This is a genomic window from Amycolatopsis sp. NPDC039088 (genome assembly GCF_055598845.1).
In genome coordinates this window covers 1-115,343 of record NZ_JBVKAE010000016.1, presented here as the reverse complement: position 1 = coordinate 115,343, position 115,343 = coordinate 1, and the positions used below count along the sequence as shown (strand labels likewise).

General features: G+C 68.6%; 94 protein-coding genes (1 of these 94 running past the window's edge). 41 read left to right on the top strand and 53 right to left on the bottom strand.

Annotation, left to right across the window (positions count from 1 at the left end; all coding sequences use genetic code 11):
- A protein-coding gene (locus tag ACZ7KI_RS21630; protein WP_470274903.1) for an aldo/keto reductase crosses the window boundary here: on the top strand, positions 1-742 show its 3' portion. Its footprint begins 224 nt before the window's first position; the window shows 742 of its 966 coding nt (coding positions 225-966); the start codon falls outside the window, past its left edge; it ends in the stop codon at positions 740-742.
- Between the two features lie 331 nt (positions 743-1,073).
- Positions 1,074-2,108 carry a D-alanine--(R)-lactate ligase gene (gene vanA, locus ACZ7KI_RS21625; protein WP_470274902.1) on the top strand — a complete coding sequence of 345 codons (1,035 nt, stop codon included), beginning with the start codon at positions 1,074-1,076 and terminating at the stop codon, positions 2,106-2,108.
- 123 nt (positions 2,109-2,231) lie between these two features.
- On the opposite strand, the gene ACZ7KI_RS21620 is transcribed toward vanA, so the two are convergent.
- Positions 2,232-3,650 (bottom strand): FAD-dependent monooxygenase, encoded by a 1,419-nt coding sequence (locus ACZ7KI_RS21620; RefSeq protein WP_470274901.1) that lies wholly within the window; start codon positions 3,648-3,650, stop codon positions 2,232-2,234.
- Positions 3,651-3,731: 81 nt separating this feature from the next.
- Here ACZ7KI_RS21620 and ACZ7KI_RS21615 point away from each other — a divergent pair, with 81 nt between their 5' ends.
- Positions 3,732-4,397, top strand: a complete 666-nt coding sequence (locus ACZ7KI_RS21615) for a TetR/AcrR family transcriptional regulator C-terminal domain-containing protein (protein WP_470274900.1) — start codon at positions 3,732-3,734, stop codon at positions 4,395-4,397.
- On the opposite strand, the gene ACZ7KI_RS21610 is transcribed toward ACZ7KI_RS21615, so the two are convergent.
- Positions 4,360-4,926, bottom strand: a complete 567-nt coding sequence (locus tag ACZ7KI_RS21610; protein ID WP_470274962.1) for a TetR/AcrR family transcriptional regulator — start codon at positions 4,924-4,926, stop codon at positions 4,360-4,362. The genes ACZ7KI_RS21615 and ACZ7KI_RS21610 overlap by 38 nt on opposite strands.
- Positions 4,927-5,095: 169 nt before the next feature.
- Between ACZ7KI_RS21610 and ACZ7KI_RS21605 the strand changes: the two genes are divergently transcribed.
- Positions 5,096-6,295, top strand: a complete 1,200-nt coding sequence (locus ACZ7KI_RS21605; protein ID WP_470274899.1) for an oxygenase MpaB family protein — start codon at positions 5,096-5,098, stop codon at positions 6,293-6,295.
- Here ACZ7KI_RS21605 and ACZ7KI_RS21600 read toward each other — a convergent pair whose 3' ends face one another.
- Positions 6,296-9,136 carry a helix-turn-helix transcriptional regulator gene (locus tag ACZ7KI_RS21600; protein WP_470274898.1) on the bottom strand — a complete coding sequence of 947 codons (2,841 nt, stop codon included), beginning with the start codon at positions 9,134-9,136 and terminating at the stop codon, positions 6,296-6,298. It lies immediately after the preceding gene.
- A gap of 74 nt (positions 9,137-9,210) precedes the next feature.
- On the opposite strand from ACZ7KI_RS21600, the gene ACZ7KI_RS21595 reads away from it, so the two are divergent.
- Positions 9,211-10,377 (top strand): MFS transporter, encoded by a 1,167-nt coding sequence (locus ACZ7KI_RS21595; protein WP_470274897.1) that lies wholly within the window; start codon positions 9,211-9,213, stop codon positions 10,375-10,377.
- Positions 10,374-11,711: a M20/M25/M40 family metallo-hydrolase gene (locus ACZ7KI_RS21590; protein ID WP_470274896.1), complete on the top strand. Its 1,338-nt coding sequence runs from the start codon at positions 10,374-10,376 to the stop codon at positions 11,709-11,711. Before ACZ7KI_RS21595 ends, ACZ7KI_RS21590 begins: the two co-directional genes overlap by 4 nt.
- A gap of 245 nt (positions 11,712-11,956) precedes the next feature.
- On the opposite strand, the gene ACZ7KI_RS21585 is transcribed toward ACZ7KI_RS21590, so the two are convergent.
- Both ACZ7KI_RS21585 and ACZ7KI_RS21580 read right to left on the bottom strand, forming a co-directional pair.
- Positions 11,957-14,533, bottom strand: a complete 2,577-nt coding sequence (locus ACZ7KI_RS21585; protein ID WP_470274961.1) for a glycoside hydrolase family 3 protein — start codon at positions 14,531-14,533, stop codon at positions 11,957-11,959.
- Between the two features lie 167 nt (positions 14,534-14,700).
- Positions 14,701-14,916, bottom strand: coding sequence for a hypothetical protein (locus ACZ7KI_RS21580; RefSeq protein ID WP_470274895.1), 216 nt, complete (start codon positions 14,914-14,916; stop codon positions 14,701-14,703).
- Positions 14,917-15,058: 142 nt separating this feature from the next.
- Between ACZ7KI_RS21580 and ACZ7KI_RS21575 the strand changes: the two genes are divergently transcribed.
- A complete protein-coding gene (locus tag ACZ7KI_RS21575; protein WP_470274894.1) occupies positions 15,059-15,859 on the top strand; it encodes an NmrA family NAD(P)-binding protein in 801 nt (266 codons plus the stop codon).
- 2 nt (positions 15,860-15,861) lie between these two features.
- Here the strand turns inward: ACZ7KI_RS21575 and ACZ7KI_RS21570 are convergent, their stop codons facing one another.
- Positions 15,862-16,812 carry an Lrp/AsnC family transcriptional regulator gene (locus tag ACZ7KI_RS21570; RefSeq protein ID WP_470274893.1) on the bottom strand — a complete coding sequence of 317 codons (951 nt, stop codon included), beginning with the start codon at positions 16,810-16,812 and terminating at the stop codon, positions 15,862-15,864.
- Positions 16,813-16,879: 67 nt separating this feature from the next.
- Here ACZ7KI_RS21570 and ACZ7KI_RS21565 point away from each other — a divergent pair, with 67 nt between their 5' ends.
- Positions 16,880-18,190: an MFS transporter gene (locus tag ACZ7KI_RS21565; protein ID WP_470274892.1), complete on the top strand. Its 1,311-nt coding sequence runs from the start codon at positions 16,880-16,882 to the stop codon at positions 18,188-18,190.
- On the opposite strand, the gene ACZ7KI_RS21560 is transcribed toward ACZ7KI_RS21565, so the two are convergent.
- Positions 18,171-18,647: an RrF2 family transcriptional regulator gene (locus tag ACZ7KI_RS21560; RefSeq protein WP_470274960.1), complete on the bottom strand. Its 477-nt coding sequence runs from the start codon at positions 18,645-18,647 to the stop codon at positions 18,171-18,173. The genes ACZ7KI_RS21565 and ACZ7KI_RS21560 overlap by 20 nt on opposite strands.
- 114 nt (positions 18,648-18,761) lie before the next feature.
- On the opposite strand from ACZ7KI_RS21560, the gene ACZ7KI_RS21555 reads away from it, so the two are divergent.
- A complete protein-coding gene (locus ACZ7KI_RS21555; protein WP_470274891.1) occupies positions 18,762-19,493 on the top strand; it encodes an SDR family oxidoreductase in 732 nt (243 codons plus the stop codon).
- 94 nt (positions 19,494-19,587) lie between these two features.
- Here ACZ7KI_RS21555 and glpD read toward each other — a convergent pair whose 3' ends face one another.
- Genes glpD through ACZ7KI_RS21540 form a run of 3 tightly spaced genes read right to left on the bottom strand, consistent with a single transcriptional unit; the run spans position 19,588 to position 23,672 of the window.
- Entirely contained in the window at positions 19,588-21,303 is a 1,716-nt protein-coding gene (glpD, locus tag ACZ7KI_RS21550; protein WP_470274890.1) for a glycerol-3-phosphate dehydrogenase, read from the bottom strand.
- Between the two features lie 5 nt (positions 21,304-21,308).
- A complete protein-coding gene (gene glpK / locus ACZ7KI_RS21545; protein WP_470274889.1) occupies positions 21,309-22,826 on the bottom strand; it encodes a glycerol kinase GlpK in 1,518 nt (505 codons plus the stop codon).
- A gap of 24 nt (positions 22,827-22,850) precedes the next feature.
- The gene (locus ACZ7KI_RS21540) at positions 22,851-23,672 is read right to left on the bottom strand and encodes an MIP/aquaporin family protein (protein ID WP_470274888.1); all 822 of its coding nucleotides are present in this window, start codon (positions 23,670-23,672) and stop codon (positions 22,851-22,853) included.
- Between the two features lie 151 nt (positions 23,673-23,823).
- On the opposite strand from ACZ7KI_RS21540, the gene ACZ7KI_RS21535 reads away from it, so the two are divergent.
- The 4 genes from ACZ7KI_RS21535 (at position 23,824) to ACZ7KI_RS21520 (ending at position 29,116) form a co-directional block, all read left to right on the top strand.
- Positions 23,824-24,591, top strand: coding sequence for an IclR family transcriptional regulator (locus ACZ7KI_RS21535; RefSeq protein WP_470223310.1), 768 nt, complete (start codon positions 23,824-23,826; stop codon positions 24,589-24,591).
- Between the two features lie 13 nt (positions 24,592-24,604).
- Positions 24,605-26,554, top strand: coding sequence for a glycerol kinase GlpK (gene glpK / locus ACZ7KI_RS21530; RefSeq protein ID WP_470274887.1), 1,950 nt, complete (start codon positions 24,605-24,607; stop codon positions 26,552-26,554).
- Between the two features lie 181 nt (positions 26,555-26,735).
- The gene (locus ACZ7KI_RS21525) at positions 26,736-27,005 is read left to right on the top strand and encodes a hypothetical protein (RefSeq protein ID WP_470274886.1); all 270 of its coding nucleotides are present in this window, start codon (positions 26,736-26,738) and stop codon (positions 27,003-27,005) included.
- Positions 27,006-27,517: 512 nt separating this feature from the next.
- The gene (locus tag ACZ7KI_RS21520; RefSeq protein ID WP_470274885.1) at positions 27,518-29,116 is read left to right on the top strand and encodes a purple acid phosphatase family protein; all 1,599 of its coding nucleotides are present in this window, start codon (positions 27,518-27,520) and stop codon (positions 29,114-29,116) included.
- A gap of 25 nt (positions 29,117-29,141) precedes the next feature.
- Here ACZ7KI_RS21520 and ACZ7KI_RS21515 read toward each other — a convergent pair whose 3' ends face one another.
- The gene (locus ACZ7KI_RS21515) at positions 29,142-29,774 is read right to left on the bottom strand and encodes a MerR family transcriptional regulator (RefSeq protein WP_470274884.1); all 633 of its coding nucleotides are present in this window, start codon (positions 29,772-29,774) and stop codon (positions 29,142-29,144) included.
- A gap of 344 nt (positions 29,775-30,118) precedes the next feature.
- Here ACZ7KI_RS21515 and ACZ7KI_RS21510 point away from each other — a divergent pair, with 344 nt between their 5' ends.
- The 4 genes from ACZ7KI_RS21510 to ACZ7KI_RS21495 all read left to right on the top strand — a co-directional run bounded on the left by ACZ7KI_RS21510 (position 30,119) and on the right by ACZ7KI_RS21495 (position 34,685).
- The gene (locus tag ACZ7KI_RS21510) at positions 30,119-30,982 is read left to right on the top strand and encodes an alkaline phosphatase family protein (RefSeq protein ID WP_470274883.1); all 864 of its coding nucleotides are present in this window, start codon (positions 30,119-30,121) and stop codon (positions 30,980-30,982) included.
- 66 nt (positions 30,983-31,048) lie between these two features.
- Complete coding sequence (locus ACZ7KI_RS21505) at positions 31,049-32,308, top strand: MFS transporter (protein ID WP_470274882.1); 1,260 nt, start codon at positions 31,049-31,051, stop codon at positions 32,306-32,308.
- Positions 32,305-33,294, top strand: a complete 990-nt coding sequence (locus ACZ7KI_RS21500) for a hypothetical protein (protein WP_470274881.1) — start codon at positions 32,305-32,307, stop codon at positions 33,292-33,294. The genes ACZ7KI_RS21505 and ACZ7KI_RS21500 overlap by 4 nt, the downstream gene beginning before the upstream one ends.
- A gap of 878 nt (positions 33,295-34,172) precedes the next feature.
- On the top strand, positions 34,173-34,685 hold the full coding sequence (locus ACZ7KI_RS21495) for a VanZ family protein (RefSeq protein WP_470274880.1): 513 nt from the start codon (positions 34,173-34,175) through the stop codon (positions 34,683-34,685).
- Here the strand turns inward: ACZ7KI_RS21495 and ACZ7KI_RS21490 are convergent.
- The 3 genes from ACZ7KI_RS21490 to ACZ7KI_RS21480 all read right to left on the bottom strand — a co-directional run bounded on the left by ACZ7KI_RS21490 (position 34,649) and on the right by ACZ7KI_RS21480 (position 38,161).
- Positions 34,649-36,340: a flavin monoamine oxidase family protein gene (locus ACZ7KI_RS21490; RefSeq protein WP_470274879.1), complete on the bottom strand. Its 1,692-nt coding sequence runs from the start codon at positions 36,338-36,340 to the stop codon at positions 34,649-34,651. The genes ACZ7KI_RS21495 and ACZ7KI_RS21490 overlap by 37 nt on opposite strands.
- Entirely contained in the window at positions 36,337-37,092 is a 756-nt protein-coding gene (locus ACZ7KI_RS21485) for a carbon-nitrogen hydrolase family protein (RefSeq protein WP_470274878.1), read from the bottom strand. The genes ACZ7KI_RS21490 and ACZ7KI_RS21485 overlap by 4 nt, the downstream gene beginning before the upstream one ends.
- A gap of 505 nt (positions 37,093-37,597) precedes the next feature.
- Entirely contained in the window at positions 37,598-38,161 is a 564-nt protein-coding gene (locus tag ACZ7KI_RS21480) for a DinB family protein (RefSeq protein ID WP_470274877.1), read from the bottom strand.
- Positions 38,162-38,254: 93 nt separating this feature from the next.
- On the opposite strand from ACZ7KI_RS21480, the gene ACZ7KI_RS21475 reads away from it, so the two are divergent.
- Both ACZ7KI_RS21475 and ACZ7KI_RS21470 read left to right on the top strand, forming a co-directional pair.
- Positions 38,255-39,235, top strand: coding sequence for a helix-turn-helix transcriptional regulator (locus ACZ7KI_RS21475; protein WP_470274876.1), 981 nt, complete (start codon positions 38,255-38,257; stop codon positions 39,233-39,235).
- A gap of 66 nt (positions 39,236-39,301) precedes the next feature.
- Positions 39,302-40,552: a cation:proton antiporter gene (locus tag ACZ7KI_RS21470; protein WP_470274875.1), complete on the top strand. Its 1,251-nt coding sequence runs from the start codon at positions 39,302-39,304 to the stop codon at positions 40,550-40,552.
- Positions 40,553-40,556: 4 nt separating this feature from the next.
- Here ACZ7KI_RS21470 and ACZ7KI_RS21465 read toward each other — a convergent pair whose 3' ends face one another.
- From ACZ7KI_RS21465 to ACZ7KI_RS21450, 4 genes are all read right to left on the bottom strand, one after another.
- Positions 40,557-41,066, bottom strand: coding sequence for an SRPBCC family protein (locus ACZ7KI_RS21465; protein WP_470274874.1), 510 nt, complete (start codon positions 41,064-41,066; stop codon positions 40,557-40,559).
- 85 nt (positions 41,067-41,151) lie between these two features.
- On the bottom strand, positions 41,152-41,610 hold the full coding sequence (locus ACZ7KI_RS21460) for a hypothetical protein (RefSeq protein ID WP_470274873.1): 459 nt from the start codon (positions 41,608-41,610) through the stop codon (positions 41,152-41,154).
- 3 nt (positions 41,611-41,613) lie between these two features.
- On the bottom strand, positions 41,614-43,956 hold the full coding sequence (locus ACZ7KI_RS21455; protein ID WP_470274872.1) for a molybdopterin oxidoreductase family protein: 2,343 nt from the start codon (positions 43,954-43,956) through the stop codon (positions 41,614-41,616).
- A gap of 55 nt (positions 43,957-44,011) precedes the next feature.
- On the bottom strand, positions 44,012-44,647 hold the full coding sequence (locus ACZ7KI_RS21450) for a DUF4230 domain-containing protein (protein WP_470274959.1): 636 nt from the start codon (positions 44,645-44,647) through the stop codon (positions 44,012-44,014).
- Between the two features lie 110 nt (positions 44,648-44,757).
- Between ACZ7KI_RS21450 and mptB the strand changes: the two genes are divergently transcribed.
- The gene (mptB, locus tag ACZ7KI_RS21445) at positions 44,758-46,197 is read left to right on the top strand and encodes a polyprenol phosphomannose-dependent alpha 1,6 mannosyltransferase MptB (protein ID WP_470274871.1); all 1,440 of its coding nucleotides are present in this window, start codon (positions 44,758-44,760) and stop codon (positions 46,195-46,197) included.
- On the opposite strand, the gene ACZ7KI_RS21440 is transcribed toward mptB, so the two are convergent.
- Positions 46,101-46,646 (bottom strand): SRPBCC family protein, encoded by a 546-nt coding sequence (locus ACZ7KI_RS21440; protein ID WP_470274870.1) that lies wholly within the window; start codon positions 46,644-46,646, stop codon positions 46,101-46,103. The two genes, mptB and ACZ7KI_RS21440, sit on opposite strands and share 97 nt — an antisense overlap.
- A gap of 72 nt (positions 46,647-46,718) precedes the next feature.
- On the opposite strand from ACZ7KI_RS21440, the gene ACZ7KI_RS21435 reads away from it, so the two are divergent.
- A complete protein-coding gene (locus tag ACZ7KI_RS21435; RefSeq protein WP_470274869.1) occupies positions 46,719-47,300 on the top strand; it encodes a TetR/AcrR family transcriptional regulator in 582 nt (193 codons plus the stop codon).
- A 15-nt stretch (positions 47,301-47,315) separates the two neighbouring features.
- Here the strand turns inward: ACZ7KI_RS21435 and ACZ7KI_RS21430 are convergent, their stop codons facing one another.
- From ACZ7KI_RS21430 to ACZ7KI_RS21415, 4 genes are read right to left on the bottom strand one after another with little or no spacing between them, the layout of a single operon-like run.
- Positions 47,316-48,296 (bottom strand): hypothetical protein, encoded by a 981-nt coding sequence (locus tag ACZ7KI_RS21430; RefSeq protein WP_470274868.1) that lies wholly within the window; start codon positions 48,294-48,296, stop codon positions 47,316-47,318.
- 29 nt (positions 48,297-48,325) lie between these two features.
- Entirely contained in the window at positions 48,326-52,939 is a 4,614-nt protein-coding gene (locus ACZ7KI_RS21425; protein ID WP_470274867.1) for a hypothetical protein, read from the bottom strand.
- Positions 52,936-55,074, bottom strand: a complete 2,139-nt coding sequence (locus ACZ7KI_RS21420; RefSeq protein ID WP_470274866.1) for a CHAT domain-containing protein — start codon at positions 55,072-55,074, stop codon at positions 52,936-52,938. Before ACZ7KI_RS21420 ends, ACZ7KI_RS21425 begins: the two co-directional genes overlap by 4 nt.
- Entirely contained in the window at positions 55,061-56,416 is a 1,356-nt protein-coding gene (locus ACZ7KI_RS21415) for a hypothetical protein (protein ID WP_470274865.1), read from the bottom strand. Before ACZ7KI_RS21415 ends, ACZ7KI_RS21420 begins: the two co-directional genes overlap by 14 nt.
- Before the next feature lie 423 nt (positions 56,417-56,839).
- Between ACZ7KI_RS21415 and ACZ7KI_RS21410 the strand changes: the two genes are divergently transcribed.
- On the top strand, positions 56,840-57,040 hold the full coding sequence (locus ACZ7KI_RS21410) for a DMT family transporter (protein WP_470274864.1): 201 nt from the start codon (positions 56,840-56,842) through the stop codon (positions 57,038-57,040).
- An 89-nt stretch (positions 57,041-57,129) separates the two neighbouring features.
- On the opposite strand, the gene ACZ7KI_RS21405 is transcribed toward ACZ7KI_RS21410, so the two are convergent.
- Together ACZ7KI_RS21405 and ACZ7KI_RS21400 are read right to left on the bottom strand one after the other, a co-directional pair.
- Positions 57,130-58,473, bottom strand: coding sequence for a carbohydrate-binding protein (locus ACZ7KI_RS21405; protein WP_470274863.1), 1,344 nt, complete (start codon positions 58,471-58,473; stop codon positions 57,130-57,132).
- 133 nt (positions 58,474-58,606) lie between these two features.
- Entirely contained in the window at positions 58,607-59,590 is a 984-nt protein-coding gene (locus ACZ7KI_RS21400; RefSeq protein WP_470274862.1) for a LysR family transcriptional regulator, read from the bottom strand.
- Between the two features lie 273 nt (positions 59,591-59,863).
- On the opposite strand from ACZ7KI_RS21400, the gene ACZ7KI_RS21395 reads away from it, so the two are divergent.
- Together ACZ7KI_RS21395 and ACZ7KI_RS21390 are read left to right on the top strand one after the other, a co-directional pair.
- Positions 59,864-61,174, top strand: a complete 1,311-nt coding sequence (locus ACZ7KI_RS21395) for a hypothetical protein (protein WP_470274861.1) — start codon at positions 59,864-59,866, stop codon at positions 61,172-61,174.
- 19 nt (positions 61,175-61,193) lie between these two features.
- The gene (locus ACZ7KI_RS21390) at positions 61,194-61,508 is read left to right on the top strand and encodes a hypothetical protein (protein WP_470274860.1); all 315 of its coding nucleotides are present in this window, start codon (positions 61,194-61,196) and stop codon (positions 61,506-61,508) included.
- 36 nt (positions 61,509-61,544) lie between these two features.
- Here ACZ7KI_RS21390 and ACZ7KI_RS21385 read toward each other — a convergent pair whose 3' ends face one another.
- From ACZ7KI_RS21385 to ACZ7KI_RS21370, 4 genes are all read right to left on the bottom strand, one after another.
- Complete coding sequence (locus tag ACZ7KI_RS21385; RefSeq protein WP_470274859.1) at positions 61,545-62,732, bottom strand: cation:proton antiporter; 1,188 nt, start codon at positions 62,730-62,732, stop codon at positions 61,545-61,547.
- An 88-nt stretch (positions 62,733-62,820) separates the two neighbouring features.
- The gene (secD, locus tag ACZ7KI_RS21380) at positions 62,821-65,097 is read right to left on the bottom strand and encodes a protein translocase subunit SecD (RefSeq protein ID WP_470274858.1); all 2,277 of its coding nucleotides are present in this window, start codon (positions 65,095-65,097) and stop codon (positions 62,821-62,823) included.
- A gap of 85 nt (positions 65,098-65,182) precedes the next feature.
- Positions 65,183-65,575, bottom strand: a complete 393-nt coding sequence (locus tag ACZ7KI_RS21375) for a hypothetical protein (protein WP_470274857.1) — start codon at positions 65,573-65,575, stop codon at positions 65,183-65,185.
- Positions 65,576-65,607: 32 nt separating this feature from the next.
- Positions 65,608-66,183 (bottom strand): TetR/AcrR family transcriptional regulator, encoded by a 576-nt coding sequence (locus tag ACZ7KI_RS21370; protein ID WP_470274856.1) that lies wholly within the window; start codon positions 66,181-66,183, stop codon positions 65,608-65,610.
- An 81-nt stretch (positions 66,184-66,264) separates the two neighbouring features.
- Here ACZ7KI_RS21370 and ACZ7KI_RS21365 point away from each other — a divergent pair, with 81 nt between their 5' ends.
- Positions 66,265-66,591 (top strand): rhodanese-like domain-containing protein, encoded by a 327-nt coding sequence (locus ACZ7KI_RS21365; protein WP_470274855.1) that lies wholly within the window; start codon positions 66,265-66,267, stop codon positions 66,589-66,591.
- Positions 66,592-66,594: 3 nt separating this feature from the next.
- On the opposite strand, the gene ACZ7KI_RS21360 is transcribed toward ACZ7KI_RS21365, so the two are convergent.
- Together ACZ7KI_RS21360 and ACZ7KI_RS21355 are read right to left on the bottom strand one after the other, a co-directional pair.
- Positions 66,595-67,245 (bottom strand): maleylpyruvate isomerase family mycothiol-dependent enzyme, encoded by a 651-nt coding sequence (locus ACZ7KI_RS21360; protein WP_470274853.1) that lies wholly within the window; start codon positions 67,243-67,245, stop codon positions 66,595-66,597.
- A gap of 69 nt (positions 67,246-67,314) precedes the next feature.
- The gene (locus ACZ7KI_RS21355; RefSeq protein ID WP_470274852.1) at positions 67,315-73,686 is read right to left on the bottom strand and encodes a DUF7927 domain-containing protein; all 6,372 of its coding nucleotides are present in this window, start codon (positions 73,684-73,686) and stop codon (positions 67,315-67,317) included.
- A gap of 255 nt (positions 73,687-73,941) precedes the next feature.
- Here ACZ7KI_RS21355 and ACZ7KI_RS21350 point away from each other — a divergent pair, with 255 nt between their 5' ends.
- Positions 73,942-74,871 carry a hypothetical protein gene (locus ACZ7KI_RS21350; protein ID WP_470274851.1) on the top strand — a complete coding sequence of 310 codons (930 nt, stop codon included), beginning with the start codon at positions 73,942-73,944 and terminating at the stop codon, positions 74,869-74,871.
- A 428-nt stretch (positions 74,872-75,299) separates the two neighbouring features.
- On the opposite strand, the gene ACZ7KI_RS21345 is transcribed toward ACZ7KI_RS21350, so the two are convergent.
- Complete coding sequence (locus tag ACZ7KI_RS21345; protein WP_470274850.1) at positions 75,300-75,851, bottom strand: TetR/AcrR family transcriptional regulator; 552 nt, start codon at positions 75,849-75,851, stop codon at positions 75,300-75,302.
- Positions 75,852-75,949: 98 nt separating this feature from the next.
- Between ACZ7KI_RS21345 and ACZ7KI_RS21340 the strand changes: the two genes are divergently transcribed.
- Both ACZ7KI_RS21340 and ACZ7KI_RS21335 read left to right on the top strand, forming a co-directional pair.
- On the top strand, positions 75,950-76,462 hold the full coding sequence (locus tag ACZ7KI_RS21340; protein ID WP_470274849.1) for a carboxymuconolactone decarboxylase family protein: 513 nt from the start codon (positions 75,950-75,952) through the stop codon (positions 76,460-76,462).
- Positions 76,459-76,890 (top strand): HPP family protein, encoded by a 432-nt coding sequence (locus ACZ7KI_RS21335; protein WP_470274848.1) that lies wholly within the window; start codon positions 76,459-76,461, stop codon positions 76,888-76,890. The genes ACZ7KI_RS21340 and ACZ7KI_RS21335 overlap by 4 nt, the downstream gene beginning before the upstream one ends.
- A 75-nt stretch (positions 76,891-76,965) precedes the next feature.
- Here ACZ7KI_RS21335 and ACZ7KI_RS21330 read toward each other — a convergent pair whose 3' ends face one another.
- The 3 genes from ACZ7KI_RS21330 to ACZ7KI_RS21320 form a co-directional block, all read right to left on the bottom strand.
- Positions 76,966-78,504 carry a S8 family serine peptidase gene (locus ACZ7KI_RS21330; RefSeq protein WP_470274847.1) on the bottom strand — a complete coding sequence of 513 codons (1,539 nt, stop codon included), beginning with the start codon at positions 78,502-78,504 and terminating at the stop codon, positions 76,966-76,968.
- A 27-nt stretch (positions 78,505-78,531) separates the two neighbouring features.
- Complete coding sequence (locus ACZ7KI_RS21325; RefSeq protein WP_470274846.1) at positions 78,532-80,001, bottom strand: trypsin-like serine protease; 1,470 nt, start codon at positions 79,999-80,001, stop codon at positions 78,532-78,534.
- Between the two features lie 214 nt (positions 80,002-80,215).
- Positions 80,216-83,056, bottom strand: a complete 2,841-nt coding sequence (locus ACZ7KI_RS21320; protein WP_470274845.1) for a helix-turn-helix transcriptional regulator — start codon at positions 83,054-83,056, stop codon at positions 80,216-80,218.
- A 267-nt stretch (positions 83,057-83,323) separates the two neighbouring features.
- Here ACZ7KI_RS21320 and ACZ7KI_RS21315 point away from each other — a divergent pair, with 267 nt between their 5' ends.
- Complete coding sequence (locus ACZ7KI_RS21315; RefSeq protein WP_470274844.1) at positions 83,324-83,914, top strand: papain-like cysteine protease family protein; 591 nt, start codon at positions 83,324-83,326, stop codon at positions 83,912-83,914.
- 4 nt (positions 83,915-83,918) lie between these two features.
- Positions 83,919-84,671, top strand: a complete 753-nt coding sequence (locus ACZ7KI_RS21310) for a hypothetical protein (RefSeq protein WP_470274843.1) — start codon at positions 83,919-83,921, stop codon at positions 84,669-84,671.
- A gap of 51 nt (positions 84,672-84,722) precedes the next feature.
- Here the strand turns inward: ACZ7KI_RS21310 and ACZ7KI_RS21305 are convergent, their stop codons facing one another.
- The 3 genes from ACZ7KI_RS21305 to ACZ7KI_RS21295 are packed head-to-tail and all read right to left on the bottom strand — an operon-like array spanning position 84,723 to position 88,005.
- Positions 84,723-86,204, bottom strand: a complete 1,482-nt coding sequence (locus tag ACZ7KI_RS21305; RefSeq protein WP_470274842.1) for a flavin-containing monooxygenase — start codon at positions 86,202-86,204, stop codon at positions 84,723-84,725.
- A complete protein-coding gene (locus ACZ7KI_RS21300; RefSeq protein ID WP_470274841.1) occupies positions 86,201-87,049 on the bottom strand; it encodes an SDR family oxidoreductase in 849 nt (282 codons plus the stop codon). The genes ACZ7KI_RS21305 and ACZ7KI_RS21300 overlap by 4 nt, the downstream gene beginning before the upstream one ends.
- A complete protein-coding gene (locus ACZ7KI_RS21295) occupies positions 87,046-88,005 on the bottom strand; it encodes a patatin-like phospholipase family protein (protein WP_470274840.1) in 960 nt (319 codons plus the stop codon). Before ACZ7KI_RS21295 ends, ACZ7KI_RS21300 begins: the two co-directional genes overlap by 4 nt.
- A gap of 49 nt (positions 88,006-88,054) precedes the next feature.
- On the opposite strand from ACZ7KI_RS21295, the gene ACZ7KI_RS21290 reads away from it, so the two are divergent.
- Together ACZ7KI_RS21290 and ACZ7KI_RS21285 are read left to right on the top strand one after the other, a co-directional pair.
- On the top strand, positions 88,055-88,705 hold the full coding sequence (locus ACZ7KI_RS21290; protein ID WP_470274839.1) for a TetR/AcrR family transcriptional regulator: 651 nt from the start codon (positions 88,055-88,057) through the stop codon (positions 88,703-88,705).
- Positions 88,702-89,490, top strand: coding sequence for an alpha/beta fold hydrolase (locus ACZ7KI_RS21285; protein WP_470274838.1), 789 nt, complete (start codon positions 88,702-88,704; stop codon positions 89,488-89,490). Before ACZ7KI_RS21290 ends, ACZ7KI_RS21285 begins: the two co-directional genes overlap by 4 nt.
- A gap of 383 nt (positions 89,491-89,873) precedes the next feature.
- Here the strand turns inward: ACZ7KI_RS21285 and ACZ7KI_RS21280 are convergent, their stop codons facing one another.
- Positions 89,874-91,127, bottom strand: a complete 1,254-nt coding sequence (locus ACZ7KI_RS21280; protein WP_470274837.1) for an HNH endonuclease signature motif containing protein — start codon at positions 91,125-91,127, stop codon at positions 89,874-89,876.
- Between the two features lie 307 nt (positions 91,128-91,434).
- On the bottom strand, positions 91,435-92,532 hold the full coding sequence (locus ACZ7KI_RS21275) for an FAD-dependent oxidoreductase (RefSeq protein ID WP_470274836.1): 1,098 nt from the start codon (positions 92,530-92,532) through the stop codon (positions 91,435-91,437).
- An 81-nt stretch (positions 92,533-92,613) separates the two neighbouring features.
- On the opposite strand from ACZ7KI_RS21275, the gene ACZ7KI_RS21270 reads away from it, so the two are divergent.
- Positions 92,614-93,177, top strand: coding sequence for a TetR/AcrR family transcriptional regulator (locus ACZ7KI_RS21270; protein WP_470274835.1), 564 nt, complete (start codon positions 92,614-92,616; stop codon positions 93,175-93,177).
- On the opposite strand, the gene ACZ7KI_RS21265 is transcribed toward ACZ7KI_RS21270, so the two are convergent.
- Genes ACZ7KI_RS21265 through tdh form a run of 4 tightly spaced genes read right to left on the bottom strand, consistent with a single transcriptional unit; the run spans position 93,174 to position 97,333 of the window.
- Positions 93,174-94,169, bottom strand: coding sequence for a TerC/Alx family metal homeostasis membrane protein (locus ACZ7KI_RS21265; protein ID WP_465506097.1), 996 nt, complete (start codon positions 94,167-94,169; stop codon positions 93,174-93,176). The two genes, ACZ7KI_RS21270 and ACZ7KI_RS21265, sit on opposite strands and share 4 nt — an antisense overlap.
- Positions 94,170-94,209: 40 nt before the next feature.
- Positions 94,210-95,124, bottom strand: coding sequence for a LysR family transcriptional regulator (locus ACZ7KI_RS21260; RefSeq protein ID WP_465506096.1), 915 nt, complete (start codon positions 95,122-95,124; stop codon positions 94,210-94,212).
- Positions 95,121-96,302: a glycine C-acetyltransferase gene (locus ACZ7KI_RS21255; RefSeq protein WP_470274958.1), complete on the bottom strand. Its 1,182-nt coding sequence runs from the start codon at positions 96,300-96,302 to the stop codon at positions 95,121-95,123. The genes ACZ7KI_RS21260 and ACZ7KI_RS21255 overlap by 4 nt, the downstream gene beginning before the upstream one ends.
- Complete coding sequence (gene tdh, locus ACZ7KI_RS21250) at positions 96,302-97,333, bottom strand: L-threonine 3-dehydrogenase (RefSeq protein WP_470274834.1); 1,032 nt, start codon at positions 97,331-97,333, stop codon at positions 96,302-96,304. Before tdh ends, ACZ7KI_RS21255 begins: the two co-directional genes overlap by 1 nt.
- Before the next feature lie 198 nt (positions 97,334-97,531).
- Between tdh and ACZ7KI_RS21245 the strand changes: the two genes are divergently transcribed.
- Positions 97,532-98,425 carry a lysostaphin resistance A-like protein gene (locus ACZ7KI_RS21245; RefSeq protein ID WP_470274957.1) on the top strand — a complete coding sequence of 298 codons (894 nt, stop codon included), beginning with the start codon at positions 97,532-97,534 and terminating at the stop codon, positions 98,423-98,425.
- 50 nt (positions 98,426-98,475) lie between these two features.
- On the opposite strand, the gene ACZ7KI_RS21240 is transcribed toward ACZ7KI_RS21245, so the two are convergent.
- A complete protein-coding gene (locus ACZ7KI_RS21240; protein ID WP_470274833.1) occupies positions 98,476-99,525 on the bottom strand; it encodes an NAD(P)-dependent alcohol dehydrogenase in 1,050 nt (349 codons plus the stop codon).
- Between the two features lie 85 nt (positions 99,526-99,610).
- On the opposite strand from ACZ7KI_RS21240, the gene ACZ7KI_RS21235 reads away from it, so the two are divergent.
- Both ACZ7KI_RS21235 and ACZ7KI_RS21230 read left to right on the top strand, forming a co-directional pair.
- Positions 99,611-100,213: a TetR/AcrR family transcriptional regulator gene (locus tag ACZ7KI_RS21235; RefSeq protein ID WP_470274832.1), complete on the top strand. Its 603-nt coding sequence runs from the start codon at positions 99,611-99,613 to the stop codon at positions 100,211-100,213.
- A gap of 89 nt (positions 100,214-100,302) precedes the next feature.
- Complete coding sequence (locus ACZ7KI_RS21230; RefSeq protein ID WP_470274831.1) at positions 100,303-101,667, top strand: MFS transporter; 1,365 nt, start codon at positions 100,303-100,305, stop codon at positions 101,665-101,667.
- Between the two features lie 7 nt (positions 101,668-101,674).
- Here ACZ7KI_RS21230 and ACZ7KI_RS21225 read toward each other — a convergent pair whose 3' ends face one another.
- The 4 genes from ACZ7KI_RS21225 to ACZ7KI_RS21210 all read right to left on the bottom strand — a co-directional run bounded on the left by ACZ7KI_RS21225 (position 101,675) and on the right by ACZ7KI_RS21210 (position 104,320).
- Positions 101,675-102,136: an ATP-binding protein gene (locus ACZ7KI_RS21225; protein WP_470274830.1), complete on the bottom strand. Its 462-nt coding sequence runs from the start codon at positions 102,134-102,136 to the stop codon at positions 101,675-101,677.
- Between the two features lie 107 nt (positions 102,137-102,243).
- A complete protein-coding gene (locus tag ACZ7KI_RS21220; protein WP_470274829.1) occupies positions 102,244-102,855 on the bottom strand; it encodes a TetR/AcrR family transcriptional regulator in 612 nt (203 codons plus the stop codon).
- Positions 102,856-102,861: 6 nt separating this feature from the next.
- Positions 102,862-103,701, bottom strand: a complete 840-nt coding sequence (locus tag ACZ7KI_RS21215; RefSeq protein ID WP_470274828.1) for a class I SAM-dependent methyltransferase — start codon at positions 103,699-103,701, stop codon at positions 102,862-102,864.
- A gap of 112 nt (positions 103,702-103,813) precedes the next feature.
- Positions 103,814-104,320 carry a hypothetical protein gene (locus ACZ7KI_RS21210; protein WP_470274827.1) on the bottom strand — a complete coding sequence of 169 codons (507 nt, stop codon included), beginning with the start codon at positions 104,318-104,320 and terminating at the stop codon, positions 103,814-103,816.
- A 253-nt stretch (positions 104,321-104,573) separates the two neighbouring features.
- On the opposite strand from ACZ7KI_RS21210, the gene ACZ7KI_RS21205 reads away from it, so the two are divergent.
- Both ACZ7KI_RS21205 and ACZ7KI_RS21200 read left to right on the top strand, forming a co-directional pair.
- Positions 104,574-105,314 (top strand): carbonic anhydrase family protein, encoded by a 741-nt coding sequence (locus tag ACZ7KI_RS21205; protein ID WP_470274826.1) that lies wholly within the window; start codon positions 104,574-104,576, stop codon positions 105,312-105,314.
- Between the two features lie 111 nt (positions 105,315-105,425).
- Positions 105,426-105,866 (top strand): hypothetical protein, encoded by a 441-nt coding sequence (locus ACZ7KI_RS21200; protein WP_470274825.1) that lies wholly within the window; start codon positions 105,426-105,428, stop codon positions 105,864-105,866.
- Here the strand turns inward: ACZ7KI_RS21200 and ACZ7KI_RS21195 are convergent.
- From ACZ7KI_RS21195 to ACZ7KI_RS21180, 4 genes are all read right to left on the bottom strand, one after another.
- Positions 105,838-108,741 (bottom strand): AfsR/SARP family transcriptional regulator, encoded by a 2,904-nt coding sequence (locus ACZ7KI_RS21195; RefSeq protein WP_470274824.1) that lies wholly within the window; start codon positions 108,739-108,741, stop codon positions 105,838-105,840. The two genes, ACZ7KI_RS21200 and ACZ7KI_RS21195, sit on opposite strands and share 29 nt — an antisense overlap.
- Before the next feature lie 50 nt (positions 108,742-108,791).
- Positions 108,792-109,457 carry a response regulator gene (locus ACZ7KI_RS21190; protein ID WP_470274823.1) on the bottom strand — a complete coding sequence of 222 codons (666 nt, stop codon included), beginning with the start codon at positions 109,455-109,457 and terminating at the stop codon, positions 108,792-108,794.
- Positions 109,454-110,620 carry a sensor histidine kinase gene (locus tag ACZ7KI_RS21185; protein WP_470274822.1) on the bottom strand — a complete coding sequence of 389 codons (1,167 nt, stop codon included), beginning with the start codon at positions 110,618-110,620 and terminating at the stop codon, positions 109,454-109,456. The genes ACZ7KI_RS21190 and ACZ7KI_RS21185 overlap by 4 nt, the downstream gene beginning before the upstream one ends.
- A 120-nt stretch (positions 110,621-110,740) precedes the next feature.
- Positions 110,741-111,112, bottom strand: a complete 372-nt coding sequence (locus tag ACZ7KI_RS21180) for an MmcQ/YjbR family DNA-binding protein (protein WP_470274821.1) — start codon at positions 111,110-111,112, stop codon at positions 110,741-110,743.
- A 113-nt stretch (positions 111,113-111,225) separates the two neighbouring features.
- Between ACZ7KI_RS21180 and ACZ7KI_RS21175 the strand changes: the two genes are divergently transcribed.
- The 3 genes from ACZ7KI_RS21175 to ACZ7KI_RS21165 are packed head-to-tail and all read left to right on the top strand — an operon-like array spanning position 111,226 to position 115,204.
- Positions 111,226-112,470 carry an SGNH/GDSL hydrolase family protein gene (locus tag ACZ7KI_RS21175; protein WP_470274820.1) on the top strand — a complete coding sequence of 415 codons (1,245 nt, stop codon included), beginning with the start codon at positions 111,226-111,228 and terminating at the stop codon, positions 112,468-112,470.
- A gap of 58 nt (positions 112,471-112,528) precedes the next feature.
- Positions 112,529-113,914, top strand: coding sequence for an FAD-binding oxidoreductase (locus ACZ7KI_RS21170; protein ID WP_470274819.1), 1,386 nt, complete (start codon positions 112,529-112,531; stop codon positions 113,912-113,914).
- Between the two features lie 27 nt (positions 113,915-113,941).
- A complete protein-coding gene (locus ACZ7KI_RS21165; protein WP_470274818.1) occupies positions 113,942-115,204 on the top strand; it encodes a class I SAM-dependent methyltransferase in 1,263 nt (420 codons plus the stop codon).
- Positions 115,205-115,343: the final 139 nt, after the last annotated feature.

The following is a 115,343-nucleotide window of genomic DNA, read 5'->3' as shown; positions in this document are numbered from 1 at the left end:
GTTCTGGCCGGAGGGCCCTGGCGCGAACGACGCCGGCCTCAGCCGCAAACACCTCACCAGATCGCTGCACGGTTCGCTCCGGCGCCTGCGCACCGACTACATCGACGTCTACCAGTTGCTGCGGTTCGACTACCGCACCCCGCTGGAGGAGACGTTCCTCGCGCTGTCGGATCTGGTACGGCAGGGGAAGATCCTCTACGCGGGCACCGCGGAATGGACGGCCGAACAGTTGCTGGAGGCCAAGCCCATCGCCGACCGGCTCGGTGTCCCGCTCATCGCCAACCAGCCGCACTACTCGATGCTCTGGCGGGTCGCCGAGGCGCAGGTGATGCCGGTCTGCGAACGCGCGGGCATCGGCCAGTTCGCGTCGGTCCCGCTCGCACAGGGCGTGCTGACCGGCAAATACCGGCCCGGCGAGATCCCGCCGGACTCACGGGCCGCGAAGTCCCCCGAGGCCCGGCCGCTGCTTCTGCCGGACCTCATCGAACGCGTCGGCATGCTGCGCGGTGTCGCCGACGAGGCCGGGCTGACCATGGCGCAACTGGCGATCGCGTGGACGTTGCAGCACAACACCGTCGCCTCCGTGGTGACCGGGGCGAGCAGCGCCGCACAGGTGACCGAGAACGCGAAGGCGTCCGGGGTGGTACTGGAGCTGGACGTGCTGACGCAGATCGATCAGCTGCTGGGGAGCTTCGTGCAGACGGATCCGCGGCTGACCTGGTCACCACCCGCGACCAGGTAGGCCTGCCGGGTCGCGAGTGGCGGCCTGGCCGTGAAGGCCCCCTTCCCCAGTACATGATGGCCCCCTTCCTTGCGCCTAGCGCAAGGAAGGGGGCCATCATGTACTTCACCGCGAGCAAAGAGCACCGGAAGCGCCGGATGTCCTGCGGTCAAGGAATCGGGACGTTGAGTGTCCTGATTCCTTCACCGTCGTGGGGCTGCACGCACCGGTGACGGAGCTTGATCAACGGAGGATTGGGACACTCAACCCCAGCTGACCACCGATCACGCGCTGCAGGATATTGTGCAAAACAAGCTCCTTAACTGCCTGAATTTCGAAAATGGGAGGCATCATGGCTAGGTTGAAGCTCGGCATCTTGTTCGGCGGTTCGGGCGAGGAGCACCTCGTCTCCGTCAAGTCGGCGCGTGAGGTGGCCAAGAGCCTCGATACGGCCAAGTACGAACCGTTCTGGATCGGCATCACCCGCGACGGCGCGTGGAAGCTCTGCGACGGCCCGGATGGGGACTGGGAAAGCGGCGACTGCCGCCCGGTCGTGGTGTCGCCGGACCGGAGCACCCGCGGCTTGCTGGTGCTGGACGAGGGTAAGTACGACTCGATCGGCCTGGATGTCGTGCTGCCCGTGCTGCATGGCAAGTTCGGTGAAGACGGCGCGATGCAAGGCCTGCTGGAACTTTCTGGCATCCCCTATGTCGGCTGCGATATCCCGAGTTCCGCAGTGTGTATGGACAAATCGCTGACCTACACCGTGGTCAGCAACGCCGGAATCGCCACCCCGAAATTCTGGATCGTCAACTCCGACGCGGATGTCGACCCCGACCAGCTCAACTACCCCGTTTTTGTGAAGCCGGCCCGGTCCGGTTCCGCCTTCGGGGTCAGCAAGGTGTCCAGCAAGGAAGAACTGTCCGCAGCGCTGACCGCTGCCCGGGAATACGACGCGAAGGTGCTGATCGAGGAAGCGGTGGTCGGCAGCGAGGTCGGTAGCTCCATCCTGGGTAATGGTTCGGAGTTGCTGATCGGCGAGCTGGACCGAGTGGTGCTCACGCACGGATTCTTCAAGATTCACCAGGAAGCCTCGCCGGAAACCGGCTCCGAGAACTCCTCGTTCATTTGCCCCGCCGATATCTCCGACGAGTCGCGCGATCTGGTGAAGGAAACCGCGAAGGCCATTTACCGCGCGCTGGGCTGCCGCGGTCTGGCTCGGGTGGACCTGTTCGTTAAGGAAGACGGCAGTGTAGTGCTCAACGAGGTGAACACCCTGCCGGGGTTGACCTCCTACAGCCGTTACCCGCGGATGATGAAGGCCGCTGGCTTCTCGCTGACCGAGGTGATCGATCGGCTGGTGTCGTTGGCGCTGGCCGACAAGTGACCATGCACGAGAATTTCACCTTCGTTGACGAGCTGGTCACGGGAATTCGCTGGGACGCTCAGCTCAACGTCCCTGATCTTCCGTTGATCAAGACAAATCCTCCACACCCGACCGCTGCAGGCACTACCCCGCGACCAGCGTGAGCGCCTCCGACAGCCCAGCCACCTCACCATCCGACGCCGCCCAAGCGACGTACCCGTCCGGCCGCATCACAAAGGCGGGGCCGGAGTCCGCCTCGACGACCCGGACCCGATCGGCACGGCCGTTCACGACGTCGCGAATCCGAGCGGAGCCCACCAGAAGCGGACGGCCTTCCCGCTCCACCAGCGGCAGCGGGGCGAAGCGGCCGACGAGCGGATGGGCGGAGTCCGGCGCGTAGTCGATGTCGGTCCCGTTGCCCATCGCGATGAAATGCCGTTTGGCCGCCGGGATCTCCAAGGTCTCCGCCAGTACCTCGCGGAGCGCGGCCACCTGCGGGCCGGGACGCATCAGGGCGACCTGGGCCCGGGTATTGCGCAGCACGCGCTCACCGACGGGATGCCGTTCCGCGGTGTAAGTGTCCAATAAGGACTCCGGCGCCGCTCCTCGTACCACCAGACCCAGTTTCCAGCCGAGGTTCATCGCGTCCTGGAGGCCGAGGTTCAAGCCCTGACCGCCGATCGGCGAATGCACATGCGCGGCGTCGCCCGCCAGGAGCACTCGCCCCTGCCGGTAGGTGGCCGCCTGACGCGTGTTGTCACTGAAGCGGATTCCGCCGTCCAGCCTGGTGACGGTCACGTCGATTCCGGCGACGCGGCTGATGCTCGCCCGCATCTCCTCCACCGTCAGTGGCGCGTCACGGTCCCCCGGCCCGCCGTCGAACTCCATGGTGGAGATCTCACCCGGAATCAGCGACAGATTCACCATTCCACCGGGGCCGTGCATGGCCGACTTCACCGCGCCAGGATCGGCGAGTTCGGCCGAGGCGATCCGGCCGGTCATCGTCGCCTCCGTACCGGGGAACGCGATCCCGGACTGTTTACGCACGACGCTGCGGCCACCGTCGCAACCCACCAGGTACGCGGCCCGCTCGGAACGGCCATCGGCGAGCACGGCCCGGACCGCCGATTCTTCCTGGACGACGTCGACGACCTCACTGCCTGAACGGACACGGACCCCTAGCCCCGTCGCCCACTCGGCGAGGATCCGTTCCAGCACATGCTGTTTGAGAATGAACCCACCGGCCGCCCCCGGCGCGACCTCGTCCTCGGCGAGCGGCAGACCGGCGAAGTGCCCCCTGGCACGATTGCCCTTCATCTGGCGCGAAAGCCCGCGGACGGCATGGAACATCTCGGCCTGCGCCGCCGAGAACGCCTCGGTCAGGCCGCGCAGCCTCAAGGACTGCGACGTCCGGCCGTTGAGACCACGCAACCCGAAACTCCGGTTCCGGCGGACGGACCCGTCAGCCGCCTCCAGTACGAGCGGATCCGCTCCGGCCAGCCGAAGCTCACCGGCCAGCAGCAGGCCGACCGGTCCCCCGCCCACGATGATCACGTCGTTCACGACACCCCCGTATTTACAGCGTAAATGTACACTGTAAATATGATAGATACACCGTAAACCTGTCAAGTGAGAGGCGCCGAGATGACGCGAAGAGAACCGTTGAACCGGGAGAAGGTCCTGGACGCGGCGCTCGCCTTGGCCGCTGAAGAGGGCCTCAAGGGGCTCTCGATGCGCAAGCTCGCCAAGACACTCGGCGTCGAAGCGATGGCGCTGTACAACCACGTCCGGAACAAGACCGACATCCTCGACGGCATCGCGGAACGCGTCTACCGCGGGATCGAACGGGCCGACCCCGGTGCACCCTGGCCGGACCGGCTGCGGGTCACCGTGCTCAACCTTTACCGCGCGCTCGCCCGGCATCCGGTCGTGCCGATGGCACTGGTCACCGACGAGGCCACGCCGAACTCGCTGCGCGCCCTGCAGCCGATCGAGGACCTGGTCGGCGCGCTGTACGAAGCCGGTTTCGACGACGACGGGGTCCGCCAGGCCCTCGGCGCCCTGAACAGCCTCGTGTTCGGTTCCTTACTCCTGACGACCGCCGGCTTCGCCACGGAACGACGCGGCGAAGCCGAGCAGGAACAGATGGACCACTATCTCCGGCGGATCGATCCGGCGGTCCTGCCGAACTTCAGCCGCGCGCTGCCCGCGCTCGCGACCGTCGATCCGGAGCGCGACTTCGCCAGGACCCTGGACATTTTGATCGACGGCCTCACTTCGGCCGCAGCATCGGGACCAGGAACCGCCTAGCCACCTCGCGGACCTGTTCGTCGTCGTCGAGATCGATGACGTGACTCGGGGTGACCAGGAACGAGGCGGAGACCCGGGTCATCAGTTCGGCGACGAGTTCGACGTCGACGTCTTCCGAGACGTGGCCGGCGTGCTGCTCACGGCGGAGCTGGCCCGCGACGAACCGCTGCACCGCCGCCAGGGTGTGCCCGCCGTCGCTGACCATCGACGGGACGAGCACGTCGGGCTCGACGGTCATCAGCCCGCCGATCAGCGGGTTGTGCCGGATCGCCCGCAGCGCGCTGGCGAAACCGAGCACGACGCGGTCCGCGGCCGATTCGGCGTGCTGGATGTCGAGCAGGAACTGGTCGAAGTAGCGCCGGAACTCGCGGCGTACCACCTGCTCGACCAAAGCGTCCTTGGTGGCGAAGCGGCGGTAGGCGGTGATTCGCGAGACGCCGGCCCGGCGGGCGACGTCCTCCATGGTGGAGCGGCGGATCCCGATCCGGCAGAACTGTTCGTAGGCGGCGTCGAGGAGCCGGAGCGCGATCTCGTCGCCTTCTTCGGCGCGTTCGAGCGCGTCGGTGAGCGCACGCTCCAGCAGAGAATCCGGGTCTGGCGTCTTCGCGATGATTGTGCTCTCCTTGAGATACGCGGTTGCACTACTTGTATCACAGTATCAATCCGCAGGTCCGGGACTCAAGGAGGAGTACTGGCGCATGACCGAACTCAATCGACGCAAGATGCTGATCGTCAGTGGCGGAGCGACTCTGCTGGGGGCCATGGGGCTGGCCCAGCCCGCCTGGGCGTGGAGTCCGAGCGGTTCGGTGGCCGGAACGGGGGCGGGCACCGATCCGAAGTGGGTGTGGGACGCCGAAGCGGATCCCGTGGTCGCCGCGGTCCTCGACCGAGGCCAGGTGGCGCAGGTCAACCAGGCGCTGCGGACCTGGACCAGGAACGACCAGCCGACGCCGTCCGGGCTACCGCCGGAGCTGCGGGAGTTCGTCGAGCACGCGCGAGCGCTGCCACCGTGGGCCGATCAGTCCAAATTGGACAAGGCGGCGGATTTCATGAAGGTCAGCGGCCGGTTCGTCAACCTGCTGAACGGCCTCGGTGGCGGGATGCTGAGCACCGCCATCCCGAACGAGGCCAGGGCGGTCTACTACTCCAAAGGCGGCGCGGACATGAAGGACCGCGTCGCGAAGACGGCCAAGCTCGGCTACGACGTCGGTTCGCTCAACGCCTACCGGCCCGACGGCCAGTTGATCGTCTCCGCGGTGAAGACCCGGCTGGTGCACGCCGCCGTCCGGCATCTGCTGCCGCAATCGCCGCACTGGCAGCAGGGCATCCCGATCAGCCAGAACGACATGCTGGTCACCTGGCACACCTTGCCGACCTACACGATGCGCAAGCTGACCGAGTGGCGTGTGGCGGTCTCCCCCGCGCATTCCGCCGCCTACCTGCACATCTGGCAGGTGACCGGCCATCTGCTCGGGATCAGTGACGAGTACCTGCCCTCGACATGGGACGCGGCATACGCGCAATCCACGCAGGTGCTGGACCCGGCGATGGGACCGACCCGCGAGGGCGTCGAACTCACCGACATCCTCCTCGACATGCTCGCCGAGCAGACCAGTCCCGGCGGCGCCGACCGGCCGATGGTCAACGCGCTGGCGCGGTACGTCGTCGGCGACCGGGTCTCCGAGTGGAACGGCATCCCGCGCGAACCGGTCTGGGACCCGCTGATCGGCACCGCGTTCCCCGCGTTGGTGGCGTTCCACGAGAAGCTCATCCCGCTGCCGCTTGTACCGCCGGTCGCCTGGGTGCTGGACGAGGCGATCCGGCAGTACATCCGGTTGTGGCTCTCGGAAGGCAGGCCGGTGCACATCGAGATCCCCGACATGAACCGCCCTTCCTGATCAGCCGGTGGCAGGCAGCAGGTTGAGCCGGTGGGCGGCCGTCGCGGCCTGGACCCGACCGGAAACGTCCAATTTGGACAAGATGTTCGAGACGTGGGTGCTGACGGTCTTCGCGGAAATGTAGAGCTCGGCGGCGATCTGGCGGTTGGTCCGTCCTTCGGCGAGCAGTCGCAGCACCTCGATTTCCCGCCCGGTGAGGCCATGGCGGTCGAGCGCGGACTCTTCGGGTTCGGCCAAGGAGACACGAAGGGCCGTCGCCAACCGGGCGATCTCGGCGCTCAACGGGACGGCGCCGAGCCGGTCGGCGTGCGCGGCGGCGCGGCGGAGACGAGTGGCCGCGTCGTCGTGAGCACCGGTCTCGATGGCGGCTGTCGCCGCCGCCAGCAATCCCCGTGCCTCGGGGTAGGGCTCCCCCAGCTCCGCCCAGGCCGCGGCGGCCCGGTCCCAGGCGGCCTGTCCGGGATCGGTGAGCGCGAGGAAGGTGAGCCGGTGCGCCTGTTGCACCGGGCCGATCGTCGGGACCGTGTCGGCCAACGACCGCAACCGGGGACGGAATTCGGGCAGGTGGGCTCCGGCCACCAGCACCGGCCACAGATACCGTGGGCTCTCCTCGATGTCCGGCAAGGTCAACGTTTCGGTCACCAGCGCGGCGGCCTCGGCGTGCCGGTGCCCGGCCAGTTTCAGGTCGATGTTCAGCCGGGCGAGCGGCAGCAGGTCTTGCGTATCGGGATAACCGCGGGTGAACACCTCGCGCGCGTACGCGGACGCTGTCTCCGCTCCGGCGAGATCCCCTCTGGCCAGCCGGATCGTTCCGTGCAGGACCAGCAGATAGGCGTCGAGGCCGGGGATCGGCGGGTGACCGAGCGCGTTTTCGATCGTCTCGGCGGCTTCGTCCCAGTCGCCGACGGCGATCAACGCTTCGGCGAGGTTCGCCGCGTGGATCGGGCCCGCCGTCCGCACCAGACCGGCCGCCGTGCACACGGCGAGACCGGACCGGGCCACCGTCGCCGCCGCCGCGTGCCTCCCTTCGCCTTGCAGCACATCGGCTTCGCGGCGCAAGACGTGCAGGAGTGCGACGTCGTCGGCGTGGTTTCGCGCGGTCGTGCCCGCTTCTCGCAGCTTCGGCAATTGCGTGTCGAGATCGCCTGTTCTGGCGTGGGAGTAGGCCAGGTCGGCCGTCGCCATCACCTCGGCGCGGACATCGCCGAAGCGCCGGGCGGCGGTGATCGCCGCCTCGGCGACCAGCCGCCCCTCGGCCTCGCACGGCACTGTCAGCAGACGGCGGGAAAGGGTCGCCAGTGCCGTCGCCGCCGTCGGATCCGTTTCGGGGATCAGTGCGGCGGCGGCACGCAGGTCCTCGAGTCCGCCGGGCTGTCCGAGCGCGTGCCGCAGCTCTCCCCGGCACATCAGCAACCGGCCCGCCCTGTTCGGCTCGGCCGTGGCGTCGATCTCGGCGAGCAGGGGCTCGAGGAAGGCGAGGGCGCGGGTCACGTCGCCTGCCGAGGTGGCCGCGTCCACCGCCATGCCGAGCACGTCACGGCGTCCGGCACCGACCTGGTCTTCCGCGGTGGGCACGAGCCTCCACAGCCGCAGTACTTCGGTGAGCAAGTGCAGCTGCTCGGCATAGGCCAGTGACCGCCCGGCCGCCGCGGCGGCGCGCCAAGCCGCGGTCAGCGCTCTGGCGGGATGTTTGTCAGCGACCGCCGCCCAGTGGACGGCGAGCTGCGCGCCCGCCTTTCCCGGCAACGCGAGCGACGGATCACGTTCGAGGGCTTCGGCGTAACGCACATGCAGCCGGGCGCGCTCCGCGGGAAGCAGATCGTCCTGGACGACCTCGCGGACCAACGCGTGCCGGAACCGGTAGCCCTCGCCGCTCACCCCGATCAGGTTCGCCGCGACGGCGGGGCGCAGCGCGGCCGTCAGCGCCGCCTCGTCGAGCCCGGTGACCGTCGCGAGCAGCTCATGTCCGATGTGGACAGTGCAGACCGACGCCGCGCGCACGACCTCTTGACTCGGCGCGGGCAAGCGTGTCAGCGGGGCGATCAGCAGCTGAAGGATCGACTGCGGCACTACGGGACCACGCTGATCACGACAACTCAGCAAAGCCTCGACGAACAGCGGATTGCCCTCGCTCCGCGCGAAGACCTCGTCGCCGAGATCGACATCCGGCTCGTGACCGAGCAACTCACGCAGCTGCGCTGTCACCCCTCGCCTGGACAGCGGGTGGAGGTCGAGCCTTCGGACCCAGCCGATCCTGGCCAGCTCCGACGGCAACAGCCGCGCGGGGTGAGTGCGGTCGAGGTCGGTCCGGTAAGTGAGCAGGATGAGCACGGCAGGCACCGCCCGCTGGTTCCCGACGAGGAACAGGAGCAGTTCCCGGGTCGACCGGTCCGCCCAATGGACGTCCTCGACCAGCAGCACCGTGGGCCCCTCCTCGGCCAGGGACTGCACCAGGGACAGCAGCTGTTCGAACAGGCGTGCCTTGGCCAGCTCCGTGTCCCCGGCGGGTGGTGATCCCAGCACGGGCAGCAGCCGTCCGAGTTCGCCCGCCACGCCGCCGGGCAGCCGCTGGAGAACACCGGCGACACCGATCGCACCGACCAGGTCACGCAGCATCGAGGTGAACGGCGCGAAGGGGAGGCCGTTCTCTCCGAGGTCGAGGCAACCGCCGGACAGCACTCGCGCCGCGTCGCCGAGCGTCGCCGCGAACTCGCCGACCAGGCTCGACTTCCCCACTCCCGCGTCTGCGGCGATCAGTACGGTGGCCGGCGCGCCCGCGCCTGCCTGGTCGAAGGCGGCACGCAGCCCAGCCAGTTCCCGATCCCGTTCCACGAGCGCCATGGGCCGAAGTCTAAGGACCCGAATAGGGCACCTGCCCGATGCCGGACCGCGTCCGGGCACCGCAGGCTGGCGACATGATCGGCGACTCCCTCGACAGGACGACCTCACCACGGGTGAGCAGGCAGCTGGTGATGCTGCTGATAGCCGCCTTCGGCGCGCTCAGCGGGTTCTACCTGCTGGTGTCGGTGGTCCCGGTGTACACGGCGGAATCGGGCGGCGGCGGACTCGGCGCCGGGCTCGCCACCGGCGCGATGATGCTGTCCACGGTGCTGACCGAACTGGCCGTGCCGCGACTGCTGGCCCGGCTCGGCTACCGCGCCGTGTTCGCTCTCGGCCTGGTTCTGCTCGGCGTGCCCGCACTCGTGTTGATCGCGTCGCCCGCCACCGCGCTGGTGCTGGCGGTGAGCCTGGTGCGTGGCGCCGGACTCGGGATCGTGGTCGTCATCGGGAGCGCGCTCGCCGCGGAGCTGGCCCCGGCCCGGCGCCGCGCCGAAGGGCTCGCGCTCTACGGCGTCGTGGTCGGGGTGCCCGCGGTCGTGGGACTGCCCGCCGGGATCTGGCTCAGCGAACGGTTCGGGTTCACGGCGGTGTTCACCGCCGCCGCCGTGGTGGCGCTGGTGCCGCTGGCCGTCGTGTCGGCGCTGCCGTCGAAACCAGGCGACGCGACACCGGCGCATTCGATGCTGGGGGCCTTTCGAGTCCGCGGGCTCGCCCGGCCGACGGTGGCCTTCACCGCGATCACGTTCGGCGCGGGGGTGTTCGCGACTTTCCTCCCGCTGGCGGTGCCCGCCGAAGCACGCGGTACGGCGGCCATCGCGCTCCTCGTGCAGGCACTGACCATGTCGGCCGCCCGCTTCGCCGCCGGCCGGTTCGGGGACCGGCACGGCTCCGGGCGGCTGTTCGTTCCGTCCGTGCTCGTCTCGGCCGTCGGCGCGGCGTTGCTGCTGTCGACGGACAGTTCGCTCGCGATCGTCGCCGGGATGGCGTTGTTCGGTGCGGGATTCGGCGCGGCGCAGAACGTGACGCTGGCACTGATGATCGAGCGGGTCGACGCCGCCGAATACGGTCGCACGAGCGCGCTGTGGAACCTGGCCTACGACGCGGGATTCGGCATCGGCGCGGTCGCTTTCGGGCTGCTGACCGGACCGTTCGGCTACCTGACCGGGTTCGCGTTCACCGCCGCCGTGCTGCTCGCCGCGCTCGTCCCCGCGATACTCGACCGGAAGGAAGACAGGCCATGATCCATGTCGACAAGGCGCTGTCGACGGCGCGTGCCGCACTCGACGCACTGGTGCGGATCCCGTCGGTGAGCGCGGGATCCACCGACGACGTGCGACGCAGCGCCGAACTGACGGCCACACTGTTCCGCGACGCGGGTATGCCGGAAGTCGAAATCCTCGACGACATCCCGGGCGGCCTGCCCGCGGTACTGGCCAGATATCCGGCACCACCCGGACAGCCGACCGTCCTGCTGTACGCACACCACGACGTCCAGCCCGCCGGTGACCTCGCTGGGTGGAGCAGTCAGCCGTTCGAGCCGACCGAACGCGACGGCCGGCTGTTCGGCAGGGGCACGGCCGACGACAAGTCCGGTATCGCGGCCCACCTCGCCGCGGTGCTCGCGCACGAGGGCAAGCCCCCGGTCGGCGTCACCATGCTCGTCGAGGGAGAGGAGGAGATCTCTTCGCCGACACTCGGCGCCCTGCTCACCCGGTACCGCGACCGGCTCGCCGCCGACGTGATCGTGCTCGCCGACTCGGAGAACCTGGAGCGCGGCACACCGGCGTTCACCACTTCCCTGCGCGGCACGGCCGCGTGCGTCGTCGAACTGCGCACGCTGGAGACCGGTGTGCACTCGGGTGGCTTCGGTGGCCCGGCACCCGACGCGCTCAGCGCGTTGTGCAGGCTGCTCGCCACCTTGCACGACGAACACGGTGACGTCGCCGTGGCAGGCCTCAAGACCGGATCGGTTCCCGAGTACGGCTATCCGTCGCCGAGGTATCGCGCCGAGGCGGGTGTGCTCGATGGTGTCGAGCTACACGGCACGGGCTCCATCGCGGAGCGGCTGTGGGCCAAACCGGCGGTGGGTGTCCTCGCCATCGACGCGCCCCCTGTCGCGGACGCGTCGAACACCCTCATCCCGGTGGCCAAGGCCAAGGTCGGACTGCGGGTGGCCCCAGGCGACGACGCGGTCCGCGCCGCCGCGGCGCTCGCCGAGCACCTGACCACGCACACCCCGTGGGGCGCGCGGGTGACGGTTTCGGTCACGGAGATCGCACAACCCCACCACGTCGACACCTCCCACCCCGCCTACGCGGCGGCCGGACGCGCCTACCGCGCGGCCTACGGCGAGGACGCGATCCACATCGGCAGCGGGGGCAGCATCCCGTTCGTCGCGGAATTCGCCGCCGCGTTCCCCGCCGCCGCGATCCTGATCACCAGCGCGGGCGCGGACACGGACTCGAACCCGCACGGCGCCGACGAAAGCGTGCACCTCACGGAGTTCGGACGAGCTTGCCATGCGGAAGCCCTGCTGCTCACCGAACTCAGCCGCGCTCCTCGGGAGTGGCAATAACGTTTCTAGAGGTATGGCGACCGTGGGGTGTCCGTGGGGGCCGTGAATCTGGACTGGTCAGCGAAAGTCGATTCTGTTGAGGGGTCAGGCGAAGTTATCGTGGCCGACACCACTGCTGCGGCACAGCGGGAAGCCTGATGTCCTGAAGGCTCCCTTCGAGACCTTCAACGTCTCAAAGGGAGCCTTCAGGCCACACCACGTTTTTCCTTACCCCTCAAGAACCATCATCACCACTCACGAGACTTTCAGTTCAGACTCGAACAAGGCCTCGCGTCGGGATCTTGAGCACCCTTCGGCACCCACCGCACGTTCGCGAACGAAGCGGAGAACTGCCCGTCGGTGTACACCAGGAACGGCGTGTTGACGTTCTCCAGATCCAACCCGTTCGCGAAGCACGACACCGGGATCTTCACCGTCGACTTCGGCGCGCCCGCCAGGTCGGTGAACAGCTTGGTCGCGTTGACCTCGGAGAAGCACGGGTAGACACAGTGCATGCTGATCACCGTCCGGTTGGCCGGTGCCTGGTGCACGATGGTGTCGAACTCCAGCGCCGCGTCGGCGTTGAGGTAGCCGCGCAGATCGTTGGTACCGGCCGGGTTCTGGAAGTAGAGCTGGGCGGGGCCGGTGCCGGTCCAGGTCGACTTGAGGCCATCTTGCTGGACGTTCACATCGGACTGGACGACCGCGATCTCGGCGTGCGAAGCGGTGCCGTCCGGGCCGATCTCGGTGCCGCCCCAGTTCTGCGCGGAACCGATGAAACCCTTGTACGGTGCGACATCCGTCCGGTTGAACAGCTCGAGGTCCTCGGTCGCGGTCCCGCCGCCACCGGTCGAACCGCACGTCACCGGCCCGGCCGTCTCGTCGAGTTGCCCGATGGTGACCCGCTGCCCGGTCTTGAGGCCGTAGCCGAGTTTGAACAGCGGGTCGTACTCGGGCGAACCGGCGTTCAGCGGTGTCTGGCAGGCACTCTTCGGCCACGAGTACGGCAGGGTGCCCTTGAAGCCGCCCTTGACGAGGACATCGGCGACACCGCCGCCCTCGGTACCGGGCAGCCAGGCCGCTACGAACGCGTCCGAGCGGTTGATCTCCTTGTTCATGTACAGCGGGCGGCCGCCGACGTAGACCGTGACGACGGGAGCGCCCTTGCCGCGGACCTTGTCCAGCACGGCCAGGTCCTCGGGGTAGAGCTTCGCGGCTTCGAGCGTCTTGCGGGTCAAGTCGCCGACGCCTTCCGCGTACGGGGTCTCACCGATGACGGCGATGACGGCGTCGTAGCCCTTCGGGTCGGTGTCGCCCTTCTCGTCGAAGGTGACGTTGACGTCGCCCAATTGCTGCTTGAGCCCGGCGAGGATCGAGGTGGCATTCGGGAAGTCGGCGTTGGTGTTGCCGGTCCCCTGCCAGCTCAGTGTCCAGCCGCCGGTCTGGTTCTGGATGCTGTCCGCGCTCTTGCCGACCACCAGCACCTTCGACTTCGGCTTCAGCGGCAGCACGTCGCCGTTGTTCTTCAACAGCGTCTGCGACGAGCGGACCGCGTCGCGTGCCAGCCAAGTCTCCTTCAGCGCTTCGTCGGAGTTGGCGTAGGAACGTTCGGACGGCTTCTGCGACTCGTACAGCCCGGAGCGCAGCTTGACGCGCAGGATGCGGGTCACCGCGTCGTCGATCCGCGAGAGCGGGATCTGACCGCCGTTCACCTGCGCGACGGTGTTGGCGATGAACGCCTTCCAGTCGTGCGGGACCATCACGATGTCGATACCGGCGTTGATCGCCTGCGGGCACGACGCGTTGGTGCAGCCGGGGACCTGGCCGATGCCGTTCCAGTCGGACACGACGAGGCCGTCGAAGCTCATCTTGCCCTTCAGGATCTGGTTCAGCGCCTTGTCGCTGCCGTGCAGCTTGCCCTCGTTGATCCCGAGTTCGGCGTTGGTCCAGCTGTTGAACGACACCATCACGGTCTGCGTGCCCGCCGCGAGCGCGCCGTAGTAGCCCTGTCCGTGGACATTGATCATCTCGGCTTCGGAAGACGGGTTGACCCCCTGGTCCTGCCCCTTGAGGGTGCCGCCGTCACCGATGAAGTGCTTGGCGGTGCCGATCACGCCGTTGTAGCCGATGCGCTTGGACGATCCGTCCTGGAGACCGTTGATCGCCTCGTAGCCGTACGCCCGGGTGATCCGCGGGTCCTCGGAGAACCCTTCGTAGGTCCGGCCCCAGCGGTCGTCCTTGACGACGGCCAGCGTCGGCGCGAACGCCCAGTCCTGGCCGGTGGCGCGGATCTGCCGGGCCGTCGCCGCGGAGATGTCGCGCACCAGGCACGGGTCGTGCGCCGCGCCGAGACCGATGTTGTGCGGGAAGACGGTGGCGCCGTAGACGTTGTTGTTGCCGTGCACGGCGTCGATGCCCCAGATCACCGGGGTCCGGGTCCGGCTGCTCTTGGCGGCGTCCCAGTAGGCGTCGGCGAGCTTCAGCCAGTCCTGCTGGGACGCGTGCTTGTCCTGGTTCGGCCACGAACCGCCGCCGTTGAGGACCGAGCCGATGGAGTACTGGCGGACCTCGTCGGGGGTGATGGCGGCGATCTCGGGCTGGGTCATCTGCCCGACCTTCTCCTCGAGGGTCATCCCCTTGAGGAGCTGGGTGATCCGCTGCTCGTCACCGGCCTTGCCCTTGAACCGGCTCTCGACCTTCGGCCAGTCGGCCAGCGTCGGGAGGCTCTTCTCGATCCGGGCGCAGCCGTCCCGGTCGAGCGCGGGCTTCCCGATCACGGGCTGGTCGGCCGCCCCCGCCGACGGCGCGGCCGCCACGGCCCCGCCGAGCAGGGCGAGGCTCATCAAGGCGACGAGCGGACTTCGGCGCGCACGAGAACGTCTTGCCATGGTCTGGTCCATTCTGCGGGAGGCGGGGACCGGCCGATCTTCACCGGACCAGACGGGCGCGTCAAGGGTTTCGGACCCGTACGACGGCTGTTAATTTTTGCCATAAAATAAGACTTGCCCGGTCACCCGGCCACGCGTCGCCGGTCCCGCCGCTTGACGGCGTACGGCAGGAAGAACAGGTACAGACCGCTGAACATCAGCAGGAAGAGCGGCGGCAGCGGGGTGTAGAGCACCCACTCGGCCGGATCGCCCATCGCCACGACGACGAAGCAGACGATGACGGTCGCGACGAAAACGAGGGACGTCCAGCGGTGGAACGTCCGGATCCGCTTGTTCACGGGAACCTCCTGAGGTCGGTTTTGCCTGTGGCGAAGACGCTAGGGATCCGGCGGGTGCCTGCGCTTCTCGATTCCTGATCGGTCCGCTTGACCTCCACATTGCTGGAGCTTTTACCTTCGCGGAAGACGAAGGGAATCGACCATGACCGTCTTGGTGACAGGAGCCACCGGGAGCACGGGCCGCCACGTGGTGGCCGAACTGCTCCGGCGCGGGGAACGCGTCCGGGCACTCACCAGGAATCCCTCCGGAGCCTGGCTTCCGGCAGGCGTCGAAGTGGTGGAAGGCACGCACACCGCGCCGGAAACGCTGACCGAAGCCTTCGACGGCGTCACGCGGTTGCACATCACCGCGACGGCCGGGCTCGCCGAGGTCGGCGCCGACCTGGTGAAGCGCGCCGTGGACGCGGGCGTGCGCCGGATGACCATGGTGTGGGGCGGCTACGTCGGTCCGACGGAACAGGCGATGGCCGAGTCCGACGTGGAATGGACGCGTCTGGAGCCTCAGGAGTTCATGTCCAACACGCTGACCTGGATCGACGCGATCCGCGCCGACGGCGTGGTCCGCGAGCCGTACGATTTCCCCAGCGCGCTCGTGCACGAGGCCGACATCGCCGCCGTCGCGGTCACCGCGCTACTGGAAGACGGCCATTCGGGTCAGGCCTACAACCTGACCGGCCCGGAAGTGCTGACCCCGCGTCAGCGGGTCGCGGTCCTCGCGAAGACCCTCGGCAGGGACATCACGTTCGCCGAGTTGCCCCACGAGGCGGCCATCGACCGGCTGATGGCCACCGGCGTCTCCCGCGAAGACGCCGAGTACGTCATCGGCTGGTACGCCGACCCGCCCGCGGAGGCGAGCACCGTGGACGACACCGTCGAGAAGGTGACCGGCCGACCGGCCCGCACCTTCGCCCAATGGGTCACGGAACACGCCGACCGGTTCTGAACTCACGCCGGAAGCGGTCCGACCGCCTTCACGATCTCCAGCACCGGCGCGGTGTGCACCGTGTGGATCGCGCGCAACGCGCCGAGCCGCCGCGTGAGATAGCGGTGCAGCGAGGCGGGATCCGGACAGAGCGCCTGCGCGATCAGATTGGTGGGCCCGGTCGTGGCGGCGACCACCGCCAGCTCCTCGTGCGTGGCCAGGGTCGTCGCGACCTCGTCCAGATCCGCCGGTGCGATCGCCATCCAGAGGAACGCCTGCGTGGTCACGCCATACAGGGCCGCGTTGATCTCGACGTCGAAGAAGAGCGCGCCGCTCGCGCGAAGGTCGACCAGGCGGCGGGTCACGGTCGCCGGTGACAGGCCGGTCGCGACGGCGAGCTGCGTGACGCTCATCCGGCCGTCGTGGCGGAGCATGTCGATCAGGGCGTGGTCCGCCGGGGTCAGCGGACCGTGATCGACGGCGGTTTCCTTGGGCCGTAACGCTTCTCGCTGCTCCTCGGTCAGCGCGGCCAACCGTCCGCGCCAAGCCGTCGGGCCACCGAGATAGGTGTGCAGCATGAGATGGGCGGACACCGCCGTGACGGTCGCGGTACGCGGTATGTCGTGCAGCAGCATCGCACTCGGCGAGTCTCTCGGCGTCTGCGCGATCGCGACGATCTCCGTGCCGCCCGAGGTCAGCTTGACCCAGGACGTGTCCGGCCGTTTGGCCAGTGAACGGGCGAGTGTCCGCGCCGTGGCGGGCTGCGCGGTGAGCCGCACGATCCACTGCGTCAGGCCTGCCCGGCCGGGGTCGGGCAGGCCCACCACCCGTAACCCCGCTTCGGAGCGAAGCCGTTGGTAGCGGCGCGCGACGGTCTGCGTGGACACGTCCAGCACGACGCCGATACGGCTGAACGGCGCCCGGCCGTCGAGGTGCAGCGCGTGGATCAAACCGCGATCGATCTCGTCAAGCATGGAAGATTTCGTCCATTCGGCGCCGGTTTCGTGGAACGAAACCCATCGTCGCCCGACCATCGCGATCATGCAAGAGACGAAAACCAGCCCGGCTCCGCTCGCCATCCTGCTCGCGGCCGAGGCGATGAACGTGCTGGACGCGACGATCACCCAGGTCGCCGGTCCGGCGATCCACGCCGACCTCGGCGGTCCCGCGTCCACCATCCAGTGGTTCGGAGCCGCGTACACCCTCCCGTTCGCGGTACTCCTGATCGCCGGCGGCAGACTCGGCGACATCTTCGGCCGCCGCCGGATCTTCCTGTCCGGCGTCGCCGCGTTCGCCTTCGCGTCGCTCTGCTGCGCGCTCGCGCCGGACACCACCGTGCTGATCGGCGCGCGGGCGGTACAGGGCGCGGCGGCGGCCTTGGTGATCCCGCAGACCATCGGGTTGATCAAAACGCTCTACACCGGCCCGGCGCTGGCCGCGGCACTCGGCTGGAACGGGCCGGTGGTCGGCCTTTCGGCGGTGAGCGGGCCGCTGCTCGGCGCCGCGCTGACGGAGCTGTCGACCTGGCGGACGGCGTTCCTGGTGAACGTGCCGATCTCGATCGCGGTGCTCGCGGCGGGCAGGCTGTTGCCGGAAGACCGCGCCGCGCGCGGGATCCGCTTGGACCTGCAGGGCACGGCCCTCGCCTCGCTCGGCACCGGGCTGATGGTCTATCCGCTGATCGACCGATGGAACTGGGCGCTGTTCACCGGCGGCGTCGCCGTCCTGGTGGTCTTCGGGTTCCATCAGCGGGCACGGCGGCATCCGCTGGTCGAGCCGAGCCTGTTCGGCCACCGCGGCTTCCCGGCGGCACTGGTGACGTCGACGTTGTTCTTCGCGGTGATGAACGGGCTGATGCTCGTGGTCGTCCTGCATCAGCAACTCGACGAAGGCCGGAGCGTGCTGGCGTCCGGCCTGACCTTGCTGCCATGGTCGGGCGGGCTGGCACTGTCGTCGTGGGCGGCGGGCCGATGGCTCGTCCCCCGGTACGGGGCGCGCGTCGCGTTCGCCGGTCTGACGTCGCTGCTCGCCGGAATCCTGCTGGCGATGACGGGTCCGCTGCTTCTCGCACTCGGTGTCGGCGGCCTCGGACTGGGGCTGTTCACGGTGCCGTTCTTCACGACGGCGCTGTCCAGGGTCCGTCCACATGAGACCGGTTCGGCGGCGGGGCTGCTGAACGCGGTGCAGCAACTGGGCGCGACGCTCGGCGTCGCCGTCCTCGGCACCGTCTTCCTGCAGGGACACTCACTGACGCGGGCGTTTTCGCTGGCGGCGGCACTGGTGCTCGCGACCATGGCGACCACCGCGCTGATGTACCGGCCCAGGAAACGGCCTAGCCTTCAGCGGCCTTGAACCACGCGCCGATGCCGGCGAGCGCGCCCGGGCCGTAGTCGCCCCGGACGTCTTCGGCCAGGTCCGCGATGGAGACCGCGCGCAACGCGGCCCGCCACTGCGTTTCGGCTCCTGCCATCGCGCGGCTGATGGCGCACGGCGCCGTGCAGGCTTCGGGCGGCGTCGCCATCGGCCCGCGTTGCCGGATCTCGGTGCAGATGAAGGCCGGACCGGGCCCGTCGATGGCCTCGACGACGTCGAGCACCGTGATTTCCGAAGGCGGCCGAGTGAGGACGTAACCACCGGACTTCCCCTGCACCGACCGGATCAGGCCGGCCCGCGAAAGAGCTTGAAGCTGCTTCGCGAGGTAGCTCGGGGAGACGTCGTGCAGCTGCGCCAGACGCGCGGCAGGCGCGGGTTCGTCGACCGAGGTCAGCACGACGCAGCAGTGCAGCGCCCACTCGACCCCGCCTGACATCTTCACCCGGATGACTCTAACCCGAGCCTTGACTCGGACACAATGTGTCTGAGTATTATCTCGGACATGAGTTGTCCGAGATAGCGGACATCTTTCGACGAAGGGCATTGGGTCATGAAATTCGCGATCATCGGCGGAACCGGACTGATCGGCTCGCAGGTCGTGCGGAACCTGAACGAAGCAGGGCACGAGGCGGTCCCGCATTCGCCGTCCACCGGGGTCGACCTGCTCACGGGACAGGGGCTGGACGCCGCGCTCGACGGCGCCGACGTGGTCGTCAACCTCACGAACTCCCCGACCTTCGACGAGGCCTCCCCCGCCTTCTTCCGGACGTCGATGGACAACCTCGTGGCCGCGGCGAAGAAGGCGGGCACCGGGCATTTCGTGATCTTGTCGATCGTCGGCGTCGATCAGGTCCCTGATCTCGACTACTACCGGGCCAAGACGCTGCAGGAGGACATCCTCAAGGGCAGCGGAGTCCCCTACTCGATCGTCCGCGCCACCCAGTTCATGGAGTTCGTCGACGCGGTCCTGTCCTGGACCGCCGACGAGAACGCGGTCCGCCTGCCCAGCACGCCGATCCAGCCGATCGCCGCGGCGGACGTCGCCGCCACCGTTTCCGGGGTCTCGGCCGGAAAGCCGCTGAACGGAATCCTCGACGTGGGCGGTCCTGACGTCTACCCGCTGGACGAACTGGGCCGGATCACCTTGTCCGCCAAGGGAGACACGCGTTCGGTGACCACCGACGAGACCGCGGGCATGTTCGCGGCCGTCAAGGGCGACGTCCTCACCACGAAGGACGGCGCCCGCATCGCCACCACCCGCTACCTCGACTGGCTCAAGTAGGCCTTCAACCCCCTGCGTTTAGTCCTCTGAATGCGGTCCTTGCGCACGCAACTACCGCATCCAGAGGACTAAACGCCACCCACGGACGCCGCGGTCAGCTCGACAGCAGCGCCGGAGCGGCGAGACGGCTGGCGTTCGCGGCTTCGTCGTCCGGCTGGGCCTGCGCGGAACGCTCCGCCTCGACCCGGGCGAGGTAGTTGGTGACCTCGCGCTCCTGCCGGTGCGAGTCCCAGCCCAGCAGCGGCGCCATCAGCGCGGCCACCACCGGCGCCGCCGTCACCCCGCGATCGCGTTCCTCGATCGAGATCCGCGTGCGACGCGTCAGGACGTCCTCCAGGTGCAAGGCACCCTCGTGCGAGACCGCGTAGACGACCTCCGCTTTCAGGTACTCCGCCGTTCCCGGGATCGGCTCGCCCAGTTCGGGGCGCTCCGAAATGGACTCCAGGATGTCCTCCACCGCGGTGCCATAGCGCTGGAGCAGGTGCTCGATCCGGTTCAGCGGCAGCCCCGAGCGCTGGGCGAGCGTGTGCCGTGCGCCCCACAGCTCGTGGTAACCCGTCGCGCCCACGATCGGCAGCCGCTCGGTCCACGACGACGGCGCCGGGCGGCCGAGATCCTCCACCGCGACGTCGACCGCGTCCGCGGCCATCACCCGGTACGTCGTGTACTTGCCGCCCGCCACGATCACCAGGCCGGGCACCGGATGCGCGACGGCGTGCTCCCGCGACAGCTTCGTCGTCGACGTTGCCTTCGCGGCCAGCAGTGGCCGAAGCCCGGCATAGACGCCTTCGATGTCGTCGGCGGTGATCGGCGTGCGCAGTACGGCGTTGACGTGGTCGAGCACGTAGTCGACGTCGGCCTGGCTGGCCGCCGGATGCTCGCGGTCGAGGTCCCATTCGGTGTCGGTGGTGCCGACGATCCAGTGCCGTCCCCACGGGATGACGAACAGGACGCTCTTCTCGGTCCGCAGGATCAACCCGGTGTCCAGGTCGATCTTCTCGCGCGGCACCACCAGGTGGATGCCCTTCGACGCGCGCACGGTGAACGGCGCCGGGATGCCCGCCGCCTCGGCCATGTCGTCGCTCCACACGCCGGTGGCCGCGACGACCGTCTTCGCCCGGACCTCGATCTCCGCACCGCTCTCGCGGTCGACGACCTTCGCGCCGACGACGCGCTCACCCTCTCGGATCAGGGAGATCACTCGCGCCCGGGTGAGCACCGAAGCGCCTTGCTCGGCCGCCGTCCGCGCGATCGTCATCGTGTGGCGGGCGTCGTCGACCTGGGCGTCGTAGTACTGGATCGCGCCGATCAGGGCGTCTTCGGCCAGCCCGGGCGCCACCTTCGCCGCGCCGCGTTTGGACAGATGCCGGTGCCGCGGCAGCGCGCGAGCCCCGCCGAGGGTGTCGTAGAGCGTGACACCCGCGCCGATGTAGCCGCGTTCCCAGACGCGGTGCTTGAGCGGCACCAAGAACTTCACCGGCCGGACCAGATGCGGCGCCAGCGTCTGCAGCAGCAGGCTCCGTTCCTTCAGCGCCTCACGGACCAGTTTGAAGTCCAGGTTCTCCAGGTAGCGCAGCCCGCCGTGGATCAGCTTGCTTGACCGGCTGGACGTCCCGGCGGCGAAGTCGCGAGCCTCGACGAGCGCGACGGAGAGCCCGCGCGACGCCGCGTCGAGCGCGACGCCGGCACCGGTCACTCCCCCGCCGACGACCAGGACTTCGACCTCTTCGCGGGCGAGCTTGCGCAACGTCTCCGCGCGGTAGACCGGGGAAAGCGGTACGGGTGTCACAGTGTTTCTCCTCGTCTTCATCGGGCTCACTCGACCTCGACCCAGTCGAGGGTGCGGCCGACCGCCTTCTGCCAGCCCGCGTAGCCCTCGGCGCGCTGCTCGTCCGTCCACGACGGAGTCCAGCGCTTGTCCTCGTTCCAGTTCTGCTCCAGCTCGTCGGTGGACTTCCAGAACCCGACGGCCAGACCGGCCGCGTAGGCGGCCCCGAGCGCGGTGGTCTCGGCGACGACCGGCTTCGACACCGGCACGCCGAGGATGTCGGCCTGCAGCTGCATGCAGAGTTCGTTCGCGGTCACGCCACCGTCCACACGCAACACGTCGAGCGTGACCCCGGAGTCGTTCTGCATGGCTTCGACGACGTCGCGGGTCTGGTAGCAGATCGCTTCGAGCGTCGCCCGCGCCAGATGCGCGTTGGTGGTCGCCCTGGTGAGCCCGACGATCGCGCCGCGCGCGTCCGAACGCCAGTAGGGCGCGAAAAGCCCGGAAAACGCGGGGACGAAGTAGACGCCGCCGTTGTCCTCGACCTGGCGGGCGAGACTCTCACTCTGTGACGCGCCGCTGATGATGCCCAGCTGGTCGCGCAGCCACTGCACGGCGGAACCCGTGACGGCGATGGAGCCTTCCAGCGCGTACACCGGCTTCTCGTCGCCGAACTGGTAGGCCAGCGTCGTCAGCAGGCCGTGCTTCGAGCGAACGACCTCGTGCCCGGTGTTGAGCAGCAGGAAATTGCCGGTGCCGTAAGTGTTCTTCGCCTCGCCGGGGCGGAAGCACACCTGGCCGACCGTCGCCGCCTGCTGGTCGCCGAGCACACCGGTGATGGCGACCTCGCCGCCGAGCGGACCGTCCGCGCGGGTGACGCCGAAGCGGCCGTTGTTCGACGACGGCGCGATCGACGGCAGCATCTGCTTGGGGATGTCGAAGAACGACAGCAGTTCGTCGTCCCAGTCCAGGGTTTCGAGGTCCATCAGCATCGTGCGCGACGCGTTGGTCGGGTCGGTCACGTGCACGCCGCCGTCGGGCCCGCCGGTGAGGTTCCAGATCAGCCAGGAGTCGGTGGTGCCGAAGAGCGCGTCACCCTTTTCGGCGTCTTCGCGGACGCCGTCGACGTTCTCCAGGATCCACTGCAGCTTGCCGCCGGAGAAGTACGTCGCGGGCGGCAGACCGGCCTTGCGGCGAATGACCTCGCCCTTGCCGGACCGTTCCAGCGCCGAGGCGATCCGGTCGGTGCGGGTGTCCTGCCACACGATGGCGTTGCAGTACGGGCGGCCGGTGCGGCGGTTCCACACGACGGTGGTCTCGCGCTGGTTGGTGATGCCGAGCGCGGCGAGGTCGGCCGTGGTCAGGTTCGCCTTGTTGAGCGCGGTGGCGATGACCGAACGGGTCCGCTCCCAGATCTCGGTCGGATCGTGTTCGACCCAGCCCGGCTTCGGCAGGATCTGCTCGTGTTCGAGCTGGTGGCGGGCGATCTCGTTGCCACCGTGGTCGAAGATCATGAACCGCGTGCTGGTGGTGCCCTGGTCGACGGCGCCGATGTAGTCAGGCATGACTCTCTCTCCTTTGAGGACGGCTCAGGCGGCGGGCTCGAGATCCTTGGCGGGCAAGGCTTCCGGTGCCGGGTCGGCGGGCAGGTAGCGCTCGATGAAGAACTTGTAGATCGCGCCACCGATGACGGCGCCGATGACCGGGGCCACGATCGGGATCCACCAGTACGGGAAGCCGTATTGGTCGGTGAACGCCGTGTCGTAACCGGTGAGCCAGGACATCAGCCGCGGGCCGAAGTCACGGGCGGGGTTGATCGCGTACCCGGCGTTGGTGCCCCAGGCCATGCCGATGGCGACCACGAGGAAGCCGACGACGACCGGGGCGAGGTTCGCGGCGGGCGCGGTGTTGCGGAGGTCGGTGATGGCGAAGATCACCAGCGCGAGGATGGCGGTCCCGATGATCTGGTCGCGGAAAGCGCCCCAGTCACCCACCGGAAGGGTTCCGTTACCCGGAAGGGTGGAGAAGACACCCTGGGTCTTGATCGTCAGGCCGGGGTCCGCGGCGTTGAGCACCTCGGTGTAGTTCCAGCGCACCAGCAGCGCGGCGACGAACGCTCCGGCGGTCTGCGCCAAGGCGTACGGCGCGACCTTGCGCCACGAGAAGCCCTTGAACACCGCGAGCGCCACGGTGATGGCCGGGTTCAGATGCGCGCCGCTGATCCGTGAAGCGACATAGATACCGAGCGTGACACCGATGCCCCACGCCCACGCGATGCTGTCGTGGTCCCCGATGCCCGCGGCGACGACTTGAGCCACCACCCCGCAGCCGAACAGGATGAGAATCATCGTCCCGACGAACTCCGCCGCCAGTTCGCCCGCGAGTCCGCGAGCCTTGAGGTTTCGCACCATTGCTTCCTCCACAAAGGACACCGTTGCCCTGATGAGGCCGAAGTTAAGTTCGCGGAAACCCGGGGTCAACGGACACCGGTCGGCATTGTCGAACGTCCGAAGACGATGTTCGACATTGTCGAATCAGGGCCGGTCGGGCTACGGTTGGGCCGTGCCCGGTCCGATCCAGTCCATCGAGCGCGCCGCCGCGATCCTGCGGTTGCTGGCGCGCGGTTCCGGCCGTCTCGGGGTCGGCGAGATCGCCGATTCCCTCGAACTCGCCAAGGGAACGGCGCACGGGATCCTGCGCACCCTGCAAGGGGTCGGCTTTGTCGAACAGGACCGCGACACCGGGAAATACCAACTGGGCGCGGCGCTGTTGCACCTGGGCACGAGCTACCTCGACGTCAACGAACTCCGGTCGCGGGCGATCAACTGGGCGGACGCGCTCGCCGCGCGCAGCGGCGAGGCCGTCCGGATCGGCGCGCCGCTGGAGGGCCGGGTTCTGGTGGTGCACCACGTGTTCCGGCCCGATGACAGTCTGCAAACCCTCGACGTCGGCACGCTGCTTCCGTTGCACGCGACCGCGCTCGGCAAGGTCCTGCTGGCCTACGACACCGGTCTCGTGGCATCGTTGCGCACCGGCGAACCGGAGGCCTACACCCGCCGGACCCTGGTCACCCAGACCGCGATCAAACGCGCCTGCGGCAAGGTACGCGAAGCGGGCTGGGCGAGCGAGAACGGCGAAATGATCACCGGCGAGGCCGGGATCGCGGCGCCGATCCGCGGTCACGGCGGCATCGTGGTCGGCGCGATCGGGGTGTCCGGCGCGGCGGACCGGATCTGTGAGGCCGACGGCAGCCCGATCCCGCGGCTGCTCGGTCACGTACGCGACGCGGCACGGGCGGTCTCGCGCGATCTCGGCGCGTCCCGATGGTGATGGAGGTGCTCGCGTGGTCCAGCGCTATGTGATGTCGATCGACCAGGGCACCACCTCGACGCGGTGCATCCTGTTCGACGCGCGCGGCAGGCTGGTGTCGGTCGCGCAGCGCGAGCACCAGCAGCATTTCCCCCGGCCGGGCTGGGTGGAACACGACGCGACGGAGATCTGGCGCAACGTCGGCCGGATCGTGCCGCAGGCGCTGGCCGACGCCGGCGCCGAAGCCGGGCAGGTGGTCGGTCTCGGCATCGCGAACCAGCGGGAGACCACCGTGCTGTGGGACCGGCACACCGGCAACCCGGTCGGCCGCGCGATCGTCTGGCAGGACACCCGCACCGACGCGATGCTCGAACAACTCGCCCGCGAACCGGGCGCCGACCGCGTCCGGCAACTGTGCGGGCTGCCGCTGGCGACGTACTTCTCCGCGCCCCGTATCCGGTGGCTGCTGGACAGGACACCCGGCCTGCGGGAACGCGCCGAACGCGGCGACGTCCTGTTCGGCACGGTCGAGAGCTGGCTGATCTGGAACCTGACCGGTGGGCCCGACGGCGGCGTCCACGTCACCGACGTCACGAACGCCTCCCGCACCATGCTGATGAACCTGCGGACCCTGTCGTGGGACGACGAACTGCTGGAGTTCTTCGACGTCCCCCGCGCGATGCTGCCGGAGATCCGGCCGTCGACCGAGGTGTACGGGACGACGTCGCGGGTGGTGCCCGGGATCCGGATCGCCGCGGCGCTCGGTGACCAGCAGGCCGCCTTGTTCGGGCAGACCTGTTTCGCGCCCGGCGAGGCGAAATGCACCTACGGCACGGGGAGTTTCCTGCTGCTCAACACCGGTCCGACCCCGGTGCTGTCGGACCACGGCATGTTGACGACCGTCGGCTTCAAGATCGGCGACGAACCCGCCGTGTACGCGCTGGAAGGCTCGATCGCGGTCACCGGTTCGCTCGTGCAATGGTTCCGGGACGGGCTGGAACTGATCGGCAGCGCGCCCGAGATCGAGACGCTGGCCCGTACGGTCGAGGACAACGGCGGCTGCTACATCGTGCCCGCGTTCTCCGGTCTCTTCGCGCCGCACTGGCACAGCGAGGCGCGCGGCGTGATCGCCGGACTGACGTCGTACATCACCAAGGGACACCTGGCCAGGGCCGTGCTGGAGGCGACTGGCTGGCAGACGCGCGAGGTCGTCGACGCGATGAACGCCGACTCCGGTCTCGCGCTGTCCACGCTCAAAGTGGACGGTGGGATGACCGCGGACAACCTGCTGATGCAGTTCGTCGCCGACGTCCTCGACGTTCCGGTGGTCCGCCCGATGGTCGCCGAGACGGTGTCACTCGGCGCGGCGTACGCGGCCGGGTTGTCGGTCGGGTACTGGCCGGACCTGGAGGGCCTGCGCCGGAACTGGCACCGCGCCGGACAGTGGCTGCCGTCGATGAACCCGACCCGCCGCGACAGCGAATACGCGCACTGGCGGCAGGCCGTCGAACTGACCTTCGGCTGGATGCGGCCGGGGCCGACGGCCGCGCCCCCGGGTTCCGACCTGGTCGAGGTCGTCCTTGCCGACCACCGCCGGATCGAGCAGCTGTTCCGCGACCTCCGCAACGACGAGGCCGACCGCCCGGCGCTGGTCGCGGAGCTGTCGGCGTTGCTGGTCGCCCACGTCACCGCGACGGAACGGATCGTCCGTCCCGATGCGACGGAGAGCGGACTCGCCGCCGAATTGCTGGCGGTACTGGAAGCCACCGACTCCGAGAAAGCCTTGGTGGTGCTGGAGAATTCGGTCGCCGCGCATATCCGCTCCGAGGAACGCGGACTGCTGAACGAACTCCGGCGCACGATGTCCACTTCGGACCGGACCGGCCTCGGGCGGGCTTTCGTCGCGGAACGGCAACGGCAACTGGACCTCGACTGCGGTTCGGCCGCGCACGTCCGCGACCAAGGGGCGCGGCTGCGGCTGTAGCCGTTGACGTCTTCGAGTGGCGTGCTAGCCTGTCGCCCATGCAGCGCTTCGCTCGACTCGTACTCAAGCGCGCCGGCTGAAACCAGGTCGCCGGCGCGCAGTCCGGCGACCCCTCGATACGGGGCATCTTCCCGGGACCTGGCCCTTCTGGCCATTCCGCTCCCGTTCTTGGAGATCCACGATGTCCGTCGTCTCGTTCCAGGTTCCCGCCCCTCGTTCCGCGCTGATGGTCCGCCGCCGGATCGCCACCTACTTCGTCGGCGGCGTTGAACAGATTCCCGGCCTGGTCGCCGCACTCGGCTGCCTCGTCCACGACCTGTCGGTCGACGTGCGCGACGGCGTCCGGGAAAGCACGATGACCTGCGCCGTCCTGATCGCGGAGGACGAGGTCGAGACGTTGCTGGAGGGGTTGCGTGGCCTGCCTTCGGTGGTCTCCTCCGAACTGCTCTGACCTCCCCGGTCGTGAGTGTTAATGAGGGTTAGAACGAACCCTCTCTCAGGTACCTACTCGTGGCCTGCGGGCTTGCTCGCGTGAAGTACATGATGGCCCCCTTCCTTGCGCTAGGCGCAGCAAAGGGGGCCTTCATGTACCGGGAAAGGTGTGAGGGTCGAGTTTCCTCGGCTGAGCCGAGGGACGGGGTCCTTCACGCGCCGCTGTTGTGACTGGTGGTGCCGCTGGGGCTTGTGATGGGGTTTCGGGTCCGTGAAGGACTCCTTGAGGGACTCTGGGTCCCTCAAGGAGTCCCTCACGGACCAGCGCTACCCAGCTCACCCGCCGTAGGTAACCAAAACACCGTTGGCCAGAGCCGTCATCACCACTCACGACCAACCCAGCCAACTCCTCACCGGCAGCCGCAAGTCAAGAGGCCCAATGACCTACGTCACTTGCACGGTTCCATGCAGCCGGACCCGAAGACACCCGCAACCCTTGACTTAGTTAGGAAGCCTTCCTAACTTCGAAGCATGTCTGAGACTCCCCGAAACCGCAGGTCTCAAGCCTATCGTCGACTCAGCCTCGCCGAGAAACACGACAACTTCGTCAACCAGTACTCGCGGCGGACCCTGTTCCGGGTGGGCGCGGTGGGCGGCGCGGCCCTCGCTGTCGGCGGCGTCCTGCTGCCCGGTGCCGCCGCGGCCTCCCCCGGCCCCACTGTCCTGCTGAACGCCGACAGAACTGCCGGTTCGGCGCTGCGGCCGTTCGGCAGGCATATCGCCTATGGAGCGGACCCGTCCCAGCAGGTCGTCGTCTCCTGGCAGGTCCCCGCGGCGGTGACCGCGCCGTTCGTCCGGATCGGCACGGGTCCCGGCGACTTCAGCCCGCCCATCGCGGCCGAGGTCCGCGCGCTGACCAGCCAGATGTCCTGGCAGCACCCGGTCGAAGAAGTGCCGCCGAACAGTCCCAAATCGATCACCCAGTACTACCTCCACGCCCGGATCGACCGCCTGCTGCCCAACACCACGTACTACTACGTCGTCGGCCACGAGGGTTACGACCCCGCCGCCAAGCTCGGCGAGATGGCGAGTTTCCGCACCGCGCCCGCGCCGGGCGGCGACGGAACGTTCACCTTCACCGCGTTCGGCGACCAGGGCGTCGGCTACAACGCCGTCGCGACCAGCAGCCTGATCGCGGGCCTCGACCCGGCCTTCCACCTCGCCATGGGTGACCTGAGCTACGCGCTCGAGGGCGAAGGCGGGCATCCGGAAGAGGACCAGTACGACGCGCGGTTGTGGGATTCCTTCTTCGTGCAGAACGAACCCGTCACCGCGGGAATCCCGTGGATGATGGCGCTCGGCAACCACGAGATGGAGGGCTGGTACTCGGCCGACGGCTACGGCGGCGTGCGCGCCCGGTTCACCATGCCGGACAACGCATGGACGGGCTCCACGTGCATCTATTCGTGGCGATACCAGAACGTCGGGATGATCAGCCTCGACGGCAACGACGTCTGCTACAACAGCCCATCGAATCTGGACTACACCAAGGGAAAACAGCTCAAGTGGCTCGGGAAGACGCTCGCCGCCTTCCGCGCCGACCCGACGATCGACTTCATCGTCGTCTACTGCCACCAGTGCACGTACTCCACCTGCCATTCCAACGGCGCCGAACTCGGCGCGCAGACGGACTGGGCGCCGCTGTTCGACAAATACCAGGTGGACCTGGTGCTCAACGGGCACAACCACATCTACGAACGCACCGACCCGATCCGCGCCGGCAAGGCCGTCAAGAAGGTCCCCTCACGCGGGACCACCAACCCGGTCAAGGACGGCACCACCTACATCACCGCGGGCGGTGGTGGCGGCAGTGTCTCGGAGTTCCCCGCGCCCGACACCTACCTGGGGCACGAGACCAGCAACGACTCCCCCGTGCCGATGAAGTACTCGGAACGGGACGGGCACAGCCTGACGAAGAAGGTCACCTGGTCCCGCGTCCGCTTCCGCGGCTACAGCCTGGTCGCGGTCGACGTCATCGCGGGCACGGGCACCACTCCGCCCAAAATGGACGTCCGGGCGATCAGCGCGGACGGCACCCTGGTCGACCAGATCATCGTGCAGCGCACCTAGCCCACGACCTGATCGAGGCGGCGGCTCATCCCGGCCGCCACCTCCCTGGTTCTTCCCCGGGAAAACCAGCGGCGTTCTCGACCGTTGCTCTGAAAGCGCTTACAAGAAGCTCGGCGAGGCAGGCCCGCGGAGCCGCGGAATCGGTCGCCGTCTGAGTTCTGAGCGCCGCCAGCTGCTCGTCGGCCAGCGGTGCGGCCCGGTCCAGGAACTGCCCGAGGAACCGCAGTGCCGCGACGGGCGGCACCCCGGCCCCGATCAGGTCGGCGACAGCGCGCCGCACGGAGGGGCGCACGACGGTGGGCCGCCCGTCGTCGTCCCGGCCCAGTACTCCATGCCGCTCCAGGCAACGGGCGAGCGAAGGCTGGTCGCGGACGACGCCGTCCACCGCGGCGCCCAGCCGGTCTCCGCCGCCGTCCACTGTGGCCGGTCCCAGCATCGCGGCGATGGAGACCAGGTTGAAGCCCTGCTTCTGCAGTGTCGTGATGCGCCGCAGCCGCCGCAGATGAACAGGTCCGTAATAGGCGGATCTGCCGTGGCGGACCGGTGGCGGCAACAGCCCTCTCGTCTGATGCGCCCGGATATTGCGCGCGGACATGCCGACGATCGCGGAAAGTTCTTCGATCGTGTATCCGGCCGGTCTCGGCAAAAGGGGCTCCACACCCACCAGCATAACCAATGGTCAGATGAGTACCCCATGAAGCCGGTGCGATGACGACAACACCGTCACCCGGCTGAATTGCCGGGCTGCGATAAGTCCATCGGTTCGGCACGCCGGACGCAAGGTCCACTGTGCTGCTTGCACCTTTTCATGCCAAGGAATGCCGGATTTGAGGCGTTCTACACCATCCGACTACTCCAGTCAGGCGATCTTGATGGGCCGGGGACTTTCCTGCCGTTTAAATGCAGCTAAGACATCAGATGTCTTACTCTGTCGACGCCCGCGGAGCGCCGCTGAACCCGATGGTTGGTCGTCAAAGTTTCAACCTTTTCCCAGGAGGTTTCATGTTCTGGAAACGGATCGCGGTCGCGGCCGTGGCCGCGACCGGTTTGGCCACGGGGCTGGTGGTGTCGCATCAGGACACCACCGCCGCCGCGATCGAACCCGCGGCCGCGAAGGTGCCCGCGTTCGACCACATCGTTCTCGTGATGTTCGAGAACAAGGACTACAAGGAGATCAACGGCAGCTCCAAGGCCCCGTACCTCAACAAGCTCGCCGCGCAGGGCGCCAAGTTCACCAAGGCGTACGGGACGACACACCCGAGCCAGCCGAACTACATCGCCCAGTTCGCGGGCTCGACGCACGGTGTCGACAGCAACAAATGCCAGGATCTGGGGAACAAGGAGAACATCGCCTCCCAGCTGGCCGGTATCGGCAAGACGTTCGCCGGATACGCGGAAAGCATGCCCTCCGACGGCTACACCGGCTGCACGAAGGGCAAATACGCGCGTAAGCACAACAGCTGGGTCAGCTTCAGCAACGTCCCGGCGTCGGCGAACAAACGGTTCTCGTCGTTCCCGAGCGACTTCACGAAGCTTCCCCACGTGGCTTTCGTGACCCCGGACCTGTGCAGCGACATGCACGACTGCGCGGTCGACACCGGCGACAAATGGCTGAAGAGCAACCTCGACGCCTATGCCCAGTGGGCGAAGACTCACAACAGTCTCCTGATCGTCAATTTCGACGAGGACAGCGGGACTTCGGTGAACCAGATCTTCACCACTTTCGTCGGCGCCCACGTGAAGCCGGGCAGTTACAGCGAATCCATCAACCACTACTCGATCCTCCGCACGATGGAGGCGGCGTTCGGCCTGCCGGGCATCGCCAACGCGGCGAACAAGTCGCCGATCACGAGCGTGTGGCAGTAATCGGGTGAACCCCGCGGGCGTGTCCACTGTGGACACGCCCGCGGGCGGGGAAAGGTGGTCCAACGCGTGTACCTGTCCACGATCGGCCGCCGGGAGCATCCCGGCGGCGGGTCCAAGAAGTCGTTCGCCCTGCTGGGCGGGAACGTCTTCGCCTTGGGCACCGTCAGCCTGGTCACGGACGTCTCGTCGGAGATGGTGACGGCCGTGCTGCCGGTGTACCTGGTGCTGGGGCTGCACCTCGGCCCCGCGGCGTACGGGGTGGTGGACGGCCTCTACACCGGCGCCACCGCGTTGCTGCGCCTGGTCGGCGGTTACGTCGCGGACCGGGTACGGCGGCGCAAGACGGTCGCCGGGCTGGGCTACGCGATGTCGGCGGTGGCGAAACTGGGGCTGGTGGCGGCGGGGTCGTCGGCGGCCGCGATCGGCGTGGTGCTGACCGCGGACCGGACGGGCAAAGGCCTGCGGACCGCGCCCCGCGACGCGCTGATCACCTTGTCCGCGCCCGAACACATGCTGGGCCGCGCGTTCGGGGTGCACCGGGCGATGGACAGTGTCGGCGCGTTCCTCGGCCCGCTCGTCGCGGTCGCGGTACTGGCGGTAGTCGGTTCGTCGACCGGGGTCGAGGGATTCGACGCCGTCTTCGTGACCAGCTTCTGCATCGCCGCCTGCGGAGTGCTGCTCCTGGCGTTGTTCGTCCGCGATCATCACGCGCCGAAACCGCCGTCCGGCACGGTGTCCTTGCGGGCGGCGGCCGGGCTCCTGCGGGCCGCCGGGGTGCGACGGCTGCTGATCGCCGCCTGTGTACTCGGCCTCGCCACCATCGGCGACGGATTCGTGTACCTCGTGCTGCAGGACAAGGAGGACATCGCCACCGGCTGGTTCCCCCTGCTCGCGGTGGGGACGAACCTGGGTTACCTGCTGCTGGCCGCCCCGCTCGGCGCGCTGGCCGACCGGATCGGCAGGCTGCCGGTGATGCTCGCCGGTTACGGCGCGTTGGTCGCGGTCTACCTGCTGCTGCTCAGCCCGCTGACCGGATGGGCGCTGTTCGCGCTCACCCTCGGCCTGTACGGCGTGTTCTACGCGGCGACCGACGGCGTGCTGATGGCGCTGGCCGGGCCGTTGCTGCCCGAGGCGCTGCGCACCACCGGCATCGCGATCGTCCAGAGCGGACAGGCGCTCGCCTACTTCGTCTCGTCCGTCCTTTTCGGACTTTCCTGGCAGTTCTGGGGTGCGCACACGGCGATCGTGATCGCCGCCGGAACGGTGCTCGTCGCCGTCGCCGCCACCTTCGCTCTCTTGGCTCCCCGCAGGAAGGCACGATCGTGAACACCCGCACCCGCGTCCTGATCGCCGTCGCCGGAGTACTCACGCTGGCCGCGGCCGCCGTGATCTACGTCGGGGTGGCGGGAGCGCGCAACCAGGACACCGCGTCGGCGGGCACCAGCGGTGCCGTCACCCTCGACGGGCAGCGGTTGTTGTTCCGCAGCACCGCCGACGCCGACCGCGGTCACGTATCCAGCGTCTCGGCGGCCGATCCAGGCGGCGCTCGGGCGGTGTCGGACGTGAGCTGCAGCCGCGTCTACGCGGCGGCCGGGACCGGGATCTGCTTGCGCCCGGAGACCGGGCTGACCACCTACCAGCTCGCCGTGCTCGACAGCCGTCTCGCCGTCACACAGGAGATCCCGTTGGTCGGGTTGCCCAACCGGGCGCGCGTCTCACCCGACGGACGGCGTCTCGCGTGGACGGTGTTCGTCACCGGCGACTCCTACAACGGCGGCCGGTTCTCCACCCGCGCCGGCACCCTCGACCTCACCACCGACAACGTCGAAGGAACGCTCGAGGACTTCGCCGTGACCGTGGACGGCAAGCCGTACAAGGCGGCCGATTTCAACTTCTGGGGCGTCACCTTCGCCAAGCAGCCGAACCGGTTCTACGCCACGATGTCCACCGGCCCCCACCGCTACCTCGTCGAAGGCGATTCCGCCGCCCGCACGATCCGGACGCTGCGGGACAACGTCGAATGCCCGTCGCTGTCCCCCGACGAGACCCGCATCGCCTACAAGGCCGCCATCGACGGCGATCCTGCCAAGGGCTGGCGGGTCTCGGTGCTCGACCTCGCGAGCGGCACCGTGACACCGCTGGCCGAGACCCGGAACGTCGACGACCAGCCCGCCTGGCTCGACGACCGCACCGTCGCCTACGCCCTCCCCCGCACCCAAGGACATTCCGACGTCTGGGCCGTGTCCGCCGACGGCTCGGGCACGCCGCGGCTGCTCATCCCAGACGCCGAATCGCCCGCCGCACTGCCGTAAGTCCTTTAGGGCGGCTGGTCCGTGAAGGCCTCCTTCCCTACCTTGACGGTCAGGGTCCCGGCGAAGTCGCATAACTGCTGGTCGGCTCCATTACCAGAGCGGGTCAAGGCGAACGTGTCGTGGCGTACCCGGCGGGAGCGGGTTCACGTAAAAGGGGCCTCACCTGGTTCCCGACTGTCCATAAGGGACACTTCTCGGGACAAATGTGTCCGATTTGGGTGAGTTGCGGGGTGTGGTGAGGGGGTCGTGAGTGATGTGGGTCGTTCTATTGAGGGGAAAGTCAAACGTGTCGTGTCGCGGGCTGTGGTCGCTGCTGCCTACGCGTTTCCCTGGTGGTGAAGGCTTCCTTGCCTACGCTGACGGTAGTGAAGGAGCCCTTCACTACCGTCAGGCGTGATCCCTGGTGACAGTGGGACGGCTGTGACATCAACGTCCCGTCTTGAAGTCCGTGAAGGCCTCCTTGAGGGACCCAGAGTCCCTCAAGGAGGCCTTCACGGACTTACCACCCACCACGCCACCTTTGCCTTACCCCTCAATAACCCTAATTAGCACTCACGACCCCGCACGGAAACGTATTTAGCGGCATCAATCGGACGCCATATCGTCCGAGGGTGTCCCTTGTGGACACTGAAGCCCGCTGGTGTCCAGAATCAGGCCTGCCCTCTCTCGGCTCGACCTTGATCAACGGAAGATCGGGGACATTGAGTGTCCCTGATCTTCCGTAAATCAAGCTCCGCCACCGGTGCGCGCGGCCCGTGACAATGCAGGAATAGTCACCTGACCTGCAAGACCGCGACTTTGCCGAGACCCTACCTTCAAAGTAGGGAAGGAGGCCTTCACGGACCTTCGTGATCTCCGGATCATAGGATCGCCCCGCCATGATCACGAACTTCCTGCTCGACCACTCCGCCCTCGTGCCGGTGGCGATCCTGCTGGTCGCGCTCGTCTGCGCCGTCCTGGGTCACCTGTCCGCAGGCAGACCGCGGATCCTGTGGGCCCTCTTCGGGGTGTCGCTGATACCGGTCTTCGCGCTGACCCTGCTGCCCACCGTGCACACGATCGACGAGATCCTGTGCACGGTCCAGTTCTCCCTGCCCACCCTCGGCACGGTGGAACTCCTGGCGAACGTCGCCCTGTTCCTGCCTCCGGCGTACTTCGCCACGCTGGCGACCAAGCGACCGCTGACCATGCTCGCGGCGAGTTCGGGACTGTCCGCCGTGATCGAAACACTCCAGGCACTCATCCCCGCCATCGGCCGCGCCTGCGACACCAACGACTGGCTGATGAACACCATCGGCGCGGGCCTGGGCACGCTCCTGGCGCTCGGCACGGCGTGGCTGGTGAAGCGCCGTGCTCAGTCCGGCAGTTCGATGGGCGCGATGTCGTCGTAGACGTCGCCCGGCCCCGGGTTCGCCGGATCCGTCTCGCCGCCGAAGTGGTGCAGCACGCCCCACACCGCGTTGAGCGCCGTCTGCACCGCGCCTTCCGCCCAGCCCGCCGTCCACGAAACGTCGTCGCCTGCCAGGAAGAGACCGCGATGACGTTCCTCCAGCCTGTCCTGCATGAAATGCGTGAACAGCCGGTGCTGGTAGCGGTAGTGACCGGGCAGGTTGGCCTTGAACGCGCCCATGAAATGCGGTTCGGCCTCCCAGGACACCGTCACCGGGTCGCCGATGATGTGCCGCCGGACGTCGACGCCGGGATAGATCTCCCGCAGGGACTGCAACATCACCTCGACCCGTTCGGAGACCGAAAGCGGCAGCCACTTCAGCGAATCGTCGGCCCACGTGTAGGACAGGCAGATCACCGCGGGCGCGGCCGGGTCGTCGCCGAGCAGGTAGGTGCCGCGCGGCATGCGGTCGGTGAGCGTCATGCTCATCGTGTCGCGGCCGGTCTCGGGGTCCTTGTCCAGCCAGAACGGTCGGTCCACCGGGACGAAGACCTTCGAGGACTCCATGTAGTGGGTGCGCTCGATCGCCGTCCAGTGGTCGATCGGGAACAGCGCCTCGTCGCATTCGATCTTCGACAGCAGCATCCAGCTCTGTGCGGTGAACACCGCCGCGGGGTAGGTGCGGATCCGGCCCTCGGTGTCGGTCACGGTGATGTTGTTCGGCGCGGTGCGGTGCAACCGCGCGACGCCGGGGTTCGGGCTTCCGCCGTGCAGCGTGCTCAAACTCGTCCCGGCAGGCCAGAACGCGAGGTCCTCCGGCGCGTGTTCCCACAGCCGCAGGGGAAGCTGCCTGCTTCCGCCGGTGATGCTGCGGTGCTCGTCGTCGGCGCCGGTGTAGACGACCCGCAGGATCTCCAGGATGGAGTTCGGGAAGTCGGTGTCCCAGCCGCCGGTGCCGAAGCCGACCTGCCCGAAGATCTCGCGGTCGCGGAACGAGGCGAACGCGGGCGAATCGCAGAGGAAACCGTAGAACGTCTGGTTGTCCAGGCGCGGCACGAGTTCGTTCCACAGCCGCTTGATCGTCTTCGCGTCCCGCTCGCGGATCGCGGTCTGCATCTCGGCGAACGCGGCCTGCTCGTTCAGGGTGCTGTCCCAGGCGGCCGCGACCTTGCCGAAAACCGCGGGGAGTTCGTCCGCGGTGCGCGCGTAGTGGCTCTCCCCCTTGAGGTCGACGACGGTGCTCGGCGTTCCCGGCGCCAACGGGTTCGGGAACGGCGTCGTCTCCAGGCCGACCTTGTCGATGTAGTGGAAGAGCGCGGTGGAGGCGGGCGGGAAGCGCATCGCGCCCATTTCCGCGACGACGTCTTCCGGGCAGCCGGGGAAGTTCACGGTGCGCAGGCGGCCGCCGATCTCGGCGATCTCGTAGACGACCGGGCGCAGGCCCAGTTTCATCAGCTCGTACGCGGTGACGATGCCCGAGAGCCCGCCGCCGATCACCGCGACCTCGGTGCCGTGCCACTCGGCCGGAAGCGTGCCGAGCCCGGCCGGATGAGCGAGGAAATCGTCGTAGGCGAACGGGAAATCGGGACCGAACATGGTGATCGGGCGGCCCGTGGCTTCGTCGTGGTGGATCGCGGTCGGGAGGGCGGAGGTCATGCGGAAAGTCCTCGGTACAGCTCGGGCCGTCGGTCGGCCAGGTGGGTGTTCTCTTCGCGCGACGCGAGGAGCGCGTCACGGGTGACTTCGGCGCTGATCAGCTCGACACCGCCGCCCGCGCGAGCGAGCACTTCTCCGGTCGGGGCGACGACGCAGGAACGTCCGCAGTAGGTCAATTCCTGTTCGGTGTCGCAGCGGTTCGCGTAGGCGACGAACAGCTGGCTTTCGTAGGCCCGCGCGGGCACCAGCGTGTCGGCGACCAGCTCGTACGGGCTCATCAGCGCGGTCGGCACCACGAGCAGTTCGGTCCCGGCCAGCGCGTGCGCCCGCACCAGTTCGGGGAATTCGACGTCGTAGCAGATCAGCAGGCCGACCCGGACGCCGTCGAGATCGGCCTGCACGACCGCCTCGGTGCCCGGCGCGAACCACGACCGGTCGATGTCGCCGAACAGATGCGTCTTGCGGTAGTTCGCCAGGCGCTGTCCAGTCGCGTCGATCAGCTGGACGCTGTTGTGGACGCGGGCACCGTCGGACTCGGGATATCCGTAGGCGAGCGCGACGCCGGATTCCCTCGCCAGCGTGGACATCCGGGCCGAGGTGGGGCCGTCGGCCGGTTCGGCGAGTTCATGAGAGCGGGCGCCGATGTGGTAACCGGTGGTGATCATCTCGGCGGCGATCACGAGATCGGCCCCGGACGCCGCGACCGCACCGGGCAGTTCGGCGTAGGGGCCCTGGTGGACGGCGACCTTCATACCGGCGACGATATCCGCCGTTTCACTGTGTCGATAAGGCTGAATCGTTGCGCAGATCTCTCGTTGAGCATCGCTTTACTGCACACCTGTGCAATTCTGTGGCGATCTGTTGCATGGATCACCGCTTGCTCGCCCCGCTGCAGTACATGAAGGCCCCCTTCCTTGCGCCAGGCGCCAGGGTTCCGGCAAAGTCGGGACCCTCTTCACGGGCATGCCCCTGAACCCGGTACACCTCGAGTGTGGAGGATTTGGGACGTTCACCGTCCCAAACCCTCCACACTCGCACCCTGCAGGCATCAGCGATGCCACATCCGGACCACCAAGAACAGCGCTGACCAGCAACTCTGCGACTTCGCCGGGACCCTGCGCTAGGCGCCAAGGAAGGGGACCTTCATGTACTTGGGGAGGTGTGACTACTGGAGCTGGCGGTATTGCTGGTGCGCGCCCGACAGTAGGCACTTAAGACACGATTGGCCCTAACCGTCATCACCACTCATGAGGCGCTCTACGTGGACTTCTGGCCGTCGATGCTCTCGCGCAGGATGTCGGCGTGCCCGGCGTGCTGCGCGGTCTCGGCGATGACGTGCGTCAGCACCCGGCGCACGCTGCGCACCGCGCCCGGCTCGTTCCAGGGCGCCTCCGGCAGCGGGTGCGTGGCGGACAGATCGGGAATCGACGCGACGATCTCCTTCGTCCGCGCGGCGACCTGTTCGTAGCGTTCGAGGATTCCCGCGAGGGTGTCGCCGGGCAGCATCCGGAAGTTGTTCTGGTGGTCGATGGCCCACTGCGGGAACTCGCGGGCGGTCCCGGCGCCGAGGTCGGCCCAGGTGACGCCTTCGGGCAGGTCGTAGGTCATCGCGGACGGGCCTTCGACCGCGAACCGCAGCCACATCTCCTCGATCGAGGCGACGTGTTTGATCAGGCCGCCGAGGCACAGCTCGCTGGCCGTCGGGTGCTCGCCGAGTTGCTCGTCGGTGAGGCCTCCGGCGGTGGTGGTCAGCGCGGCGCGGACGGCGTCGAGGGCTTCGAGCAGGTCGGCGCGTTCGGCGTCGAGGATGGTGGCGGTCATCGGGCCCTCCGGGTTGTCGTTTTCTGGCACGAGAGCCACTCTCGCAGGGGTAGAGGACAGGGTGTGTCCTCTACTGGAGGCATCATGGAAATCATGCCGAAGACCTCCGCGCGTCTGCTTTCGATGCTCTCGTTGCTGCAGGCCCGCCGCGACTGGCCGGGCGCACTGCTGGCCGAGCGGCTGGACGTCAGCCCGCGCACCGTGCGGCGCGATGTCGACAGGCTCCGCGAACTCGGCTATCCGATCGCGACGATCAAGGGGCCCGACGGCGGATACCGGCTCGACGCCGGCTCCGAACTGCCGCCGCTGCTGTTCGACGACGAACAGGCGGTCGCGCTGGCCGTCGCGCTCCAGATCGCCACCACCAGCGGCGCGGGGATCGAGGAGGCGGCGATGCGGGCACTGCACACCGTCCGGCAGGTGATGCCCTCGCGGCTGCGGCGCCGGATCGACGCCCTGCGCGTCACGGCCGTCGAGTCACCCGCGACCAGGGCGGATCCCCGTGTGGACGGTGAAGTCCTGTTGGCGCTCGGCGCCGCCGTCCACGCCCGCGAGGTCCTGCGTTTCGACTACGCCGGTTCCGCGCTGCCACGCCGGGCGGAACCGCATCATCTGGTCACCTGGCACGGCCGCTGGTATCTCGTCGCCTGGGACCTGGAGCGCGAGGATTGGCGCACTTTCCGGGCGGACAGGATCACCCCGCGCACCCCGGCCGGGCCGCGATTCACCCCGCGCGACCTACCGGCCGCCGATGTGGCCACGTTCGTCGCGAGCCGGTTCCGGGGCTCTTCCTCCTCCGGCGACTGGCCGTGCCGCGGCGAGGTGATCCTCGATCTCCCCGCCGCCGAGGTGTCGCACTACGTCCGCGACGGCGTCGTCGAGGAACTCGGACCGGACCGGTGCCGGCTCCTGCTCGGCTCGTGGTCCTGGACCGGGCTGGCGGCGAGCATCGGCCGGTTCGAGGCGGACATCGAGGTCGTCGGGCCGCCGGAACTGACGGAGGCTTTCGCCTCGCTCGCCCGCCGCTACACCAAGGCGACCCAGCCCACGCGTAACCGCGCTGACAGTCCATAAAGGACCCGGATTCGACGGCCGAGCCCCGTGCGGTTGCGCGAAGTCCGGGCCGGGTACTCCGCGCGAATGGAGATACTGCTCGCCGGGGCCGGCGTTCTGGCGTTGTGCGCCGCGGTGCTGCCGAACCTTCTGCACGAACGCGCGTTGTCGATGCCGCTGGTCCTGTTGGTGGGCGGGCTGATCTTCGGGCTGCTCCCGTTAGGACACCCCTACGGCGAAGGTGTGCTCGATCCGCGATCGCATGTGGGTGCCGTCGAAGTGATCACCGAACTCGGTGTCCTGGTGTCGCTCGTGGGCGCGGGGCTGAAATCGGACCGGCTGATCGGCTGGCGGTCGTGGAACTCGACGTGGCGGCTGCTGGCGATCACGTTACCGCTGTCGGTCTGCGCGGTGGCCCTGCTCGGCTGGTGGGCGCTCGCCCTGTCCCCGGCCGCCGCACTGTTGCTGGGTGCCGTGCTGGCGCCGACCGATCCGGTGCTGGCGAGCGATGTCCAGGTACCGGCGCCGCATACGGATGACGGACGCGGCGCCGACAACGAGATCCGGTTCACGCTCACCTCGGAGGCCGGGCTCAATGACGGGCTGGCGATGCCTTTCGTGCTGGTGGCGCTCGCCATGGCCGGCACGGCGAGCACCTCTCCGGTGCCGTGGCTGCTGACCGAGGTCGTCGTCCCGCTCGTGGTCGCCGTGCTGGTCGGCCTCGCCTGCGGCTGGTTGCTGTCCTGGCTCATGTTCCGGGTGCGGCACGACCGGTTGCGCCTCGGCGAGTACTCCGACGGGCTGGTGGTGCTGGCCATCGCGTTCCTCCCGTTCGCGCTGTGCGAGTGGCTGGGCGGGATCGGCTTCGTCGCGGTGTTCACGACCGCCGCGACGATCCGCGCCAGCGAACGCTCACACGAGTACCACGGTGTACTGCACGAATTCGGTGATCAGCTGGAAAGGCTCTTCGTCGCGCTGGCCTTGCTCGGCCTCGGTGTCGCGCTGGGCGACGGGCTCCTGGCGGGCCTTCGGCTGGTCGAAGTCCTCGTGGCGGTGGCCGCGGTGGCCGTCGTGCGCCCGCTGTTCGGCGGGCTGGCCCTGATCGGCGGTGCCACCACCCGTCCGGCGGCGACGGCGATCGCGTTCTTCGGCATCCGCGGGATCGGCAGTCTCTACTACCTGTCCTACGCGCTGGGGCACGGCGACTTCCCGATGGCCGACTCGCTGTGGCGCGTCACGGCGCTCACGATCGCGGTGTCGGTCCTCGTGCACGGTCTCCTGTCCGGCCCGGTGATGCGCAAGCTGGAGAGCCGGGGCCTGCAGGAACCCAGCGTTTAGTCCTCTAAACGCGCCACTCACGGCCCTCGACGCGGGCCTTCACCCGCCGCAAGGTGGCGGCGATATTGGACCGGTTGGTCCCGGCGCGGTCGGGCTGGCCGGTGATCAGGATGGCGAACGGGACGAACCACGGCGGCACCCGCAGCCAGTTCGTCACGGTGACGACGCTGCCGTCGCCGTCGGGCCGGATCTCGTACTCCCAGCGGGAAATCGGCACGAAGAACGGCGTGCGCACCCGATAGGCGAACCGGCGGCCGGGCTCGGCTTCGGTGATCTCGGCGTGGGTCACCCAGCGCCGCCATCCGTTGCGATTGCTGCCGGAGAACCAGTTCCCGACGGCGGCTTCGCTCGCGCCCCGGATCCAGCGGGCCTTCCGGAGCTCCTCCGCGCACTCGGCCATCGCGACGGGGTCACTGACCAGCCGGTACACCTTCTCCGGCGAGGCGTCGACCGAAACCTCTCCGGTGGCGAGCGGCTCGGTATAGGTCAGGGTGTGTCTCGGCTTCGTCACCATCGCGCCTCCCGTCGACCTCGCCAGCCCACCAGGACGCGGTGGCACGGTCAAGGCCGTCGCGGCAAGTGCAGCACGTTCGCGAAGATCATCGTGCGGCGATGAGTGTTTGAGGAGCGCTCTGCTTCATCCGCGTACGAATCCAGGTCAGCTGGCGCGCGGTCTCCTCTTCGCGGTTTTCGACGAGGTCGAGCAGCTCTCGATCACGCAACCCCTGGGCGGCCTGACCGACGACGGTCCAGGTGATATCGGTGAACGACGCGAGAGCGTAGAGGTCCTGCAGATCCCGCAGCAATCCGACCGGGCCCCCGCGGGTGGTTTCCAAGCCCGCGGCGTGAAGCCGTTCCGGCTCCTCCTCCCGATCTTCGCCGTAGCGCTCGACGATCGGGGTGAGGGCCTCGGCCTGCCGGTCGATCCGCCCGGCGAGCAGCAGGCAGGTCTGCTGGACGTCGGGCTCTTCACCGTGGCCGCGGCCGACTTCGCGGAGGGCGTCGGCGAGAGTGGTCAGTGAAGTGCGCAGAAGGCCGAGATAGGTCGCGAGATGCACGGGTCAGCCCTCCACCCTGCTGACGCGGACGGCACTGATCTTGAACAACGGCTGTTTGGACACCGGATCCCATTCGGTCATGGTCAGTTCGTTGGCGGCGCGGGGGCGGCCCTCGCCGTCGGTGTCCCAATAGCCGTAATGGAACGGCAGGAAGACGACGCCGGGACGGACCCGCCCGATCCGGACCGGGACCTCGACACCGCCTCTGACGGACTCGACCCGGACGAGATCCCCGTCCGTGACCCCGAGGTCGGCGGCGTCGGCCGCGGCCAGTTCCGCCCAAGGTTCCGGTGCGGCACGCCGGAGGTGCCGGGCGCGGCCGGTCTTGGTCCGGGTGTGGAAGTGGTAGACCGTGCGCCCGGTCGTGCACACGAAGGGGTACTCCTCGCCGGGTTCCTCCGGTGGAGGCGTGTATTCCACCGCTTTGAGGAAAGCGCGCCCGTCCGGACGCGAGGCCTGGTGTTCCTGCGCCGAAACCGTCCCGCCGGTGAGGAGGTCGTGGCCGTAGTCCTCGCACTCGTCGGTCCGGGTGGCGAAAACGCCGTCCTGGTACAGCCGTTCGGTACCGTCCGGCCGATCCGAGTCACAAGGCCATTGGATCCCGCTGCCACCGCGGAGTTTCTCGTACGACAGGCCGGTGTAGTCGCACAACCGGCCACGACTGCACTCCTGCCAGGCCTGGAAGGCCGCTTCGGGCGTTTCCCAGCTGATCAGCGGATCGCCGTCGCGGTCCCGGAAGTCCATCCGTCGCGCGTAGTCGAGGAAGACCTCCAGATCGGGGCGCGCCTCACCGGGCGGATCGACGGCCTTCTCCGAAAGGTGCACCGTGCGGTTGGCGTTGGTGAACGTCCCCTGCTTCTCACCCCAGAACGCGGCGGGCAGGACGACGTCGGCGTACTCGGCCGTCTCGGTCCGGAAGCCGTCCTGCACCACGACGAACAGCTCCTCCTTGCCGAGGATGTCCCGGATACGCGGAAGTTCCGGCATGGACACCGCCGGATTGGTCGCCGAGATCCAGAGGAACCGGATCGAACCCTGCTCGGCGTACCGCCAGATCTGCATGGCGTGCGTCGGCGGCGCCCAATGCGGGATGGTCGACTCCTCGACGTTCCACAGTTCGGCCAGCTGCCGGACATGCTCGGGGTTCTGCCAGTTGCGGAATCCCGGAAGGTCGCCGTCGGCGCCGCATTCGCGGGTGTTCTGCGCGGTGGGCTGCCCGTTCATCTGCAACACCCCGCCACCGCGTTTGCCGATCATCCCCCGCAGCAGATGCAGGTTGTTGACCTGGCAGGCCGCCGCGGTGGCCTGATGCGACTGGTAGAAGCCCTGCAACACGGTCGACAGCACCCGCTCGGACGTACCGAAGATCTCCGCGGCCCGCACCAGGGCGTCCGCGTCGATCCCGCACACCTCGGCGACGTGGCGCGGGGTGTACGGCTCGACGGTCGTCTCGAGTTCGGAGAAGCCGAGAGTATGCGCGGAGACGTAGTCCTCGTCGATCCACTTGTTCACGATCAGCTCGCGGATCAGGCCGTTCATCAGGGCCTGGTTCGTACCGGGCAGTGGAGCGAGATGGACACCACCGGACGTCTTCGCGGCTTCGGCGACCTTCGTCGTCCGCGGGTCGACGGCGACCACTACCGGCGGTTCGGGCCCGGCGAGCCGGTCCAGCACCCGCGACCACAGCACGGTCTGCGTCTCCGCCATGTTGTGGCCGAACAGGAACAGCGCGTCGCAGTGGTCGATGTCGGCATAGGTGCCGGGTTGACCGTCCGAGCCGAAGCTCTCCTTCATCGCGGCGACGGAGGTGGCCGTGCACAATCTGGTGTTGCCGTCCATATGGGGTGTCCCCAGCCCGGCCTTGCCGATGACCCCGAGTGTGTAGTACTCCTCCAAGAACAGCTGGCCGCTCGTGTAGAAGCCGTGCGACAGCGGCCCGGATTCGGCCAGCAGCTCCTTCGAGCGCCGTACGATCAGCTCCATCGCGGTGTCCCAGCCGGACTCCACCAGTTCGCCGTCGCGACGGATCAGCGGCCGGGTCAACCGGTCCTTTCCGTTCCATTGCCACGAGCCGTACAGGCCTTTGGGGCCCATCCGGCCGTGGTTGACCAAGTCGGTCTCGCGGCCGCGCACGCCGACCAGCCGGCCGTCCTTGACCGCGATGTCGCAGGCGCATCCGTTACTGCACAGCACACAGGCCGACTGGACCCAGCTGTCGACGGCGGATTCCCCGATGCCGTCCTCGAGGTGGAGATCCACCCTGCGTGGCCAGGCGGCTTCGCGCGCGTACGGGGTCCGTTCTCCCCAGACCTCCGCGATCCTCTCTGGCACCGGGTCGGCGTTCATGCAGAGGCGATACCACCGGCCTCACCAGCCGAAACACCGGACAAAGCGGACGCGCTCAGCCGGCTGGCTCCGCCGGGAACGTCACCTGGAAGCCGAGTGCCGTGAGCATCCCGGTGAGCATCGCCTTCGTATTGGCCCTCGCCCGCTCGATCAGGCCGGAACGCTGCGCGGCGTCGGCAATCCGTTTCTCGGCGGCCACGTAGAACTGTTGTTGCTGTGGCACGGACACCACCGCAGACAGCCGGTCGATCAGACCACGCTCCTGGCCGAAGACGTAGCTGCGCTCATTGTCCAGATTGGGTTTCGCCAGCTGAGGCTCCGGCAACCGCACCTCGACCGACCGGCGGTCCTCCGAGACGGTGAGCGCGTTCTCGATCATCGGCCCGAAATCGACGTACGCGTCGACCGAACCCGCCGCCACGAACAGGGTCCGTTCCCCGGCGATGCTCGCGGGCACCCACTTGACGTCCTTTTCGATGTCGACGATGACCTGGTAGTCGCCGACCGCCGCGTGGTACTGGCTCAGATCGCGGACGGCCTGAAGTACCGCCGGCTGTGAACGGTCCACAGTGGACGTTCCGAACGGGTCGAGCTTCGGCAGCAACCCGGTGAGCTGCAAGGCCGCCGCGACCACCAGGATTCCGGCCAGGGCGAACGCCCCGAGGCGCACCCAGCGTTTCTTCACGCCCACCACCGCCTCTCCTGGCCATGGGTACCCGTCGGACACCGGACTGAAGCGTCCAGAACCGTTTCTCGGACGTTCGGCGGAACCGGCTTTCGCACTTGGCGTAGTTTGGCCGCATGCAGAACGTCTTGCCCGCGCCGGAGAAGACCGGGCTGACCATCGGGACGCTGCACTGGGCGGGGTTCACCGGAATCGTCGTGCTGGTGCTGGTCACGTCCGGGGTCGGCCTGCCATCGGTGCTGGTGGTGACACTCGGCGTCGCCGGGATGGCCACCCTCGTGCTCTCCTGGCTGGGCATCGGACGGCTCGCCGCCGCGCTGCCGCGGCGGCGGCTGTACTGGATCGCCGTCTCGTGGTGCGCGCCGCTGCTGGCCGCGCGCCCGCTGTTCAGCGGCGACATCAACAGCTATCTGGCGCAGGGGCTGATCGCGGCCAAGGGGATCGACACCTACCTCGTCGGCCCTGCCGAAGCGCTCGGCGCCGATTCGCCGGTGACCCTGTCGGTCAGCCACTACTGGCGGGACACGCCCGCGCCGTACGGTCCGGCGTTCGTCGCACTGGCCCGCACGATCGCCCATATCGCCGGTGACGACCTGGTCCCGACCGTGCTGCTGCACCGGTTGCTGGGGCTGGCGGGCATCGCGCTGATGGCGTGGGCACTCCCCCGCCTGGCAGGCCGCGTCGGTGTCCCACCGTCGATCGCGCTGTGGCTGGCCCTGCTCAACCCGTTGGTGCTGTGGCACATCGTGGCCGGTGTGCACAACGACGGGCTCATGGTCGGACTGATGGTCGCCGGACTGGAACTCGTCCTCATGGGCGCGGCGAAGACCGGCGCCGCCCGGCCGGCGTTGATCGCGGCCGGCGTGGTCGCGGTGAGCGCCGCCGCGAACGTGAAGATCGTGGCCGTCGCGGGTCTGCTGTTCGTCGGCGTCGACCTGTTCCGCCGGGCGACGCCCCTCGGCCGGGTGGCGGTGACACTCGGCCTGACGGGCGGATTCGCCGCGGTCACCGTGGCGATCTCACTCGGCAGCGGGCTCGGTTTCGGCTGGGTCCGGGTGCTGTCCGGGGTTTCCGGTCAGGTGCACAGCTGGATGGCGCCCACCAACGAACTCGGTTTCCTCGTCGGCGGGGTGGGCAAGCTCTTCGGAGCGGATCTGACCGACAGCGCGATCAAGGTCTTCTCGCTCATCGGCGCGATCCTCGGCTTGGCCGTCGGGGCCAGGCTGCTGTGGCTCACCTACCGGGAGAAGATGCACCCGCTCTACGGCGCGGGACTCACCTTCGCCGCGATGCTGGTCTTCGGGCCGGTCGTGCAGCCGTGGTATCTCCTGTGGACGGTCGCGCTGCTCGCCGTGAGCCTCACGACCGGCCGCGGCCGCTGGATCCTCGCCGGGATCAGCGCGGTCTTCGGCGTCCTGCTCCCGCCCGCGAACGGCGGTGCCCTGTCCTTGGCGCTGGGTTACCTGATCGCAGTCGTGCTCCTCGGCGGGATCTTGTTCGCGCTGAAACGAAAGAACCTCTTGCCGGAGATCAGGTTCCGCAAGAGCCGGACGTAAGGGCTCCACCGCGCGGGTGTCCGTACCGTACCGATGAGCTCGCGCTCGGCACGGTCCAGGCAGTCCTCCAGCAAGGCGTCGTGCATCGGCCGCCACAGCAGCGGATAGGTGTACCAAGCGGGATACCGGAGTCGCAACACCATGAGGTGCACGAGCTCGGTCTCCCCTGTTCCTGTCGGGCGCAGAGTGAATTCGTGAAATCCGTCGAACCCGCGCGGAGCGGTGAACCGGAACCGCACGGACTTCCCCGGTTCGTAGGACTCGACGACGTACCGCACCGGCCCGTGCCCGCCGTCGGCCCCCGTTCCGAGCTGCCGATCGAACCGCATCGGCGGCCACGCGGCGACGGGCCAAAGCCGATCGTCGTCACCGGCCAGTGTGTCGATCAGTGCGCCGACGCGCTCCTGTGACACGGCGAAAATCCGGGAATGCCTGTTCCATACGCGCATCGCGCTCCCCGTCCCTTCAGACCCATTCTAGAGACCTTCCACTAAAACCATAGTAGAGGATAGTCTCTGATAATGGGACGGCCACCGCGGCACAACGCCGACGACTTCCTCGACGCCGCGATCCAGCTCTTCGCCACCAACGGGATCGCGGCGGTGACCATGTCGGCCGTCGCCCGCGAGGTAGGCGCGCCGAGCGGGTCGATCTACCACCGCTTCCCCGGACGTCCGGCCCTCCTCGCGGCCGTCTGGCTCCGCACCCTGGCCCGCTTCCAGCAGGGTTACCTCGCGGTGCTCGAACAGGAACCGACCATCGAGGCGGCGGTCGAGGCCGCGGCACAGGTCGTCCGCTGGTGCCGGGCCCATCCCGCCGAGGGCAAACTGCTCTACGAAGGTGACCGCGCTCTCGGCGTCGACGATTGGACCGCCGAAGACCGTGCCCGCGCCGACGAGGCCAACCACCGGCTCGACACGGCGCTCACCAAGGTCGTACGGCGGCTGCGCCCGCTGACCGGCCGGAGCACCGACGAACTGATGCTGGCCCTCGTGGACCTCCCCTACGCCGCGGTACGGCGGTACCTCGACCGCGGGGAGGCGCCACCGCCCCGCACCGTCGATCTGGTGGCCAAGACCACCCGCACACTTCTGTCGGGATGATGGGGCGTGCCCGGTTCACGCCAGGAGGTCGTCAAGGGTCAGCTTCGCGACCTCCTCGGCGTCCGGGAGCAGCCGTGCCGGTACCGGATCGAAGCCCCCGCCCTCCTGCGGGACCGCGCCGAGTTCCTTGACCAGGTCGATCTGATCCGCCACGTACTTCGCGAGCCTGAACCGGTCGCGGGCGATGAGATCGGCCGAGCCGACGGCTTCGGTGATGGCCAGCGCACGGATCTGCTTGAACCGCTCCACCTCACCGGACAACCATTCGGTGGCGGCGCGCTGCTGGAGTGACGCCAGCTGCGGGAAACGCAGTTCGTCGTGCTCGGTCCGGCATTCGACGCGCAGGACGAGATAGTCGAACCCGGCGAGGAGGCCGGAGTCGCTCCGCAGCCTGCCGTTCTCGATCCGGAGGCCGGCGGGAAGTTCGTGCTCCTGGGCCTTGATGAGCACGAGGCTCCCGGAGCGCAGAACCTGCCCGCCGCCGCCGTCGGAGACCAGCGTGTGGTGCAGGCCGAGGACCGGAGCCTCCTTCTCCGCGTCCAGCACGATGCCGAGACCCTGGGAGATCTTGTCCGCGATGTCGGCGGCCACGCTGAGCGGCGGTCCGATCAGCGAGGCCAGCTTGCCGCCGATCTCGACCGCCGCGGCCAGCGGTCCGGCGACCGTGGCGCGGTAAAGCCCCGCTTCCAGCTCGACGGTGCCACCGACGAACGGAAGCAGTGTCGTCATCGGGTAATCCAGATACACCCCGGCCGAAAGCGGCGCCGAGGGTTTGGTGAAACGCGTGAACGGCGTCGCGCGCCCGGCGAAGGTGAGCGTCACCCCGCCGTGCAGGGCCGGGAAGTGGTCGTTACCCCAGCTGCCGGCGGTCGCGAGAAACCCTTCGGCCAGCCACAACCGGACATACCCTTCGCCCGGGTCCAAGGGCTCGGCGCCTTCGTCGGCGTAGAACTTCAAGGTGAGCTGTTTCGCGTTGGTGGTGAACCAGCTCCTCACCTGCTCTCCGACTTTGCGGATGCGTCCGTTCATGAGGTTCCCTTTCTCTTGTCCCGCAAGAAGAACAGCACGTCGAGGCAGGCGTACGGCGGGTCGGTTCCGGCGCGTTCCGCCTTGTACACCATCGTCTTGATATCGGCGACAAGGCTGACCAGGGCCGGCTCGATCAACACTCCGAAGCTGCCCGCCGCCCGCCAGATCATCTCGACGGCGTCCTTGGCGAGCCGGTCCGGCAACGGGGGAATGACCAGCACCGCGTCGACAGCCTTGTCCATCGCCGCCGTCGCCGCACGGACGAACAGGTCGTGTGCTCCTCCCAACGGTGTCGGCGGTCCGTCCACCGGATCCGCCTGCAACACCACCAAAGCCACCGGATCCTTGGTCAGGGCGTGCAGATCGAAGAGGTCTTCGCGGCTGTTCGAACCCCGGCTCGACGCGCGGCTCGATTCCCCGGTCGTGTCACGGACGCGGAATTGCCAGCCCGCCGACGAGCGCACCGGGGTGCCCACCACGTGCACCAGCCGTTTGAAACCGGGCATGTCCTCGTTCCACACGAGGCCGGGCCAGAGGCTCACCGGCGCGCGGAGGAGCGCTCCACCGCGCCGCCTGCTCGGCGCGTCCGCCTCCGTGATCGGTCCGGGAAGCCATCGGGTCCACACGACGCGGTGCGCGTCCATCGCCCGCATCGCCGTGCCGAGGCGGTGTTCCCACGGAACGACGAATTGGCCATCGCGCGGGATCTCCAGGAGGACGATCGTGATGGTGCTCGGGAGCACCAGGTTCACCAGGCGGTCCATCGCGTCCGATGGAAGGGATCGTTCGCTTTCGGGCTCGAAGACCTCCGACCAGAACGGGGTGGCGAGAACACTCCGCCTGCGAGCCCTTTTCGCTTCCACGCCGAGCTTGCGGAGTTCTCGGCCGTAGTAGCCGGTCAAGTGAGCCCGCTCATGCTCCAGCCGGATCTCCAGCCGTCGCACCGTGGATCCCTCGTAAGCCGATCCCAGACTGGTCAAGGCCGCCAGCGCCGTCACCCCCACTCCCAGTCCGATCACCCAGCCGGCGGAACCTCCCGCCACCGCGGCGAACACCGACGCGATCACACCGAGAGTGAGGCACAGGTACAGCTCGAAGCGGAGCTGGCGCCAGGTGTGCCCCGCCACCCATCGCCGGCACCGGTGGGCATACGCCCCCAAGGTGCCGTTAAGGAACCTCGGCAGCGCCGAGAAAACGGTGGTGGACAGGCTACGGCGCTTGCGCCGCACCCGAGCCGCCTGCGGCATCTCGATGGACGGTCCACGCAACGACCGCGCGCGATCGGCTCCCTCGGTGAAGCCGGACGACGAGAGTGCTTCCTCCGCGAACTCCAATCTGAGCAGGGCTTCCTGAGGATGGCCCAGTTTCGTCTGGATCTCCCCGGCCATGAGCTGAACGCGTCCTGCCGCGAGCAGGCCCTCGACGGGGAGCGTCGACGCGGCCCGTGGGGGCCTGAGGGTTTCGGCTTCCCAATGGTCGAGGTGATCGGTGGCCCACCGGTCGACCTCCACCGATTCCGGTGGTGTCCCACGTGGATCGCACCGCCAGCGTCCGAACGGCGTGCAGAGCTCACGCCAGTCGCCGAGGGAATTCCCGGACAACCGGAGCACCAGCCACGCCTCGTCGCGCAACCTCGGCGTGCCCTCGTAGGCGAGGCTCCTGACATGCCCGTGCCGCTGTGTCCCTTCCTGGCGGCACAACCGGAGCAGGGCGAGGTCGCAGGACTCGATGAGTTCCGCCTGATCGCCCTCGGCGACGGCCAGCTTCCGTTGTCGTTCGAGCAGTTCCGCGGCCCGGTCGTAGTCACCCCGCAGCCCCATCGCGTCGGCGATGGCCACCACCAGCGGGCGGCCGAAACCGTTGTGCAGCCAGGAGACCGGCCTGCCGGAGAGCCGTTCCAGCCGGTACTGGGGGATCGTGACGAAGGCGGTCGACGCCAGCTCGTAATCGAGCAGCGCGGCCCGTAGCCGGTCGGCGTCGATGTCGTTGTCAGCGAGCTGAAGGTCCCCGGACCAGGATCGCCACTCGCTGCCGAGCAAGGGCTCGCCACCGTAGAGCGCGATCAGTACCCGCATCAGCCGCAGCCGCTCCAGCAGCCCGCGGGGAACGACCCAGTCCGCGTACTCGGGCAACCCCCAGAGGTTCCGGTCCTCGTCACGCAGGCGGTTCGTCGCGCGCTCCAGCTCCGCCAGCACCGGCCGTTCGACATCGCGTCGCAACCAGAGCCCGGCCAGCAGGATCGCGGCCGCGGCGGCGATCCTGGGCTGCGCCCGCTCGATCAAGCGTTCCAGCACCTCCCCGAGCAACAAGAAGAAGACAGGTGACGCGGGCCGCGTGATCAGGTTCTCCACCGCGGCGACCATCGAATCCGCCGGGACCGCCGAATCGTCGATAAGGCACAGCTCGAGGAAGGAAGCGACGTGGTCGGGTACGTCGCCGGACTCGTCCACCGAGATCTGCCCGAGCCGAGCGCGGAACTGGAGCGTCGCCGAGCCCTTTCCCGGCATTCTCGCCGCATGGTCCTCGACTCCGGACCACAATCCCTCGAGGCCATCGCGGTGTCCATTGTGGACCCGGGCAGCGGCGGCGGTCGCCAGCACCGCGGCCAGGATCGTCGGGCCGCCGGAGGTCACCCTGGCCTGTTCCATCGCGGCGACCCGCGCGGCCACCCCCTCCGCCCACGCCCACTCACGCCGGGACACGATCGCGTCGTCGAGCCAGCGCCACAGTTCCGCCGCTTCTTCGGGAGGGAGCAGGCGGATGGCCGCCACCACGGTCTCCGTCGCCACCTCGGAGAAAGGCTTCTGCTTGATCACCGCGGCGGCGTCGCGGCCGAGTGCGTGCGGGTCGGGCGAAGGGCGTTCCGGCGACCGGTCCAGGACCGCACGAAGCCGTTCACGGATGTGCTCGTCGATCTCGATCACGCTGGGCATGCCGTCCCGGCCCAGTTTGCGGACGTTCACCCATTCCTGTGCCGCGAGCCCGTCGAAGGCCGCCTTGACGTCGACCCTGGCCCGGGTGAGCGCGGGAGTGATCAGATCACGGTCGAATTCCCCGAACGCGGCGGCGACGGGGAGCGCCGAGTTGACCTGCCGGTCCTGGATGCGCGCCAGGATACGGCGCTCCACATAAGGGTCCTTGTCCTTGCCGGTGAGTCCGGCGAGGTCGAGCCCGGGTTCGTCGCGGATCCAATCACAGAGCCCCGCGAGTTCGAACGGGTTGTACCGGCCGTCCTCCAGCGATCGGTCCAGCAGCGCGGACCACACGTGAACCGGCACCTCACGTTCGGCGAGATACCCCTCCGCGTCGGAGCGGGTGAAGCCACGCGTGGGCACGACCCGGACATGCTCGCGCACTTCCAGGCTCGGACCCCCGTGCGGTCCGTCGCCCGGGGCCGACACCAGTTTGCGACGCCCGGCGAACAGGACCCGGACGCTCGGCACCTGGTCGTGCAACCGTTCCACCAGATCGAAGGTCTGGTCGATGGCGGGCGCCTGCGCACCCGGCGCGTAGAGCTTCGCGAGTTCTTCGCAGGTGTCCAAGACGAGTACGACCGGTTCCGGGAGACGCCGCACGAAATCCGCGAACCGCTCGATGGCCTCCAGCCGCAGCCGTTCCGCGTGCCCGGGATCCGGGAAAGACCGGGACAGCTCTTCGTGCAAGGCGTCGGCGGCGTCGCGGACCGCACGGTAGCGGTGCTCGGCGTCGCGGGTGGTCGCGAAGCCGAGCAACTCGTCGGTCATCGCGAGCAGCAGCTCCCCCGGGCGGCGCTCCGGGTATCTCGGATCGAGGTGGTCGAAGTCCACGCGCGCCACCGGGAACCGTCCGAGCCCGCGATCCCCGGCCAGCTTGCCCGAAGCGAGGTAGCGGATGGCCATCGTCTTGCCGACGCCCGCGTTCCCGAGCAGATGCGCGGCCCATTTGCCCTCACGGCCGTGGATCAGCTCTTCGAGGACGTCCTCGATCTCGCTCCGCCGGTGATAGCCGCTCAGATGGCCGAGGTCGTCCTTCGTCCGGTATTCGCGATCCAGCCGCCACTGCGCACGTTTCACCGCGTCTTCGAGCGTGCCGCCGATGACGTCGCTGACCACGCGTGTGGTGGCGACGGTGGAAGCCGCGGCCGCGAGATCCCGGTCGCGCAGCAACCCTTCGACGCACTCCAGCAGCAGCGCGCCGGTGGGATCGGAGGAGAACCGCCGCACCAGCAACCAGATCCCGAAGCCGTCGTGCTTCAGCTTGCTGACCTCGCCGCAGAACAGGTTGTACTCGGCCTGCAGACGCTGGACGCCGAGTTTGTCCCGCAGGTAGTCGCCGACCTCCCGACGTCGCCTGGTGCGTATCCAGAACGGCCCCAGCGCGTCGCCGACGGCGGTGCGGGAGGCACGCCGCTCGATGAGATCGGCCTCAGCCAGCCTTTCGACCAGGCCGGGCAGTTCGCCCGGTCCCGTCAGCTGGAGCCGGACGGCGAGTTCGGGGGTCCATTCGGGCAAGAGGCTGACCCGGCACAGCGTCCGGGAATCGAGGTCCAGCTCGTCCAGCAACTCGGCGGCGGGATTGTCCTGCCACTGCGTCAGCAGTCGCCGCAGCTCGTCCGGAAAATGCTCCATCATCGGCCCAATCCCAGAAATCGGTCCCAGGTCGCGAAGTCGTCGTCCGCGGCGAAACATTTGTTGACGTGCAGAAGGTTGGCGACCTTGCAGAAGATGCGTTCCTTGACCATCGCCGGTTTTCCTTCGAGGAAATCGAAGGCGGACCGCACGACCTCCCAGTCCGCGTCCGGTAGCGCGGCGTAGACCTTCCGGTATTTCTCGTCGTTCTTCAGCCACGGGTTCAGCAGGATCCATTGGAATCCCAGCAGGGCTTCGTCCGCCTCCAGCTCGTCCAGTGGCGGGAAGGCGTAGCCCGGCTGGCCGTACTTCAGATCGCTCAACGATCTCAGCAGCCGTCCGCCGTCGTCCTGGGAGGACGCGGTGAAGACGAACGGGGCCGGGCTGTCGACGGAACCGAGGCCCAGCTCCCCCGTCTTCTGGAGCCACGCCGCCAGTTCCCCTACGAACGGCCAGCGATGGACCTCGTCGGCGAGCACGACGACCCTGGTGTGCTCGCCGAACGGTTCGCCCCGCCCGGCCGCCACCCCGGCCAGCTTCTCGAAGTCCGTCTCCAGGCTTTCCTTGGCCAGTGCTGGTTTCAGCTCCCCGGTACCGCGGCACAGGCCGTCCAGCGCCTCGATGTGGTTGCGCATGCGCAGCCGGGCGTCCGGCTCGTCTGCTGCCGGGTACTCCGGTTCGAGCAGGTCGAAGCGGGGCACGGTGAGGCCGAGCCGTTTGGAGAGATCCTTCAGTTTGTCGTAGATCTCGAAGAGGAACTTGCGGAGGTCGCCCGGTTCGGCCCCGAGCCCGTATGGGCCCAGCAGCACCGGAAGATGTCCGCGCATCAGCAGCTGATACCCCATTTCCCGGAGCAGCCGGGTCCCGCCGAGACGCTCCAGCGAGCCGTCGCGGAGCACGCCGATCACGCCGAGCGGGTTGGTGTGGTCGAACATGTCGTCGACGTGGCCGAGTATCGCGTCCCGGCCGATGAACACCGGTGGCACCCGCAGCTCCAGCTGCCTGGCCGCCTTCGTCAGCCACTCGGCGGAGTCGCGGTTCACCGGCCGGAAGGCGGGATCGACCGATTCGGAGACGAACAGCGCGGGCATCGCCCAATCCAGCTGCAGACCGGGTTCGGTCCGGGACAACGCCGCCTGACGTCCTTGCGCGACGGCCTTCGCGAGCGGCGTCCCGTCGCTGATCGCCTCCACCAGGCGTTTGCTGTAGAGCCGGCAGGCCTGCTCGCTCACTTCACCCGCGACAGCGGACACGATGGGGATGCCCGCCGCCACCAGTTCCGCGGCGAGCGGTCCGGCCGGGGTCGGTTCCGCCAGCCCGCCCGAACCCGTGCGGCAGGCGCTCAGCACCACCGCGAGCGGCCGCGACGTCCTGGTCATGGCCGGGACGAGCACGTCGGCGCCCGCCCATTCCCCCTTGGCCAGCTTCAGCTTGCCGTGTCCGTCGACGACGTCGCCGTGGGCGACCAGGTGCACGACGTCCGGCTGGAATTCCGCGCAGTGGCGGGCGAGTTCCTCGCTGTCGACGCTCTGTACCGCCTTGGCCGCGCAGACCCCGTCGGCGTCGAAGGCGCGCACCAGGCCCATGAACATCGCGCCGGGCCGGATCGTGTCGTCCAGCAAGGCACCACCGACCGCGAAGAGCACCCTGGGAGTCCGCTCGATCGTCTGGACCGGGCCGGTCCGCACCGGCACCAGCCGGGTGATCGCGACCAGCAGATCGGGATCGTTGGCCAGCGGGATACCCTCGTGGCTCATGGCTTCCCAGGTGAGCTGATGCAGCGCGGTGTCGTCGACGGGCCAGCGCAGCGCCAGCTCCACCCCACGGGCCGTGACGACGCACGGAAGCTTGCGGACATCGGCCCAGACGGGCTCCAGAAGGCTGTGGAAGAGCCATTCGCCATAGGCGCAGACATCGCCCGCGACGGTCGCCCGGTCGTCGATCCGCGCCAGCCTGCCGGAAAGGTCCCCGAGGTCGAGGTCACCGCGATGGGGCAGGGTGAATTCGCGGCCGCCGACGTCCATCGTCACGGCGTCCAGCTCGAATCGCTCGTCGACGCCGTCGCCGGTGACCGTGACGGTCCAGCCGGGGCCGGGGTCACGGCGAGCCACATCGACGACGACTCTAGGCAGGTTCACCTTCGGCGGCCCTTTCGATCAGCAGTTCCCCGAGCGCGTCCGCCAAGGTCTCGACGTCCGTCTCCGGTGACGGGGCGAGCAGGCCCGGGACGCCGCTGCGGCCGAGCAGGGACAGCAACGCCGTATGCAGCCTCCCGGTCACGGCATCCCCGGCCGCCGGGGTGAGAGCGCGATAGCGGTGTACCGCCGCGGCGATCAGCAGCCGCGGGGCCCGGCGCGTTTCGATCGCGCCGATCGCCGGTTCGGGCCTGGTCAGCTGCTCGGACCAGGCGCGCACACTCGGGCCGGTACCGATGACTTCGTCCAGTGCCAGACAACGCAGTCTCGCGTCACCGAGCGGAAGATCCAGCAGAGCGGCGACGACGGCGGGGACAACGGCCAGCTGCGGCGCGGTCTTCGCGTCCTCGACGGTGGCCGCGTCGGCGGCGCACGGGATACCGGCGGGCGCGCCGAGCGCCTTGAGCGTCTCGCCCAGCAACGCCAGCCGCACCAACGGCGGCGGGTATCCCCCGCTCGCCAGCGACATCCCGGACCGCGGGCCGAACTGCAACTCGTCGATCGCCCACGCGGCCGCCGGCCCGACCATGAGGAGCGAGAACACGTCCGCGAACACCTCGTTGTGCCAGGCGACCCAGTTCGCGGCCAGGCTCGGCGGAACCGCCTCCCGGAGCGCTTGCCGCACCGGAACACCGAGATCGAGATCGTGGAGCACGTGGTGTCCCGTCTCATGGGCGGCGAGCACGACCCACCATCCTTCGCGTACCGCCTGCTCCGGCAGGGCGATCACCGGGATCGGCAACCGGTCCACGAATTCCATCAGTGGATCGTCGGACGGCGGCTTGAGTTCCGTCGGCAGGTCACACCGGCGGCGGGCCACGGCGTCCGTCCGGTTGTCGACGAAGCACAGTGGTCCGGTGGGTGGTTTCCGGCCCGCCGCGGCGAATCCCGCGCTCCAGCAGCTTCGCGCGAGTTCGTCCGCCGCGGCGAGCACGGCCTGACGACCACCCGCCGCGCGCTGGTCGTACTTCTCCGCGTACCAGAGGAAAAGGCGTCTCAAGGTGGTGAGGCCACGATCGACGCGGCGGCAATACGCATAGCCCTCGGCCGCATCTCCGGAAACCGCCTCGATCTCGGCGCGCAATCGGGAGCACATCCGCGTCAGCGTGATTTCCAGAGTCCGTAAATGAGACGAGAAGCGCCGGAACACCGGATTGCCCGAGCGGCTCGCCAGCCAGGCGCCGATCTCGGCGTCCAGCGCGTCCATCGCGGCCGCGGTGCGGGCTACGCGACGAGACAGACGCCCGGTGTCGAAATCGAGCGTATCCGGGGGCCGTCCGATCATGGACACTTTTCCTCCAGCACTTGCCGACACCGGTCAGTCGGCAAGCGACCGCGAAGGGTTACACCCGAACGGAGGAATTGCGGTAACTTTCGATCCTTTCCGAAAAGCGGCGAAAATCGTTATCCCTTGACGGGTCCCCGGCCCGGGGTAGCAAGGCCTCCTTGCCTACCCTGACGGTAGTGAAGGAGGCTTTCGCTACCGTCAGATGTGATCCCTGGTGACGGTGGGGCGGCTGTGACCTTGGCGGCCGGTCGCCCGGCCGAGACGCGACACGTTTGCCTTACCCCTCAATAAATGTCGTACGTCGATGCCTTGACCGTCCACAATGGCGCTTCGTTTGGTGATCCTCCTCGACCCCGCGGGCGCCCGCGGGGTCTTTGTGCGATCCTGGGTCCGGAACCTCGTGATCGAGGTCCCGGACGAGTGGGTGCGGGCAGGTCCGAGGGACTGTCGCGGCTGACCCCGTCGCTCATCTTCGGCGTATCACTGGCGGCGAGCATGGTCGGCCTCGGTTACGCGATGAAGGATCTCCCGTGGTCGGGCGCGGAAACCGTTTCGCTGGCCAGAATTCTGCTGATCGTGGGGATCGTCGCCTGTGTGGTGGGGCTGAAAGTCCTGCACTGAAACGAAAAGGGACCGTCCCCGACGCACGGACGACGTCGGGGACGGTCGGGTCCGGGCCACCCCTGCGTGTGACCCGGACGGCTAGGCGGTCAGGAGCGCGCCCAGAGGGCGGGGACGTTCGGCGGCTCCCAGCCGACCTGAGCGGTGTGCGCCTGCAGCGCGCGGTACGAAACGCCGTCGTAGGTCACCGTCGCGCCCACGGCGTAGGAGGTGCCCGCCGCCCAGGTGCCGCCCGGCGGGTTCGAGGTCGTCGGGCTGGTCGGGGTGGTGGTCGGCGTCGTGGTCGTGCTGGAGGGCGGGTTCGAGCCCGAAGTCAGCAGACGCAGGCTGTAGACGCTCAGGATCTCCGAGATCGGCTGGAAGTAGAACGTGCCGCCGGACGTGCAGTTGCCGGAACCACCGGAGGTGACGCCCTGCGCCTGGTCGCCGGCGATCCACGAACCGCCGGAGTCACCCGGCTCGGCGCAGGCGTTGGTCCGGGTGAGGCCGGAAACGGTGCCCTGCGGGTAGTTCACCGAAGCGTTCTTCTGCTGGATGGTGCCGCAGTGCCAGCCGGTGGTGGAACCGGAACGGCAGACCGAGGCACCGATCGCGGCTTCCTGCGATCCCGCGACCGGCACGGTGCCCGGGTAGCGGTTCACCAGCGGGCGCGGCGTGTTGCCGGCGTCCACGCGGACCCAGGCGTAGTCGTTGCCGGGAAAGCTGGAGCCCGCGACGGTTCCGCTCGGGTTCGAGGTGCGCGTTCCGGTCGTGCCGCAGTGGCCGGCGGTCACGAAGCCGCCCTCGACCGAGAAGCCGATCGAGCACCGGCCCGAACCGAACGTGTAGGCGTTGCCGCCGATGACGTCGATCAGCGGAACCGGGCTTTCGGTGCTGGTCTCGACCCGCACCGCGTCGGCCCGCACGCCGGACGCCGTCGCCCATGACTTCGCGGCGGCCTCGGCGCCGGCGTTGGCCAGCACGACGACGGAGTTGGTGGCGACGTCGGTGTACCAGCCCGGCACGCTCTTCGGCGCGCTGGATCCCTTGGTGTCCAACGACAGCTTCGCCGCGTCGAGTTGGGCTGCACTCCGCGCGACGGTCTTCGGGATCGCTCCGGCCGCGCGGACCGTGCCCTCCAGCGCCGCGTCGGTGACAGCGACGGTCAACGTGGTCCCGGCCGCGTCCAGCCAGGATCCGGCGTAGGACGAACCGAGGCTGGTCTTGAGGGCACTGTCGGCGCGTGCCGCCTTCTGCTCCGCCGCGAGGCGGGTTCTGGCCTGGTCCGGGCTGATCTTCAGGTCGCGCGACAGCGCCGCGGCGATCTCGGACTGGACCTGGTCCGCCGCCGAGACGGTCTGACCGGCGCTGGCGCTCGGCGTCAGCGCGACAGCCGCGACCAGCCCGGCGCCGGTGATGGCCGCCGCGGCGGCCGCTACGATCTTTCGGTTCATTTAGGCGCTTCCTCGACACGTACCGGAAGGGGATCTCGTCCCCGACCGTACGAGGCGCCTCACACAAAAGGTACATACCATTTAGGTCATATCCACCCCAGTGGACTGGACCTTTGGTCGCCCTTCACGCAGGTCAGTGCACCGCGGCGTCCGTGTAGTCGACGCCGTAACCCGGATTCACCTCGAGGTACTTGGCGTAGGCCGGCCGCCGGTCGATCAGTTCGCCGTACACCGCGCGGGACAACGCGATCATCTCCGCGGCGAAGGGCCCCATCTCCCCTCGCTCCGACCAGCCGATGAGGTTTCGCCAGCTCAGCGGGTTTCCCGCGATCGGGACGGCGACGATACCGGGGATCTCGTGGAACAGCGGCTGGCACAAGACCACCGCGTGACCCGACTCGACCATCTCGATACAGGTCAGGACATCGGTCTCGTACAACGACCGCGGGGTGAATCCCGCCCGGGCGCACGCGGAGGCGAAACAGTCACCGAAACAGCCGTCCCCCGGGGTCGCGCACCACCGTTCGTCCGCCAGCGCGCCGAGTTCGACCGAGTCGTGCTGCGCTCGCTCGTCGCGTGCCGACATCAGCACGAAAACCGGGTGGTGCGCGAGGGTCCGCCACCGGAGACCGGCTGCCGGCGGCGGTGGGGCGTCGCCGCAGACGCCGACGAAGGCGAAGTCCAGCGCGCCTTCGGCGGTCATGTCCGCGAGTTTGTTGGACGACCACGACGTATGCGTGGCGACGTGGATGTCGGGATGGGTGCCGCCGAGGCGCTGCAGGAGCGCCCCGAGCATCGGGCCCGTCGCCGAACCGAGCCGCAACGTGACCGGCTCGCCGGTACCGGTGTGCTGCGCGAGACGTGCCGCTTCGTCGTGCAGCGACGACACGGCGGGGAGCACCATTTTGGCCCGGTCGAGAACGAGCAGGCCGAGCGCCGTCGGACGGGTTCCCGTGTGATCACGCAGGAAGAGCTTGCCGCCGAGCGTCCGTTCGATGCGTTTCAATTGGGCGGTCAACGCAGGCTGCGCCATCCCGAGCGTGTTCGCCGCCTTGGTGATGCTCCCGAGTTCTGCGATCGCGCACATGATGCGCAGGTGGCGCAGTTCCAGCTCCATCCCTCTACGTTAGAGCGGTAACTGGACTGGACCAAGTGAAGAACTACACCAAATGGCTTCGCTTCGTTCCGGCACCGGCGGCACCCGGGACGGCGTTTCCGCCGCCACCGGGGTTCTGACCAGGCACTAACTCGCGGAATCGGTCCAGCGGCCGTGAAATGCCATCGATGTCAGGAATTCGGCATCGGTCGCGATATCCGTGGAGAAATCCCTGACGTGGCGGGCGGCCTGCCGATACGGTCACCACCGGACCGATGACGACGAGGGGGTTTCGTGACGGACGAGCGTGGACGGATCCGGCGATCACTGGCGAGGGTGATCACCGACGACAACCTGGATCTGTACGTGCTGGGCGCCGTGGCGCTGGCGTTCACCGTCCTCGGCGCGACCGGTGTCTCGGACGTCAAGACCCTTTCGTCCGTGGTGACGGCGTTGCTGGCCTTGCTCGCCTTTTCCCAGATCCGCTCGCGGCGGCTGACCGAACAGGTCCGTGACTCGAACCGGGCCGGCCCCACGGCCTTCTTCGAACCGACGTTCCCCACGGAGCTCATCTCCCGGCGCGCGGAGGCCTTCGACATCCTGCTCATCGGCCATTCGATGACCAGGACCGTGCAGGGCATGCGCAGTGACATCCGGTCGATCCTCGAAGCGGGCGGCCGGATCCGGGTGCTGGTGCTGGATCCGACCGACGACGCGATCGTCGACGTCGCGGACCGCCGGATCTCCCGAAGCCACGGTCAGGGACGGATGCGGCAGCGAATCCTGGCCACCCTGGACGAACTGACGTCGCTGCGGAGCAGGACGAACGGCAGGCTGGAGATCCGGGTGTCGTCGCGGATCTCCTCCGCCGGTTTCAACTGCCTCGACGTCGCGAGCAAACGCGGCCTGATCTGCGTGCAGCATTACGAACACCGGCCTGCCGGAGAAGCGGCGCCGGTGTTCACAGTGGAACCGAAGGACGCTCCCTGGTACCGGTACTTCGCCGACGAGGCGGAACGGCTGTGGGAGGACGGCACGCCATGGCCGCTGTCTCCCGAGGATCAGGTGACGAGGGCACGCCGCCCGGTCTTCAGTGAGGGTTTCGGCCCCGAACTCGCCGAGGCGATCGACGGTGCGGACGAACTGCTCGTCACCGGGATGGCCCGCAACACCCTGGTGAACAACAACTACGGCAAGCTGGAAGAACGGCTGCGCGCCGGCGCCCGCATCCGGTTCGTGCTGATCGACCCGCACTCCCCCGCGATCGACACGGCGGCGGCGCGCTACTACGCCGTGCGCTCACCGGAAAGCGCGCGGGAACGGGTGCGCCACACGCTGCGGGTGCTGTCCGAACTGAAGCGCTCGACCGGCGGCGATCTCTCCGCCCGGCTCGTCCGGCATCCCATCGCCATCGGGGTCATCGCCACCGGCTCGGCACTGTTCGCCGAGTACTACACCTATCAGGCCGCGGGTGAGCCGAAGTTCGTCCTGCAGCCCGGGGACGGCGCGGCCTACCGGACCTTCCTCGGTGAAGCGGAGGCGTTGTGGGGCAACGCCGAACCCTGCGACCTGACCGCGGACGACGTGGCGGCCACGGGCGACTGATCAAGACCGGGAGGGTTTCGTGTACATCCACGCCAGACGCCGATCCATCAGGTTCAGCGGCAGGACGGTCACGATCAAGGCCGCCGTCAAAGGACTCGGCGACCGAAAGCACACGTTCAGCGTCGGGAAGATCAAGGGCATCAAGAACATTCCGCCGACGGCGTTCAAGCCGGGAAGGCTCGTCTTCGACGTACCCGGTGCCTCCAAGGCGATCGTCGAGGACGTGCCCATGTACGCCGACAAGGTGGACATGAACACCTTCACCTACGGCGGGATGGACGCCAAGAACGTGCAGGCACTCGAAGCGGCGATCAGGAAGGCCATGGACAACTGAAGCCGGCTTGAGCGGGGATCCGGCGGTCGTCGCGGCTCAGGAAGTCTTGGACTTGCGGTTCAGGAACGCCGACGCGCCCACGCCGTGCGCGACGACACTCGCCAGCACCGTCACCGCCATGACGCTCAACGCGACGTCCGCCGCGTCCCCCTCGAGCGAGTTGAAGGCCAGCAACCCGAACACGATCGACGCCGCCCCTCGCGGCGCCAGCAGGCCGATGGTCATCCGGTCGCGCCACCGGAAATCCGTCCGCAGCAAGGTGAGCAGCACCGGGATCAGGCGCGCGACGGTCAGCGCGACGGCGCTGACGATCACCACACCCCAGGTGAGGCCGAAGGACAGCACCAGCACCGCGGTACTGCCGAACACGAACCACATCAGCAGCCCGCACAGCGAACTGACCTCCTCCGCCAGCCCGAGTTCGTCCTCGGTGGGGTGCCGGGCGGTCTTGTAGGCGATCCCGCAGATGAACGCGGCGACGAACCCGTTGCCGCCGATCGCGACGGCGGTGGTGTAGGTCAGCAGCGGCAGCGCGACGGCCGCGACCCGCGCCGAATGCCGGGTGGACCAGCCGTGCCTGCCCGCCACGTTCATCGCCACCGCGGCCACCGCGCCGATGGCGGAGCCCGCCAGCACCGCCAGCAAAGCCGCCGGGATCGCGGCCTGCAGGGCTTCGCCCGGCGTATTCGCGTGGTGGTGGCTCCCCGCGAGGGTGAGCGCGAAGATGAACACCGGCGCGACGACGCCGTCGTTGTAGCCGCTCTCCACGTTCAGCAGGTGCCGCACCCGTTCGGGCACGCGGACGTCGTGCACCACCGACGTCGCGGGCGCGAAATCCGTGGGGGCGATGATGCAGGCGATCAGCAGCACCACCGCCCAGCCGAGGCCGGGAAGCACCAGCAGGCCGACGCCCAGCACGATCAGGATCGTCAGCGGCAGCGCGATCAGCAGCAACCGCATCGCGATCTTGGCGTCATGGCCGAGATAGCCGCCCTTGACCGCGGTGGCGTCCACGAACAGCAGCAGCGCGAGGATCAGTTCCGCGACGTTGAGGGCGATCTCGGTGTTGAGGCCCTCGCCGAGGGCGTTGCGGGTGCTGAACCCGATCGCCAGCCCCGCCACGACCATCGCCATCGGCGCGGTGACCCGCCACCGCTCCAGCCGCGCCGCCGTCATCGTCCACATCAGCACGACGACCGCGCCGACGAGCACGCTCTGGATCATCTACCCACCCTCGTTCCCGGTGACTCCCCTGCCACCGGGAACGAGCATAGAGACGGGACGACCGCGAGGGTCCACAAAGGAGCGACGATCACACCACCGCGCCGTTGTCGTCGCGCTTCCGTGCCCGCGACGCCTTCCTCACCGGACGTCCGGCCCCTGGCCATCGCCGGTCGAGCAGGATGGCGACCGGGCCAGCGGTGGCCACAGTGGACACCGTGCCCGCCACGAGGCCCAGCAGGAGCGCGAGGGCGAAGTCGGCCAGCGACCCATCCCCGAGCAGCAGCAGCGCGCCGAGCACGAACAGCACGCCGATCCCGGTGTTGATCGTCCGGGGCAACGTCTGCAGCACCGCGGTGCCGACGACGCGGGCGAACGGTTCCTTGCGGCGCTGCCCCCGGACTTCGCGTACCCGGTCGAACACCACCACCGAATCGTTGACCGAATACCCGATCACCGTCAGCAACGCGGCGAGGAAGACGCCGTCCATCGACTTGCCCAGCCAGGCGAAGATCCCGAGGATGATGAGGACGTCCTGGGCGAGCGCGGCCACCGTGGCCACGCCGAGCCGCCAATCGAACCGCACCGCGAGGTAGGCCAGCTGCGCCAGCACCGCGAGGCCGAGCGCGATGATCGCCTTGGTGCGCAGCTCGGCGCCGAGGCTCGGGCCGATCTGCTCGTCACGGATCTCGGTGGCGTCACCGGCGACCCCGGCGACCGCCGTCCGGATCCGCTCGGTGGCGGCCTCGTCGATCGGCTCGGTGCGCACCGAAATGTCCTTGTCCCCGGACAGCTGCACGACGGCGCGCGGGAATCCGGCGTCGGAAACCGCGTCCCGAACCTGTTCGACGTCGGCGGGCGCCGAGGTGGCGTACTCGATCACCCGGCCGCCGGTGAACTCCACGCCGAGGTTCGGCCCGGCCACCAAAAGCCCGGTGACGGCCGTGATGACGACGGCGCCCGCCGCGATCAGCCACCGGCGCGGCCGGGCCAGGAACTCCGGATCGCGGCGGTTGACCCACCGGCGGACCCGGCCTTCGTGGGTGAGCCCGGAAAGCCTCGGCTTGCGCGCGACCGCGCCCCGCATAGTGAGGTGCAGCAGCACCCGCGTGAGTACGAGCGAGATGAACAGGGCCACGACCACGCCGATGGACAACGTCACCCCGAACCCGCGCACCGGGCCGGACGCCAGCCAGAACAGCAGTCCCGCGGCGAGCAGGGTGGTGACGTTCGAATCGACGATCGCCGACAACGCCCCGCTGAACCCGCGACCGACCGATCGTGGCAGCGAACCACCGCGGTTGACCGCGTGTTCCTCTCTCGCCCGTTCGAAGACGAGCACGGTGGCGTCGACGGCCATCCCGATGGCCAGCACGAATCCGGCGAGCCCCGGCAAGGTCAGCGTCGCGCCGACGGCGAGCAGGGCGGCGTAGGACACCGCGGCGTACGCGACCAGCGCGCCCACCGCGATCAGTCCGGCCAGCCGGTACACCGCCAGCAGGAACAGCGCGGTCAGCGCCAGTCCGATCACGGCGGCGCGGGCACTGGCGTCGATCGCGGCGGCGCCGAGCGTGGGGCCGACGGTGCGCTGCTCGATGATCTCGACCGGTGTCGGCAGCGCGCCCGCGTTGATCAGCAACGCCAGATCCTTCGCCTCCGCCGGGGAGAACCGCCCTGTGATCTGCGTACTCCCGCCGACGATCCCGACCCCGCAGGCGACCTGCGGGCTCACCTGCGGCGACGAAATCACCTTGTCGTCGAGCGCGATCGCCACCCGGCGGGCCGGATCACCCGGCGGCGAGCAGGCGGCCTGTCCGGTCAGCCGCTCCCAGGCACGGCCGGAATCCCCTTTGAAGTCAACGGAAACGAGCCAGCCGCCACCCTGCGAATCGATCGAGGAGAGTGCCTCGTCGACCCCTTCGCCGGTCAGTGCCGCGGGGCCGAGGTTGATCGGCTGGCCGCTCTCGTCGGGAAGGACCCGGGAGTCACCGGAGGCCGCGCCGGCGCCGAGCACGGGATGGAAGGACAGCTGCGCGGTCCGGCCGATCACTTCGACGGCCTCACGCGGATCCCGCACGCCGGGTAGTTCGACGATGATCCGGTTGTCCCCGGAGCGGGCGAGCATGGGTTCGGCGACGCCCAGCGCGTCGACGCGGCGGCGCAGCACCTCGAGCGTCCGGTCGGTGGTCTCCGGTCCGGCGGTGGCGGTGGGTGAATCCTTGGTCTCCAGCACGATCTGCGTGCCACCACGCAGATCGAGCCCCAGGCGCGGGGCGGTGGTCAGCAACAGGTACACGGTCGCGGCGAGGACGACCAGCGAGACCACGGCTCGCCCGGTCATGCCTCGCCGCGCGGTTTCGCGCGGCACGACGGTTTCTCCTCGATGAATTCACCCGCGCGCGAAGAAGGCGCACGGGTCCCGGCCGGGCACGCGGAAGACGTGCCCGTGAGCTTCAGACGGCTGCCGGGAAAGGAGGAGCGCGATCCCCCAGCGCGAGGCGATGCGCCGCGTGGGAGGGAGTGGTGACGTCGGAATGGAGTTCGCCGAGACGAAGCAGCGTCGTCGACGCCGGCCCGTGCGGAACGGTGCCGAAGAGAGGCAGGTCACCGTGCCCGTGCACACCCAGGAGTGAAGGTTCGGCGGCGAGCCTGCCCGCGGCGCGCACCGGCGCCACGGCCTTCGAGACCGAGGAACCGGCTATCGAGTCCGCCCCGCGCGACTCGTCCGCCGAAGCGGAATCGCCCGCGTGGAGCGCGAAGAACAGCCCGAGCGCGGTCAGCACGGCGGCGAGCAGGGCCGGCACGGCCTGCCTGCCTGGCCGGTACGTCCGGCGCTCCACCGTCATCGACACACTCCTTGGGGTTCCCCTCCGACACCCTACTGGGACAGGGCGGCGCGCCACAGGCGCGTGATCCCGGCACGGATCCGCTCTTCGCCGATTTCCGGCAGCAACGCGGTGACGTGCTCGGCCGCCAGCGGCGCGAGCAGGGCGTGCGCGCCGTGCTCCGGGTCCGGCGTGCCGTCGAGCAGGATCGCCACGTGCCGATGCCAGAACCGGTAGGCGCCGATGCGGTAGCGGGCCCCCGGCGCCGCGGTCTCCGACATCCGCACCAGCGGCAAATGCTTGAACAGGTAGTCGAGGTAGGCGTCGGCGAAGGCCACGAGACGTTCCGGCGGCGGGGCACCGGGGCCCAGCGGAGGCGGCCCCTGCAGGACTTCCTCCTGGAGCACGCGCTCCCTGGCGTCCAACAGCGACGCGGCCAGCCCCGCCTTGTCACCGAAGCGGCGGAACAACGTCCCCTTGCCCACGCCCGCGGCCGCCGCCACCTGGTCCATCGAGACCGCGTCGACGCCGTGCTCGGCGAACAGCGACGCGGCCGCGTCCAGGATGGCGGCCCGGTTGCGGGCGGCGTCCGCGCGCTCCTTGGGCGGCGGTGTGCGCAGGAGTTCCAACGGGGTTGCGTAAGCGGACTGTGGTCCGTTATCGTCACGGGGCACATCCGGACTATAGTCCGATTAACTGGAGGTAGCGACATGACCGCACTCATCACCCGTGACGAACTGAAGGCCGCGATCGACGCGAAGACCGTGACGGTGGTCGACGCCCTGGGTGGCGAGTACTACGCCAAGCAGCATCTGCCCGGCGCCGTTCCCCTCGTCCTCGCCGACGTCGACACACAGGCCGCCACCGTGCTGCCCGATCGCGGCGCCGCGATCGTCACCTACTGCTCGAACCCCGCTTGCCCCAACAGCGGACAGGTCGCCGACCGGCTCACCGCGCTCGGCTACACCGACGTCCGCAAGTACCGGGAAGGCATCGAGGACTGGGCCGACGCGGGCCTTCCCCTCGAACAGGGCTGAACCTCAGTCCCGTTCGAGGGGCATGCGCCGCCGCAGGACCGGCACCCCGTCGCCGTGGAGTTCGGTGAGATAGGCCGCTCGTCCGGTCATGGCCATGATCAGCGCCAGGGTCGTGCCCGAGACGAGCGGCCCGGACCTGACGGCGAAGGGGCCGTCCGTCGCTTGCAGCCTCAGCCCGCCGATGCGCCCCTTCGCCATCACCACGAGATCGGAACCCTGGTAGTAGCCGGCCAGTGAGGTGAGGACGGCGATCGGATGGTCATGGCGAAGACCGAGCGGGCGGCGGATGTCCTCGGCGTGCACGATCGTCTCGCCGAGCATCGCGATGGCGGGCAACGGCGGTTTCGTCGTGCTGGTGACGACACCGCGGAACCGCTCCAGCGTCCCGGCGCCGTTCGAGCCGAGATGTTCGGCCAGGCGCATCGCGACCTGCTTGTCGAAATCGAACCGGCAGCGGATCACCCCGGCCAGCCACCGCGCCGGGGTGAGGCTCGCCCCGGCGGTGAGATGCGCCAGCACCTCCCGCACCGTCAGCCCGGCGCACAACGACGGCGTGCGCCACTGTTCTTCGGTGAGTCCTTTGAGGTCGTTCGCCAGCGCCGCCCGCTCGGCGTGGATCGCCGGCCAGATCCTCGTCGGTCCTGAATTCGTCATCCGGAGTCTCCTCTCCAGTCGTCGTCTGGAGAGGAGACTCCCGCCGCGGGCCGGAATCATCGGTCGTGGTCAGGACTCCCTGCGTCGCCGTCCGGCCAGGAGCAGCAGGGCGCCGATGGCCAGCATGCCCAGCGCCAGCACCGTCATCGTCTTCACCGGCGAACCGGTGACGGCCAGACCGGGCGGACGCGGGGTGGTCGGCGGCTGCGGGTTCGGCTTCTCCGGCGTCGGCGGTTCCGGCGGCACCCGGGTGTCCGTGCCGCAGTCCGGGTTCGCCGAACCGGGCGGGCAGTTGACGCCCGGCGTGTCGGACGTGACGACGTTGCGGAGCCGGTGGTCACCACGCGCGGGCGACTTCACGATGACCGCGTAGGTGACGGTGGCCTTCTCCCCCGCCTTGAGCTTGCCCTTCCAGGTGAGTTTCGGCGCGGAGTAGGTCACCGTTCCCCCGCTGGCCTTCGCGGTTCCGTCGAAGGTGGCGTCGTCAAGCACCTCGGTCAGGTCGTCGGTGAACGTCGCGTCGTCGACCGTGGCCTGTCCGGTGTTCTCGACCGTCACGGTGTAAGTGACGACTTCGCCGGGCTTGGCCTCGGTCTTGTCCACCGTCTTCTTCAGCTTGAGACTGGACAGCGGAGTGGTCGTGCCGCACTTCGGGTCCTTGCTGCCCGGCGGGCAGTTGCCCCCGGGTGTGTCGGAAGTGATCGCGTTGACCAGCTTGCCGTCACCGCCGGTCTTGGTCACCTTCACGCTGTAGGTGACCGTCGCCGTCTGCCCGATCTCCAGGTCGCCCGTCCACGTCAGTTTCGGCTCCGCATACGTCACTTCACCGATCGTCGCCGCACCGTCCTTCCGGAACTCCGCGTCGTCGAGGACCTCGGTGAGGTCGTCGGTGAAGGTCGCACCGGTCAGCTTGGTCTTGCCCGTGTTGCGGACCGTGACCGTGTACTTGACGACGTCGCCCGGGTTCACCGTCGACTTGTCCGCCTTCTTCTGCAGCGCGATGCCGGGCACCGGGGTGCTGGTCGAGCACGCCGGATCATCGGACTGCGGCGGGCAGGTGCCCGGGGTGTTGGTGCTGACGGTGTTCCGCAGTTCGTGGTCACCGGTGACCGGGTTCTTCACCTTCACCGAGTAGGTCAACGTGGTCGACGCCCCCACCGGGAGGTCACCGACCCACAGCAGATTCGGTGCCGTGAAGGCGAAAGTACCGCCGACCGGCGCGGACTGGGCATCGCCGGAGTAGTCGGCGTCGTCGAGCACCTCGGACAGGTCATCCGTGACCCGCGCGGCGTCCTCGCCGACCAGATCGACCTTACCGGTGTTGGTGACGGTGACGGTGTACTTCACGACGTCGCCCGGGTTCGCGGTCTGCTTGTCCGAGGTCTTCTTCACCGTCAGTTCGCGGGACGGCACGTCCGCCACGCAGTTCGGGTCGGTCGAGTCCGGCGGGCAGTTGTTGCCCGGGGTGTCGGAGATGACCACATTGGACAGTTTCCGGTCACCGGGAACGGGGTTCTTGATCTTCACCGTGTAGGTGATGGTCGCCGTCCGGCCGATGTCGAGCGCACCGCTCCAGCTCAGCTTCGGTGCGGTGTAGGTGACATCGCCAATGGTGGCCACGCCGTCGTTCTGGTAGTCGGCGTCGTCCAGGACCTGTGTCATGTCGTCGGTGAACGACGCACCGTCCTGTTTGGTCTGCCCGGTGTTGGTGACGGTGATCGTGTACTTCACCGTGTCACCCGGATCGACCGACTTCTTGTCGGCGGTCTTCTTGATGAGCAGACCCGACACCGGTGTGGTGGTCCCGCACTTCGGATCGGTGGACCCCGGCGGGCAGTTGCCACCCGGCGTCTCCGAAGTCACGACATTCTTCAATCGGTGGTCACCGTCGCCGGGGTTCTTCACCTTGACCGTGTAGGTGACCGTGGCGGTCTCGCCGATGCCGAGGTCGCCCGTCCAGGTCAGCTCCGGTTCCACATAGGACACCGTGCCGATCGTCGCGGAACCGTCCTGCTGGTAGTCGGCGTCGTCCAGCACTTGAGCGAGATCATCGGTGAACGTCGCGCCGGTCAGCTTCGTCTGACCGGTGTTCCGCACGGTCACCGTGTACTTCACGACATCGCCCGGGTTCGCGGACTGCTTGTCGACCGTCTTCTTGATTTCCAGGCCCGAAACCGGGGTGTCGGTGCCGCAAGCCGGATCCGTGGAACCTGGCGGGCAGTTCCCGCCCGGCGTCTCCGACGTCACCAGGTTCTTCAGCCGGTTGTCGCCGGTGTTGGGGTTCTTGACCTTCACCGTGTAGGTCACCGTGGACTTGTCGCCGACGCCGAGGTCGCCCGTCCAAGTCAGCTTAGGTGCCGCGTAGGAGACGTCGCCGATGGTCGCGGCTCCGTCGTTCTGGTACTCGGCGTCGTCGAGGACCTGTGTCAGGTCATCGGTGAACGTCGCACCGGTCAGCTTCGTCTGACCGGTGTTGCTGACGATGACGGTGTACTTCACGACATCGCCCGGGTTCGCCGACGCTTTGTCGGCCTTCTTCTCGATGAGCAGACCGGACACCGGCGTGGTCGTCCCGCACTTCGGATCGGTCGAGCCCGGCGGGCAGTTCCCGCCCGGCGTCTCGGAGGTGACGGTGTTGATGAGCTTCTTGTCACCGGGGACGGAACTCTTGACCTTCACCGTGTAGGTGACCGTCGCTGTCGCCCCGACGTCGAGATCGCCCGTCCAGGTCAGCTTCGGTTCCACATAGGACACAGAACCGATGGTCGCGGCACCGTCCTGCTGGTAGTCGGCGTCGTCCAGCACCTGGCCCAGGTCATCGGTGAACGTCGCACCGGTCAGTTTCGTCTGACCGGTGTTCCGCACGGTCACCGTGTACTTCACGACATCGCCTGGATTCGCGGACTGCTTGTCGACCGACTTCTCGATCTTCAAGCCCGACACCGGCGTGACGGTCCCGCACTTCGGATCGGTCGAACCCGGCGGGCAGTTCCCGCCCGGCGTCTCCGAAGTCACGACGTTCTTGAGCTGGTTGTCACCAGGATTGGGGTTTTTCACCTTCACCGTGTAAGTGACCGTCGATGTCTGCCCGATGTCGAGCGAACCGGTCCACGTTAGCTTCGGCGCCGCATACGTGACACCGCCGATCGTCGCCGCACCGTCGTTCTGGTAGTCGGCGTCGTCGAGTACCTGGGTCAGATCGTCGGTGAACGTCGCGCCGGTCAGCTTGGTCTGGCCGGTGTTCCGCACGGTCACCGTGTACTTCACGACGTCACCCGGATTCGCCGACGCCTTGTCGACCGACTTCTCGATCGACAAACCAGACACCGGAGTCGTCGTCCCACACTTCGGATCCGTCGAACCCGGCGGACAGTTCCCACCCGGTGTCTCCGAAGTGACCACATTGGACATCTTCTTGTCGCCAGGGTTCGGGTTCTTGACCTTGACCGTGTAGGTCACCGTGGAGGTCTGCCCGATATCGAGCGAACCCGTCCACGTCAGCTTCGGCGTCGCGTAGGACACCGAACCGACCGAAGCGGCTCCGTCGTTCTGGTAATCAGCATCGTCCAGCACCTGCGTCAGATCATCGGTGAACGTCGCACCGTCCACCTTGGTCTGACCGGTGTTCCGCACAGTCACCGTGTACTTCACGACATCGCCCGGATTCGCCGACGCCTTGTCGACCTTCTTCTCGATGAGCAGACCCGACACCGGTGTGGTGGTCCCGCACTTCGGATCGGTCGAACCTGGCGGGCAGTTCCCGCCCGGTGTCTCCGACGACACCGCATTCTTGAGCCGGTTGTCCCCGGTGTTGGGATTCTTCACCTTCACCGTGTAAGTCACCGTGGACGTCTCGCCGACACCGAGGTCGCCTGTCCAGGTCAGCTTCGGTTCCACATAGGACACCGAGCCCGCCGACGCGCCGGCGTCGTTCTGGTAGACCGCGTCGTCCAGCAGACCGGTCAGATCGTCGGTGAACGTCGCACCGGTCAGCTTGGTCTGGCCGGTGTTCCGCACGGTCACCGTGTACTTCACGACGTCACCCGGATTCGCCGACTCCTTGTCGACCGACTTCTCGATCAACAAACCGGAAACCGGGGTGGTGGTCCCGCACTTCGGATCGGTCGAACCCGGCGGACAGTTGCCACCCGGCGTCTCCGAAGTCACCACGTTCTTCAGCCGGTTGTCACCGGTGTTGGGATCCTTCACCTTCACCGTGTAGGTGAACTCGGCGCTCTTCCCTGCCGTGAGCGTGCCGGTCCAGGTCAGCTTCGGTTCCACATAGGACACCGAGCCCGCCGACGCGCCGGCGTCGTTCTGGTAGACCGCGTCGTCCAGCAGACCGGTCAGATCGTCGACGACCTTGAGGTCCGCCGCGGTCACCCTGCCGGTGTTGGTGACGTTGATCGTGTACCGCACGGTGTCACCGGGGTTCGCGGATTCCTTGTCCGCGGTCTTCGTCACCGTGTACGACGGCGCGGGCACCTTGGTCTTCGCGCACGCCGCGGCCGGGTCGTCCGGGCATCGCGAGTCCGGTGGTACCACGGGCGGCGGTCCGGTCGGGACGGTCGCGCGGTTCACCAGATCCTTGCCGATCGCGGCCTCTTCGACCTTCACCCGCACCGTCAGCGTCACGGTCTCCCCGATGGCGAGGCCGTCCACCGCCCAGTCGATCGGACCGGTACCGGACGCGGTCCCCTTCGACGGCTCGGACGACACGTAGCTCGTCCCCGGTGGGAGCGTGTCGCGCACCGTGAGCGCGGGCACCGGGATCACGCCGGTGTTCCGCAGGGTCACCTTGTAGGTCAGCGTGTCACCCGGGATCGCTTCGGCGAGGTCGACCGACTTGGTCAGCTGATACCCCGGCGACGCGACCGTGTTCCGCACCGTGTTCGACGTGCGCTCCTGACCGCGGCCGGTGTCCTCGCCGCGGAAGGTCAGCATTCCGGTGTTGTCGAGTTTGGTGCCGTCCGGCACCGTCGCCCCGACCGTGACCTTGAAAGCCACCTTCTGCGACTGCCCTGGCGCGAGATTCCGCAGCCGGCAGGTGACCAGCTGCCCGGCCGCCGAACAGTCCGGATTGGACCCGGCCACGAACGTGACGCCGTCCGGCAGGGTGTCGGTGAGCACCACGTTCGTCGCGGTGTCGAGGTCGGTGACGGAACCGTCGGCGTGCTTGTTGACGACGTCGAAGGTGTAGGTGACGTCGCCGCCCTTGGTGACGTAGCCCGGCGGGTTGTCGTCGGTGTTGCCGACCGGGTCGTTGGCCTTCGTGATCTGCAGGTCGGGTTCGAGCGCGTCGGTGACCAGCCAGATCGTCTGCGGGTACAGCGCGTCGCCGATGGTGCCGATCTTCACCTGGAGGGCGGTGGTTCCCGCGGGAACCTTGCCGGTGATGTCGATACTGCGGGCGTCGTACCCGACGTTGTTCACGGGATTGGGGACGCGCGAGGTGACGTTCGTTCCCGAACCGGTGGCGGTGACCCGGTCGATGCGGCTGCTGAAGGCGTTGTCGGTCGCCACGCCGGTGGGCGCGGGCATGGCGATCGTCTGCAGACTGGAGGCGTTGGGGCCGACCTGGAGATAGTCGCCGCTGATGGGCGCGTCGCCGTCACCCGCGACGATACCGAGTTCGACGTTGGGCTGACGCGACGTGGGCGCCTTGATGCCGCTCAGCGCGATGGTCGCCGAACTCGGTGTGCTGCCGCCCGCGACCACCTGCATCCCGTCCCACACCTGCAAATACCGCAGTGGCTCACTGGGCAGTTCGTAGGCCACGACCAGTGACCAGCCTCCCCAGCAGCCGAGATTCGTCCGGCTGATGGATTGGCCCTGGCAGGCCTGGATGTCGGCGACCGTGTACTGCCCGGCCCCGGCGCCGGTCACGAGGCTCGTGACGTCGGCCGCGCCGCCGTAGGCGTACAGGGTGGGGAAGCCACCGGTCGTGGTCGCGGGGAACCAGTCGTAGGTCTCGGCGGTGATCCGCTGGTAGGAGTTCGAGCCCGGGGTCTTGATCGAGACCTGGTCGCCCTTGTTCCCGTCGCCGGAAGTCCCGCTGCTGGCGACCGGGTTGAACTGCCAGTACAGCCGGGCGTTGAGCACCTTCGCGCCGACCGGGATGCTCAGGCTCGCCGCGGAGGCGGTATTGCCGGGCGCGGCGGGATCGACCTTGATCCACGACACCGGGCTCGCGTTGCTCGCCGAAGCATTACAGACGACGCCGGGGCCACATTGCACGACGGAGTTGGCGGCCATCGTGATACCGCCGTGGGCGAGCCCGGAGTACACCGGCTCCGGCCCGATCGGCCGCTCGGTGCCCGCTCCGCGCGGCTGCGTCTGGGCAGCGGCGGGCAGCGGGGCGCCCATCAGCAGGGCCACGACGACCACCGTGAGCATCGCCAAGTCGCGGCGACACCGATTCCGCCCGCGCCGTTCCGCCATGCCGCCTCCACCTCACCGCTCGCTCCCGTCGGCCCGAATCAGGGCGGACGGGGACAGCGAGCCCGAATGACGGTCATCCTGTGTCGGCGAGATCATCGACGGCAACCGGGACCCGGGGTGTCACCCCGATAAAACCCCTTGGATGAGAACAAAACCCTCGGAAGAGTGATGAAAACGGTGTTCACCGCCGTGTCCACAACGGACTGTTCCGCGGGAACGTGGTGTTTTACCGCGAAAAATGCCACTCTCGACGGAGTGAACGACCACCTCCACTATCAAGGCTCCGGCCCGTACTGCTACACCCATTCCCTGGCGATGATGCTGGGCTCCGGCGCGCCGGGAACCGCCGTACTCGAGACGCTGACCGGCAGCCCGTTCGGAATGCAGCTCATCGGCGGCTCGCTGCCGTTGTTCGACCCGTTCGGCTGGGATCCCGAGATCGGCATCGGTGACGCGCTCGCCGTCCTCGGCTGGACCGCGGAGACCGTCAGCGAAGAGGATCCGGACGCGGCCTTCGCCCGGCTCGTCGAGGGGCTGGCCGACGGACCGGTCATGATCGGCCCGATCGAGATGGGGCATCTGCGCTATCAGCCCGGGATGACCGGCCCGATCGGCGCCGACCACTATCTGGTGGCGCTCGCCGCGGACAGCGAATCCGTCACCGTCCACGACCCGCAGGGTTACCCGTACGCGCGGCTGCCGCGAGCGGAGTTCGCCGCCGCCTGGCGCGCGGAGACCGTCGCCTACGGCAAACCGCACACCCTGCGTACGAACTTCGTCCGGCACACCTTCGTCGACGAGGACGCCGCCCTCATCGCGTCACTCCCCCGGGCGGTCGCCTGGCTCGGCGGTGAGAACGGGGCCGGGCTCCCGCCGGGCAGCCTCGGCAACGCCGACGCGGCCCTGTCGCTGGCCGCGCGGATCGAGTCCGGACTGGATCCGGATTCGCGTGGGCACCTCGTCCACTTCGCGGTCCGGGTCGGCGCGCGGCGACTGGCCGACGCGGCGGCCTGCCTGCGCCGGGTGGACCACGGCACCGCCGCCGAAATCGCCACCACGCAGGCGCGTTCGGTCGGCTCGTTGCAGTACGACCTCGTCACCGGAAACGACGCGAGCGCCGCGGAAACGCTCCGGACCCTCGCCCCGGCCTACGAAGAACTCCGCCGGGCCCTCACCGCCTCGTGAGTGGTGATGACGGCTCTGGCCAACGGTGTTTTGGTTACCTACGGCGGGTGAGCTGGGTAGCGCTGGTCCGTGAGGGACTCCTTGAGGGACCCAGAGTCCCTCAAGGAGTCCTTCACGGACCCGAAACCCCATCACAAGCCCCAGCGGCACCACCAGTCACAACAGCGGCGCGTGAAGGACCCCGTCCCTCGGCTCAGCCGAGGAAACTCGACCCTCACACCTTTCCCGGTACATGAAGGCCCCCTTTGCTGCGCCTAGCGCAAGGAAGGGGGCCATCATGTACTTCACGCGAGCAAGCCCGCAGGCCACGAGTAGGTACCTGAGAGAGGGTTCGTTCTGGCCCGAATCGCCACTCACGACCCGATCGAGTCGGTTTCGCGTGCCTGAGTGGACGACACGCGGACGCGAACGGGTCCCGCCCCGGGCAGTCAGCGCAGCAGGGCGGCGGCGATCGACTTGCCGCGCAGGGCCGCGTCCGGGGAGTTCTCCCGGACCGCGGTCACGATCGAGCCGTCGACGACCAGCACGAGGTGCTCGGCGAGTTCGGCGGCGTCGGCACGGCCCGCGTCGGCGAGCAGACCGGCGAGATATCCGGTCAGCGCGACCTTGTGCTCGGCCGCGACGGTGTGCACGGGGCTCGACGGATCGGCCGTCTCGACCATGGTGTTGATGAAGGCGCAGCCACGGAAGTCTTTGCGGGAGAAGCGTTCATAGAGCGCGTCGAACACCGCGAGGACCCTGTCCGCCGGGTCGAGGCGGTAGCCGTCGACGGCGTCGGAAAGCCACTGCCGCCAGGTGCGGTCCCGCTCCCGCAGCACCGCCTCCACCAGCGCTTCCTTGCTCGGGAAGTGCCGGTACAGCGATGCCTTGCCGACGCCGGACTCGTCCAGGATGCGGTCGATGCCGACGGCGCGGATGCCTTCGGCGTAGAACAGCTCCTCGGCCGTGCTCAGCAATCGCTCGCGTGCTCGGGTTCCCACGGCCAAAACAGTACCACTCTGTACCGAACTGGTTGACCGCAAACGGCACTGGTCTGTACCGTCCCACTCGGAACAGACCAGTACCGTTTGGAGAGCCCGTGTCCCGCATCCCCCACCTCACCGAGCATCCGCTGCTGACCGACGTCCGTCACCAGCTCGGCCGGGTGCCCAACCTCTACGCCGCGATGGCCAACGGCCCGGCCGCCTTGAGCGGCTACCTCGCCCTGCGCGATTCCCTCACCCGCGGCGAACTGACCGCGCGGGAACGGGAACTGCTCGCGCTGTTCACCGCGTGGCGCAACGAATGCGGCTACTGCCTCGCCGCGCACACGTTCCGCGGCGAGAAGATGCGCATTCCCGCCGAAGAACTGGTGAGCGCCCGCGAGGCCGACAGCCCCGACCCGCACACCCGCGCGGTGCTCCGGCTCGCCGACGCCGTCCTGACCCACCGCGGCCGGATCTCCGACGAGCAGCTGGCCGAAGCCCGCGCCGCCGGGGTCACCGACGCACAGGTCGCCGAGGTTGTCGCGCATATCGCGCTCAACGTGCTGTCGAACTACTTCAACCACGTCGCCGAACCCGAACTGGACTTCCCCGAGGTCTCCCGGTGAAGCACGCCTTGCCCGTCCTGCTGACCGCCGCCGGTGCGGGCGGGGTGGCCGCCGCCGGGATCGGCTCGGGGATCGGTCCCGCGGCGTCGGCGCCGCTCGCCGCCAGCCTGGCCCTGGTACTGGCCAATCCGGCGCTGCCGTCCGCCCGGCCGGCCGCGGTCTTCGGCGGCCACGCGCTCGCCGTGATCGGCGGTCTGCTCACCGCGCTCCTGCTCGCGCCGGGGCCGGTGGCCGTAGCGATCGCGGCGGCGGCCGGACTCGGCGCCATGCTGCTGTTCCGGGTGGTGCACCCGCCCGCGGTCGCGTCCGGTTGCCTGATGGTCCTGCAGCCGTTGCCCACCGGGGCGTTCCTGCTCGGCGCCGCGGCGGCGCTGGCCGTCGCGGTGAACCTCCGCACCCGGTTCACCGCGAAGACAGCGCCACAGTGAGAACACCGGAGGGGCCGCGCGCGCGGCCCCTCCGGTGGTTTCCCTCCCCGCCCTGCCGGCGAGTCTGCAGTGGACTCAGAAGGTGATGCTGAATCCCTCGATGCTGCCGGTGTCGAACTTGTAGACGTCCTGGGCGCTCAGCTTCCAGGTCCCGTTGGCAGCCTCACCGGAGGCGTCGACCGTGAAGGTCTGGTGCACGCCGTCGGCCGAGCCGACCCCGCCGGAACCCTTGAGCCGGTAGGCCTTGCCGCTCGGCCCGATCAGGTCGAGGACGAGGTCGGCACTGTAGGTGTGGGAGATGTCGACCTTGACCGGCAAGGACGCGGAAGCTTTGCCGTCACAGCCTTCCTGGGTCACCGAACTGGTCACCGCGGCTCCGGCGTCCGGAATGGACACCGGCGTGGTGTTCGACTTGACCCCGCACGTCGGTCCGGGGCCGCCACTGCCGATGAACGAGACGTCGAGCAGCTTGTTCGGCGAACCGCTGCCCGCGTTCTTGATGACATCCGCCGTCGCGTTGTTCACCAGCGCGTCCCGCACCTGCTGCGGCGAGGCGCCCGGGTTGGCCGACAGGTAGAGCGCGGCCGCGCCGACGACGTGTGGCGTCGCCATCGAGGTCCCGTTCATGGTCGCCGTCCCACCGCTGGCCGGGCTCAGCGACGTGATGTTCGAACCGGGCGCGAAGATGTCGGTGCAGCTTCCGTAGTTGGAGAACGACGACCGGTTGTCACTGGAATCCGAGGCGTTGACGGTGATCGCTTCCGGGATCCGGGCCGGGCTGGTGTTGCAGGCGTCGGTGGACGCGTTGCCCGCCGCGACGCCGTAGACGACGCCCGAGGCGATCGACTTCTTGACCGCGTCGTCCCCGACCCCGGGGGCGTCCATGGTCAGGCTCATGTTGGCCACCGCGGGCTTCTGCGCGTTGGCCGTCACCCAGTCGACGGCGTCGATGATGCCCGAGTCCGGCCCGGAGTTGTCGCAGCCCAGCACCTTCAGCCCGACGATCTTGACCTTCTTCGCCACGCCGTAGGTCTTGCTGCCGATCGTGCCCGAGGTGTGGCTGCCGTGGCCGTGACAGTCCTTGCCGTCGCCGCCGAAGAAGTCCTTGCCGAGACTGGCCCGGCCTTCGTACTCCGGATTCGACGGGTTGATACCGCTGTCGAGGTCGTAGGCGGTGACGCCCGCGCCTTCGTTGGGATAGGTGTAGGCCTTGTCGAGCGGGAGGCTCTTCTGGTCGACCCGGTCGAGTCCCCACGTGGGGTTCTGCTGAGTGCCCGTACCCCGTGCGGTGCCGTCCTCGTAGACCGCCTTGACCGACGGGTCCGCCGCCAGTTTCCGCGCCTCGGCCGGGGTCATGCCCTTGGCCGAGAACCCGCGGACGGCCGCGGTCCAGACAGAACGGACCTCGCCACCGTAGCGACGCGCCAGATCGGCCGAAGCCGGCTGCCCGGCCGCGGCGACGTCATGAAGGACGACGATGTACTGATCGCCGTAGTGCTCCTTGGCCGGGATCACGACACCTTCGGCCTCGGCACCGACGGCCGTTCCGGCACCGAGCGCGAGCAGCGGGCTCAAGAGACCGAGTGCCAGCAGGGTTTTCGTCTTGCTACGCATGAGTGTTCACCTCTGTTTCGGCGAAGATCACTGGACGGTGAGGGTGTACGTGGCGGTCGCGGTCTTGCCGGTGGCGTCCTTGGCGGTCACCGTGACCGGGTACGTGCCCGGCTGGAACGGCGCGAAGACCTGCATGGTCGAACTCCCGCCGCTGGACACGCTCTGCGGTGAGAAGAACGGGTTGATCGGCAGCCCGGGACCACTGGCGGACAGCGTGATCGACCCGCTGCCCCCGCTCGCGGTGACGGTGGCGCTCACGAGCGAACCCGCGCGGCCGGATCCGGAGCCCGGGTCGATGGTCACCTTGAGGTCCCCGACCGGCGGATCGCCCGCGCCGACGGTGAGGGTGAGCCCGGCGGTGGCCGTTTCGGTCGTGCCCTTCCCGGAAATCGTGACCTGGTAAGCCTTCTCCGGTGTCCCGGCGGCGGTCTCGATGGTCAGTTTCGCCACCTCGCCCGCCTTGATCGTGGCGGGCTGGAACGTCGCCTTGGCGCCCTCGGGCAGCCCCGTCGCCGACAGCGTGACGTCCTCGGCGCCGTTCTTGCCCGGTTTGCTCGTGACACTCGCCGACACGTACTTGCCGGGCAGGACCTTCACCGACGACGGCGAAGCCGCGAGAGTGAACGCGTCACCTGGCTGCTCGCCGCCGATCTGCTGGGCGACCCAGTCCCCCATCTCGTTGTTGAGCCTGCTGTAGACGCTGTACCAGCGGAAGTCGCTGCGGCTCCACGAGGTGACCCCGACGACCTTCCCGTCGACGACGAACGGGCCACCGCTGTCACCGGGCAGGACGGTCTTGCGGCCGTCGGAGTAGCCGGCGCAGATCATCGTCTTCGGGTCGACGCCGTTCTCCACGCCGGTGCACTGACTCGCGTTGACGATCGGCAGAGTCAGCTTGTGCAGCGTGACGTCCTGAGTGGAGTCGTCGATGTCCTTCTTGCCGTAGCCGAGGCTGAAGCCGTCCTTGCCGGGCGTCTCCAGGCCGGTGTCGGCGGAGGTCGCGACCTTCGCGTAGCCGCCGGGTGGGACCGGGATGTCGCCGTCGGTGGTGATCACCGCGACGTCGTAACCGTTCCAGGGCTGGGTGAACCTGGGGTGGACCTGGTAGTCGACGGCCTTCAGCTGGGTGCCGCCCGCGCTCTTGAGGTCGTCGAGTCCATAAAGGACACTCTTTTCGCCTGCCAGTTCCTTGCAGTGCGCCGCGACCAGCACCTTCCGTGGCGCGATGACGGAACCGGAGCAGCTCTGCCCCCTCGGCCGGGAACCTCCTTCACGCAACGCGGCGATGGCATACGGGTAGTCCTTGACCGAGGCCGGCGAGCCGCCGATGCTCTGCGTGTGGAGGCCGCCTTCCGGTAAGGGCGCGGCGTCCGTCGGGGCGATGGCACGGGGAGGGTCGGCGGGGACGGCGCGCAAGGACACCGCACCGGCGACGCCCGCCGGTGTCAGCGCGGCCATGGTCAACGCGACCACGCCGAGGATCCGTTTTCTGCTCACGGTGATTCCTTTCAGAACTTCCGGATCGGGGAAGTACTCACAAAGGCCGCAGGGGAATTCGCGACTGCCCGACAACTGTCGAACGGCGGGGGAAGCGGAACAATAGTGGAGCGGAGCGGTCGCTCCCCCATTTAAAGAAACCGGCTCCTACCTGCGGTTTCTCCGTGCCGTACCCAGCGAATCACCGAGTACGGGCCCCTAGGGAATAGGGTCGTCACGCGGTTTTGGAACCCTCGCCGGTCGCGTCGCGGAGCAGATCCTCGGTCAGGACCGTGCGCGAAGGCAGCCTTAGTTTGCGCAGCGCCCGCCCGACGTGGATCTCGACGGTGCGCGGTGACAGGAACAGCCGCTCGCCGATCGCCCGGTTGGTGAGGTTCTGCGCGGCGAGCCGGGCGACTTCGAGTTCCCTCGGCGACAACGCTTCGCCGTAGCCTTTGCGGCCGCGGCGAGGCGCCTCCGGATCACAGCGTCGCAGCGACCGGCGGCAACGCAGGGCGTCCACAGCGGCGCCGAGGCGCACATACGCCGTCTCCGCGGTGGTGAACGCGGAGACGGCACGGCCTTGTTCACCGGCTTCGGCGAAGCATCCGGCCGCGAGTTCGTCGGCGTAGGCGGCGAAATACGGAAAAGGCAGCGCGTGATAAGCCTGCGCGGCACCGAGCAGCAGGTCACCCGCCGCGAGCGTCTCGCCTCGGGCGTGGGTGAGCATGCCCCGGCACAGCAGCGCCGCCGCGTTGGCGACCGGGGTGTCCTTGCCATCGATGCCCTGCCGGTATTCCGCGAGCAGTTCCCTCGCCTCGACCAGCTGCCCCAGCCCGAGCATGGTGCGGACGGCGAACGGCATCAGCTCGGCCGCCCACACCCAGTTCTTCTTGCGGCGCACGGTCTCCAGGCCGTACTCGGCGAGGCGTCTGGCGGCTTGCAGGTCCTTGCCCGCCTGATGGACCGCGACGCGGCCCGCGTACGCCGAAGCCTGCACCGGGACACTGCCCGCGGAAAGCGCGAACGCAGCGTCGAAACTGCGCAGCGCCGCCGTGGGCCGATGTTGCCCGTACTCGTACCAGCCGAGAACGAGCAAGGGCTCGGCGGCGAGCGAACTGTCCTTGTCCACTCGCGTCAGCATCGCCCGCGCCTTCTCCGCGACGGTCGACCACTCACCCATCGCGAGGTCGAGGCGCAGTTCCGTACCGTCGGCGAGCGCGTCGAGGTAGGGCTGATGGTCGTCGCGGATCAGCCGCCGGGCCGTCGCGAGGTAGGCCCGCGCGACCGGGTAATGCCCGTTCCACGCCACCGCGTCGGCCAGGTTGATGTAGGTGCGCGCCACCTGACGGCACACCTCGGCCGATTCCGGGGCCCTCGGCAGATCGGCGATGTCCTGCCAGGCATCCGGATCGGCGACCTGCATCCGCGCCGACAGCCGGTTGGCGGCGATGGCGGCGAGCAGCCCGGCGTCGTGTTCGCCCTTGCTCGCTTCTTCGGCCTGATCGAGCCAGCGGAAGTTCTCCTCGACCGGGACCGTCCCGATATGCGGCAACGCCAAGGTGACCAGTCCCCTGGCGAGCAACGCCTGCCGCCTGCCGAGATCGGCCGCGCCCAGTTCGATCTCGAGCCTGCCCGCTTCGACCTTGCCCACCTGGTTGATCAGCACCTGACCGAGATGGACCCGGATCTCGCCCCGCGCAGCCTTGCTCAGCGGCCATTCGCGCAGGATCTCGCGCAGCAGCCGGACCGTGCCGGCGTGGGCGATGCTGCGCGGCAGTTCCCTGCCGAGCCGGACGGCGAACGATTCGCGCGCGGTCCGAGGCAGCTCCGTGTCCCGCAACGCGGTTTCGAGCAGACGGCTCGCTTCCTCGGTCCGGCCGTCTTCGATGGCGTTGTCGACCGCGACTCCCGTCCACTGTGTCCACGCGGCGAGGTCGCCCGCCAGCCGCGCGTGCCGGGCGATGAGCGACGCGAAGGGTTCGGCACCGGCGGCGAGCCGGGAGGCGGCGCGGCCGTGCATCGCGCACCGCTGCGGGCCGGGCAGCAACGCGTAGACCGCTTCCGCGATCAGGGGGCTTCCCGAAACGTATCGGCCACAACCGAGATCCCGGAGCAGTCCCGCTTCGACCGCTTCGGTGACCGCGCCGGAGGTCTCCCCGGACGATCGCGCCGCCACCGCGCCCAGATCCGGTTCGCCCGCCGGGCAACCCAGCACCGCGGCCGCGCGGACGACGTCATGAGCAGCCGGGCCGAGCGCCGCCATCAGCTCGGCGACCCGGCCCCGCACGATCGGCGGCACGGTCGCCGACGCCAGTCTGTCGGCCGAAAACGCCTCGGCCGTGTCACCGAGGCTCCGCACCACCGCCATCAGGTCGACGGCGATCCCCGACGTCCGCCGGTGCGCCGCTTCGGCGAAATCCGGCGCACAGCGGCCGAACGAGGTGTCCAGCAGCTTGCGCACCTGAGCGGCGGTGAACGCCGGAAGCGAGAGCCGCGCGGCGATCTCCCGCATCGGCGGGAACCGCCGCGGCCCGCACGCCACCGAACTGACCACCACGCTCAGCGGGATCGCCGGGGACGCCGCGAGTCCGCGCACGAACTCCCACGTGTCGTCGTCGGCGGCGTGGACGTCGTCGAGGACCAGTACCGCCGGGCCGCAGCCGGTCAGCACTTCGCGCACGGCACGGAACTCCTGCTGCCGGACGGTCTCGGCGTCCACGTTCTCCGGGAACGGCGGCAGCCACGGCGACCATTCGGGGATCAGCCGCCGCAGGACACCGGTGACCGGGGAGAAACCCGCCGCGTGGGCGGCGGCGACGTCGCTCTTCCCGAGCAGCGCTTCGACCAGCGGGGCCAACCGGCACGGACGGACGAAGGAACCGCAGCGGGCGGACCAGACCACACGCGACGCGATCCCGGGATGGGCGACCAGTTCTTCGAGCAACCGGCTCCGGCCCACACCCGGTTCGCCCTCGACGACGGCGACCGACGGCGGGCTCGAGGTGACGCGCACCAGTTCGGCCAATTCGGTGTCGCGGGCCACGAACACCGGTGCCGCACCGATCGTCGGCATGTTCGAAGACCATACCGATCGGGCACCCGCCGAAAGGCGGGAACACGGACAGTGACCATCAGCCGTCCGCTTTCCCGGCGTCGACCTGCGCGATCTGACCCACCGCAGTCGCAATACGGACCCTTACGTATTGCCTCACGCCTTGCCACGGGTACCACCAGAGGGTGAATCTCATTCTGTTCGCAGTGCCCCTCTGTTACCTCGCCACAGCCGTCACCTCGCATTCGTGCTTCGCGTTTCGACCATCCAGTTAGGAGTGTCCCCACGGTGAAAACCTCATTCAGGCGCGGGCTGGCCACGGCCTGCGCCGGTGTCGCCGCGATGGTCGCCCTGCAGGCGCCAGCCGCCGCGGTGCCCACGATCACGGCGGCCACCACGGTCCCGATCAAGATGCAGGCACAGGAGAAGAGCAACTGGTGCTGGGACGCCAGCGGCAACACGATCGCCGCCTGGTGGGGGCACAGCCTGACCCAGACGAAGTTCTGCCAGGTCGCGCACAACGAGTCCGGTACGGACTGCGCCAACAATCAGGGCTACCTCAGCGATCAGCAGCGCGTGTTCCGCTGGCTCGGGTTCAGCAACGTCGGAACCTACAGCTCCTCGGGCCAGACGTTGAGCTTCGCGTCCATCAAGGGCCAGGTCGACGCGCGGCAGCCGATCGGTACCCGGATCGGCTGGCGCAACGGTGGCGGCCATATGCACGTGCTCTACGGCTACGACAACACGAACGGCGCGACGACGGTCTACTACGGCGACCCGTGGGGTTCGAGCCCCCGCTACAACCAGATGAACTACAACGCCTATCGGTCCAACAACTCGTTCACCTGGACCCACACCGTCTACGGGATCAAGGACTGAAACCATGAAGCGAACCTTCCTCGGCGCCACGATCCTCACTCTCGGACTGTCGCTCGCACTCGGCGGCCAGGCGTCCGCTTCCGACGCCCCCAGCGGCACTCCCACCGCGGCCGACCTCGCGGCGGTGTCCACAGTGGTCACCAGCGACGCGACCACCCAGCGGCTCGCGAAGGCGGTGTTCCCCGGCGCCGCGAAGGCCGACACGGCCGTCGCGGCCCGCACCGCCAAAGCCGATCCGCGTACTCCGGTGGCGGTCTACCAGCCGACCGCGGCCTTCATCGCCGGTGCTCCCGGCGCACCGGCGGAACTCGCCTACATCGCCACTCCCGCCACCCTCGGCAACGGTGCCGCGGCGACCGTCTGGTCCCAGCGCGAAGGCGCCGGCTGGTCGGTGTTCAACGTCGCCTCGGGTGACGTCGAGAAACGCCTCGCGGCATTGACCGGCAAGGGATATCTGCTGAGCGAACCGCAGGCGGGCGCCTGGTACGCCGTCGACGGGGACACCGTGACCGTCCTCGATGGGTCGTCGGTGGCGAAGACCGGCGAGAAGATGACGCTCGCCGCCTACCGTCAAGCCCTGCAGAGCCGCTACGGCGACAAGCTGCCCGGCTCGACCTACGACCGCACCGGTGCCGCCGGTGGTTACGGTGCTTCCCCGGTGGGCGACACCTCGGTGCCGTGGTGGCCTTACGCGATCGGCGCGGTCTTCCTCGCCGCGGCGGGCGCGGCCGTCACGCTCCGGCTCCGCGGGCAGTAGGCGGAATTCTCACGGATGCCGGGATCGCGCGGGATCCCGGCATCCGTTTCGCTAGGCGAAAGTGTAGTCCTCGATCGGAAAACTGCCCGCCTCCTTGATGGCGTTCAAGGTCGACGAAGGGCGGAGCAGGGTCGCCTCCCCGTGCGGGTTGAAGTAGTAGCTGTTCGCCGGAGCGCAGTTCCCGAGGGTGAAGATCGAGTCGCCGAGGCGCTCGGTCATCCGGTCGAGGAACGCGTTGTTGGCCTCCTTGGTGACCTCGAACTCGGTCGCGCCGCGCCGCCGCATCGCGCCGAACAGGCGGTCCATATGCCGCATCTGGGTCTCGATGGTGGTGAAATAGGACAGTCCCGAGTAGGAATAGGGGCTGTTGAGCGAAATGAAGTTGGGGAACTTCGGGACCGCGACCCCCTCGTAGGCCTGGAAGCGGTTCTCCCGCCACCACTTCCCGAGGTTTCGGCCATCGCGGCCGATGATCTCGATCGCCGGGAAGTTCGCCTCCCACAGGTCGAATCCGGTCGCCAGCACCAGGACGTCGATCTCCTGCCGCCCGCCGTCGGCCGTCACGATCCCGGTTTCGTCGATCCGCGCGATCGACGTCGTCTCCAGCCGCACGTGGTCCTTGGTGAAGGCCGGGTAGTACTCGTTGGAGAACGTCGGGCGCTTGCAGCCGAACGAATACCGCGGTGTCAGTGCCGCGCGCAGCCCCGGATCCCGCACCTGACGGCGGAGATGCGCCTGGCACCACAGTTTGCCGAGCCGGTTCGCCATCGGCAGCTGCTTGTAGTGCAGAACACCGGAGACCATCATCAGTTCCAGCACCGCCGTGCCGGTCAGCCGGGCGATCCGCTGGGTGAGCGGGACGGCGGCGAACGCGCGGCGGACCGCCTTGGGCACCGGGAAGTCCAGTTTCGGGCTCACCCAGATCGGGGTGCGCTGGTACACGGTGAGTTCCCGCGCGAGTTTGGCGATCTCGGGGATCAGCTGGACCGCGGTCGCGCCGGTGCCGATCACCGCCACGCGTTTACCCGTGAGGTCGTAGCCCTCGTCCCAGGCGGTGGTGTGGATGACCTTGCCGCCGAACGAGTCGATTCCGGCGATGTCGGGTTTCTTCGGCTGCGAAAGGAAACCGGTCGCGGTGAGGAGGTACTTCGCGGTGACCGGCTCACCCTCGGCGAGGGACACCGTCCAGTGCGCCTTCGTCTCGTCCCACACGGCGCCGGTGACCACGGTGCCGAAACGCATGTAGCGCCGCAGACGATACTTGTCCGCGACGTGCTCGGCGTACCGCTTGAGCTCCGCACCCGGCGCGAACAGCCGCGACCAGTGCGGATTCGGTTCGAACGAGTACGAATAGGTGGCCGACGGGATGTCGACGGCCAGGCCGGGATAGTGGTTCACATGCCACGTGCCGCCGAGATCGGACTCGCGTTCGAGGATGAGCAGGTTGTCGTAGCCGAGCCGGTTGAGCTGGATCGCCGCGCCCATCCCGCCGAAACCGGCTCCGACGACGACGGCGTCGTACTGCGCGTTCATGCGTTTTCCTCCCGGTGGGTGTCCTGGTCGAGGCGGCTGCGGTAGTCCGCGCGCTCCGGTGAGTCGGGGCGCAGGGCCCGGTCGTCCCGCATCAGGCGGCGGAACGCGTTGAGCGCCGGTTCGGGCGTCACGCCCGCGAGTGCGGCCAGCACGCCGACGTAACCGGGCACGGCGATTTCGGCGGCACGGGTGCGGACGGAAGCCACGACGGCGTCGGCGATCCTGCCCGGTTTCACCTTCGGGATCGGCCGCATGTCGAGACCGGAAGCGAGCGCGGTGTCGACCGCGGACGGCAGCACGGCGGAGACGCTGACTCCGTGGGGCGCGTATTCCAGCCGGGTCGCCGCGGTCAGCCCGACGACGGCGAACTTGCTGGCGTTGTAGATCGCCAGCCCCTTGACGGGGAACTTCCCGGCCAGCGAGGCGACGTTGACGATATGCCCGCGTCCGCGTTCCAGCATGCCGGGCAGTGCCAGCCGCATGCCGTGGACGACGCCGAAGACGTTGACCTCCATGGTCCCCCGGTTCAGCGCGTCGGAGAGGTCGAGGAAACCGCCGTTGGGCATGATGCCGGCGTTGTTGACGAGCACCGCGAGCGGCCCGTTCGCCTCTTCGGCGGCACCGAGAAAGGCGGCGAAAGAAGTCGGATCGGCGACGTCGAGGTGATGAGCTGTCCCGCCGATGTCGGCGGCGGTGCGTTTCGCGGCTTCGAGGTCGAGGTCGCCGATGGACACGCGCGCGCCGCGAGCGGCCATGCGTTCCGCGGTCGCGCGGCCGATGCCCTGCCCCGCGCCGGTGATGGCCACATGCGCCCCGTCAAGGTCGAGGTACGGGTACTTGCTCACGCGCGCACTCCTTCTCGTGCGAAGGCGGCGGCGACCAGGTCTGGTGCCGTCCTCGTCGCGGTGGCGAGCACATGCTCGCGCCGCCGTCCGTCCATGAAGTTGGCGCCCATGGCGGCCAGATCGGCAAGCGCCGGTTCGATCCTGACCACCCGCACCCCCGCCGCGCGCAGCCGTCGTGTCTCGTCGTCCACGCGCCGGGTCATCGCGGTCCGCAGCAGGCGTTCCACCCGGGTCAGGCCGTGCGCCGGAGCCCCGCCTTCACTGCTCATCGGCGCGATCAGCACGACCTCGGCCACGACGTCGGCGAGGTCGTGGCCGAGCAGGAGATCGGCGGAGGTCGGGGAAACCGTCCCACCGTCGATCAGCGGACGTCCGTCCACAAGAGACGGAGGGAACCAGCCGGGGATCGCCCATGACGCGGCGATCGCCTCGCCGAGCCGGGCGGGCGGCGCGTCCCGGGAGCCGAGTGCGATCCGGCGGCCCGTCGGATCCGCGGCCACCAGCCAGGTCGCGGGATGCCGGACCCAGCCATCGGGCGCCAGCGCGTCCCCGAGGTCACGCAGCCAGCCCGCGTCTCCCCTGCCCTGAGGAAGCAGCCCCGCGAGACCGGCGAGCGGGTCGACATCCCGGCGCACCGCGGCCCGCACCAGCCCCGCGGCAGGCCACCGCGGGTACGGCACCGGCGGGAACCGGTTCGGCACCCGCCGCACGTGGGCGGCGACGACGGGATCGCCGTCGGGCGTGCCAGCCAGTGCCCCGAGGATCGCCTTCGCCGGGATGCCCGCCCCGAGCATCGCCACCGCCTCGGCGCCCGCCGACGTCCCGACCAGGACATCCGCCTCACGCGGGTCCCAGCCGGCCTGCGCGTGCAGCGCGTCGAGGACCGCCGCCGTCCAGGCGAAGCCCAGGATGCCGCCGCAACCGAGCACCAGCGCTCTCGCGGAATGACGTGTCATTTCCGGAACGGTATGTCATTCGATCGCTTCGGGCAATAAGCTGACCGGCATGACGACGGAGACCCCGGTCAGCAGGGCCGCACGGAAGAAGCAGGAACTACGGCGCGAGATCGTGGAAACCGCGTTCGACTGCTTCGCCGAACGCGGCTACCACGCGACCGGTATCGCCGACATCGCCGCGCGGCTGGGCATCGGGCACGGCACCTTCTACCGGTATTTCCAGAACAAACGGGACATCGTCGACCACGTCATCACCGACCTGGTCGAGAAGGTGGTCGCCTCGCTGGCGGCGGACAACGCCCCGGACGCGGTCAGCAGCCTGGCCGAATACCGCAAGCAGAGCGCCAGGATCGGCGACGCGCTCGCCCAGATCTTCGGCAGCGACCCCCGGATGGCCCGGTTCCTCCTGCTCGAAGCCGCCGGTATCGACGCGGAGATGCGGGAACGCGTACTGGACTTCTACGAGACCGCCGCCGAACTCACCGCCGGCTACCTGCACCACGGTGTCCACCTCGGCTACCTGCACGCGGATCTGGACGTCGACGCCACCGCGCGGGCGATCAACGGGATGATCCTCGCGTCGATCCTCTCCGGGCTGCGCGACCCGTCGCCGGCGGGGCAGGCGGCGATGAGCAGGGCCGTCCGCCGCGTCATGTACGACGGGATCGCGTCGCGTCACGACCGAACTGGAGAAGAATGACCGCCGCCGCGCTCCCCCGCACCGGCCACGCCGTCGCCGCCGACGGCACTCGACTGGCCTACCAGTGGCACGGCACGGGAAGGCCGCTCGTGCTGCTGGCCGGGCAGGCGAACGACCACACGTGGTGGAACCGCACGCGCGGGGACTTCCCGAGCACGATCACCATGGACTACCGCGGCACCGGCGCCAGCGACGCCCCCGATGTTCCTTACTCCACAACGGGTTTCGCGGACGACGTGATCGCGGTCCTCGACGGGCTCGGCGTCGCCGAAGCCGACGTCTACGGCACCTCCATGGGCGGCCGCGTCGCGCAATGGGTCGCCGCTCGCCATCCCGGCCGGGTACGGCGGCTCGTCCTCGGCTGCACCTCCCCGGGCGGCACGCACGGGATCGAGCGGTCGAACGACGTCCGGCTGGCGCTCGCGAAACGACATTCGGTCGAAGCGCGGGAAGCGTTGGAGGACATGATGTACACGCCCGCCTGGCGGGCCGCGAACCCCGGGCCGTACACCGTCCTCGGCGCTCACGGCATGCCTCCACACGCCGTCCGCGGTCACCTCGTGGCGAGCAACACGCACGACGCCTGGAACGCCCTCCCGCGGATCACCGCGCCTACCTTGGTCCTGCACGGAGACGATGACATTCTCGCGCCGCCCGCGAACGCGCCTTTGCTGGCCGAGCGGATTCCCGGCGCGCGGATGCACGTTTTCACTGGGGCACGGCACGCCTACTTCGACGAATGCCGTCCTGAGTCGAGCGAGCTGGTGAGGGACTTCCTGAGGTAGATCAGGCCGTGGTGGCCGGGTACACGGTCCGGCCGTTGCCGATTCCTGGCGACGGACTCAGGACGGTGGTGGTTTTCCGGTCGACGGGGTTTGTGCGCGGGGTGAGCCAAACGTGTCGTGATTGTGGGCGGCCTATTCGCCGAGGCGCGGCGGAGCGAAGGGGTGACGCGCGTGCTCAAACACGGGACACGCGTGCCTGGATCCCGGACTCGGTGTCCCGGCTCTGAGCACGCGAATGCGATGGCACGTGCGGGTTCTGGCGCCGTCTGCGGTCACCTCATGGCAAGCAACACGCACGACGCCGGGCACACCCTTCCTGTCCGCGAACGAAGTTCGGACCGCACCGAGACGCACCGACCTTTGCCGTTTCCCGGCGACGGCGCTCAGAACGGTGGCGGTTCGCCGGCCAGAGGGCCTTCTGTGCGGGGTTCGTGCAGGGGCGGTGGTGTGCTGTCGTAGCTGTGTCCGGTGGGGGTGGTGACGGTCAGGGTGCCGTCAGGGGCGAGGCGATAACTCCAGCCGGGTTCGTCTTTGAGGCGGTGGTCGCGGCGGCAGAGGTCGATCAACTCGTCGGCGTTGGTGTGGCCGCCGAACTGCCACGGCACCACATGGTCCAGGTCGCAGGCCTGCGCCGGCCGCCCGCAGCCGGGTCTTCGACACTCACGATCCCGCACCCGCACAAACTCGCCAAGACCCGCCGACGGCCGATACCGATCCCGCCCCAAATCCAGCACCTGCCCCGACAACGGATCCGTGACGATCCGACGCAACACCGTGTCCGGCCCGGTCGCGATGTGCCGGGCCAACCCCGCCGGAATATGGCCGTGTCCGGCCAGCTCCGCCGGATCGTTGTTCAACCCGAGATAGGTGAACAGATCCATGTACAGGAACACCTCGGTACGTTCACTGGTACCGCCCTGCCCGCCGAGCAGCAGATCGAGCGCGATATCCGCACGCAGCTGACCCAGCGTCCGGGTCTCCCCATCCTTCCGCAGGGCGCGGGCTTCACGGTCGATCCGCCGGTAAGCCGCGGTGACCTTCTCGGCGGGACCGTCCTCGACCTCGATCGACGCCACCCCGGTCTCGCCCTGCCGCACCCTGAGACGACGCCCCTCCCGGTTATGCTTCGCACGCTTATCCGCACCATCACGATCCACCATGTTCGCCGCGTGATTCGCCGCCTTCCGGATCTGATCGGCATTCCTGCCCGGCAACCGATCCTCCAGCACCGCATCCACGGCACGCGCGTTCTCATCCGACAACCACGCCGTGGCGGCGACGACCTTCATCGCACCGAAACCAGACAGCTTCCCCCGATCCATCAACGCCAGCGTGCAAGGCAGACGCGTAGTCAACGCGGCCGCGGCAGAGACCATCACACCCGCGTGATTGTCCATAAAAGACAACTCGACCGCGACTTCCTGCACCACACTCCCCGCACCCCCACGATGCCGGTTCAGCTGAGCCAACGCCCGAAACCGCACCGCCTCCAACCGTGCGATCCCCGCCGACGCAGCCTTCGCCACAGCCACGGAATCCTTATCTCCCAACGAAACTACCGAAGCATTGACCAACTCCAAAAGATCAGGATCAACAATGTCCTCGAGAAGCGCCACAGGCGCGGCTTGGGTATCCACGCCGAGAACCGTACAACCGGCCACCGACAGTTCTGGATCATGCGAACACCGCAGCCGTTGCCGAAATCCGGCAACAGCCTTCAGCGCAGAGCAGAACCGAGCCCTGTCACCGAAACCTTCAGCGAACGATCTCAACCGACTGCGAAACCATGGTCCTCTCGTAGCAGAAGACACCAACGTCGATCGCGACGGAACCGACCCACGCGAGAGCGAGTTCGCAAGCGCGTAGCCAAGAATCAGCTACCGCGCTCGACCTCCTGCACAGAAGTAGAACCGAGCCCTGTCACCGAAGAACGACAAGAAGTCTTCAGCGAACAAGAGCACCGTCGTACGAATCAAGCAGCCCAGCAGCCGCGCCTTCAAGCTGCCGTGCGATCTCAACCGACCGCGGAACCATAGTCTTCTCGTAAACAGCGACGCCTTCGCCGATCGTGGCGGAACCGGCCAGCGCGAGAGCGAGTTCGCAAGCGTCGAGCATGGCCAGATTGGCACCGACGCCCAGGGGCGGCATCAGGTGGGCGGCGTCGCCGAGCAAGGTCACCGTCGGCCTGTGCTCCCACGTATGCGGCACGGGCAGGGCCAACAGCGGGCGGTCGACGTAGGGGCCGTCGTTGCCGGTGATCATCCGGAGCATGCTCGGCGACCACTCGGCGAAGACATCGAGCAGCCACGAGCGAATACCCGAGGTGTCACCGGGATTCAGCCCGGCCGCGGCGATCCAGTCCACGGGCAGCCGCTGGACGATGTACACGCGGATGTGGTCTCCGCTGTTTCGTTGCGCGAACACGCATCGGTCGCCGTCGGCCGCCATGGCGCTGCCCTGGCCGACGAGTGCGGCGAGCTCGGGGTGCGCGTTTTCGACGTCCTCGAACCAGGCCTCCAGGAAAGTGATCCCGGTGTACTCCGGGACGGCCGCCGACACCGCCGGACGAACCCGCGAGAACGCGCCGTCGGCTCCGATGACCAGGTCCGTTTCGACGGTCGTTCCGTCCGCAAAACGCAACAGGCCCTCGCCTTCGACCCTCTCCAGGGTCCGGCCCCAGCGAACGGTGCCCGGCTCCAGTGAGCCGAGCAGCAGATCGCGCAGCTGACCTCGGTCGATTTCCGGCCTGAAGAACTCGTCTTCGGCCGGGACGTGCCGCTCCACCAAGCGGCCGGCGGGATCCAGCCTGCGCATCTCCTGTCCTTCCGGCCGCGCGAGAGCGAAGAACTCCTCGGTCAGGCCGGCTTCGCGCAGGGCAAGCTGGCCGTCGTCCGCGTGGAGGTCCAGGGTGCCGCCCTGGTTGCGGGCGTGAGGGTGCGGGTCGCGGTCGTAGACCGTCACGGGGATGCCGTGCTTCTGCAGGATGCGAGCGCAGGTCAACCCGCCGGGGCCCGCGCCGATGATGCTGATTCTCGAAGTCATGCCTCCAGAAAAGCAGAACGAGTCAAAAAGTGCAACGATTCAACTTAGTGACCGTGACAACCAATGCGCTAGAGTGGGCTCATGGAGACACTGGGACGGCGCGAACGCAAGAAGGCCGCGACCCGTCAGGCGCTCGCGGACGCAGCGCTGGAACTGTTCCTCGAGCGGGGCTACGACCAGGTGAGCATCCGCGACATCGCCGAGGCGGCCGACGTGTCGACGACGACGCTGTTCAAGCACTTCTCCGGCAAGGAGGCGCTGGTCTTCGACGAGGCCCAGGACCGCGAAGCGAACCTGATCGCCTCAGTGCGGCAGCGCGCGGAAGGGCAGAGCGTGGTCGAAGCGTTGCGCGAGTACGTGCTCGCCACGTGGCTCCCGCTCACCGCGCACCCTCAGTACGCCGGATTCACCGAACTGGTGAGCAGCACCCCAGCGCTACAGGAGTACGGCGAGCGCATGTGGACCCGGCACGCCAAAGCCCTCGGCGCGGCCATCGCCGAGGACGCCGGCGTTGACTCCGGCGACATCGCCTGCCGCGCACTCGCGCGCTTCGTCCTGGACATTCCGGCGCTCACCAGGGGGAGGCCGGATCCCCGTGAGGACGTCGAGCGGATCTTCGACCTCCTCACCCACGGCTGGCGTTAGTCCTCTTCGGGGCGGGAGCCGCGCAGCGAGCCCGGGTGTGCTTTGGCGGTGGGGTCGTTGCGGGTCTTGAGCAGGCTCGCCACCGTCACCACGACGAGGATCCCGATGATCACCGCGAGGCTCACCGGCGTCGAGATCTCCGGAACGCTCTCATCGATGTCGACATGCGCCCAGTGCAGGATCAGCTTGATCCCGATGAACCCGAGGATGATCGCGAGCCCGGCCGACAGGTAGACGAGGCGGTCGAGCAGGCCCTTGACGAGGAAGTACAGCGCGCGCAGGCCGAGCAGGGCGAAGGCGTTGGCGGCGAAGACCAGATACGGCTCGTCGGTGACGCCGAAAACAGCGGGGATCGAGTCCAGCGCGAACAGCAGGTCGATCCCGCCGATCGCGAGCAGCACCACCACCAGCGGCGTGCCCACCCGCTTCCCGTCGAGCCGGGTGACCAGCTTGCCGCCGTCGTATTCCGTGGACAGCGGCAGCAGACGGCGCGCGGTCCGCACCACGACGTTGTTCTCGACATCCGGATCCTCGTCGCGATGCCGGAACAACTGGACCCCGGTGTAGATCAGCAGCAGACCGAACAACAGGAACATGAAGGAGAACAACGACAGCAGCGTGGCGCCGAGCGCGATGAAGATCGCCCGCATGATCAGCGCCACGACGATGCCGAACGTGAGCACCTTGTGCTGATGCTCCTCAGGCACCGCGAACGTGGTCATGATGATCACGAAGACGAAGAGATTGTCGACCGACAGGCTCTTCTCCACGATGTAACCCGCGAAGTACTGCTGCCCGAAGTCCCCGCCATGCGCCAGCGTCAACCAGACACCGAACGCCACCGCGACCAGGATGTAGCCGACCGACCAGGCCACCGCCTCACCGAAACCGACCTTGTGCGGCCGCACCGCCGCCAGGATGAGATCGAGTGCCAGCAGCGCGAGCACCAGCCCGATCGTGACAGTCCAGGTGAGGCCATCGATCTGGAGCATTCGCGCCCTGTCTTTCTTCCCGCGGCTGGTTCGCCAGATCCTAAGGGCGAGTCCCCCGGTCCGCATTCGCATGCCGGGGCGCCGCTTCCAGCAGGGCCGCGAGGACGGTCTTGAGCAGGGGGTGATCCGCGCTCCCCCGCCGGACGGCGGCGAACACGCGGCGCAACGGCGGCTCGCCTCGCAACGGGACGGCGACCGCGCCGGGCACGGCGGTGAAAGCGTTGCGCGGCACCAGTGCCACGCCCTCGCCCGCGGCGACCAGGGTGGTGATCGCGTGGAAATCGTCGGAGACGTGCCGGATCTCCGGATTGGCGCAGGCGATCGTCAGCACGTCGCGGCAGGGGTTTCCCGGTTTCGGCGCGATCCAGTCGTCGTCGGCGAGTTCGTCGATGTCCACTTCGGACGATCCGGCCAGCCGGTGCGCGGTGGGCAGCACGACGTCGAACGGCTCCACGTACAACGGGAACCGGCTGAGCCTGCTTTCATCCGTTCGTGGCGAGAGGCGGTACTCCTCGGTGATCGCCAGGTCGATCTCGCCGTCGAGCAGCAGCGGGATGCTCGCGTGCCCCTCGACGTCCTGCACCCGCACCGAAACGCCCGGCGAACCGGCGCGCAGCGCGGCGATCGACGGCGCGACGACCATGGTGATCGCCGAGGCGAAACTCGCCAGCCGCACCTGGCCCTGTACCCCGGAATCCAGCGCCGCCAGGGTGGCCTGCGCCCGTTCCAGTTCGGCGGCGACGGCGTTGGCGTGCACCACCATCAGCTCACCCGCGGGGGTCAGCGAGACCCGCCTGCCCCACCGTCTTAACAGCTGCTGGCCGCACTCGGCTTCGAGAGCGGCCAGCTGCTGGGAGACCGCGGACGGCGTCAGGTGCAGCGACTGGCCCGCCGCCGTCACGGTGCCGTGGTCGGCGAGAGCGCGCAGTACCCGCAGCCGTCGCGGATCGATCATTCGTCCATCATGGACCTTGCTGTCACGAACGCGTCGACCGCACGGTGGATGTCCTCGGTCGAATGCGCCGCCGACATCTGCGTCCGGATCCTGGCCTTCCCGTGCGGCACCACCGGGTACGAGAAACCGACCACGTAGATGCCCTGGTCGAGCAGCAGATCCGCCATCTTGCCGGCCTTGGCGGCGTCGCCGATCATCACCGGGATGATGGGGTGCTCGCCGGGGAGCAGGTCGAAGCCCGCCTCGGTCATCCGGCGCCGGAACAGCTCGGTGTTGGCGCGCAGCTTCTCCAACAGCTCACCCGAGGAGCCCAGCAGTTCCAGGGTGGCGAGCGCGGCGGCGGTGATCGACGGCGCGAGGGAGTTCGAGAACAGGTACGGCCGGGAGCGCTGCCGCAGCATCTCGACGATCTCCGCGCGGCCCGAGGTGTAACCGCCGCTCGCCCCGCCCAGCGCCTTGCCGAGGGTGCCGGTCAGGACGTCGACCTTGTCCTGGACCCCGAACAGTTCGGGCGTGCCGCGTCCGGTCGGGCCGGTGAAGCCGACCGCGTGCGAGTCGTCCACCATCACCAGCGCGTCGTAGCGCTCGGCCAGCGCGCAGATCTCGTCGAGCGGGGCGAGGTAGCCGTCCATGGAGAACACGCCGTCGGTGGCGATCATCCGGTAGCGCGCGCCGGAGGCCTCCTTGAGCCGCTGCTCCAGGTCGGCGACGTCACGGTTGCGGTAGCGCATCCGCTTCGCCTTGCAGAGCCGGACGCCGTCGATGATCGACGCGTGGTTGAGCTCGTCGGAGATGATGACGTCCTGGTCGGTCAGCAGTGTCTCGAACAGCCCGGCGTTGGCGTCGAAGCAGGAGCTGTAGAGGATTGTGTCCTCGGTGCCGAGGAACTCCGAAAGCTTCGCCTCCAGTTCCTTGTGCGGCTGCTGGGTCCCGCAGATGAACCGCACCGACGCCATGCCGAAGCCCCAGCGGTCCAGCGCCTCCTGCGCGGCCTTGACCAGCACCGGGTGGTCGGCGAGACCGAGGTAGTTGTTGGCACAGAAGTTGAGGACGTCGCCGTCGGCGACCGTCACCGAGGCCCGCTGCGGCCCCCGGATCACCCGCTCGCCCTTGTACAGCCCGGCTTCCCGGATTTCGGCGAGCCCGGCCTTGAGGTCGTCGCGCATCGCGCCGTACATCAGTTCTCCGTCCAATCCAGAATGACCTTGCCGCAACGGCCTTCCCTGGCCGTCGCGAACGCCTTCGCGTATTCGGTGTAGCCGAACCGGTGGGTGATCACCGGCGAGATGTCCAGCCCCGCCTGCAGCAGCACGGACATCGAGTACCAGGTCTCGTACATCTCGCGGCCGTAGATCCCCTTGAGCTGGATCATCTTCAGCACGACGGCGGCGATGTCCACGGAGACGTCGGAGGCGGGCAGGCCGAGCAGCGCGACGCGGCCGCCGTGCGACATGTTCGCGATCATGTCGCGCAGTGCCTCGGGCCGTCCGCTCATCTCCATGCCGACGTCGAAGCCTTCGGCCATGCCGAGCCGTTCCTGCGCGTCGGCGATGGTCGCCGACGAGACGTCCAGCGCGAGGTCGACGCCGACCTTGCGGGCCAGTTCCAGGCGGTGCTCGCTGACGTCGGTGACGACGACGTTGCGCGCGCCGGCGTGGCGGGCGATCGCGGCGGCCATGATGCCGATCGGTCCGGCGCCGGTGACCAGGACGTCCTCGCCGATGACCGGGAAGGACAGCGCGGTGTGCACGGCGTTGCCCAGCGGGTCGAAGATCGCGGCGATGTCGAGGTCGACTTCGCTGCGGTGCACCCACGCGTTCTCCTCCGGCAGCACGGCGTACTGCGCGAAGGCGCCGTCGGTGTGCACGCCGAGGCCCTTGGTCCGTGCGCACAGGTGCCGTCGCCCGGCCTTGCAGTTGCGGCAGCTTCCGCAGACCAGATGCCCCTCGCCGCTGACCAGGTCACCCACCTTGACGCTCGTCACCGACCGGCCGATTTCGACGACCTCGCCGACGAACTCGTGCCCGACGACCAGGGGCGCGGCGATGGTGCGCGCCGCCCAGTCGTCCCAGGAGTCGATGTGCAGATCGGTGCCGCAGATCCCGGCGCGCAGCACGCGGACGGCGACTTCCCCGGGGCCGACGGCGGGGTCCGGCACGTCGGTGAGTTCCAGCCCGGGTGCTCGGTCGGCTTTGACCAATGCCTTCATGGCGCGAAGTCTTACCGGTGCCCGCTGTGCGGTCCATCGCGAGTTTCTGAAATCCCTCGTTAGCGTGGCTTCACAAGGACCGCCGTTCCCGGTGCCGCGCAGCACTTCCACCAGCTCCCGCGCCGCGCCTCGGGGTCGGTTGAGTCCTCCGAAATGATGACGCGGACCCTGCGCCGCTTCGATGATCCTTCCCTTGTGATGGAAAAGACCGGTACCCGGCAGGGCTCCGATTGGCGGATACTTCTCGGCGGGCTCGCGGCGTTCGTCGTCGCCCCGGTACTGCTGCTGGCGACAGGGCATGACGCGATCGAACCGTCCGCGGATTCGGACAAGGAACTTTCCCTCGCGGGTGCGCTGATTCCCGCGCTGGCGGGGATCCTGCTGATCCGCGGAATCCCGCTCCACGCGCCGAGACTGCTCCCCCACGCGACCGACCGGCGCGCCCTGCGCGGACAGGCGACGGCCTTGGCGCTCATCGCCTTCCTGTGGCCGCTGGCGTTGTTCCTGGTGTCGGCGACGGGACAGCAAGCGCTGGTCCGCGACATCTGGGCACTCGCCAAACCGCTGGTGTTCCTGGTGCTGCCGCTGGTTCTGCTCCGGATCCTGCGACCCCGGGAGGAACCGGATCCGTTCCGTCTCCGGCGCCTCTGGTGGCCTCGGCAGGCCTGGCAATGGCTCGCGCCGCTTCCGGCGGTACTCGTCTTCGGCTGGCTTTACGTCCTCGGCCCGCTCGCGCCACCGCTCCCCACCACGGAGGACTATCCCGATCCGGTGTACCTGGCAGTGGCCGCGACACTGACCTTCTTCACCGCGAACGTACTCGAAGAGGTCTTCTTCCGCGGCATGCTGCAGACCCGGCTGGAGGCGCTTTTCGGGCGGTGGCCGGGGATCCTGCTGGCGTCACTGCTGTTCGCGTGGCTGCACCTGCCGACGCACGGACAAGGATCGCTTCCCCTCACCCTGGGCGCGATCGTGGCCTTCCAAGGGTTCTTCGGGCTGTTCACCGGCTACCTGTGGTCCCGCTACCGCAACCTGGTGGCACCGATCGCCGCCCACACCGCGATGAACACCCTGCCGCTGCTCTTGATGTGAAGCGGCGGCCGGTCTCCCCCCAACGGGAAGACCGGCCGCCACCAGGGGAATCACGCGCCGATGGTCGCCGCGTCGATGACGAACCGGTAGCGGACGTCGCTGTTCTCCACCCGGTCGTAGGCCACGTTCACCTGGTCGGCCGAGATCGTTTCGATCTCCGCGCCGATGCCGTGCGCGGCGCAGAAGTCGAGCATCTCCTGGGTCTCGGCGATGCCGCCGATCATCGACCCGGCGAGCACCTTGTTCCCGCCGAGCAGCGAGAAGGCGTTGTAGGACAGCGGTTCGCCGGGCGCGCCGACGTTCACCATCGCGCCGCCGACGCGCAGCATGCCGAGGTAGGAGTCGACGGGCAGGGTCGCCGAGACGGTGTTGAGGATCAGGTCGAAGCGGCCACGCAGCGTCTGGAACGTCGACGCGTCACCGGTCGCGAAGTAGTCCTTCGCGCCCAGCTTCAGGCCGTCTTCCTGCTTCTTCAGGCTCTGGCTGAGCACGGTGACCTCGGCGCCCATGGCGACCGCGATCTTGACCGCCAGGTGGCCGAGCCCGCCGAGGCCGACGACGGCGACCTTCTTGCCCGGTCCGGCGCCCCACCGGTTCAGCGGGGAGTAGGTGGTGATGCCCGCGCACAGCAGCGGAGCGGCGACGTCGAGGCCGATGCCCTCCGGGATGCGGCAGACGAACGCGTCCTTCACCACGATCTGGCGGCTGTAGCCACCGTAGGTGTTCTCGCCGTCGAAGCCGACGCCGTTGTAGGTCTGGATGTTGCCCTTGAGGCAGAACTGCTCGGTGCCCGCGAGGCAGTACTCACACTCGCCGCAGGAGTCGACCATGCAGCCGACCCCGACGCGGTCCCCTACCTGGTACTTCGTCACACCGGATCCGACCGCGGCGACGACGCCGGCGATCTCGTGCCCCGGCACCATCGGGAAGATCGCGGTACCCCAGTCCTCCTTCACCTGGTGGATGTCGCTGTGACAGATCCCCGCGTACGCGATGTCGATCAGCACGTCGTCCGGGCGCAGGTCGCGACGCTCGATCGTGGTCTGCGACAGCGGGGCGCCCGGGGACGGCGCGGCGATGGCGTGCGTGGTCGTGCTCATGAAACCCTCCGAGAAACAGTGAGACCATGTAAGAGGTCACTTACAACGACGTAAGAGGGCTCTTACATATTCCACGACCTGGGGTGTGATCCACGACATGGGCGGCAAGTACCACCACGGCGACCTTCGCGCGGAACTCGTGCGGGTCTCGCTCGACCTGATCGCCGAGCAGGGACTCGCCGCCTTCTCCGTCGCCGAGGTCGCCCGTCGCGCGAAGGTGAGCCCCGGCGCGCCTTACCGGCACTTCCGGGACAAGGAAAGCCTGATGGCGGCCATCGCCGCCACGGTGGCCTGCCAACTGGCCGACTGGGTGCACGACGCCATCGAGGCCGAATCGGATCCCGTCACCGCGCTCGCCGCGGCCGCGGGCGCCTATACCGCGTACTTGATCGAACGCCGCGCCGGGATGAACGTCATCTACTCCGACGGCCTGCAGGGACCGGAACACGCGACCTTGCACGAGCAGACCCGGCGCTTGACCGACCAGTTCCTCATGCTGTGCCTCACCGTCGCCGACCGGCCGGAGGACGGGCTCGAACTGATGGAGCAGCTGTTCACGCAGGCGCACGGTTACGGCACGTTCTACCTCGACCGCGTCTTCACCAAACAGGGCTATTCCACGGAAGTCGTCGTGCGGAAGTCGGTCGAGGCCGCCCGCGCCGCCATCCAAGGGCGCACGAAAATGTGACGTGTTTCACGTCCACTTTGTCCGATTACCGGGGCTCCCGGCGCCGACATGATGCGAAGCGCAATCCACTCGACAGCGAGGAGAAGCGCGTGAGCATCGGGCAAGACGTCGGATCATGGCGGGAACTGAAGCACCATATGAGCACCGCGGTGGTCTTGGCGGGTGGCGTGCTCATCGGCGCGATCACCATCTATGTGGCGGCGAGCCTGCTGCCGACGGCGGTCCAGGAGATCGGCGGGCGGTCGTTGTACGCCTGGACCATGACGGCGTTCCTGATCGCCCAGGTCGTCGCGACGATGCTCGTCGGCCGCTCCCTTTCACGGTACGGAGGTGCGGGCTCCTGCTTGATCGGCTTCGGCGTCTTCGCCGCGGGCTCGGTGCTATGCGCTGCCAGCCCTTCGATGCCGATACTCCTGCTGGGCCGCGGCGTGCAGGGTTTCGGCGCCGGGCTGCTGACAGGACTGGGTTTCGCCCTGATCCATTCGGCGTTGCCGAGGCGGCTTTGGAGCCGTGGCAGTGCGTTGATCTCCGCCATGTTCGGCGTCGGCAACTTCGCGGGTCCGGCGCTCGGCGGATTCTCGGCACAGTTCGGATCGTGGCGGATGGCTTTCGCGGTACTGGCCGGAGCAGCGGTCGTACTCGCGGTCTTCGTGCCGCGTGCACTGCCTCGCGGTGAGCGCACGGCTCAGGGGGCGCCGGTTCCGGTCGTGTCACTGGCCTTGGTCGTCGCGGCGGCCGGCGCGGTGGGGGTGGCCGGAATTCTCACCGACGGGGTCGCGATGGCGGCCCTTCTCGCGCTGGGTGTCGCACTCGTGGCCGCGTTCCTGGTGGCGGAGAACCGTGGCACGTCGAGTGTGCTGCCCCGATCGGTGTACCGGGCCGGTTCCAAGCTGCGCTGGATCTACCTGAGCATCATGGTCCTGGCGTCGGGCGTCGCCGTGGAGACCTTCCTGCCGCTGTTCGGCCAGCAACTGGGCGGACTCCCGCCCGCGGCGGCCGGCTTCTTCGCCGCCGCGCTCTCCTTGGGCTGGTCGGCGAGTCAGCTCGTCAGCGCGTCGGCCCACCGGGCGACGACGGTCCGGCGGCTCCTGCTCACCGGACCGGCCTGCCTGGCCGCCGCCTTCGCGCTCTTGGGCCTGATGCAGACCGGGCAGCCGCCCCTGCCCCTCGTCCTCGCGTGGTTGCCGGCGCTCTTGGTCGGCGGCTTGGGCATCGGCATCGCGATGCCGCATCTGTCGGTGGCGGCGATGACCTCCGCGCCGGACGACGAGGCCGGGAAGGCCGCCGGTGCGATCGCCACGGTGCTGACGATGTCGACGGCGTTCGGCGCGACGATCGCCGGGCTCCTGGTCAACCTCGGCGGGCCGTCGGTGGTCACGTCGGCGCGCCTGCTGCTGTTCGGTTTCGCGGCGATCTCCGCGGTGGGCCTGTTCACCGCGCGCCGCACCGGCTGAATCGTGGTCAGCTCCGGGAGTGCTTCCCGCGCACGCGCGGAAGCGCTTCCGGACAGCCGCCGTCACAGCGGATATGCGCCCAGACGAGCTTCCCGCCGCGCACCGACTCACGCCGGACGCCCCATTGCACGGCCACTCCGTCGACGACGAGCAACCCGCGTCCGCGCGGATCCTCGAGCTGCGAACGGCGCGCCCGCGGTTGTTCGACGCTGACGTCCGCGACCTCGATGCGGATCGCGCACGGCGACACGCCGCGCCACAACTGGATGTGGCGCGCGCCACCACCGTGCACATAGGCGTTGGCGACGAGTTCCGTCGCCGCGAGCAGGACGTCGTCACGGTGACCCTCGCCGAGGTCGGGCAGGCATCTGACCACCCACGCCCGTATCTCCGGCAACGCACGCGGCGTCGTCGCCCGCAGATCCAGCACCCAGGTTCCCGGAACCGGATGCTCCGCGATGCTGATCATGGAGGCACCCTTCCGTCGCGCGGCCTCTCTGCTGAAGACGCACGATCGGGTTACCCAGAACTCACGCTGATCAACCCGCGAACCACGGTGGCGCGTACGACACCAGGTCAGCGGGCCGCGATCCCCGTCAGCACCGTCGCGACCACGGCGTCGATCGCCGGTGCGGTGACCACCTTCGGACCGTGCGGGAACAGGCCGGACAGCACGGTTTCGTGGCAGACGCCGACCAGCATCGCCGTCGCAGCCTCGACATCGCCGGAAATCCTGCCGAGTTCCTTTTCAGCGCCCAGATATGCGGCGAGGCGATCCCGCCAGTTCGCCCCGTCCCCGGCCAGCTCACCGAACCGGGCGAGCACGGCGGGCCGGGCGAGCAACCCGGCGAACGCGGGCAGGATCTCCTTGTGCAGAGCCAAACCATAGGCGAGCTGCGCGCGAAGATTGGCCTCGACGGTATCCGAACCGGGCTCGGGCAGCGCGCCGAGTCCGCGTTCGACGGCCCGGACATGCTCGGCCAAGGCGTTGGCCAGCAGCTCCTCCTTGTCGGCGAAGTGGTTGTACAGCACGCCGTCGGCGACGCCCGCTTCCCGGGCGATCGCGCGCACCGTGAGCTCCGCGGTGCCTCGCAGGGAAATCAGGTTCGCGGCCGTGGCGACCAGATGCTCACGCAGGCTTCGCCCGTCTTCACTGTCGCGCAGGGCCGCCGCTTTCCTCGGGGACATCCGGGATCAGTGTTCCGCGAACGCCGTGACCGACCACGCCGCCCCTCGCAAGCGGACCCCGCCGGGTCCCTCGAACGGTCGGAGCGCGGCCGAAAGTGCTTCCCCCGCACCGTCCGCGGCTTCGGCACCTGCCTGGTCGAGGTGATGCTTGACCGGTCCCCAGTCCGCGATGAAACCCGCCGCGTCGGCGACGTCGCTCCCCCAGACCTGATCCGCCTCGGCACGGGTACACGTGACATCGGCGAATCCGGCATCCGTGAGCACCGAACGGATCCGCGCGGGGTCGGCGAACGACGTGGGCCCGGTCCCGTCCTCGCCGGTGGGTGTCGGCAAGAACGGTGCCAGGGCACCGAAAACGACGCCGAGATCGGTTCCGGCGAGTCCGGTCATGCAGAGGAACGCGAGCCGCCCTCCCGGCCGCAACGCGCGACGAACATTGGCGAAGGCGGCGACGGGATCGGCGAAGAGCATCACCGCGAACCGGCTGAGCGCGACGTCGAAAACGGCTTCCCCGAACGGGAAGACCTGGACGTCGCCCTGCTCGAACGTCACGTTCGCGACCCCCTCGGCCTCCGCGCGGGCCCGCGCGGTGGCGAGCATGGGCGCGGACAGGTCGACGCCCGTCGCGCTCCCGAATGGGGCACGGACGGCGGCGAGCCGCGTGACCTGGCCGTTTCCGCAGCCGATGTCCAGCACGTGGTCCCGTTCACCGATGCGGGCCGCGTCGAACAGGGTTTCGTTGAATCCCTCGTTCACGGCGTCGTAGCGCTCATGGTGAGCCGCCCAGTGCCTTCCCTCGTAGCCGTTCCACGCTTCCGCCTGCGCGGTGTTGACGATGTCGGTCATGCCAGGGCCTCCTCGGTTATGAACACACGTTCATGAACACGTGTTCATATTGGCGGAGGGCACTCGCGGACGTCAAGGCGCCGCCGGGGAAGCATGAAGTCGAGGCTGCCGGTCACGAGCAGCCGGGCGGGAGCCAGCCAGGCGTGGTCACCACCTGCTCGGGTGTCACCGTCATCTGCGAAGTCTTGCCTCCGAAACCAAAGCCGACGAGGCCGCCAGGACAGACGCGTACCGCACCAGGACCACCCTGAGTCCGGGATTCCCGCCAGGCGACGGGATCGACACCGACCCGCCACACCTTCCAGAACGGCGCACCGTCCCGATGACCGGTACAGGAGTCGACGGCGGGCAGGCCTTCGACCCGGCAGACGTAGCGGGAATCCCCGTATGGCCCGCTTCCACTCCCGAGATGTACGTCGAGGCCGGAGCGCTCGAGCGCGATCCGCGCGTCGCCGGGTGATCCGGATACGCAGCGCACGAGCACTTCGGACCGACCGGCACCTTGGAGGTCGACGGCGACCGTCACCCCTTCCGCCCCTTGGCAGGCGCCGGCGTGAGAAACCGGGTCCACGGCGGGAAAAAGAGCCATCAGGCTGAGGAGCACAGTCAAGATCGACACGCTTGGATACTACGGGTGCCGCCCCGGATGCGCACCGTAAGACTTACGCGGAAAGCCGACGCAGATCACACTCCGTTTCGTACGAATCGAGGGAATTGTGCCGGAAATTGCCCTGCTCCGAGGACTTGCGCATTTCGTCGCGGAGGAAAAAGATGTTTCTTCTCGCACACCACCCCTTGGGTGAGGCCGCATTTTCTCGAAGCACCATGACCGGATGAGCACAGTTCATCCGGGTCCTCGAAAGGTTCAGAGCGTGACGCGCAGGCGCCTTACCGCATTCGTCGTTCCCCTCGTACTCACCGGAGTCCTGCTCACCGTCGGCGGCACCACAGCCCAGTCGCGGCCGCCGTCACAGAGCCCGGTCGACGTCTCCCCCGGCGCGATCCGGTTCGATCCGACCCTCCCGAGGCTGTACGTCTCCTACGGCCATTCCGATCTGGACCTGGAATACATCCGAAAGGACGCATCGGATTCCGGCGGATGCAGTACGAGAAATCACGAAGAAACCGAAGAGGCGGTGGTACGGCCCGGCACCGGGCACGTCACGCTGGCCGGGGTCCGCTACGAACTCGAACAGTTCCATTTCCACACCCCGTCCGAACACCGCTTCCAGGGCCGTGCCGATCCGCTGGAAATGCATTTCGTGCACCGCAGCGCCGCCGGGAAACTGCTGGTGATCGGGGTGCCACTGCGCGCGGGCGCCACGTCGCCGGTGGATCACATCCTGGCGACACTCGCACCGGAATGCGGTGAGACGGTCGCGTTGGCGGACTTCGACCTGAACACGCTCCTTCCCCGCGACCGGAGCACGCTCCGCTACAACGGCTCCCTCACCACGGCGCCGTTCACCGAAGGCGTGCAATGGTTCCTGATGTCCGAGCAGACCGTCGCCCCGGCGACTATCGCGCGCTTCCAAGCCCTGTTCGGGGACGGCAACGCGCGGACGCCCCAGCCGCTGAACGGACGGCATCTGAACCTGGTGCCGGGGATCTGACCGAACAGGACAGAAGCACGGCGAACGTTTCATCGGGATTTCATGGCGCCTCCTTACGGTTCCGGGCACGGATCCGCGAGCCGCGGACCGGTGGTCCACGAGGAGGCGTGCATGAGCCCGGCGAGCCGGAGCCCGTACAACACGGTGGTGCCCAGGGACGACCGGCCGAGTCCCGGGGAGCTGGCCGGGCTCGTCGGACCGGGCTGGAGCTGGACGGCGTTCTCCGCGCCGTGGGCCACCGGCCGCCCTGCGCCCAAGTACCGGTGGACGCTGTTCGAGACCGCCGCTCAGGCCGTCGACGATCTCCGGCGCTGTCTCGACGACGGCGCCGTCAGCAGGCGCGGTGCCCTGTGCGCGTCCGTACTCCGGAAGCGCGGGGCACCGCGGGAACTGGTGCTGTGCGACGGCGCGGACTGGGCGTGCGTCGTCCATGAGGTCCGCCCCGGAGTCCACCTGACCGACGCCGGTGACGCCTGCTTCGCGCGCTGGCGCGCGACCATGGAAGGGCACCGCTTCACGATCATCAACGCCGGCGTGCCGACTGTCTGGTGAGGTCCAGACCTTCCAGCGCGAGGGCGCGTTGCTGGGCGTCGCCGTCGGGTCCCATGGTGGTCAGCACCCATTCGAAGTGCTCCCTGGCGGCGACCGGATCGCCCGCGGCGAGATGGGTGCGGCCGAGCCGGTTGCGGATCTCGGACTCCATCCCGACGACGGTCTCCTCGGTGACCGCGGTCAGCGCCCGCCGCTGGAGTTCGAACGCCTCGTCGAGGTTCCCGAGTTCCAGTTCCGCCGCGCCCAGCCGTGCGAGACTGCTCGCGGTCAGCAGGCCGTCGGTCGTCTCCTCGGCCAATTCGACGGAACGCCGCAGATCCAACGCGGCTTCGGCGAACCTCCCGATTTCGAGACGGACGGTGCCGCTGTGGCACAGCACCCGCGCCAGCATCCCGGCGCTGCCGATCTCCTCGCTCAGGTCGCGGGCGCGGGCGAGGTGCTCCAGCGCTTCTTCGTACTCGCCCCGCGTATAGGCGAGATAGCCGAGCGCGGACAGCGACCGTTCGGCGAGCCAGCCGTCCCCCACCTCGTCGGCCATGGTCATCACCCGCCGCATTCCCGGCAACGCGAGGTCGTGCCGCCCGGCGATCAGGTCCACCATGGTGAGCCCGCCCAGCGCCCGCGCCTCCGCCCCGCGGTCGCCGCAGGCCTGCCCCGCCCGCAGCGCGTCGTCGAACCAACCACGCGCCCGGTCCAGCTGTCCCTGCATGCCGTAGGCGTAGCCGAGACAGAACCGCAGCGACGAGATCAAGCGTTCGTCTTCCGCCCGTTCGGCCAGTGGCAGCGCGATCTGCAGCGCGGTCCGGCATTCGTGATACCGCTGCTGGCGCGCGAGGTAGTCGACCAGCCCTTCGGCGATCGAGCAGGCGACGCCGTCCAGCCCCGCTTCGGCGGCCTGGGTGACCACTTCGGGCAGGTCGCCGACGGCGTCGAGCCAGGCGGAAGCGTCCCGTTGCCCGCTGAACGGCCCGGCGCCCGGCTCCACCGGGAACCGCGCGACTCCCCATTCGCTCGCCCGGCGCGCGGCCTTGAGGTACAGGCCGTACACCCGGTTCCGCGCGGCTCCGACGACGTCGTCGGGCAGCTCTCCGGCGAGCCGTCGTGCGTAGACCGCCACCAGATCGTGCAGCCGGTAGCGGCCGCTCGCCGGTTCCTGCACGAGACTCGCGTCGACGAGGTTTTCCAGCTGACGCTCGGCTTCGGCCGGTGAGCAGTCCAGCAGGGCGGCCACCGAAAGGCTGTCGAACTCGGGTGTCGGCGACAGTCCGAGCGCGCCGAACGCGCGTTTCTCGGCGGGCCGCAGCTGCTCGTACGACAGGCTCAGCGCCACCTCGACGCTGCGGTCCTCGGCGGTCAGTTCGCCGAGCCGCCGCTCGTCGTCCGACATCCGGTCCACCAGATCCTTGAACGTCCACATCGGACGGTTCTGCAGCCGGGCGCCCGCGATCCGCAGCGCGAGCGGCAGCCGTCCGCACAACCCGGCGAGCGCGCGCACGGCGAACCGCTCCCCCTCGGCCCTCGGCGCGCCAACGATCCGGCTCAGTAGTCGTTCCGCGGCTTCGAGTCCCAGCGCGCCAAGGGAAATGCGGTGATCGGCGTCCAAACCGGACAGACGGCGGCGACTGGTCACCAGCACGCGACTGCCCGGACCGGCAGGCAGCAGAGGCCGGACCTGGACGGCGGATTCGGCGTTGTCGAGCACCAGCAGCAACCGCAGCCGCGCGGTCGCCGCCCGCCACGACGCGGACAGCTCGTCGAGATCGTCCGGCATGGCGACGTCTTCGACGCCGACCGCACGCAACAGCCGCCGCAGGGCTCGTTCCGGGGTCACCGGCTCACGGCCTTCGGTGTATCCGTGCAGGTCCACGAACAGCGCACCGTCCGGATAGGACTCGCGGAGCCGGTGGGCCGCGCACACCGCGAGCGTCGTCTTCCCCGCGCCGGGAACGCCGTCGACGGCGTCGACCGAAACCGACTCCGGATCGCCCTCCTCGACGAGCAGCGCGAGTTCCCGGTCCCGCCCGACGAGTTCACCGGTGGTGGCGGGCAGTTCGTTGCGGGCCCGGCGCGGAGCCTCCCGGCGCTGTGTTTCCCGGTGCTGGGCTACGCCGAGCAGCGCGTCGTCGCCCCGCAGCACCGATTCCTGCACCTGCCGCAATTCCTCGCCCGGCTCGACGCCGAGCTGGTCGATCAGCCGCTCGCGGACGTCGGTGAACACCTCCAGCGCCTCCGCCTGACGCCCGCCGCCGTAGAGGGCACGCATCAGCAGGGCGGCAAGCGGCTCACTCGGCGGGTCTGCGGACACCAGCGCCGACAACTCGCCGATCACCTCGTCGAACCGGCCGAGTTTCAGCTGCGCGCCCAGTTTCCGGCGCAGCAGCAGAAGTCTGCGTTCCTCCAGCCGTCGCCGCTCACCCTGCACGAACGCGCCGGGCAGTCCCGTCAGCGGCTCACCGTGGAACAACCGGAGCGCGTCGGCGAAGGTGTCCACCGCGGTGCCGAGGTCGCCCGTCTCCTCGGCGGCGGCCGCGATGGCGGCCATCTCCTCCAGCCGCGCCACGTCCAGCCGCACCCCGGCGCTGGCGAACCGGTAGCCACCACGGTCGGACACGATCACCGAGTCCCGCGGCCGCTGACCGGAGGTGTCCAGGCATTGCCGCAATCGTCGCACGTACACCGGCAGCACGTTCGACTCCGGCGGCCGCTCCCAGAGCCCGTCGGTGAGTTCGTAATGGCTGACGGTCACGTCCGGGCGCAGCACCAGCGCGGCCAGCACGGCCTGCTGCCGGACCGGACCGAGATCCAGCCGCGTCTCCCCCTGCCAGGCCCGCAACGGGCCGAGCACCTCGAAGCGAAGCCCCGAGTCCGCGGACACCCCGTCGCCCTTCACGATCCCCCTGTCGTTTCCCCCTTGGATTCCCATGGCTAGCCCGGCACCACGATCCCGTGGTCGAACGCGTAGACGATCGCCGCCGCCCGGTCACGCAGCTGGAGCTTGGTGAAGATCCGGCCGATATGGCTTTTCACGGTCACCTCCGAGATCACCAGCGTCGCGGCGATCTCCGCGTTGGTCAGCCCCCGGCCGATCGCGCGGAGCACGTCTTGCTCCCTCGGGGTCAGCAGTTCGGGCGAGCGTCCGCCGCTGCCGTTCCCGGCGGCCTGCCGGTAGGCGGCGAGCACGCGGCCGGTCACCCCGGGGTCGAGCCAGGCGTCGCCGGCGGCGACCGCGCGTACGGCCCGGATCAGGTCTTCGGCCGGGGAATCCTTGAGGACATAACCCGCCGCCCCCGCCCGTAGTGCGTCGGCGAGCAGGCTGTCGTCGTCGAACGTGGTCAGCGCGAGCACCGGCGGATGGCCACCGGAGCGCCGCAGCCGCCTGGTCGCCTCGACTCCGCCGACGTCCTTCATCCGCAGGTCCATCACGATGACGTCGACCTCGTTCGCGGTCAGCGCCGCCGGCACTTCCGAACCATCGCCGCATTCCCCCGCGATGACGAATCCGTCGCGGCGCCGCAGGATGCGCCGAAGCCCCGACCGGACCAGCTCCTGATCGTCGACCAGCAGCACCTGGATCTCCGCGGCGGCGGTCACGGCTTGGCCCCCGGCACGACGACCTCCACGATCCACTGCCTGCCGCTGGGCCCGGCGCTGAGGTCGGCGCCGAGCTGGGCCGCGCGAACGGCCATCCCCGCCAGCCCCGACCCGTCCTCGGACATGCGCCGGACGGTCGTGGGGAGGGAGTTGCTGACCGTGAGCTTCGCGCCCGACCGGCCGGCGTTCAGCCGGACCTCCGCTGTCTCGCCGGGGGCGTGCTTAACGACGTTGACCAATGATTCCTGCACGATCCGGTAGAGACCCAATCCTTCCGAGGCGCCTACCCGGCCGAGGTCGCCTTCCTGTGTATAGCGCACCGCCAAACCGGCGGCCCTGGTGCGTTCCACCAGCATCGCGATGTCCTCCACGCCCGGTAACGGCGTGCTTCCGGACGGTGTGTCGGCGAGCAGGCCGACCGTGCGGCGGATGTCGGCCATCGCGGCGCGTCCCACCTGCTCGGCTTCGGTCAGCGCTTCGATCGCCTCGTCGACGTCGCGGTCCTGCTGCAGCGCGCGCCGCGCCCCGGTCAGGTGCAGCAGCGTGATGCTGAGCGAATGACCGACGACGTCGTGCACCTCGCGCGCGATCCGCTGTCGCTCGGCGAGCAAGGCCTTGTCGCGGGAGATGTCGCGGGCGCCGCGTTCGGCGTCCAGCGCCCGGGTGTACCAGCGGACCACGAGCCCACCGCAGAGGCCGAGCAGGACCGCGACCATGTACACGGGCCCGCCGACCAGCCCTCCCCAGCCCCCCGCCACGACCAGGACCAGTTCACCTGTGACGGTCACGAGAGCGATCGCCAGCGGCGTCCGGAGGATACTGCCCGCCTCGGTGGCCGCCATCAGCAGCAGCAACGGCGCGAAATCCGGGAGCACCGGCTCGGTGAGCAGGACCACGGCCGCCACGATCAGCGCGGCCATCCGCACCCACGGCACGACCCAATCGGTGGTGGCCCAGATCAGCGGTCTGGCGATCACGACCAGCCCGGCCAGCGCCACCGGGGTCGGCGGCAGCAAGGCGTCTCGCTGGATCAGGGCGACCACCGCGAACACCGCGCTCACCACGGTGGAACTCACCGGCACCCACCACGGCAGGGTCAGCCCGGCCCGGGCGAGGCTGACCTGCACCCTCGCCCGCAACCGGTCCCGCAAGATCTCCAGCACCGCCTCAGCCTAGGAAGTGCGGGAAGGCCCGTCATCGTGCGGCGGTCGGCACCCGTCTCCGCCCACGGTAGGAGGCCGGGCGAGCACGGACCGATGAAATCCGGATGAAACGCAGGCCACTCACTCCTCGCTCAGCGCGACCCACTTCAGCTTCTCCTGCTCTCGCTTCGGCAGGCCCGCGACGACGAGGTCGTAGGAGTCCTCGATCATCTCCCGGACGAAGTCGTCGGTCAGCGAACCGTCGAGTTCGACGGTGTTCCAGTGCTGCTTGTTGAGGTGGTAGCCGGGGATGATCGCCGGATGCTCGGCGCGCAGCCGGACCGCCAGATCGGGCTCGCATTTGAGGCTGATCCGCAGCGGTTCCGCCTTGAGCCGGCTGAGCGCGAACACCTTGCCCGCGACCTTGAACACGCTGTTGTCCTCCCCGAAGGGGAACTCCTCCCGGGCGCCGGGGAGGGCGAGGCAGAGCTTCGCGAGAGCGGCAGGCGTCATGGTGTTCAGGCTAACCACCCCCACCGACAGAAATCTGTCCTGTGCCGCGCATTGACCGGCGGTCGGTGATTCACCGACGATGAGCGGAGCCGACTGGGTGGAGACGTGACGATATGCGACTGAACTGGGTCTTTCGCAGCGAGCATTCGGGAAAGCGCTTACTGGTGGCGGCGATCCTGTTGCTGGGCATCGCACCGGGAGCCGCGGCGGCGGCTCCGGAGAGCCAGGTGGAGAGCACCACCTCGAGCGGATGGGTGGGCACCTGGGCGGCCGCGCCCGCGGCCGGGGTGGCGGGGACCGACAACGGCTACCCGAACTTCTCGATCCGCAACATCGTGCACACCAGCGCCGGCGGGCACGAGGTCCGCGTGCGGTTGTCCAACGCCTTCGGCCGGACGCCGGTGCTGTTCGGCCGGGTGACCGTCGCGGTCGCCGCCGGACCGGACACCCCGCAGGCCGTCCCCGGCACGATGCGCACGCTCACCTTCGGCGGCGACCGTGAGGTCACCGTGCCGCCGGGCGCCGACGTCGTCAGCGACGGCGCGGCGCTGAACGTGCCGAGGGACGGCGACCTCCTGGTGACCACGTACAGCCCGACGCCGTCCGGTCCGGTCACCCACCACCCGCTGGCCATGCAGAACTCGTACTTCACCCGTGGCGGCGACAAGGCGGCCGACGAGTCGGCGGCGGCGTTCCCGGAACGGACCGCCGTCTGGCACTACGTGTCCGGAGTGGACGTCCGTGGCCATGGCCTGCGGGGCAGCGTCGTCGCGATCGGCGACTCGATCACCGACGGGGCGAACTCGACCTGGGGCGCCAACCTGCGCTGGCCCGATCAGCTCGCCGACAAGATCAGCCGTCAGCTCGGCGTGCTCAACGCCGGGATCAGCGGGAACCGGCTGCTGCTCGACGGCGGCAACTACGGGGTCAACGCGCTGGCACGGCTCGACCGGGACGTGCTGAGCCAGTCCGGCGCGCGGACGGCGATCGTGTTCGAAGGCATCAACGACATCCAGCAGACACCGCATCAGGCCGATCCGGGCAAGATCATCTCGGCGCTGAAGCAGATCGCCACCCGGGCACACGACCGCGGTCTGCGGGTGCTCGGCGCGACGATCACGCCGTGGAAGGGCTGGCGTTCCTACACCCCGGAACTCGAGGAGACCCGGCAGGCGGTCAACCGGTTCATCCGGACAAGCAGGCTGTTCGACGGCTACATCGACTTCGACGCGGTGATCCGCGATCCGGCCGACCCGCAGCGGATGAAACCCGAGTACGACTCCGGCGATCACCTCCACCCCGGTGACAAGGGCTTCACGGCGATGGCCGACGCCGTTCCCTTGCCGCGGCTCAGGTAGAGATTAAGGGCTGCGCGCGGCGGTTTCGTCAGGCACGATGAGTTGATGGCGATCAATGATGGCTAGCAACGACAGCGGCACCCGAGCGACGGCGCGGTTGGTCCGGTTCGCCGAACACGAAGCGCGCACGGAGACACTCCGTGCGCAACTGGCAGGCCTGCACGGCACGATCCGGCTGGCGAAGCGGACGTCGAACCTGTTCCGCGCGCGGACGGCGACCAGTACACCGGGACTGGACGTCTCGGGGTTCACGCACGTGCTCGATGTCGATCCCTTGGCCCGCACGGCCGACGTAGAGGGGATGGTCACCTACGAGCAACTGGTGGACGCGACCCTTCCTCACGGGCTGATGCCGCTGGTCGTGCCGCAGCTCAAGACGATCACGCTCGGCGGCGCGGTCACCGGCCTCGGTATCGAGTCGTCGTCGTTCCGCAACGGCCTCGTGCACGAGTCCGTGCTGGAGATGGAATTGCTCACCGGCGACGGCAGGGTCGTCGTCGCGCGGGCGGACAACGAGCACAGCGACCTGTTCCACGGCTTCCCGAACTCGTACGGGACGCTCGGCTACGCGCTGCGGCTGAAGATCGAGCTGGAGCCGGTCAAACCGTACGTGCGGCTCGACCACGTCCGGTATGACGACACCGAGGAGTACTTCGCCGCGCTCGGCGAAGCCTGCCGGAACGGGTCGGCCGACTTCGTGGACGGGACGGTCTTCGGGCCCGGCGAGCAGTATCTGACGCTGGGCACGTTCACCACCTCCGCGCCCGCGACCAGCGACTACACCTGGCTCGATATCTACTACAAGTCGATCCGTGAACGGGAGACCGACCACCTGAGCGTCCGGGACTACCTGTGGCGCTGGGACACGGACTGGTTCTGGTGCTCGCGGGCGTTCGGCGTGCAGCACCGGCTCCCCCGGCTGCTGCTGGGCAGGCGGCTGCTGCGGTCGTCGGTCTATTGGAAGGCGGTGGCGCTCGACCGCCGGTTCGGGATCGCCGCGAAGCTGCTCAAGCTGCGTGGTCTCCCGCCGGAAGAGACCATCGTCCAGGACATCGAGGTGCCGCTGTCGCGGGCCGCGGAGTTCCTGGACTTCTTCCGCCGCGAGATCCCGATCAGCCCGGTGTGGATCTGCCCGCTGAAGCAGCGGCCGGGCGGGGTCAACTCGCCACTATACGAATTGGACCCCGAGACGCTGTACGTCAACTTCGGCTTCTGGTCCGCGGTCCCACTGGACCCCGGCGAGGAGCCGGATACGCACAATCGGCTGATCGAAGCCGAAGTGACCCGGCTCGGCGGGCGGAAATCGCTGTACTCCGACAGTTTCTATACCGAAGACGAGTTCTGGCGGCTGTACAACGGCGACGCCTACCGGAAACTGAAAACGGCCTACGACCCGGACGGCCGCCTGCTCGACCTGTACGCGAAATGCGTGCGGCGGCGGTGACCCGGGCTGGGAAGAAGAGAGAAGAACATGGCTGAGAACACGACCGTCGGGAAGATCTTCGAGCGGTTGCTCGGCCCGAGCGCCCAAGTGTCCATCACCGCCTACGACGGCAGCACGAGCGGCCCGGCCGACGCGCCGGTGTCGATCCAGGTCCGCTCACCACTGGCGCTGACGTACCTGATGTCGTCCCCGGGAGACCTCGGTCTCGCACGCGCCTATGTCGCCGGTGCGCTCGATGTGGACGGTGACCTGTACACGGCGCTGCGTGCCCTCGTGGCTCAGGTCGATCAGCTCAGCACCGCGGATCGCCTGTGGTTGCTGCGCGAACTCGGCCCCAGGCATCTGCGCCGGGTCGCCCCACCCGCCGAAGAACTGCCGAGCCGCGTCAAACGCGTCTTCGACGGGCTGCGGCACTCGAAAGCACGCGACAGCAACGCGATCTCGAACCACTACGACGTCTCGAACCGGTTCTACGAACTGGTTCTGGGCCCGTCGATGGCCTACACCTGCGCCGCGTTCCCGTCCGCAGACGCGTCGCTGGAAGAGGCGCAGGAGCACAAATTCGACCTGGTGTGCCGGAAACTCGCCCTCAAACCGGGTATGCGGCTGCTGGACGTCGGCTGCGGCTGGGGCGGGATGGTCGAGCACGCGGTCGCGAACTACGGCGTCGAGGCACTGGGCGTCACCCTTTCGCGCGAACAGGCGCAGTGGGCACAGAAGGACATCGTGACCAAGGGGCTCGCGGACCGGGCCGAGGTACGGCACCTCGACTACCGCGACGTCACCGAAACCGGTTTCGACGCCGTGTCGTCGATCGGGCTCACCGAGCACATCGGAGCACGGAACCTGCCGTCGTACTTCCGTTTCCTGGCCGGGAAACTGAAGCCGCAAGGGCGGTTGCTGAACCATTGCATCACCAACCCGGACACCTCCGTCCCGCATCGATCGCGCGGGTTCATCGACCGGTACGTCTTCCCCGACGGTGAGCTGGAGTCCGTCGGGGAGATCGCCACCGCGATGCACGACAGCGGGCTCGAGGTGCGGCACTCGGAGAACCTCCGCGAGCACTACGCCACCACCCTCGGCGCGTGGTGCGCCAACCTCGACGCGAACTGGGACGCGGCCGTCGCCGAAGCGGGCGCCGGGCGGAGCCGTGTCTGGGCGCTGTACATGGCCGCCTGCCGCCTCGCCTTCGAGCGACGGGAAATCGAACTGCACCAGGTGCTCGGGGTGAAGGTCGGCCCGGACGGTGACTCCGGCATGCCATTGCGGCCGGACTGGGGCGTCTAGGCGTCGTGAGTGGTAATGACGGTTATTGAGGGGTAAGGCAAACATGGCGTGCCCCGGCGTGGGTCCGGACCGGCTGACGGGAGCGGGGACGGCGACTGGTCTGTCCACAAAGGACCCTATTTGCACGGGTAAGTGTCCA

Excerpts from the sequence above, each read along its gene's own strand:
- vanA (WP_470274902.1), top strand. The coding sequence starts at position 1,074 with ATGGCTAGGTTGAAGCTCGGCATCTTGTTCGGCGGTTCGGGCGAGGAG.
- ACZ7KI_RS21615 (WP_470274900.1), top strand. The coding sequence starts at position 3,732 with ATGACGCGAAGAGAACCGTTGAACCGGGAGAAGGTCCTGGACGCGGCG.
- ACZ7KI_RS21605 (WP_470274899.1), top strand. The coding sequence starts at position 5,096 with ATGACCGAACTCAATCGACGCAAGATGCTGATCGTCAGTGGCGGAGCG.
- ACZ7KI_RS21600 (WP_470274898.1), bottom strand. The coding sequence starts at position 9,136 with ATGGCGCTCGTGGAACGGGATCGGGAACTGGCTGGGCTGCGTGCCGCC.
- ACZ7KI_RS21595 (WP_470274897.1), top strand. The coding sequence starts at position 9,211 with ATGATCGGCGACTCCCTCGACAGGACGACCTCACCACGGGTGAGCAGG.
- ACZ7KI_RS21590 (WP_470274896.1), top strand. The coding sequence starts at position 10,374 with ATGATCCATGTCGACAAGGCGCTGTCGACGGCGCGTGCCGCACTCGAC.
- ACZ7KI_RS21585 (WP_470274961.1), bottom strand. The coding sequence starts at position 14,533 with ATGAGCCTCGCCCTGCTCGGCGGGGCCGTGGCGGCCGCGCCGTCGGCG.
- ACZ7KI_RS21575 (WP_470274894.1), top strand. The coding sequence starts at position 15,059 with ATGACCGTCTTGGTGACAGGAGCCACCGGGAGCACGGGCCGCCACGTG.
- ACZ7KI_RS21570 (WP_470274893.1), bottom strand. The coding sequence starts at position 16,812 with ATGCTTGACGAGATCGATCGCGGTTTGATCCACGCGCTGCACCTCGAC.
- ACZ7KI_RS21565 (WP_470274892.1), top strand. The coding sequence starts at position 16,880 with ATGCAAGAGACGAAAACCAGCCCGGCTCCGCTCGCCATCCTGCTCGCG.
- ACZ7KI_RS21560 (WP_470274960.1), bottom strand. The coding sequence starts at position 18,647 with ATGTCAGGCGGGGTCGAGTGGGCGCTGCACTGCTGCGTCGTGCTGACC.
- ACZ7KI_RS21555 (WP_470274891.1), top strand. The coding sequence starts at position 18,762 with ATGAAATTCGCGATCATCGGCGGAACCGGACTGATCGGCTCGCAGGTC.
- glpD (WP_470274890.1), bottom strand. The coding sequence starts at position 21,303 with ATGAAGACGAGGAGAAACACTGTGACACCCGTACCGCTTTCCCCGGTC.
- glpK (WP_470274889.1), bottom strand. The coding sequence starts at position 22,826 with ATGCCTGACTACATCGGCGCCGTCGACCAGGGCACCACCAGCACGCGG.
- ACZ7KI_RS21540 (WP_470274888.1), bottom strand. The coding sequence starts at position 23,672 with ATGGTGCGAAACCTCAAGGCTCGCGGACTCGCGGGCGAACTGGCGGCG.
- ACZ7KI_RS21525 (WP_470274886.1), top strand. The coding sequence starts at position 26,736 with ATGTCCGTCGTCTCGTTCCAGGTTCCCGCCCCTCGTTCCGCGCTGATG.
- ACZ7KI_RS21520 (WP_470274885.1), top strand. The coding sequence starts at position 27,518 with ATGTCTGAGACTCCCCGAAACCGCAGGTCTCAAGCCTATCGTCGACTC.
- ACZ7KI_RS21510 (WP_470274883.1), top strand. The coding sequence starts at position 30,119 with ATGTTCTGGAAACGGATCGCGGTCGCGGCCGTGGCCGCGACCGGTTTG.
- ACZ7KI_RS21495 (WP_470274880.1), top strand. The coding sequence starts at position 34,173 with ATGATCACGAACTTCCTGCTCGACCACTCCGCCCTCGTGCCGGTGGCG.
- ACZ7KI_RS21490 (WP_470274879.1), bottom strand. The coding sequence starts at position 36,340 with ATGACCTCCGCCCTCCCGACCGCGATCCACCACGACGAAGCCACGGGC.
- ACZ7KI_RS21485 (WP_470274878.1), bottom strand. The coding sequence starts at position 37,092 with ATGAAGGTCGCCGTCCACCAGGGCCCCTACGCCGAACTGCCCGGTGCG.
- ACZ7KI_RS21480 (WP_470274877.1), bottom strand. The coding sequence starts at position 38,161 with ATGACCGCCACCATCCTCGACGCCGAACGCGCCGACCTGCTCGAAGCC.
- ACZ7KI_RS21475 (WP_470274876.1), top strand. The coding sequence starts at position 38,255 with ATGCCGAAGACCTCCGCGCGTCTGCTTTCGATGCTCTCGTTGCTGCAG.
- ACZ7KI_RS21470 (WP_470274875.1), top strand. The coding sequence starts at position 39,302 with ATGGAGATACTGCTCGCCGGGGCCGGCGTTCTGGCGTTGTGCGCCGCG.
- ACZ7KI_RS21465 (WP_470274874.1), bottom strand. The coding sequence starts at position 41,066 with ATGGTGACGAAGCCGAGACACACCCTGACCTATACCGAGCCGCTCGCC.
- ACZ7KI_RS21455 (WP_470274872.1), bottom strand. The coding sequence starts at position 43,956 with ATGAACGCCGACCCGGTGCCAGAGAGGATCGCGGAGGTCTGGGGAGAA.
- mptB (WP_470274871.1), top strand. The coding sequence starts at position 44,758 with ATGCAGAACGTCTTGCCCGCGCCGGAGAAGACCGGGCTGACCATCGGG.
- ACZ7KI_RS21440 (WP_470274870.1), bottom strand. The coding sequence starts at position 46,646 with ATGCGCGTATGGAACAGGCATTCCCGGATTTTCGCCGTGTCACAGGAG.
- ACZ7KI_RS21435 (WP_470274869.1), top strand. The coding sequence starts at position 46,719 with ATGGGACGGCCACCGCGGCACAACGCCGACGACTTCCTCGACGCCGCG.
- ACZ7KI_RS21425 (WP_470274867.1), bottom strand. The coding sequence starts at position 52,939 with ATGATGGAGCATTTTCCGGACGAGCTGCGGCGACTGCTGACGCAGTGG.
- ACZ7KI_RS21415 (WP_470274865.1), bottom strand. The coding sequence starts at position 56,416 with ATGATCGGACGGCCCCCGGATACGCTCGATTTCGACACCGGGCGTCTG.
- ACZ7KI_RS21405 (WP_470274863.1), bottom strand. The coding sequence starts at position 58,473 with ATGAACCGAAAGATCGTAGCGGCCGCCGCGGCGGCCATCACCGGCGCC.
- ACZ7KI_RS21400 (WP_470274862.1), bottom strand. The coding sequence starts at position 59,590 with ATGGAGCTGGAACTGCGCCACCTGCGCATCATGTGCGCGATCGCAGAA.
- ACZ7KI_RS21385 (WP_470274859.1), bottom strand. The coding sequence starts at position 62,732 with ATGATCCAGAGCGTGCTCGTCGGCGCGGTCGTCGTGCTGATGTGGACG.
- ACZ7KI_RS21375 (WP_470274857.1), bottom strand. The coding sequence starts at position 65,575 with ATGACGGTGGAGCGCCGGACGTACCGGCCAGGCAGGCAGGCCGTGCCG.
- ACZ7KI_RS21365 (WP_470274855.1), top strand. The coding sequence starts at position 66,265 with ATGACCGCACTCATCACCCGTGACGAACTGAAGGCCGCGATCGACGCG.
- ACZ7KI_RS21360 (WP_470274853.1), bottom strand. The coding sequence starts at position 67,245 with ATGACGAATTCAGGACCGACGAGGATCTGGCCGGCGATCCACGCCGAG.
- ACZ7KI_RS21355 (WP_470274852.1), bottom strand. The coding sequence starts at position 73,686 with ATGGCGGAACGGCGCGGGCGGAATCGGTGTCGCCGCGACTTGGCGATG.
- ACZ7KI_RS21330 (WP_470274847.1), bottom strand. The coding sequence starts at position 78,504 with ATGCGTAGCAAGACGAAAACCCTGCTGGCACTCGGTCTCTTGAGCCCG.
- ACZ7KI_RS21320 (WP_470274845.1), bottom strand. The coding sequence starts at position 83,056 with ATGCCGACGATCGGTGCGGCACCGGTGTTCGTGGCCCGCGACACCGAA.
- ACZ7KI_RS21310 (WP_470274843.1), top strand. The coding sequence starts at position 83,919 with ATGAAGCGAACCTTCCTCGGCGCCACGATCCTCACTCTCGGACTGTCG.
- ACZ7KI_RS21305 (WP_470274842.1), bottom strand. The coding sequence starts at position 86,204 with ATGAACGCGCAGTACGACGCCGTCGTCGTCGGAGCCGGTTTCGGCGGG.
- ACZ7KI_RS21295 (WP_470274840.1), bottom strand. The coding sequence starts at position 88,005 with ATGACACGTCATTCCGCGAGAGCGCTGGTGCTCGGTTGCGGCGGCATC.
- ACZ7KI_RS21290 (WP_470274839.1), top strand. The coding sequence starts at position 88,055 with ATGACGACGGAGACCCCGGTCAGCAGGGCCGCACGGAAGAAGCAGGAA.
- ACZ7KI_RS21285 (WP_470274838.1), top strand. The coding sequence starts at position 88,702 with ATGACCGCCGCCGCGCTCCCCCGCACCGGCCACGCCGTCGCCGCCGAC.
- ACZ7KI_RS21275 (WP_470274836.1), bottom strand. The coding sequence starts at position 92,532 with ATGACTTCGAGAATCAGCATCATCGGCGCGGGCCCCGGCGGGTTGACC.
- ACZ7KI_RS21270 (WP_470274835.1), top strand. The coding sequence starts at position 92,614 with ATGGAGACACTGGGACGGCGCGAACGCAAGAAGGCCGCGACCCGTCAG.
- ACZ7KI_RS21265 (WP_465506097.1), bottom strand. The coding sequence starts at position 94,169 with ATGCTCCAGATCGATGGCCTCACCTGGACTGTCACGATCGGGCTGGTG.
- ACZ7KI_RS21260 (WP_465506096.1), bottom strand. The coding sequence starts at position 95,124 with ATGATCGATCCGCGACGGCTGCGGGTACTGCGCGCTCTCGCCGACCAC.
- ACZ7KI_RS21255 (WP_470274958.1), bottom strand. The coding sequence starts at position 96,302 with ATGTACGGCGCGATGCGCGACGACCTCAAGGCCGGGCTCGCCGAAATC.
- tdh (WP_470274834.1), bottom strand. The coding sequence starts at position 97,333 with ATGAAGGCATTGGTCAAAGCCGACCGAGCACCCGGGCTGGAACTCACC.
- ACZ7KI_RS21245 (WP_470274957.1), top strand. The coding sequence starts at position 97,532 with ATGGAAAAGACCGGTACCCGGCAGGGCTCCGATTGGCGGATACTTCTC.
- ACZ7KI_RS21240 (WP_470274833.1), bottom strand. The coding sequence starts at position 99,525 with ATGAGCACGACCACGCACGCCATCGCCGCGCCGTCCCCGGGCGCCCCG.
- ACZ7KI_RS21225 (WP_470274830.1), bottom strand. The coding sequence starts at position 102,136 with ATGATCAGCATCGCGGAGCATCCGGTTCCGGGAACCTGGGTGCTGGAT.
- ACZ7KI_RS21220 (WP_470274829.1), bottom strand. The coding sequence starts at position 102,855 with ATGTCCCCGAGGAAAGCGGCGGCCCTGCGCGACAGTGAAGACGGGCGA.
- ACZ7KI_RS21215 (WP_470274828.1), bottom strand. The coding sequence starts at position 103,701 with ATGACCGACATCGTCAACACCGCGCAGGCGGAAGCGTGGAACGGCTAC.
- ACZ7KI_RS21200 (WP_470274825.1), top strand. The coding sequence starts at position 105,426 with ATGAGCCCGGCGAGCCGGAGCCCGTACAACACGGTGGTGCCCAGGGAC.
- ACZ7KI_RS21180 (WP_470274821.1), bottom strand. The coding sequence starts at position 111,112 with ATGACGCCTGCCGCTCTCGCGAAGCTCTGCCTCGCCCTCCCCGGCGCC.
- ACZ7KI_RS21175 (WP_470274820.1), top strand. The coding sequence starts at position 111,226 with ATGCGACTGAACTGGGTCTTTCGCAGCGAGCATTCGGGAAAGCGCTTA.
- ACZ7KI_RS21170 (WP_470274819.1), top strand. The coding sequence starts at position 112,529 with ATGGCTAGCAACGACAGCGGCACCCGAGCGACGGCGCGGTTGGTCCGG.
- ACZ7KI_RS21165 (WP_470274818.1), top strand. The coding sequence starts at position 113,942 with ATGGCTGAGAACACGACCGTCGGGAAGATCTTCGAGCGGTTGCTCGGC.